The organism is Pseudomonadota bacterium (assembly GCA_023229365.1).
In the GTDB taxonomy this organism is placed as follows: Bacteria; Myxococcota_A; Polyangia; order JAAYKL01; family JAAYKL01; genus JALNZK01.
In genome coordinates, this window is record JALNZK010000001.1 from 3,830 (window position 1) to 101,084 (window position 97,255).

General features: G+C 68.2%; 98 protein-coding genes, 1 tRNA gene and 2 pseudogenes. 35 read left to right on the forward strand and 66 right to left on the reverse strand.

Annotated elements, in window-relative coordinates; translation table 11 throughout:
- Positions 1 to 3,397, reverse strand: a 3,397-nt coding sequence (glgP, locus tag M0R80_00025) for an alpha-glucan family phosphorylase (protein ID MCK9458050.1), incomplete at its 3' end; no start/stop codon positions are given.
- Positions 3,398 to 3,558: 161 nt separating this feature from the next.
- On the opposite strand from glgP, the gene M0R80_00030 reads away from it, so the two are divergent.
- Positions 3,559 to 3,777, forward strand: a complete 219-nt coding sequence (locus M0R80_00030) for a hypothetical protein (GenBank protein ID MCK9458051.1) — start codon at positions 3,559 to 3,561, stop codon at positions 3,775 to 3,777.
- Positions 3,774 to 4,040, forward strand: coding sequence for a type II toxin-antitoxin system RelE/ParE family toxin (locus M0R80_00035; GenBank protein MCK9458052.1), 267 nt, complete (start codon positions 3,774 to 3,776; stop codon positions 4,038 to 4,040). The genes M0R80_00030 and M0R80_00035 overlap by 4 nt, the downstream gene beginning before the upstream one ends.
- A gap of 183 nt (positions 4,041 to 4,223) precedes the next feature.
- Here the strand turns inward: M0R80_00035 and M0R80_00040 are convergent, their stop codons facing one another.
- The 9 genes from M0R80_00040 to M0R80_00080 all read right to left on the reverse strand — a co-directional run bounded on the left by M0R80_00040 (position 4,224) and on the right by M0R80_00080 (position 14,314).
- Positions 4,224 to 4,835: a hypothetical protein gene (locus M0R80_00040; protein MCK9458053.1), complete on the reverse strand. Its 612-nt coding sequence runs from the start codon at positions 4,833 to 4,835 to the stop codon at positions 4,224 to 4,226.
- 7 nt (positions 4,836 to 4,842) lie between these two features.
- Positions 4,843 to 5,832: a hypothetical protein gene (locus tag M0R80_00045; GenBank protein MCK9458054.1), complete on the reverse strand. Its 990-nt coding sequence runs from the start codon at positions 5,830 to 5,832 to the stop codon at positions 4,843 to 4,845.
- A gap of 19 nt (positions 5,833 to 5,851) precedes the next feature.
- Positions 5,852 to 6,787: a hypothetical protein gene (locus M0R80_00050; GenBank protein ID MCK9458055.1), complete on the reverse strand. Its 936-nt coding sequence runs from the start codon at positions 6,785 to 6,787 to the stop codon at positions 5,852 to 5,854.
- 375 nt (positions 6,788 to 7,162) lie between these two features.
- Positions 7,163 to 8,344 carry a glycoside hydrolase family 57 protein gene (locus tag M0R80_00055; protein ID MCK9458056.1) on the reverse strand — a complete coding sequence of 394 codons (1,182 nt, stop codon included), beginning with the start codon at positions 8,342 to 8,344 and terminating at the stop codon, positions 7,163 to 7,165.
- Between the two features lie 12 nt (positions 8,345 to 8,356).
- Positions 8,357 to 9,661 carry a glycosyltransferase family 4 protein gene (locus M0R80_00060; protein ID MCK9458057.1) on the reverse strand — a complete coding sequence of 435 codons (1,305 nt, stop codon included), beginning with the start codon at positions 9,659 to 9,661 and terminating at the stop codon, positions 8,357 to 8,359.
- A gap of 7 nt (positions 9,662 to 9,668) precedes the next feature.
- Positions 9,669 to 11,657, reverse strand: a complete 1,989-nt coding sequence (locus M0R80_00065) for a glycogen debranching enzyme N-terminal domain-containing protein (protein MCK9458058.1) — start codon at positions 11,655 to 11,657, stop codon at positions 9,669 to 9,671.
- A 196-nt stretch (positions 11,658 to 11,853) separates the two neighbouring features.
- The gene (locus M0R80_00070; GenBank protein ID MCK9458059.1) at positions 11,854 to 12,333 is read right to left on the reverse strand and encodes a hypothetical protein; all 480 of its coding nucleotides are present in this window, start codon (positions 12,331 to 12,333) and stop codon (positions 11,854 to 11,856) included.
- Positions 12,330 to 13,334 carry a hypothetical protein gene (locus M0R80_00075; protein ID MCK9458060.1) on the reverse strand — a complete coding sequence of 335 codons (1,005 nt, stop codon included), beginning with the start codon at positions 13,332 to 13,334 and terminating at the stop codon, positions 12,330 to 12,332. The genes M0R80_00070 and M0R80_00075 overlap by 4 nt, the downstream gene beginning before the upstream one ends.
- A 77-nt stretch (positions 13,335 to 13,411) precedes the next feature.
- Positions 13,412 to 14,314, reverse strand: coding sequence for a radical SAM protein (locus M0R80_00080; protein ID MCK9458061.1), 903 nt, complete (start codon positions 14,312 to 14,314; stop codon positions 13,412 to 13,414).
- A 94-nt stretch (positions 14,315 to 14,408) separates the two neighbouring features.
- Here M0R80_00080 and murD point away from each other — a divergent pair, with 94 nt between their 5' ends.
- The 4 genes from murD (at position 14,409) to M0R80_00100 (ending at position 17,966) form a co-directional block, all read left to right on the forward strand.
- On the forward strand, positions 14,409 to 15,797 hold the full coding sequence (gene murD / locus M0R80_00085) for a UDP-N-acetylmuramoyl-L-alanine--D-glutamate ligase (protein ID MCK9458062.1): 1,389 nt from the start codon (positions 14,409 to 14,411) through the stop codon (positions 15,795 to 15,797).
- A 123-nt stretch (positions 15,798 to 15,920) separates the two neighbouring features.
- Positions 15,921 to 16,163 carry a hypothetical protein gene (locus M0R80_00090; GenBank protein MCK9458063.1) on the forward strand — a complete coding sequence of 81 codons (243 nt, stop codon included), beginning with the start codon at positions 15,921 to 15,923 and terminating at the stop codon, positions 16,161 to 16,163.
- Complete coding sequence (locus tag M0R80_00095) at positions 16,147 to 17,118, forward strand: hypothetical protein (protein ID MCK9458064.1); 972 nt, start codon at positions 16,147 to 16,149, stop codon at positions 17,116 to 17,118. Before M0R80_00090 ends, M0R80_00095 begins: the two co-directional genes overlap by 17 nt.
- A gap of 68 nt (positions 17,119 to 17,186) precedes the next feature.
- The gene (locus M0R80_00100; GenBank protein ID MCK9458065.1) at positions 17,187 to 17,966 is read left to right on the forward strand and encodes an OmpA family protein; all 780 of its coding nucleotides are present in this window, start codon (positions 17,187 to 17,189) and stop codon (positions 17,964 to 17,966) included.
- A gap of 20 nt (positions 17,967 to 17,986) precedes the next feature.
- Here the strand turns inward: M0R80_00100 and M0R80_00105 are convergent, their stop codons facing one another.
- From M0R80_00105 to M0R80_00125, 5 genes are all read right to left on the reverse strand, one after another.
- Entirely contained in the window at positions 17,987 to 19,000 is a 1,014-nt protein-coding gene (locus tag M0R80_00105) for a hypothetical protein (GenBank protein MCK9458066.1), read from the reverse strand.
- Positions 19,001 to 19,010: 10 nt separating this feature from the next.
- Positions 19,011 to 19,676: a hypothetical protein gene (locus tag M0R80_00110; protein ID MCK9458067.1), complete on the reverse strand. Its 666-nt coding sequence runs from the start codon at positions 19,674 to 19,676 to the stop codon at positions 19,011 to 19,013.
- Between the two features lie 84 nt (positions 19,677 to 19,760).
- Complete coding sequence (locus M0R80_00115; GenBank protein ID MCK9458068.1) at positions 19,761 to 20,999, reverse strand: aminotransferase class V-fold PLP-dependent enzyme; 1,239 nt, start codon at positions 20,997 to 20,999, stop codon at positions 19,761 to 19,763.
- Positions 20,996 to 21,568 carry a flavin reductase family protein gene (locus tag M0R80_00120; protein MCK9458069.1) on the reverse strand — a complete coding sequence of 191 codons (573 nt, stop codon included), beginning with the start codon at positions 21,566 to 21,568 and terminating at the stop codon, positions 20,996 to 20,998. Before M0R80_00120 ends, M0R80_00115 begins: the two co-directional genes overlap by 4 nt.
- A gap of 2 nt (positions 21,569 to 21,570) precedes the next feature.
- The gene (locus tag M0R80_00125) at positions 21,571 to 22,419 is read right to left on the reverse strand and encodes a deoxyribonuclease IV (protein ID MCK9458070.1); all 849 of its coding nucleotides are present in this window, start codon (positions 22,417 to 22,419) and stop codon (positions 21,571 to 21,573) included.
- 165 nt (positions 22,420 to 22,584) lie between these two features.
- On the opposite strand from M0R80_00125, the gene M0R80_00130 reads away from it, so the two are divergent.
- Genes M0R80_00130 through M0R80_00145 form a run of 4 tightly spaced genes read left to right on the forward strand, consistent with a single transcriptional unit; the run spans position 22,585 to position 25,967 of the window.
- Positions 22,585 to 23,178: an OmpA family protein gene (locus M0R80_00130; protein MCK9458071.1), complete on the forward strand. Its 594-nt coding sequence runs from the start codon at positions 22,585 to 22,587 to the stop codon at positions 23,176 to 23,178.
- 17 nt (positions 23,179 to 23,195) lie between these two features.
- Positions 23,196 to 23,570 carry a hypothetical protein gene (locus M0R80_00135; protein MCK9458072.1) on the forward strand — a complete coding sequence of 125 codons (375 nt, stop codon included), beginning with the start codon at positions 23,196 to 23,198 and terminating at the stop codon, positions 23,568 to 23,570.
- A gap of 34 nt (positions 23,571 to 23,604) precedes the next feature.
- Positions 23,605 to 24,729 carry a UTP--glucose-1-phosphate uridylyltransferase gene (locus M0R80_00140; protein ID MCK9458073.1) on the forward strand — a complete coding sequence of 375 codons (1,125 nt, stop codon included), beginning with the start codon at positions 23,605 to 23,607 and terminating at the stop codon, positions 24,727 to 24,729.
- The gene (locus M0R80_00145; GenBank protein ID MCK9458074.1) at positions 24,726 to 25,967 is read left to right on the forward strand and encodes a hypothetical protein; all 1,242 of its coding nucleotides are present in this window, start codon (positions 24,726 to 24,728) and stop codon (positions 25,965 to 25,967) included. Before M0R80_00140 ends, M0R80_00145 begins: the two co-directional genes overlap by 4 nt.
- Here M0R80_00145 and M0R80_00150 read toward each other — a convergent pair.
- From M0R80_00150 to M0R80_00165, 4 genes are all read right to left on the reverse strand, one after another.
- Positions 25,948 to 26,733: a helix-turn-helix domain-containing protein gene (locus M0R80_00150; GenBank protein ID MCK9458075.1), complete on the reverse strand. Its 786-nt coding sequence runs from the start codon at positions 26,731 to 26,733 to the stop codon at positions 25,948 to 25,950. The genes M0R80_00145 and M0R80_00150 overlap by 20 nt on opposite strands.
- Positions 26,730 to 27,314, reverse strand: coding sequence for a hypothetical protein (locus M0R80_00155; GenBank protein MCK9458076.1), 585 nt, complete (start codon positions 27,312 to 27,314; stop codon positions 26,730 to 26,732). Before M0R80_00155 ends, M0R80_00150 begins: the two co-directional genes overlap by 4 nt.
- Before the next feature lie 210 nt (positions 27,315 to 27,524).
- Positions 27,525 to 28,091, reverse strand: a complete 567-nt coding sequence (gene efp, locus M0R80_00160; GenBank protein ID MCK9458077.1) for an elongation factor P — start codon at positions 28,089 to 28,091, stop codon at positions 27,525 to 27,527.
- A 51-nt stretch (positions 28,092 to 28,142) separates the two neighbouring features.
- On the reverse strand, positions 28,143 to 29,471 hold the full coding sequence (locus M0R80_00165; protein MCK9458078.1) for a cyclic 2,3-diphosphoglycerate synthase: 1,329 nt from the start codon (positions 29,469 to 29,471) through the stop codon (positions 28,143 to 28,145).
- Positions 29,472 to 29,565: 94 nt separating this feature from the next.
- On the opposite strand from M0R80_00165, the gene M0R80_00170 reads away from it, so the two are divergent.
- Positions 29,566 to 29,653 (forward strand) — tRNA-Leu (locus M0R80_00170).
- Positions 29,654 to 29,775: 122 nt separating this feature from the next.
- On the opposite strand, the gene M0R80_00175 is transcribed toward M0R80_00170, so the two are convergent.
- Positions 29,776 to 30,711: a hypothetical protein gene (locus tag M0R80_00175; protein ID MCK9458079.1), complete on the reverse strand. Its 936-nt coding sequence runs from the start codon at positions 30,709 to 30,711 to the stop codon at positions 29,776 to 29,778.
- A gap of 312 nt (positions 30,712 to 31,023) precedes the next feature.
- Between M0R80_00175 and M0R80_00180 the strand changes: the two genes are divergently transcribed.
- From M0R80_00180 to M0R80_00190, 3 genes are all read left to right on the forward strand, one after another.
- A complete protein-coding gene (locus M0R80_00180) occupies positions 31,024 to 33,537 on the forward strand; it encodes a hypothetical protein (protein ID MCK9458080.1) in 2,514 nt (837 codons plus the stop codon).
- Positions 33,531 to 34,895, forward strand: a complete 1,365-nt coding sequence (locus M0R80_00185; protein MCK9458081.1) for a hypothetical protein — start codon at positions 33,531 to 33,533, stop codon at positions 34,893 to 34,895. Before M0R80_00180 ends, M0R80_00185 begins: the two co-directional genes overlap by 7 nt.
- Before the next feature lie 152 nt (positions 34,896 to 35,047).
- Complete coding sequence (locus M0R80_00190; GenBank protein MCK9458082.1) at positions 35,048 to 35,899, forward strand: tRNA threonylcarbamoyladenosine dehydratase; 852 nt, start codon at positions 35,048 to 35,050, stop codon at positions 35,897 to 35,899.
- A gap of 28 nt (positions 35,900 to 35,927) precedes the next feature.
- Here M0R80_00190 and M0R80_00195 read toward each other — a convergent pair whose 3' ends face one another.
- From M0R80_00195 to rpe, 11 genes are all read right to left on the reverse strand, one after another.
- Positions 35,928 to 36,152, reverse strand: coding sequence for a type II toxin-antitoxin system HicA family toxin (locus M0R80_00195; protein ID MCK9458083.1), 225 nt, complete (start codon positions 36,150 to 36,152; stop codon positions 35,928 to 35,930).
- A complete protein-coding gene (locus M0R80_00200) occupies positions 36,145 to 36,369 on the reverse strand; it encodes a type II toxin-antitoxin system HicB family antitoxin (GenBank protein ID MCK9458084.1) in 225 nt (74 codons plus the stop codon). The genes M0R80_00195 and M0R80_00200 overlap by 8 nt, the downstream gene beginning before the upstream one ends.
- A 223-nt stretch (positions 36,370 to 36,592) precedes the next feature.
- The gene (locus tag M0R80_00205; GenBank protein ID MCK9458085.1) at positions 36,593 to 37,966 is read right to left on the reverse strand and encodes a proprotein convertase P-domain-containing protein; all 1,374 of its coding nucleotides are present in this window, start codon (positions 37,964 to 37,966) and stop codon (positions 36,593 to 36,595) included.
- Between the two features lie 176 nt (positions 37,967 to 38,142).
- Complete coding sequence (locus M0R80_00210; protein ID MCK9458086.1) at positions 38,143 to 38,730, reverse strand: hypothetical protein; 588 nt, start codon at positions 38,728 to 38,730, stop codon at positions 38,143 to 38,145.
- The gene (locus tag M0R80_00215) at positions 38,721 to 39,035 is read right to left on the reverse strand and encodes a hypothetical protein (GenBank protein ID MCK9458087.1); all 315 of its coding nucleotides are present in this window, start codon (positions 39,033 to 39,035) and stop codon (positions 38,721 to 38,723) included. Before M0R80_00215 ends, M0R80_00210 begins: the two co-directional genes overlap by 10 nt.
- Positions 39,036 to 39,072: 37 nt before the next feature.
- A complete protein-coding gene (locus M0R80_00220; protein ID MCK9458088.1) occupies positions 39,073 to 41,103 on the reverse strand; it encodes a (Fe-S)-binding protein in 2,031 nt (676 codons plus the stop codon).
- A 105-nt stretch (positions 41,104 to 41,208) separates the two neighbouring features.
- On the reverse strand, positions 41,209 to 41,760 hold the full coding sequence (locus M0R80_00225; GenBank protein ID MCK9458089.1) for a YkvA family protein: 552 nt from the start codon (positions 41,758 to 41,760) through the stop codon (positions 41,209 to 41,211).
- 88 nt (positions 41,761 to 41,848) lie between these two features.
- A complete protein-coding gene (pyrH, locus tag M0R80_00230; protein ID MCK9458090.1) occupies positions 41,849 to 42,559 on the reverse strand; it encodes a UMP kinase in 711 nt (236 codons plus the stop codon).
- Positions 42,560 to 42,577: 18 nt separating this feature from the next.
- Positions 42,578 to 43,237 (reverse strand): translation elongation factor Ts, encoded by a 660-nt coding sequence (tsf, locus tag M0R80_00235; protein ID MCK9458091.1) that lies wholly within the window; start codon positions 43,235 to 43,237, stop codon positions 42,578 to 42,580.
- A 48-nt stretch (positions 43,238 to 43,285) separates the two neighbouring features.
- Positions 43,286 to 44,098 (reverse strand): 30S ribosomal protein S2, encoded by an 813-nt coding sequence (gene rpsB, locus M0R80_00240; GenBank protein MCK9458092.1) that lies wholly within the window; start codon positions 44,096 to 44,098, stop codon positions 43,286 to 43,288.
- Positions 44,099 to 44,394: 296 nt separating this feature from the next.
- Positions 44,395 to 45,045 (reverse strand): ribulose-phosphate 3-epimerase, encoded by a 651-nt coding sequence (rpe, locus tag M0R80_00245; GenBank protein ID MCK9458093.1) that lies wholly within the window; start codon positions 45,043 to 45,045, stop codon positions 44,395 to 44,397.
- A gap of 1,032 nt (positions 45,046 to 46,077) precedes the next feature.
- On the opposite strand from rpe, the pseudogene M0R80_00250 reads away from it, so the two are divergent.
- Together M0R80_00250 and M0R80_00255 are read left to right on the forward strand one after the other, a co-directional pair.
- Positions 46,078 to 46,227: pseudogene (locus M0R80_00250) on the forward strand (hypothetical protein).
- Positions 46,228 to 47,398: 1,171 nt separating this feature from the next.
- Positions 47,399 to 47,638, forward strand: a pseudogene (locus M0R80_00255) (hypothetical protein).
- A gap of 60 nt (positions 47,639 to 47,698) precedes the next feature.
- Here M0R80_00255 and M0R80_00260 read toward each other — a convergent pair.
- The 6 genes from M0R80_00260 to M0R80_00285 form a co-directional block, all read right to left on the reverse strand.
- Positions 47,699 to 48,079 carry a VOC family protein gene (locus M0R80_00260; GenBank protein ID MCK9458094.1) on the reverse strand — a complete coding sequence of 127 codons (381 nt, stop codon included), beginning with the start codon at positions 48,077 to 48,079 and terminating at the stop codon, positions 47,699 to 47,701.
- An 8-nt stretch (positions 48,080 to 48,087) separates the two neighbouring features.
- Positions 48,088 to 48,375, reverse strand: coding sequence for a DUF2442 domain-containing protein (locus M0R80_00265; protein MCK9458095.1), 288 nt, complete (start codon positions 48,373 to 48,375; stop codon positions 48,088 to 48,090).
- An 18-nt stretch (positions 48,376 to 48,393) separates the two neighbouring features.
- Positions 48,394 to 48,654: a DUF4160 domain-containing protein gene (locus M0R80_00270; protein ID MCK9458096.1), complete on the reverse strand. Its 261-nt coding sequence runs from the start codon at positions 48,652 to 48,654 to the stop codon at positions 48,394 to 48,396.
- 527 nt (positions 48,655 to 49,181) lie between these two features.
- A complete protein-coding gene (locus M0R80_00275) occupies positions 49,182 to 50,204 on the reverse strand; it encodes an alcohol dehydrogenase catalytic domain-containing protein (protein MCK9458097.1) in 1,023 nt (340 codons plus the stop codon).
- Positions 50,205 to 51,101: a 3-hydroxy-5-phosphonooxypentane-2,4-dione thiolase gene (gene lsrF / locus M0R80_00280; GenBank protein ID MCK9458098.1), complete on the reverse strand. Its 897-nt coding sequence runs from the start codon at positions 51,099 to 51,101 to the stop codon at positions 50,205 to 50,207.
- A 157-nt stretch (positions 51,102 to 51,258) separates the two neighbouring features.
- The gene (locus tag M0R80_00285) at positions 51,259 to 51,489 is read right to left on the reverse strand and encodes a hypothetical protein (protein ID MCK9458099.1); all 231 of its coding nucleotides are present in this window, start codon (positions 51,487 to 51,489) and stop codon (positions 51,259 to 51,261) included.
- A 182-nt stretch (positions 51,490 to 51,671) separates the two neighbouring features.
- On the opposite strand from M0R80_00285, the gene M0R80_00290 reads away from it, so the two are divergent.
- The 4 genes from M0R80_00290 (at position 51,672) to M0R80_00305 (ending at position 53,403) form a co-directional block, all read left to right on the forward strand.
- Positions 51,672 to 52,226: an RNA polymerase sigma factor gene (locus tag M0R80_00290; protein ID MCK9458100.1), complete on the forward strand. Its 555-nt coding sequence runs from the start codon at positions 51,672 to 51,674 to the stop codon at positions 52,224 to 52,226.
- A 33-nt stretch (positions 52,227 to 52,259) separates the two neighbouring features.
- A complete protein-coding gene (locus M0R80_00295) occupies positions 52,260 to 52,643 on the forward strand; it encodes a hypothetical protein (GenBank protein MCK9458101.1) in 384 nt (127 codons plus the stop codon).
- Between the two features lie 164 nt (positions 52,644 to 52,807).
- On the forward strand, positions 52,808 to 52,987 hold the full coding sequence (locus M0R80_00300; GenBank protein ID MCK9458102.1) for a type II toxin-antitoxin system HicA family toxin: 180 nt from the start codon (positions 52,808 to 52,810) through the stop codon (positions 52,985 to 52,987).
- Between the two features lie 2 nt (positions 52,988 to 52,989).
- Positions 52,990 to 53,403, forward strand: coding sequence for a helix-turn-helix domain-containing protein (locus M0R80_00305; GenBank protein ID MCK9458103.1), 414 nt, complete (start codon positions 52,990 to 52,992; stop codon positions 53,401 to 53,403).
- Here M0R80_00305 and M0R80_00310 read toward each other — a convergent pair whose 3' ends face one another.
- From M0R80_00310 to M0R80_00380, 15 genes are all read right to left on the reverse strand, one after another.
- Entirely contained in the window at positions 53,404 to 54,966 is a 1,563-nt protein-coding gene (locus M0R80_00310; GenBank protein MCK9458104.1) for a serine/threonine protein kinase, read from the reverse strand. It abuts the gene before it with no gap.
- 69 nt (positions 54,967 to 55,035) lie between these two features.
- Complete coding sequence (locus M0R80_00315; protein ID MCK9458105.1) at positions 55,036 to 55,344, reverse strand: hypothetical protein; 309 nt, start codon at positions 55,342 to 55,344, stop codon at positions 55,036 to 55,038.
- A gap of 78 nt (positions 55,345 to 55,422) precedes the next feature.
- Positions 55,423 to 56,199: a hypothetical protein gene (locus M0R80_00320; protein MCK9458106.1), complete on the reverse strand. Its 777-nt coding sequence runs from the start codon at positions 56,197 to 56,199 to the stop codon at positions 55,423 to 55,425.
- Complete coding sequence (locus M0R80_00325; GenBank protein MCK9458107.1) at positions 56,196 to 56,798, reverse strand: hypothetical protein; 603 nt, start codon at positions 56,796 to 56,798, stop codon at positions 56,196 to 56,198. The genes M0R80_00320 and M0R80_00325 overlap by 4 nt, the downstream gene beginning before the upstream one ends.
- Before the next feature lie 6 nt (positions 56,799 to 56,804).
- Entirely contained in the window at positions 56,805 to 58,118 is a 1,314-nt protein-coding gene (locus tag M0R80_00330; GenBank protein MCK9458108.1) for a cyclic nucleotide-binding domain-containing protein, read from the reverse strand.
- 77 nt (positions 58,119 to 58,195) lie between these two features.
- Positions 58,196 to 58,909, reverse strand: a complete 714-nt coding sequence (locus M0R80_00335) for a single-stranded DNA-binding protein (GenBank protein MCK9458109.1) — start codon at positions 58,907 to 58,909, stop codon at positions 58,196 to 58,198.
- The gene (locus tag M0R80_00340) at positions 58,909 to 60,543 is read right to left on the reverse strand and encodes a peptide MFS transporter (protein ID MCK9458110.1); all 1,635 of its coding nucleotides are present in this window, start codon (positions 60,541 to 60,543) and stop codon (positions 58,909 to 58,911) included. Before M0R80_00340 ends, M0R80_00335 begins: the two co-directional genes overlap by 1 nt.
- Positions 60,544 to 60,749: 206 nt before the next feature.
- Complete coding sequence (locus M0R80_00345) at positions 60,750 to 62,201, reverse strand: B12-binding domain-containing radical SAM protein (GenBank protein MCK9458111.1); 1,452 nt, start codon at positions 62,199 to 62,201, stop codon at positions 60,750 to 60,752.
- 3 nt (positions 62,202 to 62,204) lie between these two features.
- Positions 62,205 to 62,729, reverse strand: coding sequence for a hypothetical protein (locus M0R80_00350; protein MCK9458112.1), 525 nt, complete (start codon positions 62,727 to 62,729; stop codon positions 62,205 to 62,207).
- Positions 62,726 to 63,319, reverse strand: coding sequence for a hypothetical protein (locus M0R80_00355; protein MCK9458113.1), 594 nt, complete (start codon positions 63,317 to 63,319; stop codon positions 62,726 to 62,728). The genes M0R80_00350 and M0R80_00355 overlap by 4 nt, the downstream gene beginning before the upstream one ends.
- Positions 63,316 to 63,831, reverse strand: a complete 516-nt coding sequence (locus M0R80_00360) for a hypothetical protein (GenBank protein ID MCK9458114.1) — start codon at positions 63,829 to 63,831, stop codon at positions 63,316 to 63,318. The genes M0R80_00355 and M0R80_00360 overlap by 4 nt, the downstream gene beginning before the upstream one ends.
- 75 nt (positions 63,832 to 63,906) lie before the next feature.
- On the reverse strand, positions 63,907 to 64,308 hold the full coding sequence (locus M0R80_00365; GenBank protein ID MCK9458115.1) for a DUF2752 domain-containing protein: 402 nt from the start codon (positions 64,306 to 64,308) through the stop codon (positions 63,907 to 63,909).
- Positions 64,305 to 64,556, reverse strand: a complete 252-nt coding sequence (locus M0R80_00370; GenBank protein ID MCK9458116.1) for a DUF4190 domain-containing protein — start codon at positions 64,554 to 64,556, stop codon at positions 64,305 to 64,307. The genes M0R80_00365 and M0R80_00370 overlap by 4 nt, the downstream gene beginning before the upstream one ends.
- A 61-nt stretch (positions 64,557 to 64,617) precedes the next feature.
- On the reverse strand, positions 64,618 to 65,604 hold the full coding sequence (locus M0R80_00375; GenBank protein MCK9458117.1) for a 3'(2'),5'-bisphosphate nucleotidase: 987 nt from the start codon (positions 65,602 to 65,604) through the stop codon (positions 64,618 to 64,620).
- A 44-nt stretch (positions 65,605 to 65,648) separates the two neighbouring features.
- On the reverse strand, positions 65,649 to 67,142 hold the full coding sequence (locus M0R80_00380; protein ID MCK9458118.1) for a hypothetical protein: 1,494 nt from the start codon (positions 67,140 to 67,142) through the stop codon (positions 65,649 to 65,651).
- 301 nt (positions 67,143 to 67,443) lie between these two features.
- On the opposite strand from M0R80_00380, the gene M0R80_00385 reads away from it, so the two are divergent.
- The 3 genes from M0R80_00385 to M0R80_00395 are packed head-to-tail and all read left to right on the forward strand — an operon-like array spanning position 67,444 to position 70,966.
- Entirely contained in the window at positions 67,444 to 69,444 is a 2,001-nt protein-coding gene (locus tag M0R80_00385) for an NTP transferase domain-containing protein (GenBank protein ID MCK9458119.1), read from the forward strand.
- Complete coding sequence (locus tag M0R80_00390) at positions 69,366 to 70,079, forward strand: SDR family oxidoreductase (protein ID MCK9458120.1); 714 nt, start codon at positions 69,366 to 69,368, stop codon at positions 70,077 to 70,079. Before M0R80_00385 ends, M0R80_00390 begins: the two co-directional genes overlap by 79 nt.
- Entirely contained in the window at positions 70,076 to 70,966 is an 891-nt protein-coding gene (locus M0R80_00395; GenBank protein ID MCK9458121.1) for a PfkB family carbohydrate kinase, read from the forward strand. Before M0R80_00390 ends, M0R80_00395 begins: the two co-directional genes overlap by 4 nt.
- Here M0R80_00395 and M0R80_00400 read toward each other — a convergent pair.
- From M0R80_00400 to M0R80_00415, 4 genes are all read right to left on the reverse strand, one after another.
- Positions 70,947 to 71,798: a methyltransferase domain-containing protein gene (locus M0R80_00400; GenBank protein ID MCK9458122.1), complete on the reverse strand. Its 852-nt coding sequence runs from the start codon at positions 71,796 to 71,798 to the stop codon at positions 70,947 to 70,949. The genes M0R80_00395 and M0R80_00400 overlap by 20 nt on opposite strands.
- The gene (locus M0R80_00405) at positions 71,795 to 73,750 is read right to left on the reverse strand and encodes a PAS domain S-box protein (protein MCK9458123.1); all 1,956 of its coding nucleotides are present in this window, start codon (positions 73,748 to 73,750) and stop codon (positions 71,795 to 71,797) included. Before M0R80_00405 ends, M0R80_00400 begins: the two co-directional genes overlap by 4 nt.
- Positions 73,751 to 73,832: 82 nt before the next feature.
- Positions 73,833 to 74,552 (reverse strand): ubiquinone/menaquinone biosynthesis methyltransferase, encoded by a 720-nt coding sequence (locus tag M0R80_00410; GenBank protein ID MCK9458124.1) that lies wholly within the window; start codon positions 74,550 to 74,552, stop codon positions 73,833 to 73,835.
- Positions 74,553 to 74,676: 124 nt separating this feature from the next.
- Positions 74,677 to 74,847 (reverse strand): hypothetical protein, encoded by a 171-nt coding sequence (locus M0R80_00415; protein MCK9458125.1) that lies wholly within the window; start codon positions 74,845 to 74,847, stop codon positions 74,677 to 74,679.
- Between the two features lie 244 nt (positions 74,848 to 75,091).
- Between M0R80_00415 and M0R80_00420 the strand changes: the two genes are divergently transcribed.
- The 6 genes from M0R80_00420 to M0R80_00445 are packed head-to-tail and all read left to right on the forward strand — an operon-like array spanning position 75,092 to position 81,201.
- On the forward strand, positions 75,092 to 76,138 hold the full coding sequence (locus M0R80_00420; GenBank protein MCK9458126.1) for a hydroxymethylglutaryl-CoA synthase: 1,047 nt from the start codon (positions 75,092 to 75,094) through the stop codon (positions 76,136 to 76,138).
- Between the two features lie 15 nt (positions 76,139 to 76,153).
- The gene (locus M0R80_00425; GenBank protein ID MCK9458127.1) at positions 76,154 to 77,299 is read left to right on the forward strand and encodes a thiolase family protein; all 1,146 of its coding nucleotides are present in this window, start codon (positions 76,154 to 76,156) and stop codon (positions 77,297 to 77,299) included.
- A gap of 17 nt (positions 77,300 to 77,316) precedes the next feature.
- Positions 77,317 to 77,721, forward strand: coding sequence for a Zn-ribbon domain-containing OB-fold protein (locus tag M0R80_00430; GenBank protein MCK9458128.1), 405 nt, complete (start codon positions 77,317 to 77,319; stop codon positions 77,719 to 77,721).
- On the forward strand, positions 77,718 to 78,782 hold the full coding sequence (gene fni / locus M0R80_00435; GenBank protein ID MCK9458129.1) for a type 2 isopentenyl-diphosphate Delta-isomerase: 1,065 nt from the start codon (positions 77,718 to 77,720) through the stop codon (positions 78,780 to 78,782). The genes M0R80_00430 and fni overlap by 4 nt, the downstream gene beginning before the upstream one ends.
- Positions 78,779 to 79,771, forward strand: coding sequence for a diphosphomevalonate decarboxylase (gene mvaD, locus M0R80_00440; protein ID MCK9458130.1), 993 nt, complete (start codon positions 78,779 to 78,781; stop codon positions 79,769 to 79,771). Before fni ends, mvaD begins: the two co-directional genes overlap by 4 nt.
- Entirely contained in the window at positions 79,762 to 81,201 is a 1,440-nt protein-coding gene (locus tag M0R80_00445) for an NFACT family protein (protein MCK9458131.1), read from the forward strand. The genes mvaD and M0R80_00445 overlap by 10 nt, the downstream gene beginning before the upstream one ends.
- 259 nt (positions 81,202 to 81,460) lie before the next feature.
- Here M0R80_00445 and M0R80_00450 read toward each other — a convergent pair whose 3' ends face one another.
- The 7 genes from M0R80_00450 to gyrA form a co-directional block, all read right to left on the reverse strand.
- Positions 81,461 to 82,057: a transposase gene (locus M0R80_00450; GenBank protein ID MCK9458132.1), complete on the reverse strand. Its 597-nt coding sequence runs from the start codon at positions 82,055 to 82,057 to the stop codon at positions 81,461 to 81,463.
- A 451-nt stretch (positions 82,058 to 82,508) separates the two neighbouring features.
- The gene (locus M0R80_00455; protein MCK9458133.1) at positions 82,509 to 82,907 is read right to left on the reverse strand and encodes a hypothetical protein; all 399 of its coding nucleotides are present in this window, start codon (positions 82,905 to 82,907) and stop codon (positions 82,509 to 82,511) included.
- A gap of 189 nt (positions 82,908 to 83,096) precedes the next feature.
- The gene (locus M0R80_00460) at positions 83,097 to 83,759 is read right to left on the reverse strand and encodes a transglycosylase SLT domain-containing protein (protein ID MCK9458134.1); all 663 of its coding nucleotides are present in this window, start codon (positions 83,757 to 83,759) and stop codon (positions 83,097 to 83,099) included.
- A gap of 15 nt (positions 83,760 to 83,774) precedes the next feature.
- A complete protein-coding gene (locus M0R80_00465; protein ID MCK9458135.1) occupies positions 83,775 to 84,434 on the reverse strand; it encodes a hypothetical protein in 660 nt (219 codons plus the stop codon).
- Between the two features lie 105 nt (positions 84,435 to 84,539).
- Positions 84,540 to 85,073, reverse strand: a complete 534-nt coding sequence (locus M0R80_00470; protein ID MCK9458136.1) for a DnaJ domain-containing protein — start codon at positions 85,071 to 85,073, stop codon at positions 84,540 to 84,542.
- Between the two features lie 5 nt (positions 85,074 to 85,078).
- Positions 85,079 to 87,187: an Hsp70 family protein gene (locus M0R80_00475; GenBank protein MCK9458137.1), complete on the reverse strand. Its 2,109-nt coding sequence runs from the start codon at positions 87,185 to 87,187 to the stop codon at positions 85,079 to 85,081.
- An 11-nt stretch (positions 87,188 to 87,198) separates the two neighbouring features.
- On the reverse strand, positions 87,199 to 89,670 hold the full coding sequence (gyrA, locus tag M0R80_00480; GenBank protein ID MCK9458138.1) for a DNA gyrase subunit A: 2,472 nt from the start codon (positions 89,668 to 89,670) through the stop codon (positions 87,199 to 87,201).
- A 367-nt stretch (positions 89,671 to 90,037) separates the two neighbouring features.
- On the opposite strand from gyrA, the gene M0R80_00485 reads away from it, so the two are divergent.
- Positions 90,038 to 90,400 carry a hypothetical protein gene (locus tag M0R80_00485; protein MCK9458139.1) on the forward strand — a complete coding sequence of 121 codons (363 nt, stop codon included), beginning with the start codon at positions 90,038 to 90,040 and terminating at the stop codon, positions 90,398 to 90,400.
- A gap of 20 nt (positions 90,401 to 90,420) precedes the next feature.
- The gene (locus M0R80_00490) at positions 90,421 to 90,969 is read left to right on the forward strand and encodes a phosphatase PAP2 family protein (GenBank protein ID MCK9458140.1); all 549 of its coding nucleotides are present in this window, start codon (positions 90,421 to 90,423) and stop codon (positions 90,967 to 90,969) included.
- A gap of 7 nt (positions 90,970 to 90,976) precedes the next feature.
- Here the strand turns inward: M0R80_00490 and M0R80_00495 are convergent, their stop codons facing one another.
- Positions 90,977 to 91,384, reverse strand: a complete 408-nt coding sequence (locus M0R80_00495) for a type II toxin-antitoxin system VapC family toxin (protein ID MCK9458141.1) — start codon at positions 91,382 to 91,384, stop codon at positions 90,977 to 90,979.
- Entirely contained in the window at positions 91,381 to 91,611 is a 231-nt protein-coding gene (locus M0R80_00500) for a hypothetical protein (protein MCK9458142.1), read from the reverse strand. The genes M0R80_00495 and M0R80_00500 overlap by 4 nt, the downstream gene beginning before the upstream one ends.
- 106 nt (positions 91,612 to 91,717) lie before the next feature.
- On the opposite strand from M0R80_00500, the gene M0R80_00505 reads away from it, so the two are divergent.
- Together M0R80_00505 and M0R80_00510 are read left to right on the forward strand one after the other, a co-directional pair.
- Positions 91,718 to 92,668, forward strand: coding sequence for an MBL fold metallo-hydrolase (locus tag M0R80_00505; protein ID MCK9458143.1), 951 nt, complete (start codon positions 91,718 to 91,720; stop codon positions 92,666 to 92,668).
- 7 nt (positions 92,669 to 92,675) lie between these two features.
- The gene (locus M0R80_00510) at positions 92,676 to 94,049 is read left to right on the forward strand and encodes an SUMF1/EgtB/PvdO family nonheme iron enzyme (protein ID MCK9458144.1); all 1,374 of its coding nucleotides are present in this window, start codon (positions 92,676 to 92,678) and stop codon (positions 94,047 to 94,049) included.
- Positions 94,050 to 94,123: 74 nt separating this feature from the next.
- On the opposite strand, the gene M0R80_00515 is transcribed toward M0R80_00510, so the two are convergent.
- The gene (locus M0R80_00515; GenBank protein MCK9458145.1) at positions 94,124 to 95,452 is read right to left on the reverse strand and encodes a Fic family protein; all 1,329 of its coding nucleotides are present in this window, start codon (positions 95,450 to 95,452) and stop codon (positions 94,124 to 94,126) included.
- 155 nt (positions 95,453 to 95,607) lie between these two features.
- Between M0R80_00515 and M0R80_00520 the strand changes: the two genes are divergently transcribed.
- Together M0R80_00520 and M0R80_00525 are read left to right on the forward strand one after the other, a co-directional pair.
- Positions 95,608 to 96,789: an aminotransferase class I/II-fold pyridoxal phosphate-dependent enzyme gene (locus M0R80_00520; protein ID MCK9458146.1), complete on the forward strand. Its 1,182-nt coding sequence runs from the start codon at positions 95,608 to 95,610 to the stop codon at positions 96,787 to 96,789.
- A 124-nt stretch (positions 96,790 to 96,913) separates the two neighbouring features.
- On the forward strand, positions 96,914 to 97,255 hold a 342-nt coding region (locus tag M0R80_00525; protein MCK9458147.1), incomplete at its 3' end, for a hypothetical protein.

Sequence of the window (97,255 nt, forward strand, 5' to 3'; positions counted from 1 at the left end):
ACACGATCTTGCCGCGGAACTCCTCGCTCCGCGACAGCTCGACGATCTGCCGGATCAGGTCCTTCCCCGCGCGATCGGCCGGGTGCGCCTTGCCCGCTATCAGGATCTGGATCGGCCGGCGCGGATCACCGAGGATGCGCGACAGCCGCTCGCGATCCCGGAAGAGGAGCGTCGCGCGCTTGTACGTCGCGAACCTCCGCGCGAACCCGATCGTCAGCGCCTCGGGATCGAGCCGCTCCAGCGTCTCGCGCAGGAGCTGCGGATCCTCGCCGCGGCGCGAGTAGTCGCGGACGAACCGCTCCTTCACGCTCTCGATGAGGCGCCGCTTCTGCGCCATGTGCTCGTACCACAGCCGGTCGTCCGGGATGTCGTCGACGCGCTCCCAGACGATCGGGTCGTCGTGGTTCTCGTCCCAGCGGACGTCGAGGTACTGGCCGTACAGCCGGCGCATGTCCTTGCCGATCCACGAGGGGAGGTGGATGCCGTTGGTGATGGCGCCGATCGGCACCTCCTCGACGGCGAGATCCCGCCACACCGAGTTCCACATCTGGCGGCACACCTCGCCGTGGAGCTTCGACACCGCGTTCGCCTTGCTCGACAGCTTGAGCCCGAGCACGGTCATCGAGAACTTCTGGGGCGCGCCGCCGGCCTCCGCGACGCCCATCTCCTCGAGCCCGCTCCACGCGACGCCGAGCTCCTTCGTGAGCGGCTCGAAGTAGCGCCGGACGAGGTCGAGGTCGAACATCTCGTTGCCGGCCGGCACGGGCGTGTGCGTCGTGAACACCGACGCGGCCTTCACCGCCTCGCGCGCCTCCTGGAACGACAGCCCGCGGGCCATGAGGCGGCGGATGCGCTCGAAGAGCGCGAAGCCCGAGTGCCCCTCGTTGAGGTGGTACACGGACGGCGAGAGGCCGAGCACCTCCTCGAGCAGCTGCACCCCGCCGACGCCGAGCAGGATCTCCTGCTCGATGCGCGTCTGCCGATCGCCGCCGTAGAGCCGCCACGTGATCTCCCGATCCCGCGGCCGGTTCTCGTCGATGTCGGTGTCGAGGCAGTAGAGCTTCACGCGGCCGACCCGGATCTCCCACGCGCGGGCCGCGACGATGCGACCGGCGAGGTCGACGTGCACGCGGAGCTCGCGCCCGGCTTCGTCCGCCACGACGCGGATCGGCAGCTCCGACGTCTCGAGGAACGGGTACTGCTCGAGCTGCTCGCCCTGCGCGTCCACCTGCTGCTTGAAGTACCCCTGGCGGTAGAACAGCCCCACGGCCACGAGCGGGAAGTTGAGGTCCGACGCCGCCTTCAGGTGATCGCCGGAGAGCACGCCCAGGCCGCCCGAGTAGATAGGCAGGCTCTCGTGCAGGCAGAACTCCATCGAGAGGTACGCGACCGGCGATCCCGGATCGAGGTCACTGCTCGCCTCCACGAACGCCCGTTCCTCGTTCATGTAGCTCGAGAACGACTTCGTCACGCGCTCGTAGCGCCGCATGAACTGCTGATCGTGCGCCTTCTCCTCGAGCCGCGCGGGGAGCACCTTCGCGAGCACGCGGACCGGGTTGTGCCGGCAGGTCTCCCACAGCTCGTTGTCGATGTCCTCGAACAGCTCCTGCCCCTCCGGGTGCCAGGACCACCACAGGTTGTGCGCGACGTCCCGCAGGCCCGCGAGCGCGTTGGGCAGCGTGGGGACGACCGTGAAGGAGCGGTAGTGCGGCCCGCGGTACTCGCTCGGCCGGAACGTCGAGAACAGCTCCTCGGAGAAGAGCGACGTGTCGAGGGAGTCGATGCGGCGCGCGGCCTTGCCCGCCGCGACGTCGTACGCGTCGAGGTAGCCGCCGAAGAAGCTGCGCCAGTCCGCATCCTCGGCGATGGCGCGCGCCTTGACCCGCACCTCTTCGAGATCCGCGTCGCCGATGTGGGCGAACGCGTCGAGCACGTCCGCGAGATCCCGCGTCACCGTCTCCTCCGTGCGGCCGGCGCGATCGACGATCGTGACGCTCCTGCCGCGATCGGCCGGGACGTTGCGCGCCCACCTGCCGAACCCCGCGAGATCCGTGGTGACGGTCGGCACGCCGAGGGCGATGCTCTCGAGCGGCGTGTAGCCCCACGGCTCGTACCAGGACGGGAACACGCCGAGATCCGAGGCCGCGAGGACGTCGTAGTACGGGAGATCGACGAGCCCGTCGTGGCCGTTCAGGTACGCGGAGGTCAGGAGCACGAGCACCTTGTTCTCCGGCCCGTTGACCAGGCCGAGCTCCCGGCACGCGCGCACGATCGGATCGTTGCCCTCGTCCCAGAGCCGGTGCGTGCAGATCTCGGGCGCGCCGAAGGCCCTGGAGCCCTCCTGGACGCGGCGCCGCATCTCGTCGCTGACGCCGGCGTTGTCGCTCGCCGTGAAGAACCACGCCACGACGATGGGGGCGTCCTTCTCGACCCGAAGCCGCGCGTCGAGCGCGCCGAGGGCGCGGAGGAAGACGTCGTACCCCTTGTTGCGGTACTCGTAGCGGCCCGAGCTCAGGAAGAGCCTCGTCTGCGGCCCGAGATCGCGCTGGACCAGGCGCTCGGCGATCTCCATGAGCCTGCGTCGGGTCGCGCGCCCGCGCTCGCGGACCTCGAGCGGCGCGCCGAGCCCCGCGATGTCGAACCCGTTGAACACGACGCGGTCCGGCCGCTTGCCGAGGATGATCTCGGCCTCGTCCGCGGTGACCCCGCTCACGGTCGTGAAGCAGTCGGCCTCACGGGCGCAGGCGACCTCCATCGAGTGCTTGGCCGACACGCCGAGCGCCGTCGCGTCCTCCGCGGGGTGGATCCCCGCGTCGCTCGCGTAGATGTCGCGGCCGGTGCTCGCGAGGGAGCGGCCGAGGATCGTGGCGTGGGTCGTGAACACCGTGCCGATCTCCGGCGCCTCCTGCTTGAGGTGGAGGAGGCCGCCGCCGCACATCCACTCGTGGAAGTGCGCAACCGCCTGATCGTTGTCGGAGGCGACGGCGTCGCAGATCGCGTCGATCGCCTCGCCGCACACGGTCGAGAACAGCACCGGCTCCACGTAGTCCCAGTGGCCGGCGATCGAGTCGACGCCGAAGCGCTGCCAGTAGCCGAACATCAGCTTGTCCACGTCGAACCGGTTCTTGAAATCGAGCAGGATCACCTTGGGCCGCGCCGGGATGTCCAGGCGGCCGATCCGGAACTTGAAGCCCTTCGCCTCGAGCGCCTGCCGGACGGGCGCGAAGGCCGGCTCGTCGGTCTCGAGGAAGTCGGCGTTCGTCTCCGTGAGCGGACCGAGCAGGTAGTAGTTGTCGCCGTAGTGGGCGACCGCCGCCGCGGCCTTGGACGTGATGACCGTGTGGATGCCGCCGACCTTGTTGCAGACTTCCCAGCTCACTTCGAACAGGTACTTCATCGCCTCACCATCCGCTTGCCCTCGGTTGTTTTGCGCCGCACAGCATACGCGAATCGCCCGGTGGGCGTCACCTCGAAGTTGCCTGGCGCGTGGATGGCCGAGCAGCTTGACACCGGATGTTCATATGTTTATATGAATAAATTAGATACATGGAGGTTCATATGTCTCGTGCACGCGCCATCTTCACCTTGGACTCCGAGCTCATCCAAGAGCTCGGTGAGCTGTCGGCCGAGCTCGACATGACGCGCAGCGGCCTCGTCGAGCAGTCGCTCCTGTTCTATTTCGACTACCTCGACGTGAAGCTCGCCGAGAAGCGGCTCGCGGACGACGGCGACGAGGTGGTGCCCGGCGAGAAGGTGTTCGAGGAGATCGGTCTGTGACCTATAGGCTCGAGTTCAAGCGCTCCGCGGCGCGGGAGCTCGCGCGCCTCGATCGCACCGTGCAGGTCATCGTCAAGGAGAAGCTCGAGGTGCTATGCGCGAACCCCTCGGCGCTCGCGGCCAACGTCAAGCGGCTCACCGGGACCGGGCTCTACCGGCTGCGCGTGGGGAGCTACCGGGTCGTCTTCCACAAGGACGACGCGCGCATCGTCATCCTCGTCGTCCGCATCGGCCATCGCCGGGAGGTGTACACGCCGCGCTGACGGGGGCGTGCCTCAACCGAAGCGAAAGTGCGCACCGCGGGTGCCTGACACCTGCCGACTGACACCTGCCGATCGAGATTCCAAATCGACGATCGACGATCACGCCGAAGCTCGCAACGCGAGCAAAAGCGGACCGCCACTCTCGTCGAAAGTGCGTACCGCGGGTGCCTGACACCTGCCGTTTCACAGACTCTGATTGGAGAAGCCCCCATCTCCGTCGCTTGGAGCCTGATGGCTGTCGATAACCATTTTGCAATCGCAATCAACTTCATTTTCTTCTATTCTAAGCGTCCATCCAATACTCCCGAGAGTACTTTCATAGGTAATATCATATTGCGCTTCTTCAAATTGTCCAAGTAGTGCAATAGAATATGATGGGCCTTCGTCGCAAGGTACTATCTCTATCCCCCCACCTAGATCAAATTCCCCTTCTCCCGCAATGTTTATCGTGCTCCGTACTTCAATTATCGAACGAATCGCGTCCTGGGAGCAATCCACTTGTGTTCCCTGCTCATAAGTATCAGGATCGCCCTCGCAGTAGTTCCCCATTGTCTCTATTTCCAAAGAAAATTCCGCGCCTTCTAACGAGCATGTCATCTCGGTTTCAACGTATTCTGCAAATTTTCCTTCAAATATGCCGCCGAGATTCTCTTCTGCGTACTCAATGAACTCCGTCAAATCAGTACCATTCTCTCCACAGAGTCCTCCCTTCGATGCGCCGCACGATGTTGTAAAGGCCACGCAGATTGCTGCGCATACTCTCGCCATCCTTACTATTACAGTGGTCCTCATCATGTTTCTTTTAATACAGTTCAAAACTGTAAATCGTTTGTTTCGTTGAGTTCTCCGGACCTCTAATAGTAACTCTTGCGTATCCTTGAATTTCCAGCCCATAGACCCCGGGCTCTATCTCAACAGGCATATAGTGTGTTCCAAGTACAATCGGGAGATCAGTATTTATTGAAATCGTCTTCCCCTCTGCCATCTGCTTTTCCTCAAGGTAATCTAAAGCTTTCTCTTTGAAATCTTCTTCGGTCATACTAATGCCAAGAACGCTCTCCGAAAAATCGATCCGTTTCCACTGTCCTATCAATTTCCGAAATCCACCATCCAACGCATAAGAGAAAACCATTCTGTCGCCCAGAACTGGAATTCCACCAATTATTCTTTCAATTATTACCTTTACAGCCCTCCGAGAATATTTTTCAGGTCCAATGAATCCGTCCTTCGCCTTCGTGTAGTCAATGTACCCGCTCATTAGATAGGCAGTTCGAATATCTTGAGTCTCTTCTGGTAGTGCACCAAATTCCCAGAGAATTTCTTCTGACCTCTTTCGAAGTTCATCCTCATCGACTCCTTCTTCACTTACAGACTCCCAATCAACATCGTATCCGCGGTTGTCGCGAACCGCGACTATCATTTCATATTGGTTGAATTGAACCGTACAATACTCAGATTCCGCAGTAGACACTACATCTTCATAATCCAACCATTCATCGGCTTCTTCTATCTCCAACTCACCGACATAATCGGGAATCCCAGATACTTCGCCAATTCTTTCTGCAAAATCGTCAAATGACCACTCAATAAACTCCTTCGCTCCCAATATGTTTGAATCGACTGCGTCCAACTGTAAAATCAGCTTCCCGTTTTCAATTTCGAATCGCGATGATATTGCCTTTCTTACCTCGGTGTCGTCGGCATTGGCAGGTAGCACGTAGGCAAAAGACATTAAACATACGAGAAGGAAAGCTAACGCTCTCACTTCCAATACTGGTTCTTCCCTCTTCATGATCGCGTCTCCTTCTTTACTAGTTCTCTGGCAGCGCAGGTCCGCCACTCGGATCGCACCCTCCCACAAACCATATCCACGCACCTCGATGTGTACCGGTATCTTTGAGGTCTTTAAAACCGCCCAAAGTAAAGAAATCCGTTGCGACCGATTCACTTGAAGCAATGACGTAGCTCACCGCACAATCGCCGTATTTGGTCAGTTTGTCCACCCAGTCGTCACCAATCCCATTATATTTAGCATAATGGACGTAATCTTTGTAGTCACCAGGTGAGTACCAGGCTTCACTGCTATTCCCATGAAACCCATTGATCATTTGCAATGCTTCCCCACCATCATCGACGTGTGCGTATCCACCGTTGTCCCATACGCATTTCTGCATGCTTTGACAAGTTGCCAGAATTAGAACGTTAAGCTCTTCATTGGGAGCACCACCGCCGTATTTCATGTGCCCAGAATACTCAATGCACTCGTCGTCGTCAGTGTAGAAATAGGAGTTTGTTCGAATCTTGCAATCTTGGCAAGAGGAACTTGTGCAGCGATCGACTCCGCCATGTGACTCCCCCATCACAACATCAGACCAATACCCTCCGGCATTGTCCAGACTACTACTGCACCTGCTTACACCATGAGAAATGACAGCAGCCGCGTCTGCGTAGTCCGTGCCATAGGGATCATCATCATCCGTCCCCCAAACTCGCCGTGAATCATCAGTCCAATCGCGACCATCTACCGCGGAATTGCTAAACCATGTGGTTTGATCATAATATATAAGTTCAAATCCCGTATCCATCTCGTCAGCGGTTTCAGCGGAATAGGAGAGTTCATCACCATAAGGACAACAAGTACTGCAACTAAAATTGTCGACACCAAACGTAACACTTTCATATTCTGCAAAAGACTGGCCCGGCGAAAACAAAGCAATTACAGAAAGTACAAAAACGCTCCGTTTCATTATCCTATCCCTTTCTCTTGCGACCGATCGTCCGCGAATGTCTCGCGTTCGAGAGCGGACTCGGACATCTTTTCGTTGAACTGAAAAAGGTGCCTAGCGGAGTTGCAACAAGACCAAGGCGGAAACCGCACGGGATACAGTGATGGAGAACGGGCCAAGCACGCCGCCGCCCGCGATAACCTCCTACGCGCATCCTGCTTCGCTGGTCTGTTTTCTCTCGCCATCCCCCCCCCAAGCGAACCGATGCATTGGATCACTGAAGTAGAATGTTGGAAGGAATATGTATTATGTCAAGACAAAAATGCGATTCATCTGGATCCAGCCGTCAAGGCGGGTGTGCAAGGCACCCGCGGTACGCACTATTCTCGAATCCGCTCAGCCGGCCAGGGTCGTCTCGAAGTCGCCCAGCACGTTCTGGAAGTTGATGTACGCGTCGTAGGGGCTCGGGTAGGGGTTGAAGTACTTGTGCACGTCGCCGTCGGCGAACCACTTCGTGCACATGTAATAGAAGTGGTCGGAGGTCTGGAGCGACCGCCACACGCGCGCGAGGTCCGGGTCGCCCTTCTCGAGCACGCGCTTCTCGAGGCCGTAGATCGCCTCGAGCGCGTCCTCCTGCATCGGGTTCCCGCGCCACGCCGTCAGGTCGCGCTCCACGTCGGCCCAGGAGACGAAGTCGCGGACGTCGAGCTTCGCCATCGGCGAGCTCCCCTCGGCGACCTCGGACGGCGTGTGGAACGTGAAGTCCGGGTGCGCGAGGATCGCGGCGGGCATGGCGGAGAGGAACTCGAAGATGCCCGTGTCCGCCCACTGGTGCTCGCCGAAGGTCTCGTAGTCCATGAACAGGTTCACGGTCTCGCCGTTGCCGTTCACCTGGTGCACCCACGACGCGTACTTCTCCGCCGTGAGCGGCCACTCGGGCCAGCCGCGGTTCGAGAACCGGAACGCGACGTCGTCCGAGAGGCGGTAGTTCTTCAGGAGGAGCCGGAGCTTCGCGCACGGATCCGGCTGGTAGACGAAGTTCGGGCTGCGCCAGCCGAGCACGCGGTCCGCGCCCTCTGCGAGGATCACCTTGTAGCCCATGCGCTCGACCTCGGCGGCGATGTCGTTGTTGTAGATGAGCTCCGTGTTCCGGAACGCGGTCGGGGTGACGCCGAACTCGCGCCGCACCATCTCGCGGTGCAGATCGACCTGCCTGTGAAACTCCGCCTTCGAGTACAGGAACGCGAGGGAGTGGTTGTACGTCTCGGAGAGGATCTCGACGCAGCCGGTGTCGACGAGCCGCTTGAAGGAGTCGAGCGTCTCGGGGCTGAACTTCCTGAGCTGATCCACCGCGGTGCCCGAGAGCGAGTACGCGATGCGGAAGCGGCCGCCGTGCCTCTTGATGAGATCCAGCATGACCTGGTTCGTCGGCAGGTAGCACTTGTTCGCGACCTTGCGCAGGATGCCGCAGTTCTTGTCGTCGTCCTCGTAGAAATGGTCGCGGCCGATGTCGAAGAACGAGTACCGCCGGAGCCGGTTCGGCTGGTGCACCTGGAAGTACATGCAAACGCTGACCATCGCTCCTCCTCCTCACCCGCGACGCGCGGCGAGCTGCTCGTAGATGCCGGTGAGCCTTCGCGCGGCGTTGCTCCACTTGAGGTTCTCGATCTCGCGGCTCCCCTGCCGAACCAGCTCGTCCCGGAGCGACGGGTGATCCAGGAGGGCGTTGATCTGGTTCGCGAGCTCGCCGACGTCCCAGAAGTCGAACTTGAGCGTGTGCTTGAGCACCTCGGCGACGCCGGACTGCTTGGAGATGATCACCGGCACGTCGTGGCACATCGCCTCGAGCGGCGAGATGCCGAACGGCTCGGAGACGCTCGGCATGACGTAGATGTCGCTCTCCTCGTACATGCGGTCCACGGCCGCGCCGGTGAGGAACCCGGTGAAGTGGAACCGCTTGCCGATCCGGAGCTCCGCGACGCGCTGGATGACGCGCGGCGCCATGTCGCCGCTGCCCGCCATGACGAACCGGACGTCGTCCCGGCTCTGCAGGATCTTGCCGGCGGCCTCGACGAAGTAGTCGGGCCCCTTCTGGAAGGTGATCCGGCCGAGGAACAGCACGACCTTCTCGCGCCGCGCGGCGCGGTTCCCGCCGGCCTGCCGAGAGCGCCCCGAGATCGCGTTGTAGACGACCTCCACCTTCGCGGGGTCGATGTCGTACCGGTTGACGATCGTCTGCTTCGTGAGCTGGCTGACGGCGACCACGCGATCCGCGTTCTTCATGCCGAACCGCTCGATGTCGTACACGGCCTGGTTCACGTTGTCGCCGGACCTGTCGAATTCGAGCGCGTGGACGTGGAGCACGAGCGGCTTCCCGCTGGCGCGCCGCGCCTCGACGCCGGCGAGCATCGTGAGCCAGTCGTGGGCGTGGATGACGTCGTGGGGCACCGTGGCCGCGACCGCGCCGGCGACCTGCGCGTACCGCACGACCTCGGAGATGAGGTCCGGGCCGTAGTCGCCCGTGAACGTCACGTGGAACCCCTCTTCCAGGCTGCCGTGCCGCTCGCGGTGGATGCGCTGCAGGCGCTCGATGATCTCCTTGTACTCCGGATCCGTGAGGTAGGGCCGGAGCGGGGACTCGATCGCCTTGATCTCGATCCCCTCGAGGAACCGCTGCGTCTCGATCTCCACGACGCGCTGCTCGGACGTCGCGAACTGCGCCATGCCGAGGAGCCGCACGTGGGACGACGTCTCGACCCCCTCCTTCAGGCGCGGCACGACGAACGTGATCTCGTGGCCGAGATCGCGCAGCGCCCGCGTCATCTCGAAGCAGGCGACCCCGAGGCCGCCGCTGATGTGGGGAGGGAACTCCCATCCGTACATGAGGACTCTCATCGCATCATCACCTGGCCTGTCGGCGCGAGAGCTTCTTCCGCTCGCGCTCTACGATCTTCGAGAGCCGCAGGATCTCCGCGACGCTCCACGCCTGGGCGAAGCAACCGCCCGGGGTCGGGGGCGGATCGCCGTCGAAAACCTCCGAGATCGCGCCGAGCCCCTCCTCGTCGAGGTGCCGCTCGAACGCGTCGAGGTACCTCGTGAGCGTGTTCACGGCGGCCTGCTTGTCCGCGGTGAGCCTGAGCAGGGCCTCGCCGTAGTGCCCGAGGAGCCACGGCCACGCGGTCCCGTTGTGGTACGCCGTGTCGCGGGCCCTCGAATCGCCCTGGTACCTGCCGCGGTAGTCGGGGTGGCCCGGCGTCAGCGTGCGCAGGCCGAGCGGCGTCACGAGCTCGCGCCGCACGGCGTCGAGCATGCGCAGCGCCCGATCCGCCTCGAGCGGGGAGTGCGGCAGCGACGCCGCGAAGATCTGGTTCGGCCGCATGGAGGTGTCGACCTCGTCGCCGCGCACGACGTCCGCGAGCCGGCCCTCGCCCTCGAGCCAGAACGCCTCGTTGAACGCCGCCGCGATCCTCGGCGCGAGCGCCGCCGCGTCCTCGGCGACAGGATCCTTGAACCGCGTCCCGAGCTCGGCGAGCTCGCACACGAGGTTGTACCAGAGGGCGTTCAGCTCGACCGCGCACCCGTTGCGCGGGGTGACCGGCCTGCCGTCGACCATGGCGTCCATCCAGGTCACCTGGACCTCGGGCGTGCCGGCCTCGACGAGGCCGCTCGGGAGCATGCGGATGCCGTGGATCGTGCCGCGCCTGTAGCTCTCGAAGACGTCCTTGAGCGCGTCCCAGACGGCGCCCTTCACGCCGGCGTGATCCTTGGTCAGCTCGAGGTACTTCTGGACCGCGTACGCGAACCACAGGCTCGCGTCGGCCGAGTTGTACGCGTTCGCCTCGTCGGTCGCGCCGATGAAGTTCGGGATGAGCCCGTGCCGGCGGTGCGCCGCGAACGTGCGGAGCACCTCGAGGTACCGCTCGGCCTCGCCGTCGTACGACATGAGGCCGGGCAGCGAGATCATCGCGTCGCGGCCCCACTCGAGGAACCACGGGTAGCCGGCGCACAAGGCCGGTCTTCCGTGGGGGTCGACCGAGTGGAACTTCCGCGCGGTCCTAAGGAGCGCCTTCTCGAGCGCCGGGCCGCGCACCTTCTTGTCGCGGGCGCGCCGGGCGTCCAGCTCTTCCTCCCACATCCCGCCGAGCCGATCGGGGAGCTCCTCCACCGAGGCGGAGAGGTGGATCGGCTTCCCGGGGAGGAGATCGATCTCGAACACGCCCGGGCTGAACAGATCCTCGTGGGCGGCGAACCCGCGGCGATCGTCGCGGTGGTACTCGAAGTTGCGGTACCAGGTCGGCGCCGGAAAGAACTCGAACCGCCCCTCGATCTGCACGAAGAACGGCGGCAGGCCCTCGTACGGGTCGATCTTGAACCCCTCGCGCGCCGGGAACGTGCGCACCCTGAGGAACAGGTTCTCGCGCGTGAGCGCGTGGTGGTCGCGGTACGCGAGCAGCGGCTTGACGCGGATCTTGGCGGAGGCGCCCAGCTCCGCGGCCTCGTACCGGATGATCACGGTGTTCCGCCCGGCCAGGAGCGCGACCTGCTTCCGGAGCGCCGTGCCGCCGACGTCGTACGTGAACGTCGGGGCGATCCGATCTTCGAAGCCGGTCAGGTACCGGTGCCCGGTCGGGTACAGGATGCCGGGGTACGCGTGGACGCTCAGCGGGTGCTCGCGACCGCCGAGCACGAGCGCGTCGTCGAGCTTGGACAGGAGGACGAACTTGCCCGCGGGCTTGGCGAGGCGCGCGACGAGCAGCCCGTGGTAGCGCCGCGTGTGGCAGCCGAGGATGGTGCTCGACGCGTAGGCGCCGGTGCCGTTCGTGTCGAGCCACTCGAGCGCGAGCGAGCGGTTCGCGTTGATGCAGATCTCTTTGTCGATCTTCAAGGCCATGACGTCTCTTCCTCTCGGAGCAAAAAAACACCGACCCGGGTCGCCGAGCGCGCCGGACAAAGTAACGCGGCTTTGGGTTACGGCATCCCCGGGCCGATCTTTTTACTCCTTATTATCGAAAAAATACACGTCTAGAGCGCGCGGCGGGCGCGGCGGCGGCCGCTTCGGGTGCGCGCATGTTCAGTGCCGTGAGGAGCTAGATCTGGAAAATCAGATCGACGATCGTGGTCTCGCCGGCGGCGACGTCGACCTCGAGGGCGCCGCTCTCGTTCTCCTCCCCCGTGGCGTTGACGGCGTCTGTCCCCGCGACCGGCGCCAGCCCGTCGTCCGGGTTCATGTCGACGTACGCCATGAGGCACCACACGCCCGGCTCGATCTCCTCGAGCAGGCCGTGCACGTCGCCGGTGCCGGGATCGATCGTGCCGTCGAGGTCGGAATAGATCGGCGGCATCGAGAACGGGCACTCGAACACGGCGGTCTTGAACGTCGCCCCGTCGGGGATCGCGCCGTCCCAGTTGCCCGTGAGCTCGATCGCCCCGAGCGCGTCGCCGGCGTCCGCGTCCGTGTCCGTGTCGGTGTCCGCGTCCGCTCCCCCGTCACCCGCCGAGCCGGAGCCATCGCACCCCGACGCCTCGAACGCAGCGAGGGCCGCCCACACGAGCGCCGCCATCCTCATGAGCCACCTCCCTTGCGGTGACGCCGCGCCATCATCTCCTCCATGAAGCCCGGCGGCGAGAACAGGATCGCCGGCCCGACGAGGAAGTAGGTGTTCGTCACCGTGATCTTCTCCGTGTACTCGAAGTACGCCGCGATCCCCATGTGGGCGCTGAACATCACCGAGGCGATGAGGCGCAGCGTCCACAGATCGTGGTTCGTGTTGTAGTACACCTTGCCGCGCAGTTGGAGAAAGTAGTGAAAATCGACGAGGAAGTCGGCGCCGACGAGGTGCGAATAATACTCCTTCTCTGAGCGCTCGTCGAACGCGCGCACTTCGACGAACGTCTCCAGGCCGCCCTCGACGAGCTCGTGCGTCTCCGCGTCGGCCTCGCGCAGCGTCACCTCGCCCCCGGCGGATCGGGCGCGGGTGCGGACATTCTCGTACATGAAGCTGTAGAACGGCTGCACGTACCAGTGCTGGATCGGCAGCGCGAGCTTGAGCCCCAGCTTGGGGAACGGTGCGACGACGTCGTTCTCCACGTGGATGAAGGGCATGTGCGCGTCGCCGCGCCAGGTCGAGCCGCCCATGACGTTGTACCGCGTATCGCGGAAGTCGAAGAAGCGGATGTCGGTCGCCACGAGCGCGAGTCCGAACCCGACGTACGGCTCGACGAACGTGCCGGTCGGGATCATGCCGCCGAGGTAGGTGACGTTCCCGAGCACGTGCGACTGGTTGACCTTCGGGAAGCCGAAGAAGACGCTCGTGAGCGAGACGTACTTGTAATACCCCATCAGCGTGACGCCGCCGCCCCACCCGTCGTCGGTGAACTCGTAGGTCTCGTAGATCAGCTCCGACTCGCCGTCGCCGTCCTCGTCGGCGCTCCCCGTGGGCACCGGGAACCGCGCGGTGTTGCGCAGCCACCCGGCCATCGGCGTCACGACGAGCATCCATTCCGGGCCCTCGGCGGCGGACTTGGGGGCGGGGGACTGGGCTTGGGCGGCCAAAGGAATGAGAAGCATGGGAAGCATAGGAAGCATGGGAAAGACCGGACCACGGCGCCTGGGCCAGCCCAATCCTCCCATTCCTCCTATGCCTCTCATTCCTCTCCCATCCTCACGAACATCCCGCAGTTCGATCCGATCGCGTTCTCGCGGAGATCGCCGATGCTCAGGATCACCTCGTAGCCGCGCCGCTCGAACGCCTCGACGATCTCGCCGCAGCGCGCGCGGTCGAGGGGATCGACGACGCCCCGCAGCCCGGATTCGAGCGCGGCCCGTGTCGGGTTGATGGGCGTGAGCTTGATCGCGAACCTGTCGGGATCGAAGAGCGGCGCGAGCACGCCGGGGTCGAGCGGCAGGCCGACCGCGGGCGCGAAGTTGAGCGTCACCTTGCGATCGCCCGGCGCGAAGAACCGCCCGCCCAGCGCGGCGAGGTCGGGGAGCGGCAGCGTCCGCGCCGGGATCAGCCGGCGCCGCACCGCGTCGTCCGTCGTGTGGACCGACAGCTGCATCTGGAAGCGCCCGCCGGCGTAGCGCCGGTTCTTGATCGCCACGAGCTCGGCAAAGAACCGCTCCCGGCCGACGGGCGCGACCGTGGAGACGCACGGCATCAGCCCCGGCGCGTCGATGCGCGAAGGCAGCAGCTCGAGCGCCTCGAGCACCGCGTCGTTCAGCGCCGGTTCCCCCATCCGCGCGAGCTGCACCTTGAGCCGCGCGACCGGCACCCGGCCGTCCGGGTACCGCCGCCGCACGAGGAATTCGATCTGCGCGAGGATCTCCTCGCTCGTGAGCTCGCCTTCGTACGAGCCGCCCGCGTCGCAGATCGGGCAGCCGATCGGGCAGCCCTTGAGCGTCGACACGATGAGGACCCACTTCTCCGCGCGCGGCCGCGGCGGCTGGATCGACTCCACGAGCTCGACGCGAGAGCCGTCCTCGGTCTCGGCGACGAACACTCGGGCGAGCTCGTCGTCGCCGACGGTGTGCACGATGCGCAGCGTCACGATTCGCCGATGTTATGCGAGGCGGGCCCGCATGTCAAGGCGCAGCCGCTTACAAAGTTGACGGCGGGCGATCGACGCGCCGATACTTCGCGGCATGGGAACGGACGCGCGCACGGCAGGGGCCTCGTCGCCTATCGCGGAGCCGATCGCGGTGCTCGGCGTCGGCGTCGAGGGGCTATCGACGGTCTCGTACCTCCTCTCCCACGGCGCCAAGAGCGTCACCGCCCTCGACGCGAAGCGGGTGGACGGCCTCCCGCCGGGGATCGAGACGCGCTTCGGCGAGGGGTACGATCGCGATCTCGCGCGGTTCGCGACGGTGTTCCGCTCGCCCGGCGTCCGCCCGGATCGGGAGGGGCTCGTCGAGGCGCGCGCCCGCGGCACGCGCGTCACCTCGGCGCTCTCGCTGTTCCTCGGCCGGTGCCCCGCGCGGGCGGTCGGCGTGACCGGCACGCTCGGCAAGGGCACGGCGAGCAGCCTGGCCGCCGCGTGCCTCGCGGCCGACGGCCTGAACGTGCACCTCGGCGGGAACATCGGGAAGAACCCGCTCGACTTCCTCGACGCGGTCCGGCCGGACGACGTCGTCGTGCTCGAGATCTCCAGCTTCCAAGCGATGGATCTCGCCGCGTCGCCCGAGATCGCCGTCGTCCTCAGGACGACCTCGGAGCACCTCGACTGGCACGTGGACACCTCGGAGTACCGCGCCGCCAAGGCCGGGCTCGTCGCGCACCAGACCGCGGGGGACACGGTCATCTACAACGCCGACTCGGAGGGCGCCGCCGGGATCGCCGCCAGGAGTCGCGGCGAGCGCCTCGCCTTCGCCGTCGCGCGCGAGGTCGACGCCGGGATCTTCGTCCGAGGCGACGATCTCGTGCTCCGCGCCCGGGGGCTCGAGCGCCGGCTGCCGTTCGACGCGAGGCGCGTGCGGCTCGCCGGGCGCTTCAACCTGGAGAACGTGGCGGCCGGGATCGCCGCAGCGCTCGCCGCCGGGATCCCCGAGGACGCCGCGTGCGGCGCTGCGGAGCGGTTCGAGGGGCTGCCCCACAGGCTCGAACGCGTGGTCGAGGCGAACGGCGTCGCATTCTACAACGACTCGTACGCCACCCGGCCGGACGCCGCCATCGCGGCGATCGCCGCCTTCGATGCCCCGCTCGCGATCATCCTCGGCGGCTCCGAGAAGAACGCCGACTTCGGTGAGCTCGCGGAGGCGCTCGTCGCCCGGCCGAACGTCGTCCGCGTCGCGCTCATCGGTGCCACGGCCGCGCGGCTCGCCGCGGCGATCTCGGCGGCCGGCCCGGCCCGCTTCCCGGTGGTCGAGCACGCGACGATGGAAGAGGCGATGGAGGCCAACGCGGAGGCGCTGGGCGGCCGGGGCGTGCTGCTTTTGTCTCCGGCCTGCGCCTCGTTCGGCCTGTTCCCGAACTACAAGGTGCGCGGCGAGCGTTTCCGGGAAAAGGCGCGAGCGCTGGCCGGGCGACCCATGTAGGAAAAGAAATACATTTCGGTACAAAATTTGTGCCTGTCTCCGTCGGCGGCTACAATGGCGGTGTCGGGACATATCCTACATTGGAGCAGTCCCGGAAACATTGGCGCAGCCAAGGAGAATAAAATGGAACTGCAAGAGTTGGTCGAGAGGATAAACCGATGGCGCGCGCGCCAGGAAGGCACGGAGCCCGTCGAGGCCGGGCCGCAGGCCTATCACGAGGCCCAGCCGCCCGCGTACCCGGAGCCGAGCGAAGAGGTCGCCGCCGCCGAGGAGCAGATTTCCGAACTGGACGTCGATCCCGACGCCGTGGTGGCGGAGGAGGCGACGTCCGAAGTGAATCTGGAGCAAATTGAAGAAGTGGACTGAACCCCCGTTCTCCAAAGTCCGTGCCGTCACTCTCTTCCTCGCCGTCGCCGCGATCGCCGCGCCGACCGGGTGCGGGCCGGGTGGCGAGGCCGCGGTCGTCCCCGAGGGCGCCGGCACGGCGCCGACCTCGACCGGCTCCATCATGGTGAGGCTCCACCGCTACCTCGAGAGCGGCGCGAGCCAACCGTACGAGGAGCTCGGCATCACGGCGCTGTTTCCGCGCTACCAGCCTGCGGACGAGACGCTCGTCGACACGCTGCTCGGGGAGCGCGTTCCAGAGATCGACGTGGCGATCGATCAATGCGAGGCGGCGACCCCGCTCGTGCCGCTGCGCCCGCGCCGCCTGGCCCCGGCGGACGGGGCGACCATCGAGCTCGCGGACGTCGGCAACCTCTCGGTCGAATTCGCCGGGGAACGGATCACGCTTCCAACGCAGACCTTCCCCGACCTCCTCCACGTGATCGACGGGGTCACCTACGTCGCCGACGAGCGGAGCGGGCTCAGGTTCGATCCCGCGGAGAGCTACACGGTCCACGCCTCGGGCACGGACGAGGTCGCGCGCTTCGACGTCGTGCTGGACGCGCCCGAGGACCTCGGCGAAGTGACGATCGACGGCGTCTCGCCGGCGGATCAGACCCCGATCGTCCGGCGCGGCGCGCCTATCGCAATCGCGTGGGAGGGCGGCGGCGGCTACGGGGACGAGGTGATCGCGACGATCCGCTGGAGCGGCATGGGCCTGCCGCAGTCGATCAGCTGCCGGATGCGGGACGACGGACTCTTCGTCGTGCCCGGCGACGCGACCGCGGCGCTACAGGATCCGCTCGTGTCCGGAGAGGCAGAGATGACCGTGTCCCGGGTGCGGCAGACGGCGTTCCGCGCCAAGGGACTCGCGAGCGCCGACCTGAGCTTCGTCTTGTCCACGAGCTTCCTCGTCAGATTCGACGCCGTCCCGTGAAACTTTTCGTGTATAAATAGTCAAAATGAGGCGGCGCGATGTGCCGCGCGTTTTCTCGGAGGTGTCCGATGCCCATTCGCAAGATGGCCTTTGCCCTCGCGCTGTTCGCAGCGCTCTCGGCAGCCCCTCCGGCGGTGCAGACCGCGCCCAAGGGGATTTCGGTGCGCCTCGACAAGGATGACATCGATCTCGCCAACCGCACGGTCCACTTCAAGCTCACCAGCGCTGCGGACTCGGCGTCGCTCCAGGTGTTCGGCGAGAAAGGCGAGCTGCTCGGCGAGCACGTGGAGATCTACAACGGCGCCAAGGCGGGCACCCCGCTCTCGATCAGCTGGCCGGAGCTGCCGCCGGGCACCGAGAACTTCCGCGTCGACCTCAAGTTCACCGACGTGAACGAGTACTGGGTCGGGCTGACGATCTGCCGCTTCTCGGGCGAGGTCCCGCACGAGGAGGTCGTCTTCGAGTCCGGCAAGTGGGAGATCCGCCCGGGCGAGGCGCCGAAGCTCGACGCCGCGATCCCGAAGATCATCGAGATGCTCGAGCGGTCCAAGGCGTGCTCCGAGAACGATCGCGCGCTGTACGTCGCCGGGTACACCGACACCGTCGGCTCGGTCTCCGACAACCGCGAGCTCAGCCGCCAGCGGGCGAACGCCATCGCCAAGTACCTGCTCGCCAACGGGCTCGGGGATCAGAAGATCCAGGTCTACGTGCGCGGGTTCGGCGAGGAGCTTCTCGCCGTGGAGACCGCGGACAACGTCGACGAGCAGCGCAACCGGCGCGCCGACTACATCGTCAGCAACTTCCAGCCCGAGATCGCCGGCCCCGGGAGCTGGGTCAGGATCAAGTAGGGACGTTCGGTCGAACGCCCCTACGTCTCCTTCACCGTCTTGATGATCGCCTTGCCGTTACGGATCACGACCTTGAAGTCGGTCACGCCGGCCTTCTCGGCGGACTGCTTCTTGAGGAGCGTCGCGATCTTCGCGTAGGTCAAGTTGTCCGTGGGCTCGTTCGTCTTCTTTCGCGCGGTGACGTACGCGCGGTAGATCGCCTTCATCCGCTCCTCCGAAAGCGTCGCGCCCGCACTCGGCGCCGGCGCCGGCTTGGCAGCCTGAGGAGCGGCCCGCGGCGGCGCGGGGGTCGCCGCTCTCGGCGGCGCTGGCGCCGCAGCTTTCGGTCGCGCGGGAGGCGGCGGCAGCGACGGACGCTTCTGGAAGAACGACGATAAATCTCCCTCGTCCTCTTCCTCGTCGTCGTCGGCGTCGCGGCGTGCGCTGCGGAGGATCTGCTCGTTCAACGGGTGCAGACCCGATCCCAGGATCGGGACAGGTGTCTTGTCCGGATCGTCCTGCGCGGCGGCTGCGACGGCGGCCGGCCTCGACGACGGCTTGGGCGGCGCGTCCGAAAACGGATCGTCGAGCTCCTCGGCGATGGCCGCGGCCGGCTTCGACGTCGGCTTGGGCGCCTCCGAGAACGGATCGTCGAGGTCGAGCCCGGCGCCGGTCGGCTCCGAGGGCGCAGCCTCCGTCGGCTCGAGCGAGCGGAGCGCCTTCCGTGCGAGCGCGACCTCGTCGCGGCGATCCGTGCGCTTCTGCGCCCGGTTCAAGTCGCGCTGGTAGGTGCCCTCCTCGATCTGGCGGCAGATCCGCTTCCAGTAGGTCGACTGCGTGCTGTACTTCTGCACCTGGGTCTGGAACCGGAACCGAAGCGCGGTGTTGTACATCTTCTCGCGCCGCAGAAGCTGCATCTTGCGGACGACTTCCTTGTGCGGGATCGTCGGCTCCAGACGTTCGATTCCCATGAAGTACTGGTTGTAGAGCGCCTGCAGCCGGTCGAGCGACGACTCGAGCTCCTGGACGAGGGCCTCTTGTTCTTCCGGTGTCATGCCCGCAACCCTAGAGCTCTCGGATCACGAGGTCGTCGAAGAAGACCTCGCTCTCCCAGTTGTTGAACGCGAAGTGCTCGTGCCCCGCACCGCGGAGCGGCTCGGGGTCGTCGAATTCCAGGAACTTCTCGCCGTCGAGGCGCCACTCGAGCAGGCTGCCCTTGCGAACGACGCTGAACGCGTACTTCCGGCCGACCTCGCCCAGCGGCTCCCCGCGAGCCTTTCGATCGTCGCCGTGCTCGTCCATCCGCGCGATGACGGAGCGCGAATTGTTCCACCCGCCGAGGACGATCACGTAGCTCGTCGCGGTGTACGACGCGCGCTTGGCGTACGACACGCCGTCGCCGAAGATCTCGACCTTGATGTCGACCGCCGGGCTCAAGGAGCGCGCGCTGAAGTCGATCCGCGCGTTCTCGGGGAGCTTCTGCGCGAGCCAGAGCGGGCGGTTGCGCGCGCCCTGCACGCGGAGCTCACCCCCGACGACCGAGTACCTGCCGTCGCTCGTGTCCGTGAACCGCGCGTCGAGCGCCGCGTCGAAGCTCTCCCTAAGGACGACTTTACCGTCGGGAGCGGCCTCGGCCTCGGGCGCGGGCTCGGACGACTTGAAGGTACACCCCGCGCACGCGAACGCCGCCGCGATCATCCCTGCGAGCGCTGTTGCGAACCCGCGCGCCATGCACGACCTCCGAATAAGCCGGTTTTGAAAAGTATCAGACCGCGGAAAAGGCGGCAACTGCCGCGATCCCGACCTCCTTCGCCCTCACAGAAACCGCTCGAGGAACGCGATCAGGCGTTCGATCTCCTCGGGCGAGTTGTAGTGCACGAGGCTCGTGCGAACGACGCCGTCGTCCGGGTCGAGGCCGAGCGCCGTCGCCAGGCGATACGCGTAGAAGTGGCCGTACCGGATCCCGAGCCCTGCCGCGTTCGCGGCGAGGGCGATCTCCTTCGACGGGCGCCTCGCGTGGACGAAGCTGACGGTCGGGACGCGCGCGGGCCCCGCCTCGGCCGGACCCATGATCCGCACGTCCGTCCGCGAGCGCAGGAACCCGAGCAGCCTCTCGGTGAGCGGCCGCTCGAGCGCCTCGATGCGAGCGAACGCCTCGACGACCGTCTCGCGGCGGAGCGGTTCCTCAAGGTCGCGATCCGCGACGGCGGGCAGGTAGTCCCCGAGGCCGAGGACCCCGGCGCACCCCTCGTGGAGGACGCCGCCGAGCTCGAGCTTGTACGGCACGTCGCGCGCGTCGACGAAGAAGTGGTTCGGCCCCTCGATCTCGGCGAGCGCCTCGCGCGAGCCGTACAGCGCCGCCATGTGCGGGCCGAAGACCTTGTAGAGGGAGAACACGTACCAGTCCACGCCCCACGCGGCCACGTCCATGGCGCGGTGCGGGGCGTACGCCACGCCGTCGATGGCGACCCGCGCGCCCGCGCGATGGGCGATCTCGACGGCCTCGGCGAGGCGCTCGATCTGGCCGAGGAGGTTCGAGACGTGCGGCAACGCGACGACGAGCGTCCTCTCCGACACGAGCCGCTCGAGCTCCTCGATCTGGCACTCCTGCCGCGCGCGATCGAGCCGCCACGTGCGCACCTCGAACCCCTCCCGCGCGAGCCGCGCCCACGGCCCGAGGTTCGCCTCGTGCCCGGCCTCGCTCACGACGATCTCGTTCCTGCCGGTGCGCGGCGCGCGGCGGTAGCAGTCGGCGAGCATCGCGCACAGCGCCGACGTGGACGGCCCGAGCGCCACCTGCCCCGGCCCCGCGCCCATCAGCGCCTCGACCGTCGCCCGGGCGCGCGCCACGGTCGCGGTGGCGGCCCTCGCGACGGCGTAGTCGGCGCCCACCTGGACGAACGACTCGAGCATGTAGGCGCGGACGCGATCCGCGACCGCGAGCGGCACCTGGGTCCCGCCGGCGTTGTCGAGCAGCACGTCACCCGCAGCGAGCGCGGGGAAGCGGCGCCGCAGGGCGGACCGGCAGGCCTCGAGATCCGGGGCCGCGGTCACGCTCTGCCCTTCCCGATGCGGTAGGCGCGCCCGAGCGACCGGCCGATCCCGCGGTACTCGCCCGCCGAGGTGGCGTACGCCAGCGGGTCCAGGGCGTCGAGGTCGACGATCCCCTCGGCCGTGACCACGCGCTCGTCCGCCTGCACCTCGACGACCTCGCCGACGAACCAGGTGTGCGTCCCGAGCGGCAGCGCGTGGACGAGACGGCACTCGACGGCGATCGGGCACCGCGCGATGACGGGCGCGTCCACGACCGCGGCGCGCTCGGTCGCGAGCCCCAGGCGCGCGAGCTTGTCCGGCACCTGGTGGCCGCTCACGATGCCGAGGTAGTCGACGTCGACGGCCATGTCGGCGGACGCGATGTTGATCGTGAAGGCGCGGCGGGCGCGGATGTTGGAGAACGTCCTGCGGCTGTCGCGCACGGCCACGCCCACGCACGGAGGCGTGTGGCAGCAGGCGGACGTCCACGCGGCGGTCATGGCGTTCGGCGTCCCGTCCTCGTCGTACGTGCCGACGAGCACCGCGGGCATCGGGATGATGAGCGGGCTCGCGCCCAGGCGTCTCTTCATGCTCACCTCGAGCTCCTCTTCACGAGGGCCGCGAGCGCGGCGACCTCGGCCGCGTACGTCTCGCCCTTGGCAATCGGGGTCTCCACGATCCCCGGGACATCCGCAAACCGCGCCGCGTTGACGATCCAGCGGAACGGCTCGAGGCCGATCTCGCCCTTCCCGATGAGCGCGTGCCTGTCGACGCGCGAGCCGCGCCCGGACCTGGCGTCGTTCAGGTGCAGCGCCCGCACCCGGCCGGGGCCGAGCAGCCCGTCGATCCCGTCGAACAGCGCGGCGGCCTCGGCGGCGCTCGAGAGGGCGTACCCCGCCGCGAACGCGTGGCAGGTGTCGATGCAGACGCCGAGCCGGTCGCCGCCGCCGGCGAGCTCGATGATCGACGCGAGCTGCTCGAACCGCCAGCCGATCCCCTTGCCCTGCCCCGCGGTGTTCTCGACGAGGATCCCGACCGAGCGGGACGCCTCAAGCGCGGCGCGAACCGACTCCGCGGTGAGGGCGATGCCGGCGTCGTCGCCGAGATCGCCGGGCGATCCCGGGTGGAACACGAGGAAGTCGGCTTCGAGGAGATCGCAGCGCCGTGCCTCGGCCGCGAGCGCGGCCGCCGCCTTGGCCCGCGTGGACGGGCTCGCCGAACAGGTGTTGATGAGGTACGAGGCGTGCACGACGACGGGCCCCATCCCTGCGGCCTTCCGCGACGAGCGGAACCGCTCCGCGTCCGCCTCCGTGACCACGGGCTCGCGCCAGATCTGCGGCGCCTTCGTGAAGATCTGCACCGACGCGCAGCCGTCCGCGACCGCGCGCTCGACGGCGCGGTGGAACCCGCCCTGGATCGATTCGTGCGCGCCAACCCGCATCTTTTCTCCGTCCCCTGGATAGACCGAACATATTTTGCCGTTTGACAAAAGAGAATTTTGGAACAATCTTTGCGTCAACTTCGGACAACATGATCGGCCATCGGAAACATCTGATGGCGATCAATATTCGTCCCAAACAACGGACAGGCGAAGATGGAGGAAAGGATGAAAGCGAGCAGACTTTGGATTTGTGTCGGGGTGCTCGTCCTCGGTGCTTGTCTCGCCGGCTGCAGCGTGAGCGTGAGCGCGAACGCACAGTCGGGGGGCAAGTACATCCTCGAGGGCAAGGACAAGATCGTGGTGACGGCCGCGCAACCCGCGGCGCCGGAGGTAGCGCCCGCGCCCGAGCCGCCGAAGCCGCCGATGAAGGCCAAGCGCGTGGGCAAGAAGATCGAGATCACCGAGAAGGTGATGTTCGAGACCGGCAAGGCCGAGATCAAGGTGGACTCCCACCAGCTGCTGAAGGACGTCGCGACGGTTCTCTCCGAGAACGCGAGCGTCTCGAAGCTGCGGATCGAGGGCCACACGGACGACGTCGGCAAGGACAAGGCCAACAAGAAGCTGTCCCAGAGCCGCGCTGACGCCGTGAAGGCGTTCCTCGTCGGCGTGGGCGTCGACGGCGCGAGGCTCGAGGCCGTCGGCTACGGCGAGGAGAAGCCGGTCGCGGACAACGCGACCGACGAAGGCAAGGAGAAGAACCGCCGGGTCGAGTTCAACATCGTCGGCGAGTCCGCCGCGCCCGCAGCGGGCGACGAGTGATTGAGGAGGATGAGACAATGAAAAAGAACACCGTGATCACGATCGGTCTCATCTTGGGCCTCGGCGCTCTTTCGACCGCCTGTGGCGCCAAGCTGAACCCGAACTTCGACAAGGCCGTCTCGTCCGCGCTCGACGCGACGAAGGGCCAGTTCAAGACCTGCTACGAGGACGCGCTCACCCGCGATCGCGAGATCAAGGGCGACATGGACCTCGCGATCTCCTTCAAGGCCGACGCCAAGACGCCCGACGATGTCGACATCAAGAAGTCTGAGATCAAGGACGGCGACATGAAGAAGTGCGTCAAGACGGCCGCCAGGGGGATCTCCGTCGACCAGACGCCGGGCGCGCCGGTCGAGAAGCAGCAGAAGCTCGTCTTCAAGTTCGAGAAGTAGAAAATCCCCTTTACAACCTTCCCGGCGCGCGGCGATGATCCTCACCGTCATGCGCTTCCATTTCGACGAAGAGACGCGACGCGTCCTGGACTCCTACGGGTTCGACCAGGTGCCGTTCGCGGCGCTCGCGAAGAGGATCGCGGATCGCGGCTTCGACCCCGACGACGCGCGGATCAAGGGCGAGGTGCGGCTGCCGGATCCGGGCATCCTGGACGTCGTCCCCGAGCCGGGGAGCGCCGATCACGAGCGGTTCGCCGCCGTCGGGCGCCGCGCGATCGAAGCCGGCGAGGTGGGCGCGGTCGTGCTCAACGGCGGGATGGCGACCCGTTTCGGGGGCGTCGTCAAGGGCGTGGTCGAGGCGGCCTGGGGCCGCTCGTTCCTCGATCTCAAGATCTCGCAGATCCGCGTCGCGAGCCGCGGCCGCGCGCCCGTCCTGCTCATGAACTCCTTCTCCACGGCCCGCGACACCGCCGCGCACCTCGCCGCGCTCGGCCTCGACCATTCCGCCCGTTGCTTCACGCAGTTCGTCTCGATCCGCCTCACGCCGTCGGGCGAGCTCTTCCTCGACGGCAGCGGCGCGCCCTCCCTGCACGCGCCCGGCCACGGCGACTTCTCCTACGCCATCGCGAGGAGCGGCGAGCTCGATGGGTTCGTCAAAGGCGGCGGCCGCTGGCTGACCCTGTCGAACGTGGACAACCTGGGCGCGAGCCTCGACCCGGCGATCGTCGGGATGCACATCGCCCGCGGCAACCCGATGTCCGTGGAGCTCGTCGAGACGCGCGCGGGCGATGTCGGCGGGTTCCCGGCGATCGTGGGATCGCGCGTCGCGATCGTCGAGGCGTTCCGGCTGCCGCGGTCGTTCGACACGGCGACGATCCCGGCATTCAACACGAACACCTTCGTGTTCGACGCCCAGCTCCTCGCCGCGCACCCCGCGCTCGACTGGTTCGCGGTGAAGAAGCAGGTCGAGGGCCGCCCCGCGATCCAGTTCGAGCGGCTCGTCGGCCAGCTCTCGGAGCACGCGGCGGTCACCTGGCTCAAGGTGCCGCGCGACGGCCCCGCGAGCAGGTTCCTGCCGATCAAGCTCCCCGCGGATCTCGAGAGCTCGGCCGCGCAGCTCGAATCGGCGCTCCGGGCGCAGGGAGTGCTCGGCGCGTGAGCCGCCATCGAGCGATCCCGGTCGCCGCTTTCCTCGCCGCGATGGCCGCTCTCGCGGGCTGCGGAACGAAGCGCGCGCAGCAGGAGTGCCGGCTCGAGAGCGAGAGCGTCGTCGCCGAGACCGGGGCCGGTCTCGCGGCCGTCGCCGCGGCGCGCGTCGAGGCCTTTCGCTACGCTGCGGCCTGGTCCGCGGGCGGGGAGACCCTCGTCGCCGCGCTCGACGCCGGCGGCCGGCGCCTGAGCGATCCGCTGCGCGTGGATCGGGGCGCGAGCGGCGACGCAGAGGAGGAGTCGGACGGCGGGCCGATCGCCTTCTGGCCGGAGGGCGCCGAGTCGTCGTTCGCGGCGGAGGACCTCGAGATCGCGGCGCTCGACGGGGGCGGCGCGGCGCTCGCGATCCTCGAGCGGCGATCGGAGTCGAGATCGGGCGGCGCGTTCGCCGCCCTGCTCGCACCCGGGCTCACGGCCGTCGAGCACGTCGTCGGGCTCGGTCCCGCCGGCCCGTTCTCCTCGCGCGTCTCCGCCGCGGGTTGGCGCGGGGATCTGCTCGCCGCGTGGCACGACGCCGCGGTGGACGCCTCGACGGTGCGGGTGGCGATCGCCTCTCGCGACGGGAGGCTGCGCGGCACGGCCTCGCTCCCCGGGACGAAGCCCGCGTACGCGCCGTCGATCGCGGTCGCCCGGGACGCCGCGCTGCTCGTCTGGATCGAGTCGCGCCCGAGCGGCTACGGAACGCGCTTCGATCTCCGCTCGACGCGGGTGTCGCCGGGCCCGGCGCTCGCCCCGGCGTCCACGATCGCCTCGGCGCGCTACGTCGACCCGGCGCCGGTGCTCGTGCGCCTGGGGGACGGGTTCGGCTTGGCGTTCCGCGACGACCGGGACGGGGATCACATCCCCGAGTACTACTTCGCTAAGCTCGACGCGTCGGGGAAGCCGGCCCAGGAGCCGGCCCGCATCTCCCGCGCCGACGGCCCCGACGGCCCGAGGCTCGCGCGGGTCGGCCCGTTCGTGTTCGGCGTCCAGGTGCGCACGTTCGGGGGGAGCCTCCTCGTCGGCATGAACCGGTTCGACGCCGAGGGCCGCAAGCGCGGTGGCGAGTTCCAGATCTACGCCGACAAGTCGGACTTCACGCACGCCGACGTCGCGCCGGGCGACGGCAAGGTGCTGCTCGTGTACGGGGAGGAGCGCAAGGGCGAAGGCCGCGTGCTCGCCGGCCCGGTCACCTGCCGCGGGATGTGAGCGTCTCGCCGAGGCGATCCCACTCGAAGTCGCACTCTCCCTCGATGGTCCGCGCCAGGGCCTTGTCGCGCACCTGTTGCGCATCCGAGATCGCGACGATGTTCGCGGTCGAATCGGCGGAAACCGCGAGGCCGGGAAGCTCGTCGCCTGGAGCTCGCCGCCGGCCGCGCCGATCGAGGAAGCCACACGCCACGAGATCGGACAGCAAGCGAGAGACGGTCGACGGAGTCGTGACGAGGAGCCGAGCGAGCTCGGGACCGCCGAAAACGTGCCTGCGGATCGACGTCAGCGAAACGAGATCGGCGCGATAGCCCGTCCCGAAGAAGAGCCGTCCGTTGACGAACGTGGAGAGCGCGGCGGTCTCCTTGGGAGATCGAATACGCCCGTTGCGTGCCTCGGCCTCGGCACGCTTCGAGCTGGTCGTCGGGGTTGTTCCCAGAGCTGTCGCAAGGCGGCTCGATCCTCCCGGGAGACCCATTCGGCGTGCGGTTTCGAGCGCGCCGACGCGGGAAGGCTCGGGGAGGCGATCCATGAGCGCGTTCAGCCTTTGGTAGTGAATCAGACGACCGAACACCCGACACCAGGCCCCGATGTCTTCGCTCAGGCGGGAGTCGATCGCTCCCGGCACGAGCAACGTGGAGACGAGGAGCGCCTCGGGATCCACGATTCCGACGTCGTGTTCCTCTGCGGGCTTCTCCGACAGCGGGAGACCGAGCGTCGCCCAGCATCCGCGCAGAAGGCGTTCCGCTTGTGCGGGGATTTTCATCGCCCGCCCTCGGTGAACGTGTGCGGGTCGAAGCCCAACGCCGCGACCACAATTTCGAGATCTCTCTGCCGTGGCTCACTTCCATCTATCTCCAGAACGAAGCGGACGGCTTCGCGGACCTCGTTTTCATTCGGAGCCAAGGCCCGCAGGTCGTCGAGGTGCTTTCCTGTCGACGGGCCGGCCGCGTAGAGCTTCAGCGACACCAGCGCCTGCCGGCTGGCGACCTCCACGGCGAGGCTCGGCCCGACCTCGATGACGCGCGCAGCCTCGAAGAAGTACGCAGGAAAACGAATCGGACGCCCGACGCGACGGAAGATCTCCGCGGGACCCGCTTCCAGCCAAGCAGGAACCAGGTTTCGCGATCGCGCAACAACCCGTGCTCCCTCGCGCACGGTTCGCGGGAGCGTCTGCGGTCGGAGCACGTCGACGTCGTATGTCGTCCTCTCGAACCCGCTCAAGGCGAGCGCCGCGCCACCCACGACGTACAGGCTGTGCCTCTCGCCCGGCGCGCGGACGCGCAGCCATTCGGCCAATGCGCCGAGGTGATCGAGGATTGCCCTCTCTGTCAGAAGTCTGTTCATGTCGGTCTCGATCGCGAATCCGGCTGCTGGGACGGTATCCGCTTGTTGTGATTATTGCAACTTATATTGCAATAATAGTTAGCGTCGTTGCCTATCCGAAAATCTCTGGCGCCCACGTCAACGGCGAGGAGCGCAAGGGGGCCGGCCGCGTGCTCGCGGGCCCGGTCACCTGCCGGGGGATGTGAGGAATCGGGCGGACGCCGTCCGCCCCTACTTCACCCTCTCGATGAACCGGCCGTCGCGGGTGTCGACGCGGATCCGCTCGCCGCTCTCGAGGTACGGCGGCACGAGGATCTCGATCCCGGTCTCGAGCGTGGCGGGCTTCATCTGCGCCTGCGCGGTGGCGCCCTTGAGGGTGGGCGTCGTCTCGACGACGAGCACCTCGACGACGTTCGGCAGCTCGACCGAGATCACCTCGCCGTTGTACAGCTGCGTCCGCACCTTCATCCCGTCGAGGAGGAAGCCCACCGCGTCGCCGAGCATCTCGGCGGAGAGCGGCGCCTGCTCGAACGTCTCCTCGTCCATGAAGACGTAGTCGTCGCCCTCCTTGTAGAGGTACTGCGCGTTGCGCTTCTCGCAGTCCGCCTCTTTGAGCATCTCGCCGCCCCGGTACGACTTCTGGAGCACGGCGCCGGTCTTCAGGTTGCGGATCTTGATCTTCGTGAGCGTGCTCGCGCCACGCGCCGACGGCGTCTGGAACGAGCAGTCGACGATCACCCACGGTGCGTTGTCGATCTCGAGCAGCAGGCCCCGCTTCAGGTCGCTGGAGTTCACCATCTCGTCCTCGGTTTGTAGAAGGCCCGCCAGGCGGGCACCGTCCCTGGCTGACTAATGCTTGGCGAGGAATTCGTCAACGATCTTGGAGAGGCTGTTCGCGCCGTCGTCGTAGTCCTTGTGGGCGTACGAAACCACGGCGGTCGGCTTCGTGATCTTCACGAGGCGCTGGATGTCGAACGGCGTGCCGAGCACGACCGCGTCGCAGTCCGTCGCGTTGATCGTGGCCTCGAGATCCTTGACCTGCTGGTCCCAGTAGCCCATGGCGGGCAGGAGCACGCCGATGCGCGGGTACTTCTCGAACGTCTCCTTGAGGCCGCCGACCGCCCACGGCCTCGGATCGACGAGCGCAGCCGCGCCGTTCTCGCGGGCCGCCTGGGTCGCCGCGCCGAACGCCATCTCGCCGTGCGTCAGGGTCGGGCCGTCCTCGACCGCGAGCACGCGCTTGCCCTTGATGACCTCCGGCTTGTCGACCGTGAGCGCGGAGACGGCGCGGATGACGCGCGCCCGCGGGTTCAGCTTCCGGCAGCTCTCCTCCACGGTGCGGACGTCCGCTTCGGAGGCGACGTTCGCCTTGCCGATCACGATGATGTCGCTTCCCCGGATGTTCGCCTCGCCGGGGTAGTACGACGCCTCGTGCCCGGGCCGGAGCGGGTCCGCGACGGTGATCCAGAGGTCCGGCTTGTAGAACGGCAGGTCGTTGTTGCCGCCGTCCCACAGGACGACGTCCGCCTCGGCCTCGGCGCGGCGTAAGATAGCCTCGTAGTCGACGCCGGCGTAGATCACCCCGCCCTCGGCCACGTGCATCTCGTACTCCTCGCGCTCCTCGATCGTGCACTTGTAGTCGTCGATGTCCTGGATCGACGCCATGCGCTGCACGGCCTGCGCCGCGAGATCGCCGTAGGGCATCGGGTGGCGCACCGCGACGACCTTCTTGCCGGCCGCGCGCAGGCGCTTCGCGACGAACCGCGAGATCTGGCTCTTGCCGCAGCCCGTCCTCACGGCGGTGACCGCGATGACCGGCTTCGACGACTTCGCGAACGTCCGCCTCGTGCCCATCATCTCGAAGTCGGCGCCGGCCGCGTTGACGCGCGCGCCCATGTGCATGACGTAGGCGTACGGGAGATCGCTGTACGCCATCACCGCCAGATCGACGTCGCGCTCCGCGAAGATCCGCTCGAGCTCGGTCTCCGGCAGGATCGGGATCCCCTTCGGGTAGAGCTTCCCCGCGAGCACCGCCGGGTAGATGCGATCGTCGATCTTCGGGATCTGCGTCGCCGTGAACGCCACGACCTCGTACGCCGGGTCGTTGCGGTACACCATGTTGAAGTTGTGGAAGTCCCTGCCGGCGGCTCCGAGGATGACGACGCGTCGCTTGCTCATTGGCTCCTCCTTTGACGCTCTGCGCTCGAAAAAGGGTGTCCTCGAGCGACCTGGACACCTTCGATCCTTCATGTTACCTAGGCCGTGCCTTTGCGCCGGAGTGGTGGAATCGGTAGACGCGCCGGACTCAAAATCCGGTGGGCTTTACGCCTGTGGGGGTTCGAGTCCCCCCTCCGGCACCAAGCGCCCGCCCAGGGCACCAATTCATTTACCATGACCTCTCGAGGCTGTCTCGCCGAACACGCGGCGCGTCCCGAAAAGGATTGCTATTCGATCCGTTGAATAATCGGCAACACGCGCCGCGTCATCGCACCGGGCCGACGCGCAGCTCGAACCCGTCCTCGATCGGCGTCTCGATCGCGACGATCTCGCGGGACGGCGAGAGCGCCATGGTCCGCGCGCCGCGCACGGTCGGCGGCGGCAGCTTCTTCAGCTCCTCGGGATCGTCCTTGCGCGTGTCTATCCGCCACACGACGCCGCCCTCGTCGACGAGCACGTAGCGGTTGTCGAGCCACGCGGGCTCGTTGGCGCTCAGGCGGCCGTCGCTCGAGGGCACGCGGAACACCGCGGTCTCCACCGACCCCTTGTCCCACCTGCCGTCGCGCGTCGTGTACACGACGATGCTGCCGCCGTTCTTCGGCCGACACGCCAGCCGAGTCCCGTCCGGTGACGGAGACGGGTACAGGCCGAACGCCGTCCCCTCGCGCGCTCCCGCCGCGCCGACGACGTGCACCCGCGCGCCGCCCGTGGAGTCGAACTCGTAGTGCGCGAACCGCTTCCCGTCCGGGAACCAGGTCGCCGTGCCGCCGTACCACTGCTCCTCGGTGAGCGTGGAACGGCCGCCGCGGAGGTCGCCGAGGCCCAGGAAGTGGCGGTGCGGGTAGGCGTTCTTCGCCTGGCTCCCCTTGTCGAAGACGTTGGTGACGACGAAGAGGAACGCCTCGCCGTTCGGGGCCAGCACCGGCGCGCGCTTCGGCGTGTTCCGGATCAGCTCCGCGGTGCCGACCACGGCCCGCACGCCGCCCGCGGTCACCTCGACGATCTGCCCGTCCCGCTCCATCAGGATCGAGCTCGACGGCGTGACGTTGGGCGAGGCCCCCGGGCCGATCTCCCGGATCTCGCCGGTGGTGACGTCCGTCAGGCAGACGAGATCGTCGCCGCGGACGTAGGTCACCCAGCGGCTGTCCTGCGACCAGCTCAACCCGACGATCCCCTCGCGCGACGCGTCGATGCGTTTCATGTGCTCTCCTCACCCGGCCGGCGGAGAATAACACCTCGGCCGGAGGGCGCAAGGGAGGGAGGAGGGACGCGCAGGTCAATCGCAGAGTTAGACCGTGCCGGTCGAGACGCCTCAATTGGACGTTGGTCCCTCACGAACACGCCTCCTTTCCGCACTCCCGAGGAAGCCGTCTTACAAGGGTGCGGAAGGGCTTTGTTTGTCCTACACGCTCCGAGACACGCTCCCTCTCGTGAAACAAGTTGCACACTCGCCACGTCCCGAAGTGGTAGCATCGGCACACAGTAGGTAGCCCGCTACCAGAGGAGCCGTCGCATGCCGCACAACGTCGTGTCGAATCAAGGCCGGATCGTCTGCTTCGTGTCCGCCATTGCGCTCGTCGGAGCGATTCTCTTACCGGTCTTCGCCTCTGCGACACCACCCAAACCGCTGAATGTCCTGTTCGTGGCGAACGGCTGGTGCTCCCAAGAGGACGATATCGAGAACCACTTCCTCGACCTCGGCTACGACGTGACGCGAATCAACGACCTCAGGGTCAGGGGCACGACGAGCTTCGCCGTGTACGATCTGATCGTGCTGACCGAATCCGCACCGCTCATGTCGGCCGCGGGGCTCAGCGCGATCAAGGCGTCGGGCAAGCCGGTGCTGGTGGTGGAGTCGTGGACGTTCCTGTACGCGTACCGGCTTGGGCTGACAACGTCGCCGATCGCCCGCCTCTCGGAAGGGAACACGGTCACCTCGCTGGTGGAGGGCTACACACCGTTCACGAGCCACGTCGGTGCCGAGGCGCTCGTGCACCAGACGCCCGCCTTGATCTTCGGTGTCAACCCGGCGCACGTGAAGTCAACCGCCGTGCCGCTGTACCAGAGCACGGGCTGCATGCCTGGGTTGGCGTTGTTCGTGGACTACGCGAAAAAGATCGGCGTGACCGGCATCTCCGACACGGGGAGCTACACGGTCGATGCGTGGAAGATGTTCGACATTCTGGTGCAGCAGATCGTTCCCGCGCCGCCGGAGCGCGAGACGATACAGGAGGTCGTGCAGGCGTACGTCGACTCGGGATTACCGAGCTTAATCACCCAGTTTGAGCGGGATCTCCGGCAACAGCCGGATTCATGGATGCTCGAAGAGGTCGAGCGCGAGGTCTGGGCGACGACTGTCGAGTGGCGACTCGACGAGCTTTGGGACTTCACCGTTTCTCAAATCTATCAGATTTTCGGAAACTCCAGTTTCCCTGGACTCTTCTGGGTGGGCTACACCTCGCCGGAAAGGCCAAACGGTGCGGGTGCGAACTGGCTCCCGCTGATGACCCCATTTACGAGCGAGCACGAGTTCTGGTTCATGGGGCAAAACTGGGAGCCAGCCTTTCCTCATGCTGTAGCGGCTTCTCCATTCTACTGGTCCCAGTTCCACGCCGGCACGGATCTTGGTTTGGGTGCCAACGCCAAGCTGAACGGGCGGCAGTACTTCTACATGGGCGACACCTGGGACGTCGGGCCGAGCGTCCACAAATGGTCCGAACGGAAGTGCGACGTCACGGCGGGTGCTCGATGCGACGACATGATCGTCGTGTCGGGCGATCACGACCCGAGCGACGGCATCAATGCGATGCCGGTGCTGAACTACGAACCCGACGCGCCGGGATGGCGGTGGACTCCCGTCTCGATCCCGGGCGTGCACCAGGGCTTCTCGCCGCAACTCGATGACGATACGGCTGGTCTGGACTACTGGATGACGCCGGACGAAGAGCCGACCTACACCGCACCCACCGGCGCCGTCGTCGCGCGACTGCCCTTTGAAATTTTCGAGGGAACGTACTTCGCGGCGTACGTGCCGGTGCTCGTCCTGACTTACGGCACGGCAATGAAGCCGGACGGGTATGACGTGCTCAACGACACGAATCCACGAACGCGCCCGATGTCGTGGATGGGGTGCTCTCTCGATGGCATCACCTTCAGGGCGTGTTATCGGGACGACCTCGGACAGGTCGTGCCGTTCTCGGCAGACGTCGCTCCTCCGAGCGCCGCCCTCCCGGGGCACGCGGTCACGGACAACGATCCCGGAGCGCCGGCGCGGTTCATCCAGGTAGCAGCCGTCGAGGTGAACTCTTCCGATTTTGAAGGGTTCTGCGCGAGCGCGACGACCGCCACGGATATCTGCGACTTCGCCGACTCGGGCGGAGGGCTGCTCCTGTACGGATCGGGCAGGCCGTACCGGAAGAGCGGTCTGTTCCTCGCGTTCATACGCCGCGCGGACTTCGGGCAGGTCGGCCCGGCGGGTGTTCCGATCGTGAACTACTGGACCGGCAGCGGCTGGTCGTTCGACGAAACCGATGCCGTGCCGTTGAAACAACCGATTGGCGAGGCCCCCCCTTGCGACCTATGGCCGCAACCGAACTATCAGGAGGATATCCTGACCCACACGGACGGTTGCTGGCCCGAGCTTCAGGGCTGGGACACCCCGCCCGTGTTCGGCGAGATATCGGCACGGCTGATTCGCTCAACTACGGATCCGTTGGGATCGAAGGTAATTCTCCTCGGTAGCAACGACTGGAGTGTGCTGCCCGACTATGGAAACAATCTTCGGTGGGTCTATGGGTGGAACATGTCGCTCAGCGAGCCGTGGGGGGACGACTTCGTCACCACCCCACCGTATACTACGAATACCGCGGGCTACGGCCCCTACATCATCGACGAGTTCAGCGATAGCACGTATCCAGGGTCGGGGCCCGGTAGCGACATCGTTCTCTGGCACACGATCTCCGTATGGCAGGGCACGGTGGACACTCCCTACGGAGTCTACACGGGCAGCGAGGTGATCCCGTGGTGAAGAGCCTCGCGCAGGTTTTGGAAGCGGCTCTAATCTCGGTGCTCGTTGGTTCGTGCGCGGGCAATGGGACGGCCGACGATGCGGGCACAGACTCCGAGGCGGACGGCGCCGTCGATTCCGGCTCGGACGCGAGTGCAGACGCGGATACCGACACGGACACCGGGTACGGCGAATCTGCGATCTGGATGACCACAGGCGGTCGGCACACCTGCGCTCTCGTTGACGGCGGTTTCCTCAAATGCTGGGGCGACTGGCATTTCGGCCAGCTGGGCTACGGGGCCGTTCTGGACGACGACCCCAGCGCGGACGTCTCCCTTCCGTCGACCTTGCCCTTCGTGGACGTTGGGGCATCCGTTGTTCTCGTCGATGGCGGTGGCCTCCATACATGCGCCGTTCTCATCGACGGCAACGTCAAGTGCTGGGGCTACGACGGCTTCGGTCAGCTCGGAGTGACGGTTCCGCCCGAGAACGGCGATACGCTGGGGCTCATCGACGTGCCGGCCGACTACTCCGCCCTCTACCTTGGCGGATCGGTCATCGACGTGAGCGCGGGCGGTAGCCACACATGTGCCCTCCTCGACGGCGGCGACATGAAGTGCTGGGGGGACGGTGAGTTCGGTCAACTCGGCTACGGCTCGACGGGAAGCGTCGGCGATCCATCCGCGATCGCCGCGGTCGAGCTCGGAGACGCTGCCGCCCAGGTCTCATCGGGAGCAAGACACACCTGCGCCGTGCTGAGCGGCGGCGACGTGTACTGCTGGGGCGACGGCCAATACGGCGCGCTCGGGTACGGCAACACGGAGGACGTCGGCGACGACGAGCTGCCCGGGGATGTCGGCCCGTTGGATGTCGGTGGACCGGCGGTACTAGTTTCGTGCGGCTACTACCACACGTGCGCCCTCCTCGAGATCGGCGAGGTCCTCTGTTGGGGGCTCGGAGATTACGGTGCGCTCGGTTTCGGCAACACCGACACCATCGGCGACGACGAAACGCCCGCTTCTGTGGGACCGGTCGATGTCGGTGGCACCGTCGTTCAAGTATCGGTCGGCGCCTTCAACACGTGCGCGCTCATCGAAGGTGGTGGCGTGAAATGCTGGGGATCCGGGGGCGGCGTCCCGCTTGGGTACGGGAACACCGACAGCGTGGGAATAACGAATGTCCCTGCGGACGTGGGAACCATCGATCTCGGTGGACCTGCCGTTCTCGTCGACAACGGCTATTCTCACGTGTGCGCACTGCGCGAGACCGGCGAGATCTTCTGTTGGGGCGCAGCAGACAACGACTTGGGCTACGGGGCGACCGACGACATCGGCGACGACGAGACGCCCGCGGACGTCGGGCCGGTGCAACTGTTCTAACTCTCAGCCGTCTCGTGCGCGGCCGTCACCGGCGGCGCGTCGTGCCCGTTGCCATCACCTTAAAGGTTTCGGCCTCGAGTGTTCCGCGGTCTTGCCGACGGCAACAGAACCCACCGTGGCGCTCACGGCGGCGATGTGATATCCACCGCGCCATGAGCGACGACGATCCCAGCGACGAGAAGAACCCCTCCGCGCGGATGGAGGATCCGGCGCGGCGCTTCGACCGGATGGAGCGGCTCGTCGGGCAGGCGGCGATGGAGGCGCTCGCCCGTTCCCACGTCATGATCGTCGGCGCGGGCGGAGTGGGGTCGTGGGCCGCGGAGTCGATCGCGCGCTCCGGCGCGGGCCGGATCACCGTGATCGACTTCGACACGGTGTGCATCCGCAACTTCAACCGCCAGCTCCAGGCGGTGACGGGCGCGATCGGGCGGCCCAAGGCGACCCTCCTCGCCGAGCGGCTGCGCGCGATCAACCCGGTGGCGCGCGTCGACGCGATCGACAACCACTTCAGCGAAGAGACGGCCGACGCCATGCTCGCCGAGCGGCCTGACTTCCTGATCGACGCCATCGATCACATCACGTCGAAGTGCTTCCTCATCGCCACCTGCAAGGCGCGCGGGATCCCGTTCGTCGTGTCGACCGGCTCCGGCGGGCGGCTCGATCCGACGCGGGTCCGGGTGGGCGATCTCGGGACGACGGACCTCGATCCCTTGGCCCGCGCGCTGCGGAAGATCCTGCGCGAGAAGCACGGCTTCCCGGGCGGCAAGAAGAAGTTCGGCGTCACCGCGGTCTACACGACCGAGCCGGCGTCGCCGCCCCGCGAGGACGTGCGCGACACGAGCTGCAAGGCCGGGTGCCTGTGCCCCCAGGGCGAGAACGACTTCCAGAGCTGCACCAAGAAGAGCGTCGTGCACGGCACCGCGTCGTTCGTGACCGGCGCGCTCGGCCTGGCCTGCGCCGCGGTGGCGGTGCGGCACCTCATCGGCGATCCCGTAGCGTATTGAAGCCGCGCCTGAGAACGCGTGGACGGTTCTACTCGTTCTCGAACAACGATCTCGGCAGGCCAGACTGGCGAATGATCGAAAGCAGTGTGCCGACCCGTAGCACGGGATGATCCGGCACGGGCACCGTGACGGTCGTCGAGGCGACGCGCTTCTGCATGACGACGTGACTCCCCTTGCGCCGAACTTCGATGAACCCGTTGAGGAAGAGGATTCGGCAGGTCTCCTTGCCGGAGAGCACACGGAGCCTACCCAACGGCGATCTCCATGCGCGTCACGAACACCTCGGAGTGCAGGCGCGAGCGGACCTCCGCCGCGTCCGCCGTTTCGAAGAACAGCTCCACGGCCTCGACGAGGTTCCGCCTCGCCGCTTCGACCGAATCGCCCTGGCTCGCGACATCGAGCTCCGGACAGAGCGCGACGTACCCGTCGCCGTCCCGCTCGATGAACGCGGTGAGCTGCATCTTTTCCATTTGCGACCTCGATTCCTCGAACCGCGCCGAAAATCGGCGCCAGAAAGGAGGATACCACATATGCTCTATGAACGAGGTGCCCATCCCCGAAATGCGGACATCGACCTACTCGCTCTTCTGCTCCTTGAGCAACTGGCGATCGAGCCGCCTACCGCATACCGCGCACACCAAGCTTCTCGAGCGCGCCGCCGTCGAGCCGCGCCCTTAAGACGGGTATCGGGTTCTACCGGAGCGAGAGGCTCCAGTTCGTGAGGACGCCGGTGACCGTGCCGCTCGTGGTCAGGAACAGGGTCCAGGTGCCGTTGCCGTCCTCGCCCACGAAGTCGGCCAGGTCGCCCTCGGGCTGGTACATGCCCTCGCGGTCCCCGCTCGAGCCGAAGATGGATGCCGCCGCGTCATCGGCGAAGATCACCGGGCCTATGTACTCCGCAGCGCCGCCTTCCTCACCCACGAGCACCACGGAGGTGGCGTCCGGCGAGGTCAGCGTCACCGTCAGGAGATCGGTCGGTGTGAAAGTCGAGTCGAAGTACACCTCGACCTCTGTGAGCGAGGTCGGCGCGTCCGCAACGGTGATCGCCGACGTCCCGGGCGCGGCATCGCCGAAGGTGCCACCGGACAGGAACCGGTACCGCGTGATGTCGGTGTCGTAGTAGTACTCCACGACGTTGGAGAGGACCCCCGTGTCGCACACGACGTCGAAAGTCACGGCGCTCAACAGCTGCAGGTTGGCATCGCGCAGCCCACGCAAGTGGTGTACCAGGCCGGCGGGCGTCGGGTACAGGGCCTCGGAGCGCCCGGTGTCGTCCGCATCGTACCAGCCCCAGCTGCTGAAGCCGTCGGGCATGGAGTACGAGAACATCTCGTCCATGTACATGTCGGCGCCAACCCAGCTGTTCGTCTGCGCGTAGCCTTCGAAATCCGAGTCCGCGGCCTCGAAGTAGCTCATGTCGACATTTTCTCCGCACCCGAAGTCGTCCAGGCTGACGAAGATGTGCCGGTTCGCCGGAGGCACGACGTCGGTGACCCGCGTGAACTCGTACGTCTCCACCCCGGCATCGGCCGGATCGCACTCGAGGGTCAACGACAGCTCGTCGTCGGCCACCGTGATGTCGCAGACGTCAAACGGCGAGCAGTCGTTGTACTCGCCACGCGTGAAGGTGATCACGCCGTCCGCGATCACGTAGTTGCCGAGCGCCGCGGTGCAGCCCGCAACGGAGTCGTCCCACGCGAAGACGCGGTTCCAGTCGGCTTGCTCGCGATCGCCGAGCCGGAGGGTGCGGCCGTCGTCGTCCACCCAGGCGCCGAGCTCGCTCGCCGTGTCGGCGTCCGTGTCCGTATCGGCATCCGTGCTGCCGTCCGGACCGCCGTCCGCGTCGGTGTCGGTGTCGGTGTCCGTATCCGTGTCCGTGTCCGTGTCCACGTCGGTGTCCGTATCCGTGTCCGTGTCCGTGTCCACGTCGGTGTCCGTATCCGAATCCGTGTCCGAATCCGTGTCCGTGTCCGAGTCACCACCGTTGCCGCCGTCGTCGCCGCAGCCGCCAATCCCCAGCCCGGCGGCCAGAAGCATCGCGAAGAGCACAAATAGAATTCGTTTCATTTTTTCACTCCTTGGTTTGGTCTCATTATGACGATGCTCGCCATACCCCATTAGTTCCGAAGAGGAAAGAACATTGCTTCTGCGGAATCCGGGCCGCCGTCACCTACTCGCCCTTCTGCTCCTTGAGCAGCTTGCGATCGGTGAGGCCGCAGGAGATGGCGAGCAGCTCGGCGAGGTTACCCTGCGATCTCTCCACACGCCTTGTCCAGGAGATCGCGCACACCGAGACGGCTCGCCCATGTGTCGAGGTAGCCACGATCGAGAGCTTCGCCTTGGATGCGGAGCACTCCCACGGCATCCCTCCACTGGCGCTCGGACACGCCTCCTCCCATGCGGAACCAGACGAGCTTGTGGAGCAGCGTGTCCTCGGGGCTCGCGAACACGAGCTCGACCTGTGCGCCGACGTCGCCGACGCGCTCCCTGCGGGCGCGGCGCAGCTCCTCCTGGCACCAGTCGTCGTCCTTGGCGACGAAGACGTCGACCTTGAACATGGTCTCCAGGTGAACGACATTGAACGTCCCCTGTCGGCGAACGGCATCGCGGATCATCTCCTCGTCCACGTAGAATTCCGCTTCGAGCGCGGCGACGAGGCGCGGGGCATGGGACGCGTTGAGCGATGCAACGATGTCCGCGTCCTGCGTGGCGCGCGGAACTCCGTACAGAGAGCTTGCGATGGAGCCACCCACTGCGTAGCGCACGCCGAGCTTCTCGAGCGCCACCGCCACGGCGGCAGCTGCGTCCAGCGGATCGCCCCTCACAGCCACGTGCCGGTCTCCGGATCCCAGCCGAACGCACGGCGCATCGTCTCGGGGTCGAGCCAGCGCGCCGCGACGCGCAGATCGATCTCGCGCTGATCCGCATTCGGGTGCCGCCGCCGCTCGTCGACCTCAACGAGGGCGAGCAGCGCTTTGTTCAACGCGCGCACTCTGTCGAGCTTGGCGGCGGGCGGCATGCGTCGGTACCCCTCCGCGACGTACGCCTCCACCACAGGCGATGTGTCACAGACTCGATCCGCTGCCGCGTTGGACTCGCTGGAGCCCTGAGGATCCGATGTGCGCGCATCGCTCATGCGAGGAATCATACAGCACAGGAATGCGCAGCGCGACTCACTCCGCCTTCTGCTCCTTGAGCAGCTTGCGATCGGTGAGGCCGCAGGAGATGGCGAGCAGCTCGGCGACGTCGAGCTGGCCCTTGGTGTCGTAGAGATCCTTCGCCTTGAGGCCGTCGGAGAGCATCGTCATGCAGTACGGGCACGCCGACGCGATCGCGTCCGGGTCGGCCTGCATGAGCCCGTCGACGCGCAGGTTGTTCACGCGCTTGTCCGCGTCCTCCTCCATGAAGAACCGGCCGCCGCCGCCGCCACAGCACAGGCCGCGCTGCCGGCTCGCCGCGAACGAGGCGAGCTCGAGCCCCGGGATCGCCTCGAGGATCCGTCGCGGCGCGTCGTACACGTCGTTGTACCGACCGAGGTAGCAGCCGTCGTGGTAGGCGACGCGCTTCACGATCCGCTCGGCGGGCTTGAGCTTGCCCTCGGCGACGAGCTTCGCGAGCAGCTCGGTGTGGTGGATCACTTCCCACTCGGCGCCGAACATCGGGTACTCGTTCTTGAACGTGTTGAAGCAGTGCGGGCAGCCGGTGATGATCTTCTTGACGCCGAGCTCCTTGAACGCCTCGACGAGCCCGTCCGCCATCATGCGGAAGTTCGACTCCGACCCCGCGCGTCTCGCCGTCTCGCCGCAGCACGGCTCGTCCGCGCCGAGGTACCCGTACTTCACGCCCGCCGCGTCGAGCAGCTTGACGAGCGACGTCGAGATCTTCTTGGCGCGATCGTCGAAGCTCGCCGCGCAGCCGAGGAAGAGGAGAACCTCGCACTCGTCCGCGTCGAACGGCTTGACCTCAATCCCCTCGGCCCACTTGTCGCGGTCCATGGAAGAGATGTTCCACGGGTTCGCGTTCGTCTCCATGCCGCGCAGCGCCTTGCCGAGCTCCGACGGGGGCTCGCCGCGCGACTCGACGAGATCCCGGCGCAGCCGGACGATCTTGTCGACGTAGGTGATCATCACCGGGCACTCCTCCTCGCACGCCCGGCAGGTCGTGCAGCTCCACACGATCTCCGGATCGATGATCTCCGGGACGAGCGGCTTCACCTCGCCCTTGCCCGAGACGAGCTCGCCCGACCGCGCGTACAGGCTGTCGCGCATCGCGGTCATGAGGCTCTTGGGCTTGAGCGGCTTGTTCGTCTTCGCCGCCGGGCAGTTGTCCGTGCAGCGGCCGCACTCGGTGCACGAGTACATGTCGAGGAGATCCTTCCACGTGAAGTGCTGCAGCGCGCTGACGCCGAACACCGGCTCCCCGTCGCCCGTGTCCTCCTCCTTGAGCACCTTCTCGATGGTCTCGTCGCGCGGCAGGCGGCCCGGCGGCTCGAGGTTCGAGAGGAAGACGTTCGGCAGCGACGTGACGACGTGGAAGTGCTTGCCGTACGGCAGGAGGTTCAGGAAGAGGAGCACGAGCCCCGAGTGCGCCCAGAAGCCGATCGTGCCGAGCGTCTCGACGACCTTCGGATCCATCGTCGAGAACAACGAGGCCGCGACCGACGCGAACGGCTCGCGCCACTCGAACCCGGTCACGCCCTCGAGCGAGAGCTGCCAGCCCCAGTAGACGACGTCGGCGACCATCATGACGATGATGATGAGCAGGATGAGCGCCGCCTCGAACGACGCGGTCAGCCGCGCGGGCCTGAGGACGACGCGGTGCAGCAGCGCGAGCCCCGCGGCGCAGAACACGACCACCGTGACGATGTCCTTCACGAAGTGGTAGGCGCCGCCGAGGCAGCCGTGCGGATCGAGGAACCACAGGTTGAACCCCTCGTCGAAGCCGCGGCCCCACAGGATGAGCGTGTTCACGAGCAGGACGAGGAAGCCCCAGAAGATGAGCATGTGGATCGGGCCCATCACCTTGTACTTCGGGAGCTTCTGCTGGAAGAGCGCGACGCGGATCATGCGCCCGAGGCGCGTCCCGAGCCTGTCGAACCGGTCCTCGGGCGCGCCGATCCGGAGGAGGCGCCACTTGCGGTAGGCGGACACCCCGAAGGCGCCGAAGGCGGCGGCGAGGACGACGGCCATGACGATTGGACCCATGCGGGAGCTCCTTTCGATGAGTATCGGTCGGGAAACACTATCGCCGCGAAGGAGGGGGCCGGGACATGATGCACGTCAGCCCCGGGGTGCGGAACGCGCCCGCGCCTACTTCGGGAGCTTGGCCTCGAGGAAGGCGCGCAGCTTGATGAGGTTCTTCTCGTCCTTGGAGAAGCCCGGGGACTTGTACTCCTTGACGAAGATCGCGACCTCGTTCGCGAGCGCGCCGAGGACCCCTTCGTCCTCGACGATCTCGTCCACCGTGCGGCCGCGCGCCGCGCCCTTGCGCAGGTCGCGGACGTACTTCTCGAGGCGGTTGTAGAGGTCGCCGTCGAGGAACTCCTTGATGAGCTCCGCGTCGTTGCCGAGGCGCCCGAGCCGCGTGATCGCGTCGCCCACGTTGCCCATGTCGGCGTCCAGCGCGTTCTTCGCCGCGAGCCGCACGACGAACGCGTCATCGAGGTACCCGATGTCGTCGATCCCGTCCGGGATGAGATCGAGCGACTTGAACAGGTAGTTGATGCCGCCCGCGAGCGACTTGCGCGCCTCGACTCCGGCGGCCGGGTTCTTCAGGATCTCGAGCAGCGTCTGGACGTCCTCGTCCAGCGTGCGCAGCCAATTCGGAAACACCTCGAGATACTTCACGTTGTTGTCGGTCATGGCCGTTCTTCCTCGCTTTGTTGGGTCTATGGAATACCCTTGATACACCGAAAACGGGCGGAGTGGAACAGTTGGTGGCAGGGTGCCCCTACCGGGCCCGGACGCGGGTACCTTTGGACTCGCCGAGGGCTGCGCGGTAGACGGCGTCCTTCTCGGCCATCTTGTAGACGACGACGTCGATGCCGTTCTCGCGGCACAGGGTCGCCGCGGTGAGGTCCATGACCCCGAGCTTGCGCTCGATCATCTCGTCGACCGTGAGCGTCTCGAACCGCACCGCGTCCGCGTGCCGCGCCGGATCCTTGTCGTACACGCCGTCCACCTTGGTGCCCTTGAGGAGCAGCGCGCACCCGAGCTCCGCCGCGCGGAGCGCCGCGCCCGAGTCGGTGGAGAAGAACGGGTTGCCGGTGCCGCCGGCGAAGATCGCGAGCGCGCCGCCGTCGATCGCCGCGAGCGCCTCGTCGCGCAGGTAGGCGCGGCCGATGGGGCCGAGCGGCCGGGCCGTATAGAGCTCGGCGCGGGCGCCCTGCCGTCGCACCGCGTCGCGCAGCGCGAGGCCGTTGATGACGGTGGCGAGCATCCCCATCTCGTCCGCGGTGACGCGATCCATCCCTTTGGCCGCCTTGCCGAGGCCCCTGAAGATGTTGCCGCCGCCGAGCACGACCCCGGCCCGCGCGCCGTCGCCCATCGCTCGCGCGAGCTCGGCCGCCGCGGCGGCGAGCACGTCGGGGTCCAGCCCCGAGCCGCTCGGGCCCGCGAGCACCTCGCCGGACAGCTTCAGGATGACGCGGGGACGCGGCATGGAGGACCTTGGGGGCGCCTAGGCCTTGCCGCCCGTCATGGCGGCGACCTCGGCGGCGAGATCGTTCGACCGCTTCTCGATCCCCTCGCCGACCTCGTAGCGGACGAACCTGCGGATCGTGATCTTCTCGCCGGTCGTGCCGGTGAGGCCGTTCACGAGGTCGCCGACCGTGATCTCCGTGTTCTTCACGAAGAGCTGATCGACGAGGCAGTTCTCCTTCTGCCACTTGGCGATCTTGCCCTCGACGATCTTCGGCGCGATGTTCGCGGGCTTCCCTTCCTCGAGGACCTGCGCCGTGAAGATCTCCCGCTGCCGATCGACGTCCGCGCTCGGGATCTCCTCGACGCGGACGTACGCGGGGTTCATCGCCGCGACGTGCATGGCGACGTCCTCGCAAAGCGTCTTGAAGTCGTCACCCCGCGAGACGAAGTCGGTCTCGCAGTTGATCTCGACGAGCGTGCAGATCCGGCCGCCGTCGTGCACGTACATGCCGATCTTGCCCTCGGCGGCGATCCGTCCGCCCTTCTTCGCCGCCTTCGCGATCCCGCGCTTCTGCAGCTCGACCACCGCCGCGTCGATGTCGCCGTTGGTGTCGGAGAGCACCTTCTTGCAGTCCACGACCCCGGCGCCCGTGCGCTCCCTGAGGTCCTTGATCATGTCCATCGTGACGTTTGCCATCAGTCGGCTCCTTTTCGAATCGACCTACCTCTTGCCGTCGGAGGGTTCCTACGCCCCCGCGCCCTTTCGTCCGGTCGCCGCGCGCGGCCGCCGCGCGACCTCCACCTTCGGCCCGGCGCCCATGGGTTGGGAGACCGCCGCGCCCTTCACGACCTCGCGGCGCTTCTTCGAGCCCTCGATGCACGCGTCCGCGATCTTGCCGGTGACCAGCTTGATCGCCCGGATGGCGTCGTCGTTGCCCGGGATCGGGAGGTCGATCGGGTCCGGATCGCAGTTCGTGTCGGTGAGCGCGATCAGCGTGATGCCGAGCTTCTTGGCCTCGGCGACGGCGATCGACTCCTTGTTCGGATCGACGACGAACACGGCCGCCGGCAGCTGCGTCATGTCCTTGATGCCGCCGACGAACTTCAGGAGGCGCGCGTGCTCCTTGTCGAGCTTCAGGCGCTCCTTCTTCACGAAGCTGTCGTAGGTCCCGTCCGTGCGCATCGTCTCGATCGTGCGCATGCGCTCGATGGTGTTCTTGATGGTGCGGAAGTTCGTGAGCGTCCCGCCCAGCCACCGGTTCGTCACGGCGTGCATGCCCGCGCGCTCCGCCTCCTCCGTGATCACCTCCATGGCCTGGCGCTTCGTGCCGACGAACAGCACCTGCCCGCCGCGGGACACGAGGTTCACCACGGTCTCGTACGCCTGGTTGAAGAGCTTCTGCGTGAGCCGCAGGTCCACGATGTGCACGCCGTTGCGCACGCCGTAGATGTAGCGCCGCATCTTCGGGTTCCACCTCTTCGTGTGGTGGCCGAGGTGGACCCCGGACTCGAGGAGATCGCGCAGGGAGACGACGTCCGCCTTCTTGGCGGCGCCCATCGCCTCGGATATCCCGTGCTCGGTTGCGGTTTCGGTCGTTGGGGTTGGCTCGGCCGAGCCGGCCTTGACTTCGTCTTCCATTTTCCCTCCGGGTTTTTCGGACGACGCGGCGTTCGCCGTCGTCCACCTCCGCCCTTTCGCCCGAGCCCGACCCCTCGCGGGGCACCCGGGGCTCGGCCGCGGATCGCTCCGCGGACAGGGCGTGGGTATTCCCTCGGCACTTCGCCGAGGGGCGCACTACGTACCACGGCGGCCTTTTCGGGGCAAGTCGGTTCGCGGTTTCGGTTCCTGACGGCTCAGGCGCCGCGAACAGCGCGGATCGCGGCGGCGTAGTCCTTCGTCCCGAACACGGCGGTCCCGGCGACGAGCACGTTCGCGCCGGCGTCGGCGACGAGCCCGGCCGTGCTCGCGGTGATGCCCCCGTCGACCTCCACGTCCACGGCGTGCCCGGCGCGCGCCGCGGCCCGGCGGGCGGCCTCGATCTTCGGCACGACCGCGGGGATGAACTTCTGCCCACCGAAGCCGGGGTTGACCGACATGACGAGCACGAGATCCGCGAGCTCGAGGACGTGGTCGAGCGCGTCGATCGGGGTCGCGGGGTTGAAGGCGACGCCCGCGCGCGGCCCGAGATCCCGGATCTCCTGCAACGTCCGGTGCAGGTGCGGGCACGCCTCGGCGTGGACCGTCAGGAAGTCGGCGCCCGCGTCGGCGAACGCCGCAATGTGGAGCGAAGGCGACTCGATCATGAGGTGCACGTCGAGCGGGAGCTTCGTCGCGCGCCGCACCGCGCGGACGACGGCCGGCCCTATCGTGATGTTGGGCACGAACCGGCCGTCCATGACATCGACGTGGATCCAGTCCGCGCCGGCGGCGGCCACGGCCGCGACCTCTTCGGCGAGCCGCCCGAAGTCGGCCGCCAGGATGGACGGGGCGACGAGCCGGTTCATTCCGTCACTTGGCCCGACGAGGCTTTTCCTGTCAAGGGTGTTCATTTTTCAAGAACCGCAACACCGTACGCGTGGAACGTAGTATTATCGCTCGATCAAAAAACGCTGCGAAATGGGAGGTGCGTTATGAGAAAGGTTTTGATCTTCGCGGTCCTCGGATTGTTCACGACCGCGCTCGCGGCCGCTTGCGGCGACTCGGCGCCGCTCCAGCTCGACGGGGGCACGGACACGGACACCGACACCGATACCGATTCGGATTCGGATACCGATGTCGACACGGATTCCGACACCGATTCGGACACGGACACCGATTCCGATACCGACACGGACTCGGATACCGACACGGACACGGACTCGGATACCGACACGGACACCGATTCCGACACCGACACCGACACCGACACCGATACGGATACGGACACCGACACAGACACCGACACCGATACGGACACAGACACCGACACCGATACGGACACAGACACCGATACGGACACTGAACCCCTAGGCGGTGTCGACTGCGACGCCCCGGGCATCGCGCACGAGGGGACGAACTACGGCGACTCTACGGGCGATGCGAACACCTACTCCCCGGACGGCTGCAACAGCAACGGCGGCTCGGACGAGACCTGGTCGTTCACGGCCGAGGCGGACGGCGACTATACTTTCGTGATGGAGACGGACGGCTTCAACCCGGTGCTGATCCTCTGGGCGGATTGCGGGGTCACCTTCGCCGACTGCGAGAACCCGTACGGCGGCACAACCGCGACGATCACGGTCACGCTCGCGGACGGCGACACGGTCTACCTCACCACCGACGACGACGATCTCGACGGCACCGGCGGGGAGTACACCCTCACGGTCTCGCTCTACGAGCCGCCGTCGCTCGACGTCACCGGCCCGGGCACGGTGCCGACCGACCTGGTCGGCATCCCGTACCAGGAGGGCGCCCTCGGCACCCCGCTCACGGCCGATGTCGCAGCCGACCTCCTCTACGCGGGCGACGTCGAAGCGGGCAACGAGCTCGGCTGTAACTCCTTCCCGGCAGGCTCGTTCGACGGAGCCATCGCGTTGATCTACCGGGGTACCTGCAACTTCGACGTCAAGGTCGGCTTCGCAGCCGACGCCGGCGCGATCGCCGTGATCGTCTACAACAACGCGGGCGACGGCCTCATGACGATGGGCGGCACGGGCGCGACGATCCCGGCGGTGTTCATCGGCCAGACCGACGGCGAGGCGCTCGTCGCCTGGTGCGGAGACCACGCGGACGCCACCGCGATCATCCGCCTGTAGCGCAGCTCCCCCCGAAATCCCGTTTCGACACACCCGGCCGCCTGAATCAGGACCGAACGAATGTCGATTTTTCGGACCGTTCCACGGTGTTCGGTTTACTCTATTCGGGAGTTTCGATAACTGACGGTCCGTTCAAGGGAGGTATCGGATGAAAATCAGATCATCTTTGGCCCTGGTTTCGGTTCTCGCGATCGCAGCTCTCGCCATCGCCTGCGGCGATTCGCCTCCGTCCTCGTTGATAGACGGCGGTGCGGACACGGATTCCGATGCCGACTCGGACTCGGACGTCGATTCGGATACTGATTCCGATTCCGACACCGATTCCGATTCCGACACCGACACCGACACCGACACCGATTCCGACACCGACTCCGATTCCGACGCCGACTGCGCGGGTACGGAGTCGATCGAGCTGCTCGTGGCCGACGCCGTGATCGCGGAGCCGATGGACACGCTGGAGAGCAGCATGGGCGAAGGGACCTACTGCACGCCGACCGAGGCGAGCAACGGCACCGCGACCTGGGCCGACGTCGAGATCCCGTGCGCCGGGACGTGGTACGTGATCGGCCGCGTCTTCGCCCCGAGCGACGCGGCGGACTCCATGTACCTGACGATGGGCGACCACGCCGAGATCGTATGGGACTTCGAGCAGTGCGATCCGAGCTCCGCGTGGGTGTGGGATCTCGCGTCCGCCGCGGCCGCAGACGAGGCGGAGTGCAGCCAGGAGCTGATGACCGATCCCGCGTCGTTCGACTTCGCCGCGGGCGAGCTCGCCGATGTCGTGCTGCGCGCCCGCGAGTACCAGGGCGGGGGCTACAACGCGGCGGTCACGCGCCTGATCCTCGTCACGGATCCGGACTTCGACCCGGATCTCGCCGGCATGGGCACACTGGACGTGACCGGGCCCGGGACCGTGCCCGACGCGCTCGTCGGGATCCACCACGAGGCGGGCCAGATGGGCGTTGAGATCACGGGGGACGTCTCGGGCGATCTCCTCTGGGCGGGCGACGTGGCCGCGGGCAACGAGACCGGCTGCGACGCGTTCGCCGCCGACGCCTTCGACGGCGCCGTGGCGCTCGTCCAGCGCGGCACGTGCAACTTCGAGCAGAAGGTGAACAATGCGTCCGCCGCGGGCGCGATCGCGGTGATCATCTTCAACAACACGGGCGACGACTACATCACGATGACGGGCGGCGCGACGACCGTCCCGTCCACGTTCGTCACGCAGACCGACGGCGAGGCGCTCTCCGACTGGTGCACGGATCACGCGGACGCGACGGTCGTCATCCACCCCGCAAGCTGACCCGCCGATCCCGAGCGCCCCTCATGAACAAGAGAGCCTTCGCGCCCGCGCGCGCCGCCGTCATCCCTTCTTGATCTCGAACCTGTTGCCGTTGGCGTCGTCGATGAAGGTGACGAAGCCCTCGCCCTTGGGCACCCTGAGGACGGGGAAACCCATCGCCCGCGCGCGATCGGCGAGCGCGTCCGGATCGGCGACGTCGAGGCAGACGTGGGGGATGCGATCGCCCGTGCCCTCCGGCGCGTCGCGGAAGAAGATCTCGAAGACGAGCCCCGCGCCCGCGTAGTTGCGCTTGTCGATCGCGCGGTCGATCCCGAACAGCTGCCGCATCAGCGGCGCGGGAACCGTCCCGCCGTCGGCCTTCTCGAGCCCGAGGAGATCCCGGTAGAACCTGTCGGCGTCTTCCTCGCGGCGGCAGCAAAGGCCGATGTGGTGGATCCGCATCGCTCCCCTCACGCGACCCGGTCGCGGGGCTCGCTCGAGGGCGGACTGTTCTCCGGCGCTGGCATCATCCGATGTCGCAGGTACTCCGGCGCGAGATCGAAGCCGTTCTCCCAAACGATCGTGTCCATCGCCACGCTGAACCTTCGGAACCTTTCGCGGTCGGCGAGTTCGCGCACGATCTCCCTGTGATCGGTGGTGACGAGCGGCTCGAGATCGACGCACCCCGCCGCGCCGTCGCTGAACGCGACGCGGATCCTGTAATCGCCTTCATACGCTGCGTTCGTCACGGAGAGCATGCCGCCACCTCGCGCCGATTATACGAGCGGCGCGATCCGTTTCAAAGTGCCTGTCTCGGCAAGGGCGGCCCAGCACCCGGCGAGCTCGGATCGATGGAGGCTCGCCCACTCGAAGACGAGCGCCGCGACGCGGGGCGGGAGCTTCCCCTCGACCATCATCATGTCGGTGATCCGGAACACCGCGCGGTGCTCGTTGTACTTGGCGTGGAAGTGCGGCGGTGAGTGGTCGTTGAAGTACATGAGGATGGAGATCCCGAAGAAGCGGGAGATTTCTGGCATCGTGTGCTCCCTTCGCGGGCCTTGCCGGCGGGAGCAACCTCTGTGCCACCATGAAGAATCTATAATCTCGCGCTCTCTCGCAGAACAAGGCGGCGGGTTCGGCGGCGGTTGGCGACGAACAATGGCGGAATCGCCGTCCCCGGATTCGCGAGGACGCGGTATTATCGGCCGGCATGCGGCGTCGCCCTGATTCGCTTCTGTCTCGACGCACAGGCTTTTCTGCCGGTGAATGGAGAAGTGATGCGTGGAACTCTTTTCCTTGGGAGTGTGCTCGAAGGGCTGTGCGTCTTCTGCGCGACGTCGTGTAGCACATCCACACCGGCGGGCGTCCCGGACTCTCAACGCACCGGTTCGAGCAAGAAGGCAGCGTCTCACGATATCGCTTCAGAGGAATACGCGAAAACCGCCACCGGCGCAGCCACTCGTGGTGACGCCGGCCCCGGCCCCGTGACAGCGAGGTCGGGTGTGTAGCGCTGCCCGGCGCCAGGCTCGGCGGCATCTCTCGCCCGCCCCGATAGGCTTTCCTGTTACGCGCCCATCCCGTTCGGCTTGATGATGACCTTGATCGCTTCCTTCCCTTCGATCACGAGCTGGAAGCCGCGCGCGGTCTCCTCGAGCGGCAGGCGGTGCGTGACGAGGGAGTCGACGTCGATCTCCCGGGCGGCGAGGAGCCGCATCGACTCCGCGATATCCGGCGGCCCGCAGTAGTACGAGGTGAGGACGCGGATCTCCTGCGTCCAGAACGCGTTCACCGGGAACACCACCTGCTTCTCGGGCCCGGGCACGGCGAAGAAGACGATCGCCCCGCCCTTGTCCACCGCGGCCCACGCCTGCTCCACGGCCGGAAGCGCCGCGGTGCAGAGGACGACGGCGTCGGCCTTTCCGCCAAAAAACTCCGCCACCAGCCTGGGGACGTCTTCAGCGGCGGAGATCGTCAGGTCGGCACCGAAGTCATTCGCGCGCTCGAGCTTCTTCGGGTCGATGTCCGTCGCCGCGACCCGGCAGCCCTTCTTCTTCGCGAGCTGGATCTGGAGCAGGCCCGACATGCCGCAGCCCAAAACAAGCACCGACTGCCCCGCGCGCAGCCCCGCGATCGCCTGGGACCGGACGGCGCAGGCGAGCGGCTCGACGAACGTGCTCTGGTCGAAGGAGATCGACTCCGGCAAGGGATAGGCGCCGCGCTCGAGCAGTACCTCGGGGACGAGGATGAATTCGGCGAAGCCGCCCGGCAGGCGCTCCTTCACCGCGGAGCACTGCGGGAAATGCCCGTCCGCGCAGTACTTGCACTCGCCGCAGGGCACCTTCGGCGCGATGAACACCCGATCGCCCGGCCGGAAGCGCGTCACGCCGGGCCCGGTCTCGACGACCTCGGCTCCGATCTCGTGCCCCTGGACGAGCGGCGCGCGCGGCAGCCTGTACCACTCGACGATATCCGAGCCGCAGATGCCGCAGGAGATCACCCGGACGATCATCTCGCCTTGACCCGGCCGCCCGAGCGGCTGCTCCTCGATGCGGATATCTTTGTTGTTGTACCAGACGGCGACTCTCATCTACCGCTTCTTCTCGTCGAGCTCGGCCTTCAGCGTCTCGTAGAGCTCCAGCGCGCGCTCGGGCCTCTCGTTCGCGTGCACGACGGCGCGCACCGCCCGGAGCATGGCAACCGGCGCGTCGCTCTGGAAGATGTTCCGCCCCATGTCGACCCCGGCGGCGCCGCCCTGGATCGCGTTGTGCGCCATCCTGAGCGCGTCCAGCTCCGGCATCTTCTTGCCCCCGGCCATGACGATCGGCACCGGGCAGGAGGCCGTGACGGTCTCGAAGCCCTCGTCCACGAAGTAGGTCTTCACGAACGTGGCCCCGAGCTCCGCGCACATGCGGCAGGCCAGGCGGAAGTACTGGGCGTCGCGCTTCATCTCCTTGCCCACGGCCGTCACCGCCATCACGGGCATGCCGTGGCGCAGGCCCAGGTCGACGAGCTTCGTCATGTTGTGGACCGAGCGGGTCTCGAACTCCGATCCCACGAACACCTGGACGCCCACGCCGCACGCGTTGAGGCGCAGGGCGTCCTCCATGTCCATGGCGATCTCCTCGTTCGAGAGATCCTTGAGGATGCTCGGGCCGCCGCTCGCGCGTAGGACCGTCGGCTTCTGGATCTGCGGGGGCACGAGCGAGCGCAGGACGCCGCGCGTGCAGAAGAGCGCGTCGCAGTGGGGGACGAGCGGGACGATCGTGAGGTCGATGCGCTCGAGGCCGGTGGTCGGCCCCTGGAAGTAGCCGTGGTCGACCGCGAGCATGACCGTGCGGCCGGTCTCGGGATCGAAGGTGCGCGAGAGGCGGTTCTTCATCCCCCAGTCGTACGAGCCCGCGCCCTTGAGCGGGAACGGCGCGTTCGTTTGGGGAACGTCGACGTGGTACTGCTTCTCCTTGGTGCTGAAATCGGCTTCGGGCATGTGGGTTTCTCCTTGAATACGATCGACGAACTCCGAGATTAATCCACTGAACTCGAGTAAAAGACAACCTGCTCGCTGCAAAGAGATCACTCCCCGTCGCCAGCCGTCTTCTTTCTCCGCATCCACGATCTCCCCGAGCTCCAGGAAACCCGATCTGCTACGGCTCGCCGAATCCGATGGGGCGTTTCGGAATGGCGGGTGGCGCCGCGAGCTCGCAAATGGCGTCGAAAACCACCCTGAACTGAGCCTCGGTCCGCTGCTCGAGCGCCGCGAGCTTGCGGGCGAGCTCGGCGTTGGCAGCGAGCATCTGGCGAAGGCGGACGAACGCGCGCATGATCTCGATGTTCACCTGGACAGCACGGGCGCTGCGCAGCACGCTCGACAGCATCGCCACCCCGTGTTCGGTGAAGGCACGCGGCGGTTTGCGAGCCCCGCCCCAACTTGATCTTCCAGTTTGGAATATCAAATCCCGGGACTTGGCGGCGGCCCGGCGGACGCCGCACGAAATCGCCGCCGGCAGAACCCGCGTACACTAAAATCGCGCCTGGCCCGTCGAGGGGGTGGAGGGCGATGACGCGGGAACTGCCAGCGGGGAAGGAAGCGGCGCAGCGGCGGCTGGAGCGGGCGTACCGGAGCGAGAAGCCGCGCTTCCTGGCCCGCCTGCGCGCCGCGGGGCGCACGCTGGAAGAGGCCGAGGATCTGGTCCAGGACGTCTACGCCGAGACGCTGGAGCGGCTGCCCCTCGTGGCCGGGATCCGCAACTTGCCGGCCTGGATCAACTCGCTCGTCACCCGGCGGCTCATCGACGCCTGGCGCCACGACCGGGTGCGCGTCGCCTCCGGCGAGACCGACGTGGCCGAGGAGACGCTGCGGGAGATCATCGCCGGCACCGGCCTCAATCCCCTGGACGGCTTCGTTCGGGCCAGCCTCTCGGACGCCCTGAACGACGCCCTGCGCGCCCTCCCGCCGGCCCAGCGCAAGGTGGTGGAGGCGCAGGTCTTCGGCGGCCTGACGTTCCGGGAGATCGCGGAGGCGACCGGCGAGAGCATCGACACGCTGACGGCCCGAAAGAGGTACGCGCTGCGCAGCCTCTCGCGGGCGCTGCGAGACTGGATCGACAACTGAACGGAGCCGGGCTCGCCCCGGAGGAGGTGCGCGATGGACGAGAAGACGTGCGGCGGCAAGAAAGGCGGTTGGGACTCGGACTCCTGGTGGGAGGAGCGGACGCTGCCCGAGAAGGTCATGCTCGGGATCGGCTTCGGCGTCCTCGGGATCGGTGCGCTCTTCCTGTTCGGCTGGGTGGTGATGCTGCTGTGGAACTGGCTGATGCCCGAGATCTTCGGGCTCAAGCAGGTGACCTACTGGCAGGCGTGGGGGCTGCTCGCGCTGTGCTGCATCCTGTTCAAGAGCTGGGGTTCGTGCGGGAGCGCCCGCAACGGCGACAAGAAGCGGAAGCGCCACCTGCGGAAGTACCTGCGGGAGGAGCAGCGCGCGGCATGCGAATCGCATGACGAGCCAAAGGCTCCGGCAGCGACCGTGTGACGACGATTTCGCAATCGCGCACTCCGGCGCCCGCCGCCATCCGCCGCCGGAACCGCCGCTTCGATGACGTGAAGACCGCGTTTCTCGCCTCCCGGATCTGGCATTGATATTGCTCGAGCATCTGCCGCCATGCTGGACAAATACACCCATGTGTGTAAATTGCAATGAAGCGGCGCGATCTGGAGAAGCGGCTCGTCGCGCTCGGCTGGTGGCTGAAACGCCACGGAGGCAGGCACGACTACTGGACCAACGGGTCCGAAGAAGAAGCGGTGCCGCGGCACGCGGATCTGAACGAGAACCTCGCACGGAAGATCCTGAAGTCAGCCGCGGCGAGAAGGGGGTGACGATGCGCTTCTCCGGCAGGGTGTGGAAGGACGGCGTGACGTGGCTCGTGGAGGTTCCCGCCCTCGACCTGATGACGCAGGGGCGGACGCGGCGCGCGGCGCTCGCGATGATCGCCGACGCCGTCGAGGGGTTCGTGGACCGGCGCGGGTTCCGCGCCGAGGTGCACGACGGCGGTGACGGCATCGAGGTGGGCTCCGGCGACGCCGCGGCGCTTACCGCGCTCCTGCTCCGCCGCCGGCGCCAGGCGAGCGGTTTGACGCTCGCGGAGGTCGCGGCGAGGCTCGGTGTGCGCTCGCACAACGCGTACGCCCGCTACGAGCAGGGCCGCGCCGTTCCAACGATCGAGAAGCTCGTCGAGCTCCTTTCGGTCGTCGACGACGGCCACGATGTTGTGATCGGTAGGAGCGTCGCCTGATCAGTACTTCCGCTCGAAGCCGAGCGCCTTGTCCATCGCCGCGACCACGGCCATCGCCGAGTCGGGCCGGTTCTCGGGGTTCTTCTCGAGCATCTTGAGCAGGATCCCCTCGAACTCGTCGTTGACCTCGAGGTCGGGCTTGAGCTTGCGGATCGGCGGCGCCGGCTCGCGGATCCGCTTGAGCAGCGACTGCGCGACGTTCTCGTCGTCGAACGGCACCTTCCCGGTGATCAGCCGGTAGAGCATCATCGCGAAGCTGAAGATGTCGGCGCGGTGATCGACGGGCTTCGCCTGCCCCTGCTCGGGCGAGAGGTACTTGATCGTCCCGACGACGATCCCCTCCATCGTGAGGCGCGCGCCGCCTATCGACTCGGGGCCGATCGCGAACCCGAAGTCCGAGAGCTTCGGGATCACGCGCCCGTCGGCCGTCTTGTGCAGGAGCACGTTCCCCGGCTTGAGATCCCGGTGCACGAGCCCCATGGCGTGGATCGCCGCGAGGCCCGCCGCGGCGCCGCGGGCGTACTCCATCACCTCGGCGACGGGCAGCGTGCCGCCCGAGTCCTCGAGCAGCTCGTCGAGCGGCTTGCCGTCCACGAGCTCCATCGCCATGAACGTCGTGCCCTTGTCGTCCGTGCCGAAGTCGAACACGGAGACGATGTTCGGGTGCTGCACGGCGCTCGCGAGCTTCGCCTCGCGTAGGAAGCGCGCCGCCTGATCGGGATCGCTCATCACCTCGTCGGACGGCACCTTGACCGCGCACTGCCGGTTCATGAGCAGGTGGTCGGCGCGGTAGATCGTCGCCTGGCCGCCGCGGCCGATCACCTCGATGATCCGCAGCCGGTTCCCGACGATCCTGCCGACGAGATCCTTCGAGTCGACCCGCGCCTCGCGCAGGAGCCCCGGGAAGCGCGCCCGCACGGCCTCGATTGCGCCGTTCACCGCGGCGCGGAAGTCCTTGATGGAGATGTTCTTGTCGAGCGCCACGCAGGAGGCGAGCTCGCGCGGCAGCGTGGGGCACGACTCGAGCAGCCGCCGCACGTCGGTGAACAGCACGAACTGGAGGTAGTCGCGCGTCGCGGTGAGCCGCTGGACGAGCGCCGACGTCTGGTCGATGCCGTAGCGGAACGCATCGACGAAAACGATCTTGATGTGCTCCTTGTTGATCGCCTCCTCGACGTCGTCGAGCTCGTTCCGCTCGATGACGTTGGCGACCATCGCCGTCTCGCGGAGCACGCGGGAGAGCAGCGCCTGCATGAGCGGATCCGCGTCGACGTTGAGCACGTTGAGGAGCAGCGACCGCTTGAGCGCGTCCGACAGGAGGTTGTTGTCCTGTAGGAATCCGATCCCGCCCGAGGTGAGCCCCATCAGGAGCGAGTCGCGGGAGAACGGGTTGTCCGTGGGATCGAAGACGTGCGCGAGGTGCTTGACCCAGGCCTTGATCACCTCCTCGTCACCCGCCGGCACGTCGAGCCCCGCCTGCTCGAGCTCGCCGACGATCATCTCGCGGGTGAACGCCCGGGCGATCAGTCTCAGGGCTTGCGGCGGTAGATCGAACTCGGCCATCGGGATCCTCCGTGACGAGGCTACTCTACCAGCCGCGCCGCGGAGTTGAAAGACGCATCGGATCCGAGTTCAGAACCGCCAGACGCGCATCCAGTTGATGAACATCTGCCGGTCCGCGTCGCTCCAGACGCGCACGGCGGCGAGCACGTCGAACCGCTCCCACGGCCCCTCGCCGTACAGGTTGAGCAGGAGAAGGCCGGCGTGGTACGCGGCCGAGCCCTGCCCGCGGGACGAGCTCCACGCGTGGAACGCGGCGGGATCGAACGGGTCGAGGCCGACGGCGCCCTTGAGGCAGGGAAACCTCCGGGCGAGCGAGGGGAGCCTTTCGGCGACCGGGAGCTCTCGGCGTTCGTAGGCGCGAATGGACGTGACGGTCATGGATCACCTCCGGGCGATGAATGCACGCCCCCACTCCAAGAGAGTGTTCCATCTCCCGGGCCGGCACAAATTTTCAGGTTACTCCTTGCGCATCTTCAGGAGCTGGAGCTCCTGCTGCGCGCGGGCGAGCTCGGCCTCGATCCGCTCCTTCTCGCGCTGAAGCTGGTCGTTCGACTGGCGCAGCCTGTCGTGATCGCTGGCGGGCACCGCCTGCCCGCGCGAGGCGATCGACACGGTCTGGAAGCCCGCGCCGCGGCGCCCGGGCACGCCGAACCCCGCGGGGGCCGGCGGCACGGACGAGCGGCCGTCGGAGATCTGCACCGGCCCGCCCCCCTTCAGCTGCTCGAGCTCGTCCCGCGTCTTCTTGTGCGCGACGCGCTCCATGTCGAGCTGCGCGAGCGCGAGGTCGAGATCCGGGCTTTCCGGAGCGTCGACGGCACCGGCCCGCGTCGGCAGCGGCGGCGGCTTCACGCGGGTCCTCGCGGCCTGCTTGAACCGCTCGAGCTCCTGCCCCAGCTCTTCGGCCTCCTGCTTGAGCCGCGCGATCTCCTCCCCCGCCTCGGTCATCTCGCCGGCGACCCGGCCGAGCTCGGTCGCGGCGCGCCCCACCTCCACCTCGGCCTTCCTCTTGGTCTCCTCTGCCTGCGCGGCCTTTTCCTCCGCCTCCGCGATCCTCACGGTCGCGGTCGCGAGCGCCTCGTCGAGCCGCGCCCGATCGGCCCGGAGCTGGTCGGCGGTCTCGGCCGCGCGGGAGGCGTCCGGACGCGCCCGGCGCCCGAAGAACATCCCGGAGAGCCACATGCAAACGCCGCCCGCGAAGATCGCGAGCACGATCACCACGAACAGCGCGGTCATCGCCCACCTCCGACGATCTCGGCCCGGACGATCAGCCCGTCGACGGCCGGATCCTGGGCGCTGCCGGTCTGCACCTGGCGCGCCGTGACGCCCGCGTCGGCGACGATCTTCTCCTTCACGACGTCCGCTGCGCGCTTGGCGCGCTTGGAGCTCTTGTTCGGGCTGTTGACGCCCGTGAGCGACACGACGGCCTTGGGGTCGCGCGCGAGCACCGCGACGATGGCGTCGATCACCGCCTCCCCGTCGCCGAGCAGGGCGTAGTCGGCCGGAGCGAGCTCGATGGACCACGAGGTCTGATTGGATTCCGTGGCGGCCGGCTCTGTCTGGGCGGCCGGCTCTATCGGGGCGGCCGGCTCGACCGGGGCGACCGGCTCGACCGGGACGGCCGGCTCCGCCTTCGCTATCGGCTCGGCCGCGAAGGCCGGCGGCACGATCTTCGCTGCGGTCTCGATCGCCGCAGTCGGCTCGGGGCACGGCCGCTCGGCGGCGTACCTGCGCGCCATCGCGGGTACCAGGATGATCGCCGCGGCCAGCGCCGTGATCCCCAGGCCCGCGAGCAGCACGGGCAGGAGCAAGGATTGTCTTGAGTGGTTGGTCATGTCGGCTCACACGAGGATCAGGTGGTCGGCGCTCTCGGCCGGCCGGCCCATGATCGAGTTGTTCTGCGTCTCCCGCTCCACCGCGATGTCGAACGCGCCCTTGAGCAGCTCCGGAAAGTCGCGGGTCGCGTCGTCGAACTCCGATCGCGACAGGAAGAGGAGCGCCGTGCTCTGCTCTGCCACGACGGTCGCGGTCGAAGGTTTCCGCATCAGGAGGGAGATCTCGCCGAAGAGATCGCCCGGGCCGAGCGCCGCTACCTGGACGACGTCGGCCCCGTCTCGCTTCAGCACGCGCACGCGCCCCGAGACGACGAGGTAGAGGCCGCGGCCCTCCGCGCCCTCCTCGATGATCGTCTCGCCGACCTCGCGGAAGTCCGTGCCGAACCGCGCGATGACGTCGGGCCTCCGAAGGGGCGGCACGGGGGAGAGCACGGGGGAGACCCGCATCAGGTTCTCGAGCATGCGCGCGTGGCAGAACGCGACGAGGACGTCGCCGATCTTTGGGGCGCGGGCGGAGAGCTCCTCCATCGCCGCCTTGTCGGCGCGCAGGAGCACCGCGTGCGAGGCGGCGCGCACGTCCGCGGCACGGGGCACGCTCGAGACGAGCGACATCTCGCCGAAGAACGCGCCCGGAACGAGGCGCGCGAGCTCCACCTCGATCCCGCCGTCCCTGCGCGACACGACGACCTCCCCTTCGGCCACGACGAACATCGCGTCGCCGGCCCCCCCCTGCTCGATGATCGCCTCGCCCGGAGCGGCGATCTGCAACGCGAGCGCGCCGAACAGCTCCGCGATCCCGCCCGCGTCGAGCGCCGAGAGGAGCGGGACGTACGGGAGCGGCCCGCCCGCCTGCTCCGCGGCGAGCGCCGCGCCCCAAGCCATGGCCATGGCGTCCGCCCCACGAGCGAGGAGCGCCGCGCGATCGAGCTCCGCACCCCAGGCCACGGGCTCGGCCGCGGACGGCAGCGGGGGCGGCTCGATATCGACGTCGGAGATCCGCTTCGACCCCACGCCGTAGAGCTTCGCGATCTTCTCCACGAGGCCGGACGCGTCGCCGCCGAGCCGTTCGATCTCCTTGACGCACGCGAGGGCGAGGACCGGGCGCTGCGCCTCGGCCTGGGCCACCGCCGCGCTGCGCAGGTTCTTGAACGCGCCCGCGGCGTCGCCGAGATCGAGCGCGGCGAGCGCGGCGAGCCGCCACGCCACGAGATCCAGCGGGTTCTGCTCGAGCATGGCGCCGGCGATCCGGATCGCGCCCTCGGCGTCGTCCTCGCTGAGGAGAGCGCGCGCGGCCTCGTGCGAGCAGGTGGGCGGTGCCATCTCAGATCTCCTGTCGTTCGCCCGGGTCGGCGAAGGAGGACATTCTACTGGCGAAGGCGGCAAGGAGCAAGGCGACCTCAGCCCGCGATCCCGAGCGCGCGCAGCGCCTCGTCCGCCTGCCGCTCCCAGCCCGCGTTCGCCATGGGGCTCGCGGGGCTCGGGTGGAGCATCCGACCGACGCGGACGCCCGTCCCGGCGAGCGCCGCGGCGCACCGCTTCTCGGCGAACGCCCCGATCCCGACGGCGATCCGGGGCTTGAGCTCGGCCGCGGTCTCGACGAGAGCGCGATCGCACGCCGCGAACAGGCGGTCACGCTCGGCGAAAGGCAGCTTGTCCGGCGTCCGGTTCCGCCCGGTCGCCTCGAGGAACACGAGCGGGCAGTAGTTGACCACGAAGAACCGCGCGAAGAAGCCCGACGGCGATCCGAACCGCGCCGCGATCCACCCCCACAGCCGCGTGCCGCTCACCTCACCCCGGGTGCACGCGAAGCCCCGAATCGGCCGCTTCGGGTGCTCTTGCGCCGGCCTGCCGACCGCGCCCTCGATCCCGAGGAAGCCGCGGACCATCGCGACGTCGCCGAACGGCACGCCGGTCTGCGCCATGCCGAACGGGCCCGGGTTCATGCCGACGAGCAGCACCTCCTTGGGCGCGGTCCCGTAGCGCGCGAGGTACGCCTCGTGCGGCTCGCGGGCGTAGGCGAGCGGGTTGTAGACGTGCGCCACGGGCGGCCCGAACTCGAGCGCGTCCACCGCGGCCGAGAGCCCGCGGGAGGTGCGGACGAGGGGGTGCATCAGGCCTTCGCGGCCTGCTCGAGCTTCTTCAGAACGGAGAAGATGAACAGCGCCGACAGGACGCAGCACGCCACGAGGATCGCCCAGAACATCCAGAGCGCGACCTCCGCCCAGAGCAGCCCCATGAGGCCGACCGCGTAGTTGCCGACCCCGGTGGCCGCGAACCACCCGCCCTGCATGAGCCCCTTGTACTTGGGCGGCGCGACCTTCGACACGAACGAGATCCCCATGGGCGACAGGAACAGCTCGGCGATCGTGAGCGTGAAGTACGTGCTGATGAGCCAGTACGGCGAGATGAGCGACTCGGCCGGGGCCCGCACTTCGTCAATCTCGCCCGGGCTCAGGCCGATGAGGCCGATCGAGCCGACGACGAGGATCGTGAACCCGATCGCGGTGATCACCATCCCGATCCCGATCTTCTTGGGCGCCGACGGCTCCTTGCCGCGGCCGCGCAGCCACGAGAACAGGCCGACGATGACCGGCGTGAGGACGACGATGAAGAACGGGTTGAAGTGCTGGAACTTCTGCGGCGTGAACGGGTTGCTCGCACCGTAGGAGGAGATCCGGAAGTACGCGAGCGCGCCGAACCCGACGAGCGCCGCGGCGCCGATGGCCCGGGCGAGCGGCTTGCTCCCCGGCCGCACGAGGAACACGAGCCCGAGCACCGCGAGGAAGATCGGCAGGAGCCCGAACAGGTCGAACCAGATGTTCGTGAAGTGGCCCACCGAACCAACCGTGTAGTCGCGCGCGAAGATCGTCATCGCCGCGCCGTTCTGGTGGAACGCCATCCAGAAGAAGATCACGACGAAGAACACGAGCCCCAGCGCGAAGAAGCGCGACTTGATCTGCGCCGGCGTGAGCTCGACGATCTGCGCCTTGTGCGCCTCGCTCTTCGCCTTCTGCACCTCGGTCATGTCGGCGTGCTTGTAGTAGCGCCTGCACGTCCAGAACACGATCATGGAAACGACGAGGCTCACGCACGCGACGCCGAACGCGGTGTGGTACGACTCGCTCAGCGTGTCGATGTAGGTCTTGGAGAACTCGCCGAGGCTCCCGAACTGCGTCGGCTGCGCGGCCGCCAGCGCACCGAGCCGCTCGGCGACGCTCTCGTCTCCGGCGAGGTACTTGTGGGCGAGCGCCGGGATGTCCGCCGCGTAGAAGAGCCCTTTCTTCGCGAGGATCCAGTTGCTCACCGTGTCCGCGGCCGTGGGAGCGAACATGGCGCCGATGTTGATGCCCATGTAGAAGATGTTGAACGCGACGTCCCGGTTCTTGCTGTACTCGGGCGCGTCGTACAGGTTGCCCACGAGCGCTTGCAGGTTCCCCTTGAACAGGCCGGTCCCGAGCGCGATCACGCCGAGCGCGACGAAGACGAGCGCCGGCCCCGTGTCCATGCCGCTCGGGATCGCGAGCAGCCCGTAGCCCGCGAACATGACGACGAGCCCGATGCTGATCGTGCGGCCGTACCCGAGGAACCGGTCGGCCAGGAACCCGCCGACGAGCGGCATGAAGTAGACGGCCGCGAGGAAGATCGCGAACGTCTGCGTCGTCTCGGCCGCGGTGAAGCCGTACTTGGCCTGGATGAACAGGGAGAAGATCGCGAGCATGGTGTAGTAGCCGAAGCGCTCGCCCATGTTGGCGAAGAACGCGACCAGGAGCCCCTTGGGATGTCCTCTCAGCACGTTGCCCTCCTTGTCCCCGCGGGTCGGAGAGCCGCAGATTAGCAGAGCCCGCGGCCGAAGACACCCCCCGGCGGCGACGAAGAATCGGCCGCCGCCGCGGCGCCGCCTCCGAGGCGTGCGCCGGGATCCCGATCGACGACGCGGGGTTGTGGTAGCGCCTACCCCAGCCGCGGCGAGTGGGCGCCGCAGGAGTCCAGGTCGGACAGCTCGCGGTTCGCGCGGGTGTAGAAGCCGTGCTCCTGGAGCGCGCGGAGCTTCGGCCTGATGTTCTCCTCGATGTCGATGAGGAAGAACCCGGGGAACAGATCCTTGTGCGCGCGGATGAAGTCGAAGAACGGCGCGTGCTTCGGCTGCACCAAGACCGATCCCACCTGGCAGACCTCGTGGCCCGTGATCATGTACTCGGGAAGGAGCTCGCCGCACATCTCCGCCTTGGCGAGCCGCTCCTTGGGGAGCGACTTGTACAGCGCCGTCTGCGGCAGGAGGCACAGGAGCGACGGCAGGATCCGCGCGCCCATGAGGCGAAACGAGATCATCTGGAACAGCGACTGGTAGAACTCCTCCATCGTCTCGTCCGGGTAGCCCCAGATGAAGAACGTGTCGACCCGCGGGAAGAGGCGCGTCGCCCTGGACACGACGTCGATCGCCATCTCGGGCGTGAACCCCTTGGTCGTCTTCTCGAGCATCGACGCCGCGCCGCTCTCGATCCCGAACCGGATCTCGAGGCAGCCGGTGTCGGCCATGGCGCGCATCATCCCGTCGTCCGCGAGGTCGACGCGCGCGAACGCCTTCCACTTGACGTCGAGCCCGCTCCTCGCGAGCGCGTCGCAGAACCGCACGACCGCCTGCTTCGACGACACGAAGAACTCGTCCTGGAACAGGTACAGCTCCACGCCCGCGGCCTCGTGCAGCTCCCGCATCTCGGCGACGACGTCCTCCGGCGAGCGGAAGTGGCACTTGTGGTTCCACACCGGCGCGACCGAGCAGAACGAGCACTTGTACGGGCAGCCGCGCGACGAGATCATGCCGTACGCGTCATAGGTCGCGAGGTCGACCTTGTGGTACGCGGGCCGCGGGATGCGGTCGAGATCCTCGATGCGCGGCGGGGGCTCGTTGCAGGCGATCGTGCCGTCGGCGCGCCGGTAGAAGACGCCCGGCACGGCGGACACGTCGCGGCCCCTCTTCAGCGCCTCGACGAGCTGCACGATCGCGTTCTCAGCCTCGCCGTGGGCGATGACGTCGATCCACGGGAACCGCGCGAGCAGCTTCTCCTCCACCGCCTTGGCGCCCACGCCGCCGAGCACGATGGCGCGATCCGGGTACGCGGCCTTGAGCCGCTCTGCCGCGAGGATCGTGAACGGCAGGAGGTTCGCCATGCACGAGAGGCCGATAATCGGCGCCGGGTCCGCGCAGAACGCGACGAGCGCGTCGAGGTCGAACGGATCCTCGGCCGGGCAGCTCTGGTAGTCGCGGAAGTCGACCTCGTGGCCCGCGCGCTCGAGCACGGTCGTGAGGTAGAGCAGCCCGAGCGGCAGGTGGAGCTCCTTGTCGTACGCATCCGAGTACCGGACGAACAGCATGTTCAGGTTGACGAAGGTGATGTCGGCCATGAGCTACTTTCTTTCCAGATCCTCGGGATCGAGGTCGGTGAGGGCGCCGCCGCCCGCGTAGGTGTCGGTGTCGGTGTCGACCGCGCTCGCGTCCTGACCGGCGTCCGCGTCCGTGTCGATGTCCGTGTCGATGTCGTTCGCTCCGCCCGCCATCACGGCGTCCTGACCGTCGCAGCTCATCGCCGCGGTGCCCGCCGCGAGCGTCGTCGCGGCCGCGGCCACGAGGGTCATGAACTTCCGCTTGCGGGGATTCGACGCGTCGATCCTTCCGATCATCGCCTCGAGCGCAGCGCGCGGTGCGGCCTCGAGCATCGCCTTCTCCGACGGACGGAGCGCGACACCGAGCGTCGCGATCGTTCCGGCCCGATCCGCGAGCAGCCGCTCCCGGAGATCCGGATCCCGCGCGGCGAGGTACAAGAGCTTTTCGAGCCCGACCGGCACGCGCACCGTCTGCGCGAACTTGCCGCGCCGGCCGATCGATCCGCCCACGAGCGGATGGCCCGCGCCTTTGCGCCCGTCCTCGCTCATTTCCCGTCCTCGGTGTCGCTCGCGTCCGCGTCGACGTCCGGCCCGACCCCGGCATCCACGCCGACTTCCGTTTCCGTGTCCACGGTGTCCGTGTCCGTGTCCGTGTCCGTGTCGGTGTCCGTGTCCGTGTCCGCGTCCGTGTCCGCGTCCGTGTCCGTATCCGTGTCCGTATCCGAGCTCGCGTCCATGCCGGCGTCCGTGTCCACGTCCGGCCCTACCCCGCCGCAGCTCACGCAGCTCATCGCGGCGGTGCCCGCCGCCAGCGAGGTCGCGGCCGCAGCCACGACGTTCATGAACTTTCGCTTGCGGGGGTTCGACGCGTCGATCCTGTCGATCATCGAATGGAGCGCGGCGTTCGGTGCAGCCTCGAGCATCGCCCGCTCCGACGGCCGGAGCGTGACACCAAGCGTCGCGATCGTTCCCGCGCGATCCGCGAGCAACCTGTCCCGCAGATCGGGATCCCGCGCCGCGAGGTACAGAACCTTCTCCAGCCCCACCGGCACGCGCACCTTCTGCGCGAACTTCGCGTGCTTGCCCGCGGTGCCGCCCACGAGCGGGCGCGCGACGCCCCCGCGATCATTTTTCTTCATCTCTTCACCTCGCTCCTTGACGCCTTCAACGCCCCGGCGTCGAGATCCGTCCCCGCGTCCGGATCGGCGTCGTCGGTATCCGTCTCCGTGTCCGGGCCGACCCCGCCGTCGGCGTAATTCATCGTCGGATCGTCGACCCAGTCGCACGCCGTGCCCGCCGTGCCCGCGGCGAGCGCCGTCGCGGCCGCGGCGACCAGGTTCATGAACCTCCGCCTGCGCGGGTTCGACGTATCGATCCTATCGATCATCGCCTCGAGCGCGGCTCCCGGCGCGGCCTCGAGCATCGCCTTCTCCGACGGACGGAGCGCGACGCCCATTGCGGCGATCACCCCCGCGCGATCCGCGAGCAGCCTCGCCCGCAGCTCGGGATCCCCCGCCGCGAGGTACAGGATCCGTTCGAGCCCGACCGGGATCTCGAGCTTGCCCTGCGGCGCGTGCCTGCGGCCCTTGCGCAGCGGCTGTCCTCCGACGATAGTGAGCGCAATGCCGTCCGGGCGGGTCTCGTCATCCATGTGAAGCCCCCGATCAGGAATAAGCGACTGACGATAGGTTAGATGATCCGCCGGGAGCGGGCAACGAAACAAACGCTACCGCAGCAGCACCCACACCCAGTTCGCGGCGAGCGCGGCGAGGAACGCAAAGAGCAGGACGCGCCCCTCCCGTCCGGCGAGCACCAACGACAGCCGGCGCCGGAGCACCGCGCCCGCGATCTCGTTGACCGCGACGGCGGCCGCCGCGACCGCGAGCAGGATCGCGAGCGGGTTCCACGCGAGGGCGGCGAGCACGTCGCCGCGCCCGAGCGCGAGCAACGCGCGTGTCGTCCCGCACATCGGGCACTCGAGGCCGAGCAGCTCCCGCCACGGACAGGGGAGCGACGGGAACGCCGCGAGCGATACGAGCGCCATGTAGGCCGCGGCGAGGAGCGCGCCGAGCGTCACCGCGACGTCGGGGATCCGGATCCTCCGGACCGGGACGACGGCGAGCCTCATGCGTACGCGGCGATGTTCAGGAGGATGTAGAGCGTCGAGACGACGATGTTGACGATGGACACGACGATGCCGCCCGTCGTGAAGCCGTAGCCGCCCTGCGCGCCGTTCGAGGCGCGGATCTGCCCGCGCGCCTTGATCGACAGGATGAGCCCGACGACGCCGCAAAAGAACGCGGCGATGAAGCCGGAGATCGCGAGGTTGTTCGGCGGCCTCTTTCCGCGGGTCGAGGTCTGGATCTGTCCGTCCATATTCCCTGCCTCCTGGTTCGTCGGGTCGTCGCGAAGATTCAAGCGCGGACGGCGCTGGCGGTCAAGCGATCCCGAGGTCGCGGATCGCCCCGAGGAGCGCCTCGTGGAGCGCGCCGTTCGACGCCACGATGCCGCGGTTCTTCTCGAGGGCGCGGCCGCACGTGAGGTCGATGGGGTGCCCCATCACGTCGGTCACCTTCCCGCCCGCCTCCTCCACGACGATCGCGCCGCCCGCGTGGTCCCAGATCTTCTCGACGTAGTCCGCGCTCTTGGGCAGCCGCAGGTACGCCTCGGCCTCCCCGCGCGCCACGACCGCGTACTTGGCCTGGCTGTCGAGCCGCACCGGCTCCGCGTCGATCTCGAGGAGCTCGGCGATGCGCGCGGCGTCTCCGTGCGACGAGTGCTCCTTCTCCACGGACTCGCAGAATCGCAGGCGCCTCGGATCGCCCTCGGGGCTGACGCGGATCCGGGCCGCCGGGCCCTCCCCGTAGAGCGGGCGGCGCGTCGCGCCCTCCCCGCGCACGGCCGTGAAGAGGACGCCGCGCGTCTCGGGCCTCTCTGGCTCGAGCGCGAGGTTCGGGCAGCCGAGCGCGCCGAGCACGGTCTCGCCGCCGACGACGAGCGCGAGCGAGATCGCGTACTGCTCCTTGCGCAGGAACCCCTTGGTCCCGTCGATCGGATCGAGCGTCCAGAAGCGATCCGAGGCGGCCGAGGCGCCGCCGCGATCGAGCCACGCGAGCACGTCGCGCTCCGCCGCGCCCGCCTCGACGCGGCCCACGGCGGCCACGAGCCGCGCGAGCATGCCGGCCTGCTCCGGCCTGGAGAGCTCGCCCGCGTCCTCCTCGCCGATGATCGAATCCGCGGGGAACGCCTCGCCGAGCGCGCGGCAGACGATCGCCTGGCTCCCGAAGTCCGCGAGCGTCACCGGGCTGCGATCCCTCTTCTCGAGCACCTCGGTCGTGATCCCGTCCGCGATCGAGCGCGTGAGCAGCGCGGCGTCGCGCACCGCGCGGATCGCCGCCTCCATCTCCTTTTGGTAGCGCGCCATGGCACCTGCCTCCGGGGGAGCTTACGCGGTTCGCCGGGGAGTTGCTACTTGTCGGTCGGGGTGACGCGGTGGATGCCGCAGCGGTAGTACTTCCCGAGCACGTCCGCGTCCTGGCCGGTCGCCGACACGCGGAGGTAGTACGTGGCGTTCGCCGAGATCGTGAGCGGCGCCATCGACGCGCCCGGGTAGCTGCTCCAGATGACGTCGGACTCGGGGCTCTCCGTCTCGGCCTGGAGCTCGGCGTCGGCCGCGCTGTGGATCGCGAACCGGGCGCCGACGAGGCCGGAGCCCGAGCGCGCCGCGCCGCACGCGAGGTTGAGCGTCTCGCCGGCGACCACGTCGAACGCGAAGTAGTCGACGTCGCCCGCGGGATCGATGTTGCCGAGGACGAACGTCGAGTTGCCGACCGTCGTCGCCTGGGGTGTGGTCTCGTTCGCGGTGGCCGCGGTGTCGTTCCCGCCGCCGGGGACCACGCCGCCGTCCAAGAGATCCGTCTCGTCCTCCTCCGGCGTGTTATCGGTCTCGCCGTTGTAGACGAGGATCGCGTAGAAGTCGTTGGCGCCGGGCGTCCAGTCGTCCGCGCCCACGACCTCGATGCCGACGACCTCGCCGGCCGCGATCGGGATGGACATCGACTCCGAGCCGAGCGCCACGTCGAGCGCCGCGACCACGTTGCCCTCGCCGTCATAGACGTTGACGACGCCGAGGTCGAGCGTCGAGCCGTGGCCCTGCACGCCCGCGCTGCCCGGACCCGACGGCCGGAAGTAGATCGTCGTCGAGATGTCGCCCGTCGGCTGCGTGAACGTGTAGAAATCGACGTCGCTCGCGCCGCCCGCCATGCCGTACAGGTTCGTGAAGGTGTCGGCGTTGGTGTCGCTCTCGCCGAGGCTCACCTCGGTCGCTGCGCCCAGCGTCTCGTTCGGCTCGCTGTCCATGGTGACCGAGTCGGCCTCGGTGTTCAGCGTGCCGCCGAGGAGGCTGTAGTCCCAGTCGGTGGTCGGCTCGGACGAGGCCTGACCCGCCCAGTGCTCCCAGCCCTGGACCTTCACGCAGTACGTGCCGGCCGTCGCGACGTGGTAGATGAGCGAGCTGTCCATGCTGAAGCGCGGCACCTCGTCGTCGGCCGACGCGAGCAGCACGGAGCCGTCCTCGTTGTACAGCTCGATGACCGGATCGAGGAAGCCCGTCGGCTCCTCCGTCTGATCGTCGGGGTAGATGTCGGTCCAGAGGAAGACCCAAACGTCCGCAAGCGACGTGAACGAGTAGAAATCCTCGTCTTCCGGGGTCTGGAGCGTCAGATCGCCCGAGAGGATGGCGGTTGCCGTGAGCTCGATCGGGATCGCGTCCGCGCAGCCCGTCGTGAGATCCCCGTCCGAATCGGAGTCGGTGTCCGTGTCCGTGTCCGTGTCCACGTCGGTGTCGGTGTCCGTGTCCGTGTCCGTGCTGGCGTCCGGATCGCCGCCGTCGTCGTCACCGCACCCGACCGCGAACGCCGCCGTCAGCGCGAACAGCAAGGCAAGCCCTCTCCACATCGTCATGATCCTCACCTTTCCTTCCGGGCGCACCGTCTTCGGATCGCCCAACTGGCGCGGCGCACATTCATAAGCGTTCGCCGCAGCGTTGTCGCGTGTTGTCGAGACCGGATCATACACGATCATCGCGCGTCTCGCACCGGGTTCCGACAGGTGGACGCGGCCGCACGGCCGGACTGTGACGCCAGCGCCACAGTGTGACGCCCGTGCCACGCGCGGAGGCCGAAAACCGCCGTATCCCGTGAGGGTGCGGCGTTGGCATCTCGGTTGCAAGGGACCCGTCCGTACGCAACGAAAGGAGCGACCCATGATCTCGAACGCCCTCATCCTGGCCGCCGGACGCGGCGCGCGCCTCGACCGACCGGGCACCCCGAAGCCGCTCGTGGACGTGGGCGGGGAGCCGCTCGTCGTGCGGCTGATCCGCCAGCTCGAAGCCGCGGGCGCGACCCGCATCGCGGTGGTCGTCGGCTACGAGGGCGCGGAGATCGCCCGCGCGCTGAGCGGCCGGCCCGAGGTGCACGTCTCCTTGGAGATCGTGGAGAACCCGCACTGGGAGACCGGCCAGGCGTCGTCGCTCCTCGCGGCGCGCGGTGTCATGAGCGGCCCGTTCGTCCTCGCCATGGCCGACCACGTCTTCGATCCGGCGCACGTCGCGGCGGCCGTGGCGCTCTCGCCGGACGCAGCCGGCGCCGCCGCGGTCGCGCTCGTCGACGATCGCCTCGGCGGGATCGCGGCGATCGAGGACGCGGTCCAGATCGCGCTCGACGGGGATCGGATCACGGCGATCGGCCGCCGCCTCGGCCGGTACGACGCCGTGGACGCGGGGCTGTTCGCGGCCACGCCCGCGCTGTTCGTCGCCGCCGCCGCGGCGAGGGAGGAGATGCCGGACGCCGAGCTGTGCGACGGCCTCGCCCTCCTCGCCGCCGAGGGACGCCTCGCCGCGCGACGCATGGAGGGCGGCTCCTGGGACGACGTGAACACCCCGGTGGCGCTCGTCCGCGCCGAGCTCCGCCTCCGCCGCGAGCGGCGCCAAAGCCGGATCGCCACCGGGCGCCGCTCCCATGACGAGATCGCGCGCCTCGACACGCGCGCCCTCGTCTCGGGCGAGAAGCGGGCCACGCGCGTCGCGATCGGCCGCGGCATCGTCGCCAGCCCCTGGACGACACCGCTCATCCCGGACGAGAGCGCCTCGTCGCCCTGCTTCGTGTTCACCGACGAGACGGTCCACGAGCTGCACGGCCGGCGGTTCGTCGCGGGGCTCCGGAAGCTCGGCTACGACGTGCAGTGCCTCGTCCTGCCCGTGGGCGAGGGGGCGAAGAGCATGGCGAACTACGCCTACCTCGTCGAGCGCGTCCTCTCGCACGGGGTCGACGAGCGCTCCGTGCTCCTCTCCCTGGGCGGCGGCGTGATCTGCAACGTCTGCGGGTTCGTCGCCTCGACGCTGTACCGCGGGCTCGATCTCGTCCACCTGCCGACCACGCTCATGGCGCAGTGCGACGCGGCCGTGAGCCACAAGCAGGGGATCAACGGGGCGCACGGGAAGAACCTCGTCGGCACGTACTTCGCGCCGCGCCTGGTCGCGGTCGACATCGACGCGCTCGCGACGCTCTCGGACGCGCTCATATCCGACGGCATGGCCGAGGTCGTCAAGCACGCGCTCGGCGAGGACGCGGCGTACGCCGAGATGCTGCTCGCCCACCAGGGCTCCGCGCGGGATCCGGACTTCCTCGAGGAGGTCGTCGGCCGCAACGTCGGGCTGAAGTGCGCGCTCATGGAGCGCGATCCGCACGAGAAGTGCGAGGGGATGGTGCTCCAATACGGCCACACGGTCGGCCACGCGGTCGAGCACCTCTCCGGGTACCGCCTGTCGCACGGCCAATCGGTCGCGGTGGGGATGATGGTCGCGGCCGAGGTCGCGGTGCTCATGGGCGCCGCGCCGCGCGAGCTTATCGAAGCGCACGGGACGCTGCTCGCGAAGTACGGGCTGCCGACGCGGATGCCCGAGGGGATCGCGGCGTCCGACGTCGTCGCGGCGGTGCGCTACGGCAAGCGCTACCTCACCGAGGGCACGCGGATGGCGCTGCTCTCGGGCGTGGGCCGGCTGTGGCGCGTGGACGGCGAGTACGCGATCCCGGTGTCGGACAAGCTGCTCGCCCAGGCGGTGGAGCTGGCCAAGGAGGAGCGCACATGGATGAGCGAACTGCGGTTGTCACGGGCGCCTCGCGCGGGATCGGCCTCGCGGCGACCCGCCGCCTCGTCTGCGCGGGGTTTCACGTCGTCGGCGTCGGCCGCGACGCTCGCGCTCTGAGGGAGGTCTCGGCCGCGCTCACCGGCCGTGCCGGGCGGTTCACGCCGCGCGCCGCGGACGTCTCCGACCTCTCATCGCTCTCGCGCGCCCTCGAGGATCTCGGCGCGGTGCACGCGGTCGTCGCCGCGGCCGGGGTCTGCCGGCAGGCGGGCGTCGGCGACACGGACGCGGATGACGTTTGGCGCGAGGTGATCGCAGTGAACCTCACCGGCGCGTGGAACACGATGCGGCTCGTGGCGGACAGGATGCCGCCCGGCGGCCGCGCGGTCTTGGTCTCTTCCGGGCTCGGCAAGCTCGGCCGCGCCGGCTATGCCGCGTACGCCGCGTCAAAGCACGGCGTGCTCGGACTGGTGCGATCGCTCGCGCTCGAGCTCGCGCCGCGAGGCGTCATGGTGAACGCCGTGTGCCCGGGCTGGGTCGACACCGACATGGCGCGCGCCGACGTCGTGTGCACCGCCGAGCGCGAGGGCGTGGCACCGGACGAGGTCCGCGCCCGCGCCGTGGCCCGCATTCCGCTCGGCCGTTTCGTCGAGCCTTCCGAGGTCGCGGAGCTCGTGACGTTCTTGCTCGAGCCGGGCGCGTCGGCGATAACCGGCGAGGCGTTCAACGTGTCCGGGGGCGAGTTCTGCGCATGACGATCATCCCGACCAGATCCGATCTCGCGTGCCTCGCGGTCGGCGCGGTCACGCGGGATCGCTACGGCGCCGCGGTCGAGATCGGCGGGGCGGCGTACTACGCGGCGCGCGTCTTCTCGGAGCTCGGCGCCGCCTCGTGCGTCGCGACGAGGACCCACCCGTCGCTGCTCGCGCGCGGCGAGCTCACCGGGATCGACTGCCGCTGCCGGGCAGGCGACGACGCCGCGCTGTTCATCAACACGTACGGCGAGAACGGCGCGCGCTCCCAGTGGGTCGAGTCTGCGGCGCCCGAGATCGAGCCCGGCGATCTGCCGGACGCGTGGAGCGCGCCCGACGCGCTCTTCCTGTGCCCTGTGCTCGGCGAGGTGCCGCTCACGCCGTGGCTCAACGCGACCCGCGCGCGGTTCGTGGCGCTCGGCGTGCAGGGGTTCCTCAAGACGGCCGGGCCGGGCGCGCCGGGATCGCGGCGGCCGGTCGTGCGCGCAACGTTCGATCCAGCCCACGAGCTCTTGTCCCGCGTCGACGCGGCGTTTCTCAGCGAGGAGGATCTCGCGCTCGCGAGCCCGGATCTCCTCGATCGGTTGCGCGCCTCGGTCGGCTTCGTGGCGCTGACCCGCGGCGCGAAGGGCGCGAGGATCTACCGCGACGGCGGGGTCGCGGAGATCGGGATCTATCCCACGACCGCGGTCGATCCCACCGGCGCCGGCGACGCGTTCGCGGCCGCATGCCTCTTCGCGTTGGCCGCGGGCGAAGATCCCCTGGATGCGGCGAGGCTCGGCGCCGCCGCCGCCTCGATCGTCATCGAGGGGATCGCCGGCTCTCAACTGCACCGCGTGGGCGAGGCTCTGTACCGCGCGCGGAAGATCCCTACCGCCGCCGGGCGGTGACGCAGGCGAACGGGATGGTGAGCCGCACCTCGCCCTCGCGGTCGGCGATCGCCTCGAGCCGTTCTTCGAGCTCGGCGAAAACCTCGTCCCGCTGGTCCGCGGGCGCGAGCTCCTCCCACGCCGGGAGGAACGCGAGCCGGATGAGGAAGTGCCCGAGCAGCGCGCCGCCGCTCGCGAACCGCATGGAGAACGACGAGAGAGAGACCTCGGGGCGCTCGAATCCGGAACGGTCAAGTAGCGCGAGCACGTGCTCGACAGGCTTGCGCTTCTCGTGGATGTGCGCCGCGCACGCCGCGATGGAGGAGTCGAGCCCGCGCCGCGCGAAGATCGCCTCGAGCTCGCGGTAGAGCTCGGCCATCGACTCGGGCAGGTTCCACGTGATCGCGAGCTGCGCGCCCGGTCTCGCCACGCGCCCGACCTCGGCGAACGCCCGATCCTCGTCGCCGACGTTGTTCAGCCCGTTGTTCGAGATGACGAGGTCGAAGCGCGCGTCCGCGAACGGCAGCTGCTCGGCCGAACCGCGCAGAGGGACCACGCCGTCGAGACCCTGCACGCCGATCTTCCGCCGCGCGCGATCGAGCGCCGCTCTCCAGACGTCCAGGGCGATCACGCGACACCCGGGGCCGAGGCGGTTCGCGAGCTCGATCGCCGGGTAGCCGGTCCCGCAGCAGACGTCGAGCGCCGTGATCCCGCGGCGCAGGATCACCCGCTCGAGCAGCGCCGCGCCGAAGGGCGCGGACCAGACGGGCGCCTCGTCGACGACGTCCGCGACGGACGGATCGGACAATTCGACGGGGCGCGGCGGAGCTCCCCGATCGCGGGTTCGGCTCACGCGCCGCCGCCGAGGATCGCGTTCAGCGTCTCCTCGAGCGCCTGGATCCTGAACGGCTTCTCGAGGAACCCCGCCAGCCCCTCGCCGCCGAAGAGCCGCGTGGCGTGCTGCTCGTTGTAGCCGCTCATCAGGACGACGCGAACGCCCGACCGGATGCGCTTCATCTCGCGGAACGCGTTCAGGCCGTCCATGCGCGGCATCGTGAGATCCAGGATCACGCAGTCGATCTCGTCCGCGTGCGCCGCGAAGAGCTCGAGCCCCGCCCGGCCGTCGGCCGCGACGAACGCCCGGAAGCCGAACCGCTCCGCGAACGCCTCGCAGAGGGAGCGGATCGTCGCCTCGTCGTCCACGAAGAGGAGCGTCCCGTTCCGCCGCCCGGACCGCGCGGAGGGCGCGCCCGCCCCCGTCTCTTCCCCCGCCTCTGCCGGCCGGCCCGCGGGGAACGCCACGCGGATCGACGTGCCGCGCCCGACCTCGCTCTGCACGAAGATCGCGCCCTTGTGACCACGGACGATGCCGAGCACGACCGACATGCCGAGGCCGCGCCCGGTGCACTTCGTCGTGTAGAACGGCTCGAACAGCCGGCGGAGCGCCGCGCCGTCCATGCCGCTGCCGTCGTCCGTGACCTCGATGAAGACGTACATTCCCGGCTCGGGCTTCTCCGCGAGCTGGCTCCGTCCGAGGGCTTCGTCGTCGTACTCCGCGGTCCCGGTCGTGAGCGAGATCGTCCCCGCGCGATCGCCGATCGCCTCGGACGCGTTCGTGACGAGGTTCATCACGACCTGCTGGATCTGGGCCGGATCGGCCTCGACGCGCGGAAGCGCCGCGCCGAGGTTCACGACGAGCGCCGCGCTCCGCGCCGCCGAGCTTCGGACCAGGTCGGCGTTGGCGCGCACTACCTCGTTGAAATCAACCGGCTTGACGACGAACCGGCCCTTGCCCGAGTAGGCGAGCATCTGCCGCGTGAGATCCGCGGCGCTGTTCGCGGCCCGGATCGCGTTCGAGATCGACCCGCGCGCCGGCGAGTCGGGCGGCAGCTCCTCGAGGGAGAGATCCAGGTTGCCGAGGATCGCGGTGAGCAGGTTGTTGAAGTCGTGCGCGATGCCGCCCGCGAGCACGCCCATGCTCTCGAGCTTCTGCGCGTGCAGGAGCCTTCGCTCGATCTCGCGGCGCCGCTCTTCGGCGAGCCGCCGCTCCGTGACGTCCGCGAACATCCCCGCGACGCACGCCTCGCCCTCGAGCTCGACGAGCGCGACCGCGATGTCCGCGTAGAAGGTCGAACCGTCCGCGCGCCTGCAAAGGAGCTCCGGCGCGAGCTTCTCGCGGCCGGCCAGCATCTCGGCGAAGTGCTGGTGCACGGCTGGCAGCGCGTCCGCGGGGTGCAGATCGTCGATGCGCAGCCCATGGAGGGCGCCCGCTTCGTATCCGAAGAGGCGGCAGAACTCGGGGTTCGCGAAGAGGCTCGTGCGGCTCGATGCCTTGACGATGATGATCCCCTGCGGCGAGGCGTCGATCAGCTTCCGGCAACGCTCCTCGCTGCCCCGCAGCGCCTCCTCCGCGCGCTTGCGCTCGGTGATGTCGCGCACCGCGGCGCACAGCACCTTCTCGCTGCCGGACACGAGGGAGGTGAGCGTGATGTCCGCCCAGAACTCGGAACCGTCGGCCCGCCGATGCACCCACTCGAACTTCCCCGCGCCCCGACCCAAAGCATCACGGATGTGCGCGAGCGCCGCGTCGCGGGACGGGACGCCGCCGGGCTGGAACGGCGGAGAGAGGTCGTGGGGGCTCCGGCCGACGAGCTCCTCTCGGCGCATCCCGAACTGCCCGAGCGTCGCCTCGTTACAATCGGTGAAGATCCCGTCGGCGAGCAGCATGAACGCGTCCGGCGATTTCTCGAAAAGGATCCGAAACTGGCTTTCGGCCTCCTGCGGGCGCGGCTTGTCCATCGACATGGGAGCCCCCGGACGGTTCGTGCGCTACCCGAGAGATCGTCTCATCTCTCCCGTCGGACTACAAGATGGAAAACCGAAGCATCTAGCCGGGCTTGTGCGCGACGTGGATCGCCGCCGCGCCGAGGAGGACGGGCCGATGCCGCACGCCGTGAAAACCGGCCCGGACGAGCACCTCCTCGAGCTCCGCGTCGGAGTAGTACCGCGCCGCCGACTCGGCGAGGTAGGCGTACGCGCCGCGGTTTCCGGCCACGAGCCCGCAGAGCGGCCCGACGACGGCACGCATGTACGTGCGGAAACCGAAGCGCGCGACGGCCGTCCGCGGCTGGCTCGACTCGGCCGCGACGAAGCGACCGCCCGGGCGCAGCACGCGGAGGATCTCGGCGAGGTGCGACTCGGATCGCGCGTTGCGCCACGTCAGGTTCCGCAGCCCGAAGCCGATCCCCACGGCGTCGAACGACCCGTCCGGGAACGGCAGCGAGGCGGCGTCCGCGAGGGCGAACGCGATCCGCGAGGGCGCGCCGCGGGCCCGTGCCTTGAGGACCGCCTCCGCGAGCATCGGCGAAGAGAAGTCGACCGCCGCGATCGAGGCCTCGGCCGGGCACGCGCCAGCGAGCAGCACCGCGAGATCTCCGGTGCCCGTGCACAGATCGAGGACGCGGCGTGGCGCGGCGTCGAGGATCTCCGCGACCGCCAGCCTGCGCCAACGCTGGTCGAGGCCGAGCGTCGCGAGCCGGTTCACCGCGTCGTATCGACGCGGCACCCCGCCGAACATCCGCTGAAGCGGGCTGCGGCGCGCCGTCATGGTCGCGAAGCTAGGGGCGCCGGAGCGAGGTGTCAATCCGCGGACAAAAAAAACCCCGGCTCGGAGAGGCGATCCGAACCGGGGCCGCGGCAGGTCCCGGGAGGGGGACCATGGGCGCTAAGCGCTAAAAGTGATCGAAGTCCAGCTCCGCGGGCTCCTCGTCTTCCCGCTCGGAAAGGACGTCGATGTACAAGTCCTTGGCGAGATCATCGATGCACAGTTGGAACGTGCCGATCTTGCGCCGCTCGATCTGCTCGAACTCACTCCATGTGCGATAGGTTTCTCCGGTGGCCATATCGTCCTCCTGTGCTGCGTTCGGCGAATCACTTTATCCGACGATTTCCTACCTCTGCACACAATGTAGGATAATGTGTTCTCGTCTGTCAAAAAAACTTCCTCGAAATTCCTCGCGTCTCCGCCGCGTTGGGATTCTGAATTTCGAGGGAGCATGAATTGCTTTCAAGCTCGCCTGAAACTTGACAAAGAAATCGTGGACGCTGCGCCACCAAAGCATTATCTTTGATCCAGAGGTCTTTGCGATGAAACCAAATCGGGCCGTCGGTGTGATCGGGTACGGCGGCTACGTCCCCAGGTATCGCCTGGACAGCTCCGAGGTCGGCCGCGTCTGGAAGGGCGACAGCCGCCCGGCCGGTCGATCCTACAAGGCGGTCCCGGGCCCGGACGAGGACACGACCACGATCGCGATCCAGGCCGCGCGCAACGCGATGGCGATGGCGGCGATCGAGCCCGCGCTCCTGCGCGCCGTGTGGTTCGGCAGCGAGTCGAAGCCGTACGCGGTCAAGCCCACGTCCACGATCGTCGCCGACGCGATCGGCGCGCTGCCGTTCGCCAACGCGGCGGACTGGGAGTTCGCGTGCAAGCCCGGCACCGAGGCGATGCAGGCGGCGGTCGGGTTCGTGGGCAGCGGCATGGCCGAGTACGCGATGTGCGGCGGCGCGGACACCGCGCAGGCGAGGCCGGGCGATGTCCTCGAGTACCACACCGGCGCGGGCGGCGCGGCGTTCATCATCGGGCCCGGGGAGGCGTGCCTCGCGCGCTTCGAGGCGTCGACGTCGTTCGTGACGAACACGCCGGACTTCTTCCGCCGGGAGGGCCAGCCGTACCCCTCGCACGGGCAGCGGTTCACCGGCGAGCCGGCGTACTTCCACCACGTGCGCTCGTCGGTCACCGCGCTGCTCGCGGAGATCGGCGCCAGGCCCGGGGACTTCCGCTTCGCGGTGTTCCACCAGCCGAACACGCAGTTCCCGCTCCGGGTCGCCGACGAGCTCGGCTTCACGCGCGCCCAGGTGGAGCCGTTCGTGCTCACGAGCGAGATCGGCAACACCTACTCCGGCGCGGTGCTCATCGCGTTCGCCAAGGCGCTCGACGAGGCGGATGCCGGCGATCGGATCCTGCTCGCCTCGTACGGGTCGGGCGCCGGCTCCGACGCGTTCGCATTCACCGTGACCGACAGGTTGGCGGAGGCGCGCCGCCGCGGCGTCCCCATCGCCGCTTACATCGCCCGCAGGCGCGAGATCGACTACGCGACCTACGCGCGTTACCGCGGCAAGCTGCGGCTCGGCTGAGGGTTGGGCGAGACCATGGCGACGAAGTTGCACATCGAGATCGCGGGGGTCGGGCGGACGCGCGCCGAGGAGAAATGGAACTGGGGGCTCGTCGATCTCGCCGTCAAGGCGGCGGGCTGCGCGCTCGACGAGTCCTCCGGGACCGCGCCGACGGCCGTGGTCGCCGCCAACGCCCTGGGCGCCGCGCTCGGTGACCAGCAGAACCTCGGCGCGTTCGTGAGCTCGCGGCTCGGGCTCGGCGACGTCGAGGCGTACACGGTGTCCACCGACGAGGCGTCCGGCGGATCCGCGCTCCGACTCGCGGCCGCGCTCATCGAGAGCGGCCAGCACGACGCGGTGCTCGCCGTGGGCGCCGAGAAGACCAGCGACACGCTGCCGGACGAGCTCGAGATGATGCGCGCGACCGGGCTCGACGCGGTGCGCGAGGCCGGGTTCGGGTTCGGCCCGCTCGTCGCCTCGGCGCTCGGGATGCGGCGCTACCTCGACGTGCACGGCGTCCCAAGGGAGCTGTTCTACCACCTCGCCGAGACCGCCCACCGGCACGCGGCCACGAACCCGCTCGCCTTCTTCCCGTGGCCGCTCGGCGAGGAGCAGTACCGGCGCTCGCCGGTCGTCGCCGCGCCGCTCACGGTCTGCGACAACGCGCCCTTGTGCGACGGCGCCGCCGCGGTGCTCGTCAGGCGGGCGGGCGCCTCGAGCACCGGGATCAAGCTGCTCGGCTCGTCGTCGGTCTCCGGCACGACGGGGATCGCGGCGGCGATCTCCTCGCTCGAGCTCGGCGCCTCGAAGCGCTCCGCCGCGAACGCCCTCGCCGGCGCCGGCGTACGCCTCGAAGACGTCTCCCTGTTCGAGCTCCACGATTCGAGCGCGTTCCTCGCGGCGCTGTCGATCGAGTCGATCGGGCTCGCCGCGCCCGGGTGCGCGCTTCGCGCCGCGGCGGAGGGCGCGTTCCACCTCGACGGGCGCGCGCCGATGTGGACGTTCGGCGGCCTGAAGGCCCGCGGCAACGCGCCCGGAGCCGCGGGGCTGTACCAGGTCGCGGAGGCCGTGCTGCAGCTGCGCGGCGTCGCGAAGAGGAACCAGGTCCAGGGGGCGCGCACGGCGCTCGTGCAGTGCCTCGGCAGCTTGGGCGCGACGGCAGTGACCCACGTGCTGGGCTAGGCCGAAGGGGGAGGACGATGCAGATCGCGCGCTCGTGGCGACAACAACCGACGAACCTCCGGCTGATCGGCAGCCTGTGCCCGTCGTGCGGCGCGCTCGATTTCCCGGAGCGGATCCGGTGCGCGCGGTGCGGCGCCGGCGGCCTCGAGAACCACCGCTACTCGGGCCGCGGCGAGCTGATCACGTTCTCGCTCGTCTACGAGGCGCCGCGGGGGTTCGCGGATCAGGTGCCGTACCTCGCCGCGCTCGTACGGCTCGAGGAGGGTCCCATGATCGCGACGATGCTCACCGACGTGGATGCGGAGGACGTCGTGGTCGGCATGCCGGTGACCATGGTGACGCGGCGGATCTCGGCGGACGGCGACTCCGGACCCATCATGTACGGCTACAAGTTCGCCCCCGTGAGCGAGGTCGCGCCGTGACCTCGCCGAGCGAGCAGCGGAAGCGCGATCACCTCTCCCTGTGCGCCTCCGGCGAGGTGGCGTTCAAGGACAAGACCACGCTGTTCGAGCAGGTTCACCTCGTGCACCGCGCGCTGCCGGAGCTCGCGGTCGACGACGTCGACCTCTCGACCCGGTTCGGCGTGGTGGAGCTCGCCGCGCCGCTCTGGATCGGCGCGATGACCGGCGGCGCCGCCGGGGCCCGCGAGCTGAACGTCGAGCTCGCGCAGCTCGCCCGGGAGATGCGCATCGGCCTGTGCCTCGGCAGCATGCGCCCGATGCTGGACGATCCCGCCCGAAAGGCCGACTTCGCGGTGCGCGACGCGGCCGGCGGCACGCTCGTGCTGGGCAACATCGGGGCTACGGCGATCGCTGCGCACGGTCCCGCCAAGGTGCTCGACGCCCTCGCCGACATCGGCGCGGACGGGATCGGCGTCCACCTGAACCCGATGATGGAGCTGATCCAGCCGGGCGGCGATCGCGACTTCCGCGGCGCGCTCGACGGCATCGCCGCGCTCGTCGAGGCCGCGGGCGACGATCTCGTCGTGTTCGTCAAGGAGACCGGGTGCGGCCTCGCGTGGCAGGACGGCGAGGCGCTCAAGCGGATCGGCGTGACGCGCGTCGAGACCGCCGGCGCCGGGGGCACGTCATGGGTGGGCGTCGAGGCGTCCCGCGCCTCCGGCCGCGAGGCGCGGCTCGGCAGGGAGCTCTGGGACTGGGGCATCCCGACGGCGGTTTCGACCGCGTGGATGGTCGATCTCGGGCTCGAGGTCGTCGCGTCCGGCGGGGTGCGCACGGGGCTGGATGCGGCCAAGGCGCTCGCGCTCGGCGCATCGCTCGTCGCGATCGCCGCGCCGCTCGTCCAGGCCCGCGCCGAGGGCGGCTTCAACGCGATGCGGGATCTCCTCGGCGACGTCGTCACCGGACTCAGGTACTCCATGCTCGGCTGCGGTGCCGCGAACCTCGCCGCGCTCCGGCACGTCCCCCGCGTGCTCGACGCCGAGCTCGCCTGCTGGATCGAGAGCGGCTGGAACAAGCGATGACCGTCCGGCGCGCCGCGGCCAGGGCGCTCGCCAACGTCGCGCTCGTGAAGTACTTCGGGAAGCGCGATCCCGCGCTCAACCTGCCGGCGGCCGGGAGCCTCTCCGTCGCGCTCGAGCCGCTCGAGACGATCACGTCGATCGAGTTCGACGATCAGCTCGACCGCGACGCCGTCGCGCTCGGCGGATCACCCGCGGATCCCGCGTTCGCGGCCCGCGTCAGCGCGTTCCTCGATCTCGTCCGCGCGCTCGTCGGTTGCACGGCGGCCGCGCGCGTCGCGACGCAGAACGGCTTCCCGACCGGGGCGGGTCTCGCCTCGTCCGCCTCGGGTTTCGCGGCGCTCGCCCTCGCGGCGACCCGCGCGCTCGGCCTCGACCTCGACGGCCCCGCGTTGAGCGCCCTCGCCCGTCGCGGCTCCGGATCGGCCGCGCGCTCGATCCCGGGGGGGTTCGCCGCGTGGGACGCCGGCACGCGCGCTGACGGCGCGGACTCGTTCGCCCGGGAGATCGCGGGCCCGCAGGATCTCGAGCTGAGGATCGTCGTCGGCGTGACCGATCCCGCCCCCAAGGCGCTCGGATCGACCGCGGCGATGGAGCGGACGCGCGCGACGTCGCCCTACTACGCGGCTTGGATCGATGCCGCGCGCGGCGATCTCGTCGACGCTCTCGCCGCGGTCGCGGCCCGTGATCTCGAGCGGCTCGGGGAGATCGCGGAGCGGAGCGCCCTCGCCATGCACGGCGCGGCGCTCGCCGCGAGGCCGGGCATCGCGTTCTGGAACGGCGCGACGATCGACGCGCTGCACTGCGTCCGCGCGCTGCGCACCCGGGGACGCCTCGCCTTCTTCACCTGCGACGCCGGCCCGCAGCCCAAGGCGCTGTGCGCGGCCGCGGACGAGGAGGCCGTCGCCGCAGCGTTCGCCGAGCTCCCGGGGGTGCGGGCGGTGATCCGCTGTCGTCCGGGCGCGGGCGCGGCGACGATCCCATGTCCCTGAGCGCGGCCGAGATAGGTTCGGTCGTGGCGCGCTGGCGCCGCGATCTCACAGGCGCATTCGTCCGCCGGGCGATCTCGCCCGTCGCGGAGGACAGGATCGCGCTCGAGCTCTACGGGGTTTCGGGCGAGGCGTTCGCCGAGATCGTCACCTCCACCGGCGCGTGCCGCCTCTGCCGGATCGCCGCGAAGCCGAAGGCCGCGGAGCGCCCGCACCCTTTCGTGATGCTGCTGCGGCGCGAGGCGGTCGGGCTCCGGATAGAGGACGTGCGCCAGATCGGCGGCGATCGCGTGGTCGCGATCGATCTCGCCGGGGACGCCCGGCGGGGGTCGCTCGTGTGCGAGCTGCTCTCGCGCCACGGGAACCTGTTCTGGATAGGCGAGGGCGGCGCCATCGCGGGATCCTTCCACCCGAACCGCTCGCACCTGCGCACGCTCGTGCCGGGCTCCCCGTACGAGCCGCCGCGGCCGCACCCGGCGGCCACGGAGGCCGTCCAGCGCTTCGCGGACGACGAGAGGCTCGAGGAGTCGATCGCCCTGCATTACGCGCAGCGGGAGGCGCTCGAGTCGGAAGGCGCCGAGCGCAAGCGTCTCGGCGGCGCCGTACGTCGCTTCGCGGCGCGCCTCGAGAAGCTGGCCGGGAAGGTCGCGCGCGACCTCGAGCGGACGGCGGAGGGCAGGCGCCTGCAGGACAGCGCGCACGTGCTCCAGGCGAACCTCGGCCGCGTCCCCAAGGGCGCGTCGTCGGTCTCGCTCGAGGACTTCGAGGGCCGCCCGATCGTCGTGCCGCTCGATCCCGCGCGCTCCGCCGTGGAGAACATGACCCGCCTCTTCGAGAAGGCGAAGCGGTTGAAGGGCGCGACGCCGCGCATCGAGGAGCGCGCGCAGCGGATTGCATGGGAGCTCGAGGCGCTCGCGCGCTTCGCGGAAGAGATCGGGCGCGCCGACGGGCCCGCTCTCGAGGCGGTGCGGGTCGAGATCGCGCGGAGCTTCCCGGCCATCGTCCCCGCCTCCCGGACCGCGCGCAGGAAGGACCCCGAGCGATCGCCGTTCCACGAGCTCGCGATCGCGGCGGGCCGCGTCGCCCGCGTCGGCCGCTCGGCGGCGGACAACGACACGCTGACGCTTCGGTTCGCGCGGCCGGACGACCTCTGGCTGCACGTGCGCGGTGGCGCCGGGAGCCACGTCGTCGTCCCGCTCGGCCGGGGCGAGGAGCCGACGCCGGAAATGCTCGTCGACGCGGCGCACCTCGCGGCGTTCTTCTCGAAGTCCAAGGATCGCGAGGACGTCGAGGTGACCTACACGCGACGCAGGTACGTCCAGAAGCCGAAGGGCGCGCCGCCCGGCAGCGTCCGCCTGCTGCGCGAGAAGACGATCTTCCTGCGCATCGAACCCGACCGCCTCGCGCGGCTGCTGGATCGGGAGCCGGGGTAGGAACGACGAAATGGAGCAAATTGCGGCACCATCGGACGGCGCCTCTTCGAGTTATTGGAAGGAGGCGGGCACATCCGCACAAACGCATTTTGCTTCCGGCAAGTAGACATAAGATCCGATCTGCGACACTCCTACGCCTTCTGGCGTATATCACAGCTCGGAGAACCCGCGCACAAACGTGTTCCACGCGCCGTGTTTCGCGATTTTTCGCGCTCGGGGTAGACGTCACCGTTACCCGTCGCGATTCGTGTCGCGGGGTTCAGCAATCGAAGGCGGGTTCGTCGATCGGTTCGTCGAGCTCGGGCTCGATGAGCTCGGGCAGCTCGAGCTGTTCCGGCGGCGGACGAGCGGGGTGTGCATGCGGCGGCTCAGCCGGCAGGTTGAGATGATCGAGGATTTTCTTGATCACGTCCGGCTGCTCGATCATCGCTATCAACTTCATCCTGCCGCCGCACTCGAGGCACGCCATGACGTCGTAGCCGAAGGTCCGGCGCATCAACTCGGCCCACGTGTAGTTGCGGGGGCGGAACGGCGACGGGTCGGACGATTGCGACGGGTCGGACGCGTCCGGACGCGGATGAACCGCGTCACTACCTTCCTCGGAGTCCGTTCGGCCGTAGGCGACGACGCGGCTGCGCCAGTGCGCGTTCGGCGCGAGCACGCCGTGATAGATGAGCAGGTTGATCTGCGGCCGCGGGATGATCGCCGCGAGTCGCTCCAATAGTTCGAGCGGGTGGAACACGAGCGCGGTCGTGCCGTCCGACCACTTCGTCTTCTGCGTGAGGAGGATGTTGCCGTCCGGCAGCTCGCGCAGGCGGCTCTCGGCAATGGGCGGGCGCAACAAGTAGCGCAGCATGCGTTCGAGGCGATCACGCTCCTCGGGTTTGGCCGGGGCGAACGCGGAGATCGATTCCTTGGGCCGCGCTCAGACAGTCCTCGGCCTTTCCGAGGTCTCCTCCACGGCGGTGAAGATAAAGAAAAAGTCGATAGTGCGCACCGAGCTCGTCGCTTTGTTGTGATGAGCTGGGGTGGGTGCGAGCACCCACCGGGAAACGCCGCGAAGGAGTCCTCTCCAAGGCCTGCGGAACTCGCGCGGTGCCGGGAAATCCGCCGGCGCTCAATCAAAGACTCCCTTCTCGACATCGTGGCCGCGCCATTCACTTGCGCGGCAGCTTGTTGCACGCCGCGGCGGGAACCACGATGCGTGCCGAATCGGGGGAATCAGGAAAGACGCGGATACTCGTAGGTACGCGTCACCGTGAGCGGCGGCGACGCCGGCGGGCGGCGGCGGGCGCCGCCTGGAGCGGTCAACGTCGCCGCAGCGCCTCGACCAGGACCTGGACCTGCTCGAACGCGTGGTTCGGGAACTGGAAACGGATCGTGCCTCGCGTCGTGCGAAGGACGAGGCGGGGGATCCCATACAGGTCCCTCTTGAGTTCGAGGGCCAAGAGGTCGTTCCGCACCAGCTTGAAGCAGTCCTTCCCAACGCTCATCCGATCGAGGCCCTCCTCCGTAAGGCGTCGCTCGCCCGCGCGAACGGCGACTTCGTAGTGGGCCGCGATCGGACTCAACGCCGCCTGGGTCAGGGGATCGTAGGCTCGCGTGGCGCGCATGGCCGGACCGACCGCGAGCAGGTACAGCGCGCCGCTGTCGAGCACCACGGAGTACGTCTTCATCCGGCGGATCAACCCGGCCGAACGAACCACGCGGTCAAATCGAAGCGCGGTCACGACAGCTCACGAGTCCAAGGAGTGCATGGGCCGCATCCACCCTCTCCGCTCTGGCGACTTGACGGACAGTTTCTCCTGCGACGAACCCCAACACCTCCGGAGCTCCATTCTTCACATCACGCACTGTAACACGGCCGGGAAAAGCCGGACCGGGAGGAGTAGCGATCAGTACGCCCGCTCGGGCCAGCCCGCCGCGGCCGCGTACAGGTAGTACGCCTCGAGCACCGCCTCGACGTACCCGGAGTTGATCTCCGTGCAGCTCTGCGTGGTGGAGTAGGAGTTGTACTCACCGATCGCCATCAGCGTGTACTGCTCCTCGGTGCAGCCGGCGAACTCCTCCATCATCCGCTGGCGGTTGGCCGCCACCGCGCGGATCCCGAGCTCGACGTTGATCTCGGGGTTGAAGATCGAGGTCGCCCAGCCGGGCGAGCTCGGCTCGGTCGTCATGTTCGGGTGCCCGTTCGCGAGCCGGCCGAGATCGGCGACCGACCCGCCGCACGCCGGCACGACCTGCATGAGGCCGAAGCAGCGGCACTCCGGCTCGGTCCAGCCCTCCGGGATGCCGCACGGCAGGTTCGGGCAGCCGACGGCGTCGTGCTCGAAGTTCGACTCGATGTCGATGATCGCCTTGAAGATCATCGCGTCGGGCTCGCCGTACTCCTCCGTGAACCTGAGGATCTGGCAGTCGGTACGGTCCACCGGGATCCCGCTCCACTCGATGGTGATCCCCGTGCGCAGCGGATCCGGCTCGCACGGGCGGTTCGCGATCTCGCAGCCGGCCGCCCCCAGGAGCCAGGCGCAGGCGGCGGCGAGCAGCGGCTTTCCCATTCCTGGACGCTCCTCTCAGAAGTGGTACGCCGCCCGGATCGAGAACGGGACGAAGAAGCCGACCTGCACGTGCTTGTCGGGCGTCTCCTCGTTCGTCTTCTCCAGGTTGTTGATCGACGTCACGAACCCGGCCTCGGCGCCGATGCCGAAGCTCCGGGCGATCAGGTACTCCACGCCCAGGAGGACCCCGATGTCGAAGCGGTCCATGTACTCGCGGGCCCGCTCCTCGTAGTACTCGTCGTCGCCGTCGTCGCCGTCGGACTCGTACGAGGCGATGCCGATCACCGGGGTCACGGCGATCCCCGCGTAGAAGAAGGCGGCGCCCGGTCGCGGCGCGCCGATGATGAACCTGGCCCCCACCTCCGGCATGAGCGCCCCGGCCGTGCTCGACGACTCGCGGTCGTCGTCCGCGTACGACTCGCGCGCGATGTCAAGCCCGAGGTCGAGGTACAGGTCGACGACCCCGTTGATGATCGCGCCCAGCTCGAGCTCCGGGACGAGATCGGTCTCGTCGGAGACGATCGCCTGGTGGATCGACAGCCCCGCGCCGGCGTGGAACCCCGTGTCGATAGGCGTTTCCACCTGCTCCTCGGCCGCGGCGGGCCGCGCCACGAGCGCCAGGGCGAACAGGGCCGGCGCGAACAGGACCAGCGCAATCCGGATCGATATTCTCATGATCGTCACCCCCTCACCGCAGGCGCCGATTCTAGCACGGCCGTGCGGCCGGTGCAGGACCCCTTCACCATGTGCGGGACGAACGCCTGGATCTGCGAAGCGGGACTACTTCCCGGCCTTCTGCCTCTGCTTCTCGGCCTTGGCCGCGGCGATCTGCGCGGCGAGCGACTCGATCGCGGCGTTCTCACCCTCGCGGCTCTTCGCCATCTTGATGTGCAACTCGGCTTGCATGAGATTGCCCTGCTTCATCGCGTCGCGCGCCTTGATGAAGAACTGCCGCCCGTCGCGGGACTGGATGGTCTCCTCCGGCGATCTCGGCACCGCGGTCCGCCGGTCCTCGAAGGTGAGCCGGAGCTTCCCGGCGGCGACGCACGCCTCGTACTGCTTGCGCTGCTCGTGATCGCACAGCACGCGGTAGGCCTCGTTCAGCCGCTTGAAGATGTCGTAGATCGCCTGCGCGATCCGCGGGTCCGCGTCGCGGTTGCGATCCGGATGGAACTTGTTCGCGATGGCGAAGAACGCCTTCTTCACCTCGGGGATGCGCGCGTTCCTGTCGACGCCGAGCAGCCGGTAGTAGTCGAGCCTGTCGAGCACCTCGTGGATCTTGATGACGTAGTCGTCGAAAGCCGGATCTCGCATCGTCGTCACGACTTGGCGTACTTCGCCACGAGATCGGCCACCTGGTTCTCGCTCAGGCCGCCGGTCAGGTGGATCTCGGTCCGCTGGGCCTCTCCGGTCTCCTCGTTCCGGGCGGAGACGCGGAGGATGCCGTCGGTGTCTATCTCGAAGGTCACGCGGATCTTGACCTCGCCGCGCGTGGTCGCGCGAATCCCCGCGAGCACGACGTTGCCGAGCTTCGCGTTCTCCTCCACGCGCCGCGACTCGCCCTGGTACACGTCGATGAGCACCTCGGTCTGGTTCTCGGTCGACGTGGAGAACAGCCGCGACTGCTCGATCGGGATCGGCGCGTTGCGCTCGATGATCCTGTCGCAGTAGCCCCCGGCCGTGGCGACGCCGAGCGCGCGCGGGGTCACGTCGAGCAGCAGCGTCGACACCGCACCCTTGGAGGACGGCACGGCGTAGGATCGCCGGTCCTCGTCCGCAGGCAGCGCGACAGGCTCCCTCTCGCCGGCGATGGTGTCCAGCTCGCGCGGCGGCGGCTCGATCCGCGGGGGCTCGAGCTCCGGGGGCCCCAGGTCCGGCATCGCGCCTTCGAACACCGCCTCGGGCGCGGGCCCGCGCGAGTCCTCGCGGAACGGCGGGGGCTTCTTCGGCGCCGGGAGATCGAAGTCGAGCGAGCCGAAATCGTCGAACTCCTCGGCCTTGAGGGCAGGCAGATCGCCGAACGGCTCGTCGACCTCCGCCGCCTCGGTCGCGCGCGGCGGTGGCGGCGGCGGCTTCGGCAGGCCCAACACCGTGCGCTGCGTCGACTCGGGCTTGTTCTCCGGAAACGCCGCGTACGGTCTCGGGAGCGGCGCCGGCTTCTGCGCGGCCTGCTGTGCCGGCGTGCGCGGCGGGAGCTGCTGGGCCTTCAGGGTGATGGGCGCGATCGGCTCGCCTGCGCCCCCGCCCGCCCTCTTCTTCATCACGACGTCTGCCGGGAGCTCCTCGCCCGTGAGCGAGAACGCGTGGATCGCCGCGCCGATCGCGACGACCTCGTCCGGGTTGATGTCGGTGAGCGGCCGCTGGCCGAAGAACTCCTCGACGCGCCGGCGCACGAGCGGCACCCGTGTCGATCCGCCGACGAGGATCACGTTGTCGAGCGCCGAGCGATCCAGCTTCGCCAGCTTGAGCGCCTCCTCGCACGTCTTGAGGCTCCGCTCCACGAGCGGCGCGACGAGCCCCTCGAGCCGGGCGCGCGTCAGCGAGAACTGGAAGTCGATCCCCCGGCCGCCCGGACCGAACGCGATCTCCCGGAGCGTGGCCTGGACCTCGTCGAGCGACGAGAGCTGGCACTTGACGCGCTCGGCGACGGTGCGCACGCGCTGGAACGCGACCTGCTCCTCGGAGAGATCGTACCTGTGGTCGCGCAGGAACTGCCCGCGCATCTCCTCGACTATCGTGGCGTCGAAGTCGTCGCCGCCGAGGAACGTGTCGCCGGCCGTGGAGAGCACCTCGTACACCTCGTCCTGCAGCTCGATGATCGTGATGTCGAAGGTGCCCCCGCCGAAGTCGTACACCGCGATGCGCTCCGCCTTGCTGCCGCCGAGCCCGTAGGCGAGCGCGGCGGCGGTCGGCTCGTTCAGTATCCGCAGGACGTTGAAGCCCGCGATCCGGCCGGCCACCTTCGTGGACGAGCGCTGGACGTCGTTGAAGTTCGCGGGCACGGTGATGACGGCGTCGCTGATCTCGCGGTCGAGCACCTCGCAGGTCATCTCGCGCAGGTGCCGGAGCATCATCGCGGAGATCTCCGGCAGGCTGACCTCGCGCCCGCTCGTGGGGCGGACGACCGGCACGCCGCCGGGTCCCTCCCCCACCTCGTACGGGAGATCCCGCACGACGGCCTGGATCTGCGGCGAGTTGAGATCGCGCCCGATCAGCCGCTTGAACGAGTAGACGGTGTTGGGCGGATCGACGATCTGCCGCGCCTTCGCCTCGTGCCCCGCGACCACCTCGCCGTTCGTCAGGAACGAGATCACGGACGGCTGGATCGGCTTGCCGTCCAGGTCCTCGACCACGTGCGCGTGGCCGCCCTGCACGACCGCAACGCACGAGTTCGTGGTCCCGAGATCGATGCCGACGGCGAGTCCCATGTCCCCTCCCGCTAGGCGTCCGCGCCTTCGTCCTCGCCGGACGGGGGCATGATCGTCGTCGGTGGCGGCTCCTCGACGTCGGCTGACGCGGACTCCTTGTCCGCGAGCCTCTCCACCGCGACGACGCGCTCGTGCTCGCCGAGCCGGATGAGCCGCACGCCCATCGTGTTGCGCCCCACCGTCGGGATCGTCGCGGCCGCGAGGCGGATCAGCTTGCCGCCGTCGGTGATCAGCATCAGGTGGTCCTCGTCGGCCACGCGCCGGATGTCGACGACCTTGCCGTTGCGCTCGTTCGCCTTCATGGTGAGGAGGCCGCGCCCGCCGCGGTTCTGCGGACGGTACTCGGAGAGGGCGGTGCGCTTGCCGAAGCCGCGCTCGCTCACCGTGAGCAGCGAGTCCTCCGCCCCTGCCGGCGCCACCGCGAGGCTCACGACCGCGTCGTCCCCGCCCTCCTCGCGCCGCACCTCGATGCCGCGCACGCCCCGGCTCTGGCGGCCCATGGGACGCACCTGGGCGCCGTCGAAGCGGATCGACTGTCCCTCGCGCGTGCCGAGGATGACGTGATCCTCGTCGCCCACCTCCTCGGCGCCGATGAGGGCGTCGCCCTCGTCGATCACCACGCCGATGATGCCCGACGCCCGGATCTGCGAGTACGCCATGAGATCGGTCTTCTTGATGTAGCCGGCGCGCGTGGCGGTCAGCACGAAGCGGTTCTCGGAGAACGCGTCGACCGGCAGCACGGCCGCCACCTTCTCCCCCGGCTCCATGCCGACGAAGTTGACGATCGCCTTGCCCTTCGCCGTGCGCCCGCCGAGCGGCACCTGGTAGACCTTCTTGAGGTACGCCTTCCCGCGATCCGAGAAGAACAGCACGTGCGCGTGGGTCGAGGCGACGAACAGCTTCGCGACGAAGTCGTCGTTGCTCGTCTCCATGCCGGTGAGCCCCTTGCCGCCGCGGTGCTGCGCGCGGTACTCGGCGACCGGCGTCCGCTTGATGTAGCCGAGGCTGGACACGGTCACGGCCATGTCCTCCACCGCGATGAGGTCCTCGATCTCGAGATCGGTGTCGTCGTCGACGATCTCCGTGCGCCGCGGCGTGACGTAGGAGGCCTTCAGCCGCTCGAGCTCCTCGACGAGGAGGTTGACGAGCAGCACGCGGTCCGCGAGCAGGGCCGCGAGCCGCGCGATCTCGATCTCGAGCGCCGCGATCTCGGCGAGGATCTTGTCGCGCTCGAGCCCGGTGAGGCGCTGGAGCCGCATGGAGAGGATCTCCCGCGCCTGGATCTCGGTCAGGGCGAAGCGGCCCACGAGCCCGGCGCGCGCCTCGTCCGGATCGGCGGAGCCCCGGATGAGCGCCACGACCTCGTCGATGTGGTCGAGCGCGATCTTGAGGCCCTCGAGGATGTGCAGCCGCGCCCTGGCCTTGTCGATCTCGAACCCGCACCGCCGCCGCACGACCTGCTCCCGGAAGTCGAGGAACGCCTGGAGGAGGCTCTTGAGCGTGAACACCCTCGGGCGTCCGTCCAGGATCGCGAGGTTGATGACGCCGAACGACGACTGGAGCGGCGTCATCTTGTACAGCTGGTTGAGCACGACCTGCGCGACGGCCTCGCGCTTCAGCTCGATGACGACGCGCATGCCGGAGCGGTCCGACTCGTCGCGCAGCCCCGCGATCCCCTCGATCCGCTTGTCCTTGACGAGCTCCGCGATCTTCTCGATGAGCCGCGCCTTGTTCACCTGGTACGGCAGCTCGACGACGGCGATGCGCTCCCGATCGCCGTTCTCCTCGATCTCGGACTTCGCGCGGACCGTGATGACGCCGCGGCCCGTCGTGTACGCCTGGTAGATGCCGGCGCGGCCGCAGATCGTCCCGCCGGTCGGGAAGTCGGGGCCGGGCACGCAGGCGAGGAGCGCCTCGAACCCGACGTCCGGGTCGCGCGCGAGCAGGATGGTGGCGTCGATCACCTCGCCGAGGTTGTGGGGCGGCATGTTGGTCGCCATGCCGACCGCGATGCCGCCGGAGCCGTTGACGAGCAGGTTCGGGAACGCGGCCGGCAGCACCACGGGCTCGGACAGCGAGCCGTCGTAGTTGTCGGCGAAGTCGACGGTCGCCTTGTCGATGTCGCCGAGCAGCTCGGTTGAGAGGCGCGCCATGCGCACCTCGGTGTACCGCATCGCGGCCGGCGGATCGCCGTCCACCGAGCCGAAGTTGCCCTGGCCGTCGACCAGCATGTCGCGCATGGAGAAGTCCTGGGCCATGCGCACGAGGGCGTCGTAGACCGCCGAGTCGCCGTGCGGGTGGTACTTGCCGATGACGTCGCCGACCACGCGCGCGGACTTCTTGTAGGAGCTGTTCCAGGTGTTCTTCAGCTCGTGCATCGCGTAGAGGATGCGGCGGTGCACCGGCTTGAGGCCGTCCCGGACGTCGGGAAGCGCTCGGCCCACGATCACGCTCATCGCGTAATCGAGATACGAGTGCTTCATCTCGCTTTCGATATTGATAGGAAGGATTCCGTCTTGACGATTGACGTTTTCGAAATTCAATGTCATTAAATGGCCCCGAAAAAAAACCTGACAAAAGATACTGGTTCACGCTCGGAAGTCAACCGTTAACTCATCGAAACCTATGTCGCTTTGTCGCTTTCTCGACCGCAAGGCACCCCCCGCCAAAGACACGGTGTCGGACAGTCGAAAGGCAACTCGATTGACCACTAACGCCAACGTGGTTGTCACCCGGTCGTCACCCGTCTCCGGACTTGAAAAAAAACTAAGTGATTTCAACACGCCCGCCGCGTCGCTCGACCGGCACGGGTCTTGAATGGTACTGTTACGGAGCAGTGGAGGTGAACCCATGTCTTCGTCCCTCGAAGGAGCGAAAACCTTGCTCGCCGTCGCGGCGCTGGCGGCGTCGCTCGCGATCGCGACCGGTTGCAACAGCACCCCGACCGTGCCGGTTCCCCCGCCCGAGTTCTGCGGCTTGACGCCTCCGAACGCGGACGGGATCGTCGTCGCGAGCTGCGAGGCGGGCCAGACCGCCCGCAACATCGCCCTGGTCTTCAACGACGAACAGGGACGCGGCGTGATGCAGGAGACGGAGGCCGACGGCACGTTCTCGGTCGAGATCGCGGCCGCCGTCGGCGACCCGATCATCTTCCAGATCATGTACGACGACCGCCTGTCCGCCGAGGTGTATCTGGAAGTCCCCGCCGAGTGACCTGCTGCTATACTCCCCGGATGCACCTCGACGACCAGGCGTTCCTCGCCGTGAACCGGGCCCTCTCCGGCGACGCGGCGGCCGCGTTCTTCTTTGCCGTCTCGTGGCTGGGGAACGGCGCGGTGCTCGCGGCGATCATCGTGCCGCTGCTGTTCGCCTTTTCGCGCGGCACCCTGAGGCGCCACCTCGTGCCCCTGGTGCTCGCGACCGCGGTCGGCGGGCTCGCCGTGCTCGCCATCAAGATCGCGTGCGCGAGGCCGCGGCCGCCTTTGCACTTCGCGGCGATCGGCGTGGCGGTGAGCGCGCCCGACGGCGTGCCGCCCGACAGCTCGTTCCCGTCCGGCCACGCGCAGACCGCGTTCGCCGCGGCCGTGTACCTCGCCCTGCTCTTCCCGCGCGGCGCGGCGCTGTTCCTGGCCCTCGCGGCGCTCGTCGGGCTGTCGCGCGTCGCGCTCGGCGTGCACTACCCGTCGGACGTGCTCGCGGGCGCGGCCCTCGGCTCCGCGCTCTCGATCGCCGCCTTCCTGATCGCGAAGCGGATGGAAAGGCAGCGTGCTTCACCGGGATAGCGGCGGATCACATGGTCTCGAGCGGGACGCCCGCGGCCCGGGCGAGGAGCTTCATCCTCTTGTCGAACGTGGCGAGCCGAGCGCCGGCGCTTTGGGCGAGGGCGACGTAGATGCAGTCGTAGACCGGGTGATCGTGCGCCACGGCGAGCGCCCACGCCGACTCGACGAGCGCGTCCTCCGGCTCGACGTGCGCGAAGAACCTCGCGAGGCTCGCCGCGACGAGGCTCCCCTGCTCCTCGGTGACCTGCCCGGCGCGCAGCTTCTTCCACATCACGTTCTGCACCTCGGCGAGGAGGAGGCTCGGCGCGATCAGATCGTGCCCGGCGAGCAGCAGGCGGCGCGCGGCGCGGGCGCTCGGGCCACCCTCGTCCACGAACCACTGGACAGCGACGCTGGCGTCGACCACGACCGTCATCGGTCCCGATCCTCGCGCACCATCGCCGTGGAGTCCCACTGATCGACGTCCGGTGTCAGCTCGCGCACTCGATCCGCGAGCGCCACGAGGTCCTCGGTCCTGGGTCGCGCGGCCGATCGGAGGATCTCGCGCAGCTCCTGCTCTAGGGAGATCCCCTTGAGGTGCGCCCGCGCCTTGAGCACCCGGACCACCTCTTCCTCGATGTTGCGCACGATCACCTGGGCCATTCTTCCCTCCTCACAGTCTGCTATCAATAATGATAGCATCCGTTCGCCCCGCCCGCCACCGCCGAACCGATTTGTCGCGCGCCGGCGGCCGGGATACGCTCGCGGCATGAGGATCTCCGCCGCAGCCCTCGCCCTCGCGCTCGGCGCGTGCTCGTCGGGGGAGACCGCTCAGACCGAGAAGCCCGCCGCGGCGGAGGCGCCGCGCGCGGAGGGGGACGGCGCGGCGAAGCTCGTGATCCTCGGCTCGGGCACGCCGATCCCGGAGCCGGATCGCTCGGGGCCCGCGGTCGCGATCGTCGCCGGCGGCAGGGCGTACCTCGTCGACTTCGGGCCGGGCGTCGTGCGCCGCGCCGAGGCCGCGTACCGCAAGGGGATCGAGGCGCTCGACGTGCGCCGGATGACGATCGCCTTCGCGACGCACCTCCACTCGGACCACACGTCCGGCTACGCGGATCTGATCCTGACGCCGTCCGTGGTGGGCCGGCACGAGAAGCTGCGCGTCTTCGGGCCGGTCGGCATCCGGGCGATGACCGAGCACCTGCTCGCGGCGTACGCCGCGGATCTCGACCTGCGACGCGCGACCGGCGACGACATGCGCGGCTACGAGGTGGACGCGACCGAGATCCCGCCGCCCGCCGGCCTCGTCGCGGTCTACCGAGACGAAAACGTGACGGTCCGCGCGTTCCGCGCGTCGCACGGCGGCGATCCGGGCGCGCTCGGGTACCGCCTCGACGCGGGCGGCCGATCGTTCGTCGTCTCGGGCGACACCGCGCCGTCGCGCGCGACGGTCGACGCCTGCGCCGGGTGCGACGTGCTGCTCCACGAGGTGTACTGCGCGAGGGGGCTCGCGTCCGGGCCGCCGTCGCTGCAGGAGTACCACCGCGGCCACCACACGTCCGCGGTACAGCTCGGCGAGCTCGCGGCCGCAGCCGCGCCGAAGCTGCTCGTCGGGTACCACGTGCTCTCGTTCGGGTGCCAGGCCGCCGAGATCGAGGCCGAGATCGCGTCGCGCTTCAAGGGTCCCGCGGTTCTCGCGGCGGACCTGGATGTGCTATAGGGCCGGGATGCGCCGTCGCCGCATCGCGATGATTTTGGTGGCGGCCGCAGCGCTCGCGGGCTGCGGCGAGGCGAGCGGGCCCAACCCCGCCGGCAAGCCCTCGGCCGCGCGGGGCCCCGACGGGGGCACGCCCGCGACCGACGCCGGTTCGATCGCCGACGGCGGCATCCCGGCTCCCGAGCCCGGCGCCACGTCGGGCCCGACCGGGGAGGTCTCCACGAAGATCGTGAACGTCGTGGACACCGCGCGCCCGCCACGCGTGATCCACGTGGAGCCCGCCGTCGAGCGCCCGTCGTTCCCGCCGCCGGCCGCCGGGCAGGCGATCGCGGTCCCGGCCGGCACGCTCCTGCGCGGGTCGGCGCCGCAGGACGTCCTGCGGGACCAGTTCGCCGAGAACGACCTCGTGCCCACGGAGATCGCGGCGTTCGAGATCGACGCGCTGCCCTACCCCAACGACCCGGCGCGGCCTTTCCTGACCGGCGTCGCGCGGGCCGAGGCTGAGGCGCTGTGCGCCGAGCAGGGGAAGCGGCTGTGCACCGAGGTCGAGTGGGAGTGGGCGTGCCGCGGCGCGGACAACCGGCGCTACCCGACCGGGAACGCGTACGATCCGTCCGACTACCCGGAGGAGGATCCGGTCGAGCCGCCGTCGCCGTCGGGCGCGTTCGCCTTCGGCCGCCTCCTCGAGTGGACGCGAAGCGCGTGGGGGGAGGACCCGGATCAGGTCGAGCGGGCGGCCGTCCGCGGCTTCGCGCCGGATCAGCTGACCGCCGGGAGAAACACCTCCGCCGAGAACGGGCGGCGCTGCGCCAAGCGGTGGCCGCGCCAGCCGATGGACGCCTCCCCCGCGCTCGGCTTCCGCTGCTGCCGGGGCGACGTCAACGCGGCGGCGTGCACGATCGAGCGGCCGCGGCCGCCGTTCAGCCTGTACGCGAACATGAAGCCCGACAAGTTCGCGCGGATCATCCGCTCCGTCCCGGAGCTCGCGATGGCGCACGACGACCCGCGCATGTTCAGCGACGGCGACGTCCGGGCCGTGCTCGCGCGGCGCGGGAACGATCGCGAGGGGCTCGCCGAGAAGGGGCTGCGGTTCCGCTGGAAGCCGGTGCGCTGGATCCCGCGCCAGGGGATGGAGCTCTGGGTCGCGGTCGGGCGCTCGAAGCGGCACGCGTTCGTCGTCGCGCTCCACGAGACCGTGGACAACGAGGAGTACGTCCACGCGTCGAGCCTCATCCTCTGGGATCAGCCGCTGCCGCTCGCGCTCGCGTTCCGCGAGGGCACGCGCGGCGAGCTCTATTGGGCCCCGTGCTGGGGCTGCCGCGACGGCGGCACCGTCGAGTTCGACGACGACACCAACCAGGTGATCATCACGCACAGGTGGTGAGGGCAGGACTGCTTCACTCCAAAAGAAAGGTCGAACATATAGAGCTGCACGTAGGTAGCGTAGCTTTACCTGCCTTACTTGTCCCGCAACCGAGACTCCAAGTCTCTCGGAGCGAAGAAAACGAGCGCGCGTCCTGCCTTGTTTTGCTCGAGCAAGCCCATTCGGGCGAGGCGTAGAAGGTCCGTCCTAGCGGTTTGGTACACGACGCCTTGGCGCGCGCCGTGACCCGCTATGTTGTACGCGAAGCCGGGGTGCCTGAGGGCGTGCGCAACAAGAGCCTGTTGACGGTGGTTCAACTCCGGGAACTTCTGCAAAGCATCGAGACAAGCTCTGGCTTCAGAAGACTTCCGCGCGACGTAGTCGTGAAGCTCTCTCAGGGCTCGCCGAATGATTTGGGCCTGGTGGATGAGGAAATAGGTCAAGTCGTTCTGGTCCGATTCGGTGTAAAGGAAAGCAGTAGCGTACTTGACAGGGGCCTTGCGTAGGAACTGAGAGATCGAGATGAACTCGAACAGCCAGTAGTTTGAACGTAGCATTTGCCAATAGAACAACGCCCGCGCCGTTCTGCCGTTGCCGTCCACGAACGGATGGTCATACGCGAGCCAGAAGTGCAGGACGATTCCGCGGACGACGGGGTGTATGAATCCCGTCGGCGTTTCGCCGTTTGCGAAGTTGCACATCGCTTCCATGCGAGCTGGCAACCCTCTGGCAGGCGGCGGCTCGTGAAACACGGTACCGTCTACGTCCGAAACGTTGATGTCCTCATCCGGTCGCCTGAAGCGCCCCCCTCCGTCGGGAATCTCGATCGCGCCGTCCGATAGCTCTCTGTGAATCTGAAACACGATCTCTTTTGTGAGGGATTGATTCTTCAACTGTAAAATATGATTCATCGTCGAGTAGTTGTTGGCGATCATGCGCTCGCTGCGGTCGCGTGGCTTCCTTCCTTCCACCAACATTTTTTTTGCGACCTCGCGTGTCGTCACCGCGCCTTCCAGTTGGCTCGACGTGATCGCTTCCTCCACCAGGGAACGCACCAAGTAGCGTTCTCGCTGCTCGGGGTTCGTCACTTGTTCCGGGATTTCGACGAACGTCCCGCCTCCGCGGTCGATCTGGTGCAGGAGGTCGGTTACCAGATCCGGTACGGAAAAATGGAAATGGTTACCCCTCACGTCCTTGAGCGGGACGATCCGGCTACCGGTCTTCCGTTTTATCTTCAACCCGAGCCACCACTCCTCGCGAGTCAGGTTTCTTGGGGGGGGGCGGTGGCGCAACTCGTCCCAATGCAGATAGCGCCCGTCATCCGTGGAGCTGAAAACCTTCCGATAGACCTCGAGCACCCTCTGCGGGTCCCGCAAGTCTGCCATCAGTTTTTCGAATGATGGTGGTGTGTTAGGCATCCGCATGGCGAAATACTAACAAACTACTAATTTGCTTTCAATTAGTAGTTTGTTGGCGGCCTGCGTCGGGCGCCGCGCCGGGCGCTCTCCCGCAGCCTCGTTGACATCCTCGCGCGAAGCGGCGATGAAGCGGTGAGATCATCGAACGAGGAGATGCCCCCATGGAGATCCGAACCGCAAAGAGAGTCCAGTCGCTGCCCGTCTACGCGTTCGCCGCGGTCAAGGACAAGGTCGCCGAGCTGAAGGCGAAGGGGATCCAGCCCATCGACTTCGGGGTCGGCGATCCGGCGATCCCGACGCCCGCGCTCATCCGCGAGGCGATGAAGAAGGCCGCCGACGCGCGCGCGGCGTCCGGCTACCCGAGCTACATCGGCGCGCCGGAGTTCCGGCGGGCGGTCGCGCAGTGGAGCAAGCAGCGGTTCGGAATCGATCTCGACCCCGACAAGCACGTGAGCTCCACGATCGGCTCGAAGGAGGGGATCTTCAACTTCCACGAGGCGTTCGTCGATCCGGGCGATCTCGTGCTCGTGCCGTCGCCGGGATACCCGCCGTACTCGCGCGGCACGTGGTTCGCCGAGGGCCGGACCTGGTTCTACCCGCTCGTCGAGGAAAACGGCTTCCTGCCCGACTTCGCAGCCATCCCGAAGGACGTCGCGCGCGCCGCGAAGCTCATCTGGATCAACTACCCGAACTCTCCCGCCGGCGTGTGCCCCGGCCTCGACTTCTACGAGCGCGCGTACTCCTTCGCGCGCGAGAACGACATCATCCTCGCCTCGGACGAGGCGTACAGCGAGTACTTCTACGGCCCGAAGCCGCCCCCCACGGCGCTCGAGGTCGGCATGGACGGCGTCGTCGTCTTCAACTCCCTGTCCAAGCGATCGGCGATGACCGGTTACCGCGTGGGCTGGATCGCGGGCGATCCGCGCATCGTCGAGGCGTTCCGTAAGATGAAGACGAACGTCGACTCCGGCACGCCGACCTTCGTGCAGGACGCGGCCGTCGCGGCGTTCGGCGACGAGGCGCACGTCGCGGCGATGCGGGAGGAGTACCGGCTGAAGCTCGAGATCATCGTGGCGGCGTTCACCGCGGCCGGCCTGCCCTCGCGCGTTCCCGAGGGGACGCTCTACCTCTGGCAGCGCGTCCCGCCCGGGATGACCTCGCTCGAGTTCGCGTCCGTCCTGATGCGGCCCGAGATCGCGGTGGTCGCCACGCCGGGCAGCGCGATCGCCGAGACCGTCGCGGACGGCTCGAACCCGGGCGAAGGGTACGTCCGGCTCGCGCTCGTGCCCACGGTCGAGGACGTGCGGCGCGCCGCGGAACGGATCGCCGGGCTGAGGCTGTAGCCCCGACATGAGGAGAACGCTGGCCTTTTCCGTCTTTTTTTCATAAATGTGGCACATCGATGGTGATCATCACGGCGAACGGCTGCGTTCGCCGAACGCGGCCAAAGGGCCGAGGAGGTGCGAAATGAAGATGAGAGCGCAGATGCTGCTGATCGCCCTGGCGACGGCCGTGCTCGCGGCGCTCGGCGCGATCCAGTGCGGGGACGACTCGTCGGGAGGCGGGACGGACACGGATTCCGACACCGACACGGACGCGGATTCCGACACCGACACGGACTCCGACACCGACACCGACTCCGACACCGACACCGACACGGACTCCGACACCGATACCAACACTGACACGGACACGGACGATTTCGACATGACGATCGATCTCGACTGCGACGACCCGGTGCCCGGGCCGACGGCGGAAGACACGTGCGATCTGCCGGACTCGGACTGCACGGACGCGGTCTGCTCCGAG

What these genes read in the sequence shown, in the direction of transcription:
- M0R80_00030 (MCK9458051.1), top strand. Translation starts at nt 3,559, where the DNA reads ATGTCTCGTGCACGCGCCATCTTCACCTTGGACTCCGAGCTCATCCAA.
- M0R80_00040 (MCK9458053.1), bottom strand. Translation starts at nt 4,835, where the DNA reads ATGATGAGGACCACTGTAATAGTAAGGATGGCGAGAGTATGCGCAGCA.
- M0R80_00045 (MCK9458054.1), bottom strand. Translation starts at nt 5,832, where the DNA reads ATGAAGAGGGAAGAACCAGTATTGGAAGTGAGAGCGTTAGCTTTCCTT.
- M0R80_00050 (MCK9458055.1), bottom strand. Translation starts at nt 6,787, where the DNA reads ATGAAACGGAGCGTTTTTGTACTTTCTGTAATTGCTTTGTTTTCGCCG.
- M0R80_00055 (MCK9458056.1), bottom strand. Translation starts at nt 8,344, where the DNA reads ATGGTCAGCGTTTGCATGTACTTCCAGGTGCACCAGCCGAACCGGCTC.
- M0R80_00060 (MCK9458057.1), bottom strand. Translation starts at nt 9,661, where the DNA reads ATGAGAGTCCTCATGTACGGATGGGAGTTCCCTCCCCACATCAGCGGC.
- M0R80_00065 (MCK9458058.1), bottom strand. Translation starts at nt 11,657, where the DNA reads ATGGCCTTGAAGATCGACAAAGAGATCTGCATCAACGCGAACCGCTCG.
- M0R80_00070 (MCK9458059.1), bottom strand. Translation starts at nt 12,333, where the DNA reads ATGAGGATGGCGGCGCTCGTGTGGGCGGCCCTCGCTGCGTTCGAGGCG.
- M0R80_00075 (MCK9458060.1), bottom strand. Translation starts at nt 13,334, where the DNA reads ATGCTTCTCATTCCTTTGGCCGCCCAAGCCCAGTCCCCCGCCCCCAAG.
- murD (MCK9458062.1), top strand. Translation starts at nt 14,409, where the DNA reads ATGGGAACGGACGCGCGCACGGCAGGGGCCTCGTCGCCTATCGCGGAG.
- M0R80_00090 (MCK9458063.1), top strand. Translation starts at nt 15,921, where the DNA reads ATGGAACTGCAAGAGTTGGTCGAGAGGATAAACCGATGGCGCGCGCGC.
- M0R80_00100 (MCK9458065.1), top strand. Translation starts at nt 17,187, where the DNA reads ATGCCCATTCGCAAGATGGCCTTTGCCCTCGCGCTGTTCGCAGCGCTC.
- M0R80_00105 (MCK9458066.1), bottom strand. Translation starts at nt 19,000, where the DNA reads ATGACACCGGAAGAACAAGAGGCCCTCGTCCAGGAGCTCGAGTCGTCG.
- M0R80_00110 (MCK9458067.1), bottom strand. Translation starts at nt 19,676, where the DNA reads ATGGCGCGCGGGTTCGCAACAGCGCTCGCAGGGATGATCGCGGCGGCG.
- M0R80_00120 (MCK9458069.1), bottom strand. Translation starts at nt 21,568, where the DNA reads ATGAAGAGACGCCTGGGCGCGAGCCCGCTCATCATCCCGATGCCCGCG.
- M0R80_00125 (MCK9458070.1), bottom strand. Translation starts at nt 22,419, where the DNA reads ATGCGGGTTGGCGCGCACGAATCGATCCAGGGCGGGTTCCACCGCGCC.
- M0R80_00130 (MCK9458071.1), top strand. Translation starts at nt 22,585, where the DNA reads ATGAAAGCGAGCAGACTTTGGATTTGTGTCGGGGTGCTCGTCCTCGGT.
- M0R80_00135 (MCK9458072.1), top strand. Translation starts at nt 23,196, where the DNA reads ATGAAAAAGAACACCGTGATCACGATCGGTCTCATCTTGGGCCTCGGC.
- M0R80_00140 (MCK9458073.1), top strand. Translation starts at nt 23,605, where the DNA reads ATGATCCTCACCGTCATGCGCTTCCATTTCGACGAAGAGACGCGACGC.
- M0R80_00150 (MCK9458075.1), bottom strand. Translation starts at nt 26,733, where the DNA reads ATGAAAATCCCCGCACAAGCGGAACGCCTTCTGCGCGGATGCTGGGCG.
- M0R80_00155 (MCK9458076.1), bottom strand. Translation starts at nt 27,314, where the DNA reads ATGAACAGACTTCTGACAGAGAGGGCAATCCTCGATCACCTCGGCGCA.
- efp (MCK9458077.1), bottom strand. Translation starts at nt 28,091, where the DNA reads ATGGTGAACTCCAGCGACCTGAAGCGGGGCCTGCTGCTCGAGATCGAC.
- M0R80_00165 (MCK9458078.1), bottom strand. Translation starts at nt 29,471, where the DNA reads ATGAGCAAGCGACGCGTCGTCATCCTCGGAGCCGCCGGCAGGGACTTC.
- M0R80_00175 (MCK9458079.1), bottom strand. Translation starts at nt 30,711, where the DNA reads ATGAAACGCATCGACGCGTCGCGCGAGGGGATCGTCGGGTTGAGCTGG.
- M0R80_00180 (MCK9458080.1), top strand. Translation starts at nt 31,024, where the DNA reads ATGCCGCACAACGTCGTGTCGAATCAAGGCCGGATCGTCTGCTTCGTG.
- M0R80_00190 (MCK9458082.1), top strand. Translation starts at nt 35,048, where the DNA reads ATGAGCGACGACGATCCCAGCGACGAGAAGAACCCCTCCGCGCGGATG.
- M0R80_00200 (MCK9458084.1), bottom strand. Translation starts at nt 36,369, where the DNA reads ATGGAAAAGATGCAGCTCACCGCGTTCATCGAGCGGGACGGCGACGGG.
- M0R80_00205 (MCK9458085.1), bottom strand. Translation starts at nt 37,966, where the DNA reads ATGAAACGAATTCTATTTGTGCTCTTCGCGATGCTTCTGGCCGCCGGG.
- M0R80_00215 (MCK9458087.1), bottom strand. Translation starts at nt 39,035, where the DNA reads ATGAGCGATGCGCGCACATCGGATCCTCAGGGCTCCAGCGAGTCCAAC.
- M0R80_00220 (MCK9458088.1), bottom strand. Translation starts at nt 41,103, where the DNA reads ATGGGTCCAATCGTCATGGCCGTCGTCCTCGCCGCCGCCTTCGGCGCC.
- M0R80_00225 (MCK9458089.1), bottom strand. Translation starts at nt 41,760, where the DNA reads ATGACCGACAACAACGTGAAGTATCTCGAGGTGTTTCCGAATTGGCTG.
- pyrH (MCK9458090.1), bottom strand. Translation starts at nt 42,559, where the DNA reads ATGCCGCGTCCCCGCGTCATCCTGAAGCTGTCCGGCGAGGTGCTCGCG.
- tsf (MCK9458091.1), bottom strand. Translation starts at nt 43,237, where the DNA reads ATGGCAAACGTCACGATGGACATGATCAAGGACCTCAGGGAGCGCACG.
- rpsB (MCK9458092.1), bottom strand. Translation starts at nt 44,098, where the DNA reads ATGGGCGCCGCCAAGAAGGCGGACGTCGTCTCCCTGCGCGATCTCCTC.
- rpe (MCK9458093.1), bottom strand. Translation starts at nt 45,045, where the DNA reads ATGAACCGGCTCGTCGCCCCGTCCATCCTGGCGGCCGACTTCGGGCGG.
- M0R80_00260 (MCK9458094.1), bottom strand. Translation starts at nt 48,079, where the DNA reads ATGCGGATCCACCACATCGGCCTTTGCTGCCGCCGCGAGGAAGACGCC.
- M0R80_00265 (MCK9458095.1), bottom strand. Translation starts at nt 48,375, where the DNA reads ATGCTCTCCGTGACGAACGCAGCGTATGAAGGCGATTACAGGATCCGC.
- M0R80_00270 (MCK9458096.1), bottom strand. Translation starts at nt 48,654, where the DNA reads ATGCCAGAAATCTCCCGCTTCTTCGGGATCTCCATCCTCATGTACTTC.
- M0R80_00275 (MCK9458097.1), bottom strand. Translation starts at nt 50,204, where the DNA reads ATGAGAGTCGCCGTCTGGTACAACAACAAAGATATCCGCATCGAGGAG.
- lsrF (MCK9458098.1), bottom strand. Translation starts at nt 51,101, where the DNA reads ATGCCCGAAGCCGATTTCAGCACCAAGGAGAAGCAGTACCACGTCGAC.
- M0R80_00285 (MCK9458099.1), bottom strand. Translation starts at nt 51,489, where the DNA reads ATGCTGTCGAGCGTGCTGCGCAGCGCCCGTGCTGTCCAGGTGAACATC.
- M0R80_00290 (MCK9458100.1), top strand. Translation starts at nt 51,672, where the DNA reads ATGACGCGGGAACTGCCAGCGGGGAAGGAAGCGGCGCAGCGGCGGCTG.
- M0R80_00295 (MCK9458101.1), top strand. Translation starts at nt 52,260, where the DNA reads ATGGACGAGAAGACGTGCGGCGGCAAGAAAGGCGGTTGGGACTCGGAC.
- M0R80_00300 (MCK9458102.1), top strand. Translation starts at nt 52,808, where the DNA reads ATGAAGCGGCGCGATCTGGAGAAGCGGCTCGTCGCGCTCGGCTGGTGG.
- M0R80_00305 (MCK9458103.1), top strand. Translation starts at nt 52,990, where the DNA reads ATGCGCTTCTCCGGCAGGGTGTGGAAGGACGGCGTGACGTGGCTCGTG.
- M0R80_00310 (MCK9458104.1), bottom strand. Translation starts at nt 54,966, where the DNA reads ATGGCCGAGTTCGATCTACCGCCGCAAGCCCTGAGACTGATCGCCCGG.
- M0R80_00315 (MCK9458105.1), bottom strand. Translation starts at nt 55,344, where the DNA reads ATGACCGTCACGTCCATTCGCGCCTACGAACGCCGAGAGCTCCCGGTC.
- M0R80_00320 (MCK9458106.1), bottom strand. Translation starts at nt 56,199, where the DNA reads ATGACCGCGCTGTTCGTGGTGATCGTGCTCGCGATCTTCGCGGGCGGC.
- M0R80_00325 (MCK9458107.1), bottom strand. Translation starts at nt 56,798, where the DNA reads ATGACCAACCACTCAAGACAATCCTTGCTCCTGCCCGTGCTGCTCGCG.
- M0R80_00330 (MCK9458108.1), bottom strand. Translation starts at nt 58,118, where the DNA reads ATGGCACCGCCCACCTGCTCGCACGAGGCCGCGCGCGCTCTCCTCAGC.
- M0R80_00335 (MCK9458109.1), bottom strand. Translation starts at nt 58,909, where the DNA reads ATGCACCCCCTCGTCCGCACCTCCCGCGGGCTCTCGGCCGCGGTGGAC.
- M0R80_00340 (MCK9458110.1), bottom strand. Translation starts at nt 60,543, where the DNA reads ATGGGCGAGCGCTTCGGCTACTACACCATGCTCGCGATCTTCTCCCTG.
- M0R80_00345 (MCK9458111.1), bottom strand. Translation starts at nt 62,201, where the DNA reads ATGGCCGACATCACCTTCGTCAACCTGAACATGCTGTTCGTCCGGTAC.
- M0R80_00350 (MCK9458112.1), bottom strand. Translation starts at nt 62,729, where the DNA reads ATGAGCGAGGACGGGCGCAAAGGCGCGGGCCATCCGCTCGTGGGCGGA.
- M0R80_00355 (MCK9458113.1), bottom strand. Translation starts at nt 63,319, where the DNA reads ATGAAGAAAAATGATCGCGGGGGCGTCGCGCGCCCGCTCGTGGGCGGC.
- M0R80_00360 (MCK9458114.1), bottom strand. Translation starts at nt 63,831, where the DNA reads ATGGATGACGAGACCCGCCCGGACGGCATTGCGCTCACTATCGTCGGA.
- M0R80_00365 (MCK9458115.1), bottom strand. Translation starts at nt 64,308, where the DNA reads ATGAGGCTCGCCGTCGTCCCGGTCCGGAGGATCCGGATCCCCGACGTC.
- M0R80_00370 (MCK9458116.1), bottom strand. Translation starts at nt 64,556, where the DNA reads ATGGACGGACAGATCCAGACCTCGACCCGCGGAAAGAGGCCGCCGAAC.
- M0R80_00375 (MCK9458117.1), bottom strand. Translation starts at nt 65,604, where the DNA reads ATGGCGCGCTACCAAAAGGAGATGGAGGCGGCGATCCGCGCGGTGCGC.
- M0R80_00380 (MCK9458118.1), bottom strand. Translation starts at nt 67,142, where the DNA reads ATGACGATGTGGAGAGGGCTTGCCTTGCTGTTCGCGCTGACGGCGGCG.
- M0R80_00385 (MCK9458119.1), top strand. Translation starts at nt 67,444, where the DNA reads ATGATCTCGAACGCCCTCATCCTGGCCGCCGGACGCGGCGCGCGCCTC.
- M0R80_00395 (MCK9458121.1), top strand. Translation starts at nt 70,076, where the DNA reads ATGACGATCATCCCGACCAGATCCGATCTCGCGTGCCTCGCGGTCGGC.
- M0R80_00405 (MCK9458123.1), bottom strand. Translation starts at nt 73,750, where the DNA reads ATGTCGATGGACAAGCCGCGCCCGCAGGAGGCCGAAAGCCAGTTTCGG.
- M0R80_00410 (MCK9458124.1), bottom strand. Translation starts at nt 74,552, where the DNA reads ATGACGGCGCGCCGCAGCCCGCTTCAGCGGATGTTCGGCGGGGTGCCG.
- M0R80_00415 (MCK9458125.1), bottom strand. Translation starts at nt 74,847, where the DNA reads ATGGCCACCGGAGAAACCTATCGCACATGGAGTGAGTTCGAGCAGATC.
- M0R80_00420 (MCK9458126.1), top strand. Translation starts at nt 75,092, where the DNA reads ATGAAACCAAATCGGGCCGTCGGTGTGATCGGGTACGGCGGCTACGTC.
- M0R80_00425 (MCK9458127.1), top strand. Translation starts at nt 76,154, where the DNA reads ATGGCGACGAAGTTGCACATCGAGATCGCGGGGGTCGGGCGGACGCGC.
- M0R80_00430 (MCK9458128.1), top strand. Translation starts at nt 77,317, where the DNA reads ATGCAGATCGCGCGCTCGTGGCGACAACAACCGACGAACCTCCGGCTG.
- mvaD (MCK9458130.1), top strand. Translation starts at nt 78,779, where the DNA reads ATGACCGTCCGGCGCGCCGCGGCCAGGGCGCTCGCCAACGTCGCGCTC.
- M0R80_00445 (MCK9458131.1), top strand. Translation starts at nt 79,762, where the DNA reads ATGTCCCTGAGCGCGGCCGAGATAGGTTCGGTCGTGGCGCGCTGGCGC.
- M0R80_00450 (MCK9458132.1), bottom strand. Translation starts at nt 82,057, where the DNA reads ATGCTGCGCTACTTGTTGCGCCCGCCCATTGCCGAGAGCCGCCTGCGC.
- M0R80_00460 (MCK9458134.1), bottom strand. Translation starts at nt 83,759, where the DNA reads ATGGGAAAGCCGCTGCTCGCCGCCGCCTGCGCCTGGCTCCTGGGGGCG.
- M0R80_00465 (MCK9458135.1), bottom strand. Translation starts at nt 84,434, where the DNA reads ATGAGAATATCGATCCGGATTGCGCTGGTCCTGTTCGCGCCGGCCCTG.
- M0R80_00470 (MCK9458136.1), bottom strand. Translation starts at nt 85,073, where the DNA reads ATGCGAGATCCGGCTTTCGACGACTACGTCATCAAGATCCACGAGGTG.
- M0R80_00475 (MCK9458137.1), bottom strand. Translation starts at nt 87,187, where the DNA reads ATGGGACTCGCCGTCGGCATCGATCTCGGGACCACGAACTCGTGCGTT.
- gyrA (MCK9458138.1), bottom strand. Translation starts at nt 89,670, where the DNA reads ATGAAGCACTCGTATCTCGATTACGCGATGAGCGTGATCGTGGGCCGA.
- M0R80_00485 (MCK9458139.1), top strand. Translation starts at nt 90,038, where the DNA reads ATGTCTTCGTCCCTCGAAGGAGCGAAAACCTTGCTCGCCGTCGCGGCG.
- M0R80_00490 (MCK9458140.1), top strand. Translation starts at nt 90,421, where the DNA reads ATGCACCTCGACGACCAGGCGTTCCTCGCCGTGAACCGGGCCCTCTCC.
- M0R80_00495 (MCK9458141.1), bottom strand. Translation starts at nt 91,384, where the DNA reads ATGACGGTCGTGGTCGACGCCAGCGTCGCTGTCCAGTGGTTCGTGGAC.
- M0R80_00500 (MCK9458142.1), bottom strand. Translation starts at nt 91,611, where the DNA reads ATGGCCCAGGTGATCGTGCGCAACATCGAGGAAGAGGTGGTCCGGGTG.
- M0R80_00505 (MCK9458143.1), top strand. Translation starts at nt 91,718, where the DNA reads ATGAGGATCTCCGCCGCAGCCCTCGCCCTCGCGCTCGGCGCGTGCTCG.
- M0R80_00510 (MCK9458144.1), top strand. Translation starts at nt 92,676, where the DNA reads ATGCGCCGTCGCCGCATCGCGATGATTTTGGTGGCGGCCGCAGCGCTC.
- M0R80_00515 (MCK9458145.1), bottom strand. Translation starts at nt 95,452, where the DNA reads ATGCGGATGCCTAACACACCACCATCATTCGAAAAACTGATGGCAGAC.
- M0R80_00520 (MCK9458146.1), top strand. Translation starts at nt 95,608, where the DNA reads ATGGAGATCCGAACCGCAAAGAGAGTCCAGTCGCTGCCCGTCTACGCG.